94 protein-coding genes (2 of these 94 only partly in view) are annotated in these 115,036 nt (G+C 69.5%); 63 read left to right on the forward strand and 31 right to left on the reverse strand.

Going from position 1 to position 115,036, the window contains the following annotated elements; genetic code table 11:
• Window positions 1-414: the 3' portion of a hypothetical protein gene (locus tag LDO27_RS07040; RefSeq protein WP_224040586.1), read on the forward strand. 48 nt of this gene lie to the left of the window's left edge; 414 of the gene's 462 nt are visible here — the last part of the coding sequence; its start codon lies beyond the left edge, outside the window; its stop codon occupies window positions 412-414.
• Window positions 415-539: 125 nt separating this feature from the next.
• On the forward strand, window positions 540-1,910 hold the full coding sequence (locus LDO27_RS07045) for a sigma-54 dependent transcriptional regulator (protein ID WP_222209065.1): 1,371 nt from the start codon (window positions 540-542) through the stop codon (window positions 1,908-1,910).
• Window positions 1,911-1,936: 26 nt separating this feature from the next.
• Here LDO27_RS07045 and LDO27_RS07050 read toward each other — a convergent pair whose 3' ends face one another.
• From LDO27_RS07050 to LDO27_RS07080, 7 genes are all read right to left on the reverse strand, one after another.
• A complete protein-coding gene (locus tag LDO27_RS07050; protein WP_224040588.1) occupies window positions 1,937-3,268 on the reverse strand; it encodes a transporter in 1,332 nt (443 codons plus the stop codon).
• 93 nt (window positions 3,269-3,361) lie between these two features.
• Entirely contained in the window at window positions 3,362-4,126 is a 765-nt protein-coding gene (locus LDO27_RS07055; protein ID WP_224040590.1) for a hypothetical protein, read from the reverse strand.
• Between the two features lies 1 nt (window position 4,127).
• Window positions 4,128-4,826: a C39 family peptidase gene (locus LDO27_RS07060; RefSeq protein ID WP_222209059.1), complete on the reverse strand. Its 699-nt coding sequence runs from the start codon at window positions 4,824-4,826 to the stop codon at window positions 4,128-4,130.
• Between the two features lie 75 nt (window positions 4,827-4,901).
• Window positions 4,902-5,693, reverse strand: coding sequence for a hypothetical protein (locus LDO27_RS07065; protein ID WP_224040592.1), 792 nt, complete (start codon window positions 5,691-5,693; stop codon window positions 4,902-4,904).
• Window positions 5,694-5,710: 17 nt separating this feature from the next.
• A complete protein-coding gene (locus tag LDO27_RS07070) occupies window positions 5,711-6,310 on the reverse strand; it encodes a hypothetical protein (protein ID WP_222209054.1) in 600 nt (199 codons plus the stop codon).
• Complete coding sequence (locus LDO27_RS07075) at window positions 6,307-6,864, reverse strand: hypothetical protein (protein WP_224040594.1); 558 nt, start codon at window positions 6,862-6,864, stop codon at window positions 6,307-6,309. The genes LDO27_RS07070 and LDO27_RS07075 overlap by 4 nt, the downstream gene beginning before the upstream one ends.
• Before the next feature lie 461 nt (window positions 6,865-7,325).
• Window positions 7,326-7,502: a hypothetical protein gene (locus tag LDO27_RS07080; RefSeq protein ID WP_222209050.1), complete on the reverse strand. Its 177-nt coding sequence runs from the start codon at window positions 7,500-7,502 to the stop codon at window positions 7,326-7,328.
• A gap of 280 nt (window positions 7,503-7,782) precedes the next feature.
• On the opposite strand from LDO27_RS07080, the gene LDO27_RS07085 reads away from it, so the two are divergent.
• The 7 genes from LDO27_RS07085 (at window position 7,783) to LDO27_RS07115 (ending at window position 18,088) form a co-directional block, all read left to right on the forward strand.
• A complete protein-coding gene (locus LDO27_RS07085) occupies window positions 7,783-8,763 on the forward strand; it encodes a YihY/virulence factor BrkB family protein (RefSeq protein WP_224040595.1) in 981 nt (326 codons plus the stop codon).
• A gap of 134 nt (window positions 8,764-8,897) precedes the next feature.
• A complete protein-coding gene (locus LDO27_RS07090) occupies window positions 8,898-10,472 on the forward strand; it encodes a peptide chain release factor 3 (protein WP_224040597.1) in 1,575 nt (524 codons plus the stop codon).
• Window positions 10,473-10,635: 163 nt separating this feature from the next.
• Window positions 10,636-11,889, forward strand: a complete 1,254-nt coding sequence (locus LDO27_RS07095; RefSeq protein WP_224040599.1) for an MFS transporter — start codon at window positions 10,636-10,638, stop codon at window positions 11,887-11,889.
• A 358-nt stretch (window positions 11,890-12,247) separates the two neighbouring features.
• Window positions 12,248-14,029 carry an N-acetylglutaminylglutamine amidotransferase gene (locus LDO27_RS07100; RefSeq protein WP_224040601.1) on the forward strand — a complete coding sequence of 594 codons (1,782 nt, stop codon included), beginning with the start codon at window positions 12,248-12,250 and terminating at the stop codon, window positions 14,027-14,029.
• 102 nt (window positions 14,030-14,131) lie between these two features.
• A complete protein-coding gene (ngg, locus tag LDO27_RS07105) occupies window positions 14,132-15,901 on the forward strand; it encodes an N-acetylglutaminylglutamine synthetase (protein WP_224040603.1) in 1,770 nt (589 codons plus the stop codon).
• A 78-nt stretch (window positions 15,902-15,979) separates the two neighbouring features.
• Window positions 15,980-17,182, forward strand: coding sequence for an osmoprotectant NAGGN system M42 family peptidase (locus tag LDO27_RS07110; protein WP_224040605.1), 1,203 nt, complete (start codon window positions 15,980-15,982; stop codon window positions 17,180-17,182).
• A 24-nt stretch (window positions 17,183-17,206) separates the two neighbouring features.
• On the forward strand, window positions 17,207-18,088 hold the full coding sequence (locus LDO27_RS07115) for a mechanosensitive ion channel family protein (RefSeq protein WP_224040607.1): 882 nt from the start codon (window positions 17,207-17,209) through the stop codon (window positions 18,086-18,088).
• A gap of 79 nt (window positions 18,089-18,167) precedes the next feature.
• Here the strand turns inward: LDO27_RS07115 and edd are convergent, their stop codons facing one another.
• Window positions 18,168-19,994, reverse strand: a complete 1,827-nt coding sequence (gene edd, locus LDO27_RS07120) for a phosphogluconate dehydratase (RefSeq protein ID WP_224040609.1) — start codon at window positions 19,992-19,994, stop codon at window positions 18,168-18,170.
• Between the two features lie 192 nt (window positions 19,995-20,186).
• Between edd and zwf the strand changes: the two genes are divergently transcribed.
• From zwf to LDO27_RS07145, 5 genes are read left to right on the forward strand one after another with little or no spacing between them, the layout of a single operon-like run.
• Window positions 20,187-21,635: a glucose-6-phosphate dehydrogenase gene (gene zwf / locus LDO27_RS07125; protein ID WP_224040612.1), complete on the forward strand. Its 1,449-nt coding sequence runs from the start codon at window positions 20,187-20,189 to the stop codon at window positions 21,633-21,635.
• Between the two features lie 38 nt (window positions 21,636-21,673).
• Complete coding sequence (pgl, locus tag LDO27_RS07130; protein ID WP_222209031.1) at window positions 21,674-22,354, forward strand: 6-phosphogluconolactonase; 681 nt, start codon at window positions 21,674-21,676, stop codon at window positions 22,352-22,354.
• A 20-nt stretch (window positions 22,355-22,374) separates the two neighbouring features.
• The gene (gene glk, locus LDO27_RS07135; RefSeq protein ID WP_224040614.1) at window positions 22,375-23,349 is read left to right on the forward strand and encodes a glucokinase; all 975 of its coding nucleotides are present in this window, start codon (window positions 22,375-22,377) and stop codon (window positions 23,347-23,349) included.
• Between the two features lie 26 nt (window positions 23,350-23,375).
• Window positions 23,376-24,074, forward strand: a complete 699-nt coding sequence (locus LDO27_RS07140) for a response regulator (protein ID WP_224040615.1) — start codon at window positions 23,376-23,378, stop codon at window positions 24,072-24,074.
• Entirely contained in the window at window positions 24,074-25,444 is a 1,371-nt protein-coding gene (locus tag LDO27_RS07145) for an ATP-binding protein (protein WP_224040848.1), read from the forward strand. The genes LDO27_RS07140 and LDO27_RS07145 overlap by 1 nt, the downstream gene beginning before the upstream one ends.
• Before the next feature lie 93 nt (window positions 25,445-25,537).
• On the opposite strand, the gene LDO27_RS07150 is transcribed toward LDO27_RS07145, so the two are convergent.
• The 3 genes from LDO27_RS07150 to LDO27_RS07160 form a co-directional block, all read right to left on the reverse strand.
• Complete coding sequence (locus LDO27_RS07150) at window positions 25,538-26,473, reverse strand: 2-hydroxyacid dehydrogenase (RefSeq protein ID WP_224040617.1); 936 nt, start codon at window positions 26,471-26,473, stop codon at window positions 25,538-25,540.
• A gap of 443 nt (window positions 26,474-26,916) precedes the next feature.
• The gene (locus tag LDO27_RS07155) at window positions 26,917-27,915 is read right to left on the reverse strand and encodes a GGDEF domain-containing protein (protein ID WP_224040620.1); all 999 of its coding nucleotides are present in this window, start codon (window positions 27,913-27,915) and stop codon (window positions 26,917-26,919) included.
• Between the two features lie 93 nt (window positions 27,916-28,008).
• Window positions 28,009-29,448 (reverse strand): class II fumarate hydratase, encoded by a 1,440-nt coding sequence (locus LDO27_RS07160; protein WP_224040622.1) that lies wholly within the window; start codon window positions 29,446-29,448, stop codon window positions 28,009-28,011.
• Window positions 29,449-29,706: 258 nt separating this feature from the next.
• On the opposite strand from LDO27_RS07160, the gene LDO27_RS07165 reads away from it, so the two are divergent.
• The gene (locus tag LDO27_RS07165; RefSeq protein WP_224040624.1) at window positions 29,707-30,060 is read left to right on the forward strand and encodes a hypothetical protein; all 354 of its coding nucleotides are present in this window, start codon (window positions 29,707-29,709) and stop codon (window positions 30,058-30,060) included.
• A 42-nt stretch (window positions 30,061-30,102) separates the two neighbouring features.
• Here LDO27_RS07165 and LDO27_RS07170 read toward each other — a convergent pair whose 3' ends face one another.
• Window positions 30,103-32,151: a diguanylate cyclase domain-containing protein gene (locus LDO27_RS07170; protein ID WP_224040626.1), complete on the reverse strand. Its 2,049-nt coding sequence runs from the start codon at window positions 32,149-32,151 to the stop codon at window positions 30,103-30,105.
• A 265-nt stretch (window positions 32,152-32,416) separates the two neighbouring features.
• Here LDO27_RS07170 and LDO27_RS07175 point away from each other — a divergent pair, with 265 nt between their 5' ends.
• Together LDO27_RS07175 and LDO27_RS07180 are read left to right on the forward strand one after the other, a co-directional pair.
• The gene (locus LDO27_RS07175; RefSeq protein ID WP_224040628.1) at window positions 32,417-35,665 is read left to right on the forward strand and encodes a bifunctional diguanylate cyclase/phosphodiesterase; all 3,249 of its coding nucleotides are present in this window, start codon (window positions 32,417-32,419) and stop codon (window positions 35,663-35,665) included.
• A gap of 382 nt (window positions 35,666-36,047) precedes the next feature.
• Complete coding sequence (locus LDO27_RS07180) at window positions 36,048-36,959, forward strand: DMT family transporter (RefSeq protein WP_222209016.1); 912 nt, start codon at window positions 36,048-36,050, stop codon at window positions 36,957-36,959.
• On the opposite strand, the gene LDO27_RS07185 is transcribed toward LDO27_RS07180, so the two are convergent.
• Both LDO27_RS07185 and LDO27_RS07190 read right to left on the reverse strand, forming a co-directional pair.
• Window positions 36,960-37,226, reverse strand: coding sequence for a hypothetical protein (locus LDO27_RS07185; protein ID WP_224040631.1), 267 nt, complete (start codon window positions 37,224-37,226; stop codon window positions 36,960-36,962).
• 570 nt (window positions 37,227-37,796) lie between these two features.
• The gene (locus LDO27_RS07190; protein ID WP_222209014.1) at window positions 37,797-38,570 is read right to left on the reverse strand and encodes an IclR family transcriptional regulator; all 774 of its coding nucleotides are present in this window, start codon (window positions 38,568-38,570) and stop codon (window positions 37,797-37,799) included.
• 90 nt (window positions 38,571-38,660) lie between these two features.
• Here LDO27_RS07190 and LDO27_RS07195 point away from each other — a divergent pair, with 90 nt between their 5' ends.
• The 5 genes from LDO27_RS07195 to LDO27_RS07215 all read left to right on the forward strand — a co-directional run bounded on the left by LDO27_RS07195 (window position 38,661) and on the right by LDO27_RS07215 (window position 43,375).
• Window positions 38,661-39,632: a Bug family tripartite tricarboxylate transporter substrate binding protein gene (locus LDO27_RS07195; RefSeq protein ID WP_377747295.1), complete on the forward strand. Its 972-nt coding sequence runs from the start codon at window positions 38,661-38,663 to the stop codon at window positions 39,630-39,632.
• A 55-nt stretch (window positions 39,633-39,687) separates the two neighbouring features.
• On the forward strand, window positions 39,688-40,371 hold the full coding sequence (locus LDO27_RS07200) for an RraA family protein (RefSeq protein WP_224040632.1): 684 nt from the start codon (window positions 39,688-39,690) through the stop codon (window positions 40,369-40,371).
• Complete coding sequence (locus LDO27_RS07205) at window positions 40,371-41,303, forward strand: hydroxyacid dehydrogenase (protein ID WP_224040634.1); 933 nt, start codon at window positions 40,371-40,373, stop codon at window positions 41,301-41,303. Before LDO27_RS07200 ends, LDO27_RS07205 begins: the two co-directional genes overlap by 1 nt.
• A 176-nt stretch (window positions 41,304-41,479) precedes the next feature.
• Window positions 41,480-42,400, forward strand: coding sequence for a Bug family tripartite tricarboxylate transporter substrate binding protein (locus tag LDO27_RS07210; RefSeq protein WP_224040852.1), 921 nt, complete (start codon window positions 41,480-41,482; stop codon window positions 42,398-42,400).
• 39 nt (window positions 42,401-42,439) lie between these two features.
• Window positions 42,440-43,375: an SMP-30/gluconolactonase/LRE family protein gene (locus tag LDO27_RS07215; protein ID WP_224040636.1), complete on the forward strand. Its 936-nt coding sequence runs from the start codon at window positions 42,440-42,442 to the stop codon at window positions 43,373-43,375.
• Window positions 43,376-43,518: 143 nt separating this feature from the next.
• Here LDO27_RS07215 and LDO27_RS07220 read toward each other — a convergent pair whose 3' ends face one another.
• Entirely contained in the window at window positions 43,519-45,072 is a 1,554-nt protein-coding gene (locus LDO27_RS07220; RefSeq protein ID WP_224040638.1) for a methyl-accepting chemotaxis protein, read from the reverse strand.
• Between the two features lie 352 nt (window positions 45,073-45,424).
• Between LDO27_RS07220 and LDO27_RS07225 the strand changes: the two genes are divergently transcribed.
• From LDO27_RS07225 to LDO27_RS07265, 9 genes are all read left to right on the forward strand, one after another.
• Window positions 45,425-46,060, forward strand: coding sequence for a PepSY-associated TM helix domain-containing protein (locus LDO27_RS07225; RefSeq protein WP_222209003.1), 636 nt, complete (start codon window positions 45,425-45,427; stop codon window positions 46,058-46,060).
• A gap of 60 nt (window positions 46,061-46,120) precedes the next feature.
• Complete coding sequence (locus LDO27_RS07230) at window positions 46,121-46,645, forward strand: DUF2271 domain-containing protein (protein WP_224040640.1); 525 nt, start codon at window positions 46,121-46,123, stop codon at window positions 46,643-46,645.
• 72 nt (window positions 46,646-46,717) lie between these two features.
• Window positions 46,718-47,542, forward strand: coding sequence for a DUF4198 domain-containing protein (locus tag LDO27_RS07235; protein WP_224040642.1), 825 nt, complete (start codon window positions 46,718-46,720; stop codon window positions 47,540-47,542).
• Window positions 47,543-47,598: 56 nt separating this feature from the next.
• On the forward strand, window positions 47,599-48,666 hold the full coding sequence (locus LDO27_RS07240; protein ID WP_377747297.1) for an FAD:protein FMN transferase: 1,068 nt from the start codon (window positions 47,599-47,601) through the stop codon (window positions 48,664-48,666).
• Window positions 48,667-48,701: 35 nt separating this feature from the next.
• A complete protein-coding gene (locus tag LDO27_RS07245; RefSeq protein ID WP_377747312.1) occupies window positions 48,702-50,285 on the forward strand; it encodes a sulfite reductase subunit alpha in 1,584 nt (527 codons plus the stop codon).
• A 117-nt stretch (window positions 50,286-50,402) separates the two neighbouring features.
• On the forward strand, window positions 50,403-51,263 hold the full coding sequence (locus tag LDO27_RS07250; RefSeq protein WP_224040645.1) for a mechanosensitive ion channel family protein: 861 nt from the start codon (window positions 50,403-50,405) through the stop codon (window positions 51,261-51,263).
• A gap of 207 nt (window positions 51,264-51,470) precedes the next feature.
• Window positions 51,471-53,234 (forward strand): MBL fold metallo-hydrolase, encoded by a 1,764-nt coding sequence (locus LDO27_RS07255; RefSeq protein ID WP_224040647.1) that lies wholly within the window; start codon window positions 51,471-51,473, stop codon window positions 53,232-53,234.
• An 87-nt stretch (window positions 53,235-53,321) separates the two neighbouring features.
• Complete coding sequence (locus LDO27_RS07260) at window positions 53,322-54,404, forward strand: Zn-dependent alcohol dehydrogenase (RefSeq protein ID WP_224040650.1); 1,083 nt, start codon at window positions 53,322-53,324, stop codon at window positions 54,402-54,404.
• 94 nt (window positions 54,405-54,498) lie between these two features.
• The gene (locus LDO27_RS07265; protein ID WP_222208995.1) at window positions 54,499-55,428 is read left to right on the forward strand and encodes a LysR family transcriptional regulator; all 930 of its coding nucleotides are present in this window, start codon (window positions 54,499-54,501) and stop codon (window positions 55,426-55,428) included.
• A 33-nt stretch (window positions 55,429-55,461) separates the two neighbouring features.
• On the opposite strand, the gene LDO27_RS07270 is transcribed toward LDO27_RS07265, so the two are convergent.
• Window positions 55,462-55,965 (reverse strand): DUF6630 family protein, encoded by a 504-nt coding sequence (locus LDO27_RS07270; RefSeq protein ID WP_222208994.1) that lies wholly within the window; start codon window positions 55,963-55,965, stop codon window positions 55,462-55,464.
• 59 nt (window positions 55,966-56,024) lie between these two features.
• On the reverse strand, window positions 56,025-56,714 hold the full coding sequence (locus tag LDO27_RS07275; protein WP_224040652.1) for an ArsR/SmtB family transcription factor: 690 nt from the start codon (window positions 56,712-56,714) through the stop codon (window positions 56,025-56,027).
• Between the two features lie 115 nt (window positions 56,715-56,829).
• Here LDO27_RS07275 and LDO27_RS07280 point away from each other — a divergent pair, with 115 nt between their 5' ends.
• From LDO27_RS07280 to LDO27_RS07295, 4 genes are all read left to right on the forward strand, one after another.
• Entirely contained in the window at window positions 56,830-57,993 is a 1,164-nt protein-coding gene (locus LDO27_RS07280) for a cytochrome P450 family protein (RefSeq protein WP_224040654.1), read from the forward strand.
• 32 nt (window positions 57,994-58,025) lie between these two features.
• The gene (locus LDO27_RS07285) at window positions 58,026-58,394 is read left to right on the forward strand and encodes an antibiotic biosynthesis monooxygenase family protein (protein ID WP_222208991.1); all 369 of its coding nucleotides are present in this window, start codon (window positions 58,026-58,028) and stop codon (window positions 58,392-58,394) included.
• A 12-nt stretch (window positions 58,395-58,406) separates the two neighbouring features.
• Window positions 58,407-59,162 (forward strand): sulfite exporter TauE/SafE family protein, encoded by a 756-nt coding sequence (locus tag LDO27_RS07290; protein WP_224040655.1) that lies wholly within the window; start codon window positions 58,407-58,409, stop codon window positions 59,160-59,162.
• Between the two features lie 220 nt (window positions 59,163-59,382).
• Window positions 59,383-60,516 carry an extracellular catalytic domain type 1 short-chain-length polyhydroxyalkanoate depolymerase gene (locus LDO27_RS07295; RefSeq protein ID WP_224040657.1) on the forward strand — a complete coding sequence of 378 codons (1,134 nt, stop codon included), beginning with the start codon at window positions 59,383-59,385 and terminating at the stop codon, window positions 60,514-60,516.
• Between the two features lie 25 nt (window positions 60,517-60,541).
• On the opposite strand, the gene LDO27_RS07300 is transcribed toward LDO27_RS07295, so the two are convergent.
• On the reverse strand, window positions 60,542-60,832 hold the full coding sequence (locus LDO27_RS07300; RefSeq protein ID WP_224040659.1) for a 2Fe-2S iron-sulfur cluster-binding protein: 291 nt from the start codon (window positions 60,830-60,832) through the stop codon (window positions 60,542-60,544).
• Between the two features lie 29 nt (window positions 60,833-60,861).
• The gene (locus LDO27_RS07305; RefSeq protein WP_224040661.1) at window positions 60,862-61,467 is read right to left on the reverse strand and encodes an IMPACT family protein; all 606 of its coding nucleotides are present in this window, start codon (window positions 61,465-61,467) and stop codon (window positions 60,862-60,864) included.
• Between the two features lie 122 nt (window positions 61,468-61,589).
• Here LDO27_RS07305 and LDO27_RS07310 point away from each other — a divergent pair, with 122 nt between their 5' ends.
• On the forward strand, window positions 61,590-62,213 hold the full coding sequence (locus tag LDO27_RS07310) for a DUF938 domain-containing protein (protein ID WP_224040663.1): 624 nt from the start codon (window positions 61,590-61,592) through the stop codon (window positions 62,211-62,213).
• 22 nt (window positions 62,214-62,235) lie between these two features.
• Here the strand turns inward: LDO27_RS07310 and LDO27_RS07315 are convergent, their stop codons facing one another.
• On the reverse strand, window positions 62,236-63,000 hold the full coding sequence (locus LDO27_RS07315) for a sulfite exporter TauE/SafE family protein (protein WP_222208983.1): 765 nt from the start codon (window positions 62,998-63,000) through the stop codon (window positions 62,236-62,238).
• Between the two features lie 309 nt (window positions 63,001-63,309).
• Between LDO27_RS07315 and LDO27_RS07320 the strand changes: the two genes are divergently transcribed.
• The 8 genes from LDO27_RS07320 to LDO27_RS07355 all read left to right on the forward strand — a co-directional run bounded on the left by LDO27_RS07320 (window position 63,310) and on the right by LDO27_RS07355 (window position 75,589).
• Complete coding sequence (locus LDO27_RS07320; RefSeq protein WP_224040665.1) at window positions 63,310-64,713, forward strand: TolC family protein; 1,404 nt, start codon at window positions 63,310-63,312, stop codon at window positions 64,711-64,713.
• On the forward strand, window positions 64,697-65,974 hold the full coding sequence (locus LDO27_RS07325; protein WP_224040667.1) for an efflux RND transporter periplasmic adaptor subunit: 1,278 nt from the start codon (window positions 64,697-64,699) through the stop codon (window positions 65,972-65,974). The genes LDO27_RS07320 and LDO27_RS07325 overlap by 17 nt, the downstream gene beginning before the upstream one ends.
• Complete coding sequence (locus LDO27_RS07330) at window positions 65,971-69,111, forward strand: efflux RND transporter permease subunit (protein ID WP_222208981.1); 3,141 nt, start codon at window positions 65,971-65,973, stop codon at window positions 69,109-69,111. The genes LDO27_RS07325 and LDO27_RS07330 overlap by 4 nt, the downstream gene beginning before the upstream one ends.
• 286 nt (window positions 69,112-69,397) lie before the next feature.
• A complete protein-coding gene (locus tag LDO27_RS07335; RefSeq protein WP_224040669.1) occupies window positions 69,398-69,763 on the forward strand; it encodes a DUF2946 family protein in 366 nt (121 codons plus the stop codon).
• 154 nt (window positions 69,764-69,917) lie between these two features.
• Window positions 69,918-72,041 (forward strand): TonB-dependent receptor, encoded by a 2,124-nt coding sequence (locus LDO27_RS07340; RefSeq protein ID WP_224040670.1) that lies wholly within the window; start codon window positions 69,918-69,920, stop codon window positions 72,039-72,041.
• Window positions 72,042-72,051: 10 nt separating this feature from the next.
• Window positions 72,052-72,777 carry an ABC transporter ATP-binding protein gene (locus LDO27_RS07345; RefSeq protein WP_224040671.1) on the forward strand — a complete coding sequence of 242 codons (726 nt, stop codon included), beginning with the start codon at window positions 72,052-72,054 and terminating at the stop codon, window positions 72,775-72,777.
• On the forward strand, window positions 72,774-74,192 hold the full coding sequence (locus LDO27_RS07350; RefSeq protein ID WP_224040673.1) for a DUF3526 domain-containing protein: 1,419 nt from the start codon (window positions 72,774-72,776) through the stop codon (window positions 74,190-74,192). The genes LDO27_RS07345 and LDO27_RS07350 overlap by 4 nt, the downstream gene beginning before the upstream one ends.
• Entirely contained in the window at window positions 74,189-75,589 is a 1,401-nt protein-coding gene (locus LDO27_RS07355) for a DUF3526 domain-containing protein (protein ID WP_224040674.1), read from the forward strand. The genes LDO27_RS07350 and LDO27_RS07355 overlap by 4 nt, the downstream gene beginning before the upstream one ends.
• 119 nt (window positions 75,590-75,708) lie before the next feature.
• Here the strand turns inward: LDO27_RS07355 and LDO27_RS07360 are convergent, their stop codons facing one another.
• Window positions 75,709-76,149 carry an HU family DNA-binding protein gene (locus LDO27_RS07360; protein ID WP_222208975.1) on the reverse strand — a complete coding sequence of 147 codons (441 nt, stop codon included), beginning with the start codon at window positions 76,147-76,149 and terminating at the stop codon, window positions 75,709-75,711.
• Window positions 76,150-76,397: 248 nt separating this feature from the next.
• The gene (locus tag LDO27_RS07365) at window positions 76,398-77,306 is read right to left on the reverse strand and encodes a DMT family transporter (protein WP_224040676.1); all 909 of its coding nucleotides are present in this window, start codon (window positions 77,304-77,306) and stop codon (window positions 76,398-76,400) included.
• 309 nt (window positions 77,307-77,615) lie between these two features.
• Between LDO27_RS07365 and LDO27_RS07370 the strand changes: the two genes are divergently transcribed.
• From LDO27_RS07370 to LDO27_RS07410, 9 genes are all read left to right on the forward strand, one after another.
• The gene (locus LDO27_RS07370) at window positions 77,616-78,392 is read left to right on the forward strand and encodes a GntR family transcriptional regulator (protein WP_224040679.1); all 777 of its coding nucleotides are present in this window, start codon (window positions 77,616-77,618) and stop codon (window positions 78,390-78,392) included.
• Between the two features lie 58 nt (window positions 78,393-78,450).
• Window positions 78,451-79,989 (forward strand): acetolactate synthase large subunit, encoded by a 1,539-nt coding sequence (locus LDO27_RS07375; protein WP_224040857.1) that lies wholly within the window; start codon window positions 78,451-78,453, stop codon window positions 79,987-79,989.
• Window positions 79,990-80,199: 210 nt separating this feature from the next.
• On the forward strand, window positions 80,200-80,595 hold the full coding sequence (locus LDO27_RS07380) for a Zn-ribbon domain-containing OB-fold protein (RefSeq protein WP_222208969.1): 396 nt from the start codon (window positions 80,200-80,202) through the stop codon (window positions 80,593-80,595).
• Window positions 80,596-80,599: 4 nt separating this feature from the next.
• Window positions 80,600-81,772 carry a thiolase gene (locus LDO27_RS07385; RefSeq protein WP_222208966.1) on the forward strand — a complete coding sequence of 391 codons (1,173 nt, stop codon included), beginning with the start codon at window positions 80,600-80,602 and terminating at the stop codon, window positions 81,770-81,772.
• Between the two features lie 311 nt (window positions 81,773-82,083).
• Window positions 82,084-83,484: a hypothetical protein gene (locus LDO27_RS07390; RefSeq protein WP_224040680.1), complete on the forward strand. Its 1,401-nt coding sequence runs from the start codon at window positions 82,084-82,086 to the stop codon at window positions 83,482-83,484.
• Window positions 83,485-83,720: 236 nt separating this feature from the next.
• On the forward strand, window positions 83,721-85,154 hold the full coding sequence (locus LDO27_RS07395; RefSeq protein ID WP_224040682.1) for a hypothetical protein: 1,434 nt from the start codon (window positions 83,721-83,723) through the stop codon (window positions 85,152-85,154).
• Window positions 85,155-85,374: 220 nt separating this feature from the next.
• Window positions 85,375-86,346, forward strand: coding sequence for a Bug family tripartite tricarboxylate transporter substrate binding protein (locus LDO27_RS07400; RefSeq protein ID WP_224040684.1), 972 nt, complete (start codon window positions 85,375-85,377; stop codon window positions 86,344-86,346).
• A 78-nt stretch (window positions 86,347-86,424) separates the two neighbouring features.
• Entirely contained in the window at window positions 86,425-87,942 is a 1,518-nt protein-coding gene (locus tag LDO27_RS07405) for a class I adenylate-forming enzyme family protein (protein ID WP_224040686.1), read from the forward strand.
• Between the two features lie 85 nt (window positions 87,943-88,027).
• Window positions 88,028-88,987: a Bug family tripartite tricarboxylate transporter substrate binding protein gene (locus LDO27_RS07410; RefSeq protein WP_222209110.1), complete on the forward strand. Its 960-nt coding sequence runs from the start codon at window positions 88,028-88,030 to the stop codon at window positions 88,985-88,987.
• Between the two features lie 140 nt (window positions 88,988-89,127).
• On the opposite strand, the gene LDO27_RS07415 is transcribed toward LDO27_RS07410, so the two are convergent.
• The 4 genes from LDO27_RS07415 to LDO27_RS07430 all read right to left on the reverse strand — a co-directional run bounded on the left by LDO27_RS07415 (window position 89,128) and on the right by LDO27_RS07430 (window position 93,875).
• Window positions 89,128-89,982 carry an FAS1-like dehydratase domain-containing protein gene (locus LDO27_RS07415; protein ID WP_224040688.1) on the reverse strand — a complete coding sequence of 285 codons (855 nt, stop codon included), beginning with the start codon at window positions 89,980-89,982 and terminating at the stop codon, window positions 89,128-89,130.
• Between the two features lie 61 nt (window positions 89,983-90,043).
• Window positions 90,044-91,426 carry an MmgE/PrpD family protein gene (locus tag LDO27_RS07420; protein WP_224040690.1) on the reverse strand — a complete coding sequence of 461 codons (1,383 nt, stop codon included), beginning with the start codon at window positions 91,424-91,426 and terminating at the stop codon, window positions 90,044-90,046.
• A gap of 208 nt (window positions 91,427-91,634) precedes the next feature.
• A complete protein-coding gene (locus LDO27_RS07425; RefSeq protein ID WP_222208953.1) occupies window positions 91,635-92,804 on the reverse strand; it encodes an acyl-CoA dehydrogenase family protein in 1,170 nt (389 codons plus the stop codon).
• A gap of 168 nt (window positions 92,805-92,972) precedes the next feature.
• Complete coding sequence (locus LDO27_RS07430; protein ID WP_222208951.1) at window positions 92,973-93,875, reverse strand: LysR family transcriptional regulator; 903 nt, start codon at window positions 93,873-93,875, stop codon at window positions 92,973-92,975.
• 173 nt (window positions 93,876-94,048) lie between these two features.
• Between LDO27_RS07430 and LDO27_RS07435 the strand changes: the two genes are divergently transcribed.
• Together LDO27_RS07435 and LDO27_RS07440 are read left to right on the forward strand one after the other, a co-directional pair.
• Window positions 94,049-94,963 (forward strand): SDR family NAD(P)-dependent oxidoreductase, encoded by a 915-nt coding sequence (locus LDO27_RS07435; RefSeq protein WP_224040692.1) that lies wholly within the window; start codon window positions 94,049-94,051, stop codon window positions 94,961-94,963.
• Window positions 94,964-95,009: 46 nt separating this feature from the next.
• The gene (locus tag LDO27_RS07440; RefSeq protein WP_224040694.1) at window positions 95,010-96,233 is read left to right on the forward strand and encodes a CaiB/BaiF CoA transferase family protein; all 1,224 of its coding nucleotides are present in this window, start codon (window positions 95,010-95,012) and stop codon (window positions 96,231-96,233) included.
• A gap of 31 nt (window positions 96,234-96,264) precedes the next feature.
• On the opposite strand, the gene LDO27_RS07445 is transcribed toward LDO27_RS07440, so the two are convergent.
• Window positions 96,265-97,515, reverse strand: coding sequence for an AraC family transcriptional regulator (locus tag LDO27_RS07445; RefSeq protein ID WP_224040696.1), 1,251 nt, complete (start codon window positions 97,513-97,515; stop codon window positions 96,265-96,267).
• 273 nt (window positions 97,516-97,788) lie between these two features.
• Between LDO27_RS07445 and LDO27_RS07450 the strand changes: the two genes are divergently transcribed.
• The 7 genes from LDO27_RS07450 (at window position 97,789) to LDO27_RS07480 (ending at window position 108,031) form a co-directional block, all read left to right on the forward strand.
• Entirely contained in the window at window positions 97,789-99,543 is a 1,755-nt protein-coding gene (locus LDO27_RS07450; RefSeq protein WP_224040698.1) for a long-chain fatty acid--CoA ligase, read from the forward strand.
• 122 nt (window positions 99,544-99,665) lie between these two features.
• Window positions 99,666-100,640 carry a tripartite tricarboxylate transporter substrate binding protein gene (locus LDO27_RS07455; protein ID WP_377747313.1) on the forward strand — a complete coding sequence of 325 codons (975 nt, stop codon included), beginning with the start codon at window positions 99,666-99,668 and terminating at the stop codon, window positions 100,638-100,640.
• A 46-nt stretch (window positions 100,641-100,686) separates the two neighbouring features.
• Complete coding sequence (locus LDO27_RS07460) at window positions 100,687-101,466, forward strand: enoyl-CoA hydratase/isomerase family protein (RefSeq protein WP_222209105.1); 780 nt, start codon at window positions 100,687-100,689, stop codon at window positions 101,464-101,466.
• Between the two features lie 72 nt (window positions 101,467-101,538).
• Entirely contained in the window at window positions 101,539-102,738 is a 1,200-nt protein-coding gene (locus LDO27_RS07465; protein WP_224040702.1) for an acyl-CoA dehydrogenase family protein, read from the forward strand.
• Window positions 102,739-103,209: 471 nt separating this feature from the next.
• Window positions 103,210-105,132, forward strand: a complete 1,923-nt coding sequence (locus LDO27_RS07470; RefSeq protein WP_222208938.1) for a PrkA family serine protein kinase — start codon at window positions 103,210-103,212, stop codon at window positions 105,130-105,132.
• 40 nt (window positions 105,133-105,172) lie between these two features.
• Window positions 105,173-106,435: a YeaH/YhbH family protein gene (locus LDO27_RS07475; protein ID WP_224040703.1), complete on the forward strand. Its 1,263-nt coding sequence runs from the start codon at window positions 105,173-105,175 to the stop codon at window positions 106,433-106,435.
• 69 nt (window positions 106,436-106,504) lie between these two features.
• Window positions 106,505-108,031, forward strand: a complete 1,527-nt coding sequence (locus tag LDO27_RS07480) for a SpoVR family protein (RefSeq protein ID WP_222208934.1) — start codon at window positions 106,505-106,507, stop codon at window positions 108,029-108,031.
• Between the two features lie 18 nt (window positions 108,032-108,049).
• Here the strand turns inward: LDO27_RS07480 and LDO27_RS07485 are convergent, their stop codons facing one another.
• Both LDO27_RS07485 and LDO27_RS07490 read right to left on the reverse strand, forming a co-directional pair.
• A complete protein-coding gene (locus LDO27_RS07485; RefSeq protein ID WP_224040705.1) occupies window positions 108,050-109,210 on the reverse strand; it encodes a helix-turn-helix transcriptional regulator in 1,161 nt (386 codons plus the stop codon).
• Between the two features lie 372 nt (window positions 109,211-109,582).
• Complete coding sequence (locus LDO27_RS07490) at window positions 109,583-111,973, reverse strand: mechanosensitive ion channel domain-containing protein (protein ID WP_224040707.1); 2,391 nt, start codon at window positions 111,971-111,973, stop codon at window positions 109,583-109,585.
• Window positions 111,974-112,149: 176 nt separating this feature from the next.
• Here LDO27_RS07490 and fusA point away from each other — a divergent pair, with 176 nt between their 5' ends.
• Window positions 112,150-114,252, forward strand: a complete 2,103-nt coding sequence (gene fusA / locus LDO27_RS07495) for an elongation factor G (protein WP_222208928.1) — start codon at window positions 112,150-112,152, stop codon at window positions 114,250-114,252.
• 63 nt (window positions 114,253-114,315) lie between these two features.
• Here the strand turns inward: fusA and LDO27_RS07500 are convergent, their stop codons facing one another.
• Both LDO27_RS07500 and LDO27_RS07505 read right to left on the reverse strand, forming a co-directional pair.
• On the reverse strand, window positions 114,316-114,987 hold the full coding sequence (locus LDO27_RS07500) for a nitroreductase (RefSeq protein WP_224040709.1): 672 nt from the start codon (window positions 114,985-114,987) through the stop codon (window positions 114,316-114,318).
• A gap of 35 nt (window positions 114,988-115,022) precedes the next feature.
• Window positions 115,023-115,036, reverse strand: the end of a protein-coding gene (locus LDO27_RS07505; protein ID WP_224040711.1) for a crotonase/enoyl-CoA hydratase family protein. The gene runs 886 nt beyond the window's last position; 14 of the gene's 900 nt are visible here — the last part of the coding sequence; its start codon lies beyond the right edge, outside the window; the stop codon is at window positions 115,023-115,025.

Genomic DNA, 115,036 nt, shown 5'->3' on the forward strand with positions numbered 1-115,036 from the left:
TCCGCCAACCTTTCCATCCATCGTGCGTGGCCGGCTCTGGGAGAAGCCGCGAGCGACACGTCCAGCCCGCAGGGCCGCAATGACACCATCGCAACCGCCGCGGCAGCCTTGCTGGAGCACGAAGCCGCCCTGCCGCCCGATGCGCACCGCGTGCTGGCGCGCCTGCTGCACAGCCACCACTGCCTGGAAGGAGAAGTGGCCAGGCTGCGCACGCTGCTGCAGGAATGGATTCTGAGTCAGCTCACGTACAAGGCGCTCTACTACCAGTACTCCGGCCAGTCCGTCGATGCACCGAGCGAGGACCGCATGCGCGAGAAGGAGCGCATGCGCCGGACCATCCGGGAGCAACTGCATTCAGGCGGCGACCGCTGCGCGGTGCTCGGTCGCCCATCGCGTTCCTCCAATCGACCGTAATGCCGGCGCCGCGCACGGGTCTTGACCCGCGGCCCGTCACGCCGCCGCGCAGTCAGCCGCCGACCCCTGGTACGGCAGCGCCTGCGCAACGGCACGTCGAGATGCCCAACGTTGGGGAGAACGTTATGGATCGCCTGTGCAAAGCGGCGCCACGAGCCGCGCAGGTCGTCGTGGTGTCGCGCCAGCCAAACTACGGCATCGATGCCGCCCGGATCGGTGGCGGATGGGATGTACGTCACGTCCAGCAGGTGCGCGAGCTCGCGCGCGTGCTGCGCAACAGCCCGCCGATGGCCGGTGTGATCGATCTGGAGTCCGACTACACGGACGCCGATCTGGCGCACCTGGAACAGAGCCTGCAATACCTGCACGTCATGTGGGTCGCCATCACGACCGCCGAGAAGCTCGAGGACGAGCGAATCCGCCGGCTGATCCGCGACTACTGCGTCGATTACGTGCGCACGCCCTACACCGACAGCGAACTGCTCTACACGCTCAAGCACGCGCATGGCATGGCAAGCCTGCATAGCGCGCGTGCCCACGAGATGGCGAACCACGGCCCCATGATCGGCGAATGCGCCGCGATGCGCGCCATGTTCCGCTCGCTGACCAAGGTGGCGCACAACGATGCGCCGGTGTTTATCTCGGGGGAATCGGGCACCGGCAAGGAGCTGGCCGCGCAGGCCATCCACGAGGCATCGAACCGGCGCAAGGGGCCGTTCGTCGCCATCAATTGCGGCGCCATTCCCTCGCACCTGGTGCAGTCCGAGCTGTTCGGCTACGAGAAGGGTGCCTTCACCGGCGCCAACCAGCGCAAGATCGGCTGGATCGAGCAGGCCCAGGGCGGCACGCTGTTCCTGGACGAGATCGGCGACCTGCCGCTCGAGAGCCAGGTGGCCCTGCTGCGTTTCCTGCAACAGGGCATGATCACGCGGCTGGGCGGCCACCAGTCGATACCGCTGGACCTGCGCATCATCTCCGCGACGCACGTCGACCTGATCGCGGCGCAGGCGGAAGGGCGCTTCCGCGCGGACCTGTTCCACCGCCTGTGCGTGCTCACGCTCACCATCCCGCCACTGCGCGAGCGTGGCGAGGACATCCTGCTGCTGGCCAATGCCGTGCTCGCCAACCACGGGCACGAGGCGCACCGGCGCATCCGTGGCTTCTCGCCCTGCGCCACGCAGGCGATGATGCAATACGGTTGGCCGGGCAACGTGCGCGAGCTGATCAACCGGGTCCGGCGCGCCATCGTGATGACCGACAACCGCAAGCTCACCGCAGAGGATCTGCAGTTGGCCGGCGGCAGCGATACCCCGCGCAAGACGCTCGACGCGATTCGCGAGGAGGCGGAGCGCGAGGCGATCCGCACGGTCATGGCCAGCCATGGCTTCCATGTCGTGCCCGCCGCGCGCGAGCTGAACGTGTCCCGCGTGACGCTCTACCGGCTGATGCACAAGCACAATATTCGCGTGGAGAGCCACTCCAGCCAGATCGAATAGGTGGGGGGGCCGGCGCGCCACGTGCGTCAGAACGTATAGGGAAAACGCAGCGCCACGGTGTAGTTCGGCGCGTCCGGGGTGAGGCCGATGCCGACCGACGTGCTGATCGACAGGCCCTTGCCCAACACGTGGTTGAAGCCGAAGGTCATGGTGGCGACATTGGTACGGCTGCCCACCACGGTCTGCGTGGCCCCGCCCGAGGTGACCTCGGTGCTGCCGGAGAACGCGGCGTTGAAAGCGAGGGACATCGAGGTGCGGTCATTCAGCGCGAGCGCCAGTCCGCCCCCTACGCCGATGGTGTCGCCCAGCTTCACGTCCGCGGGCGTGACCTGTCCCTGCACCGAGGAAATATCGTCCACCGAGCGCTTGATGTTGTAGGTGTAGCTCGCGTTGGCGAACAGCACGACCGGGTCGTAGGTCTTGAGCACCGACAGCCCCGCCGTGACGGCCCACACGCCGTTGCCGGTGGGCAACTGCTCGGCGATATTCAGGTTGTCGTTGTGCGGGTCGGCGGCGATCAGTTTGATGCCGAACGGCTTGCGTCCCGTGGGCGCGCGCACGCGCACGCTGCCAACCACGTCCGGGGTGGAAGCGGACTCGCGCACCAGCTGGTAGTAGAGCCCCATGCTGATGTCTCCCAGCGCCGTGGTGCGCAGGCTGGCGTCCGACAGCGCCGATGCGGAGCCACCCGCCCCGCCGGAGATGAAATTGGTATTGCGGTAGATGAGCGGCAGGTCCACATCCATCGAAAGCCGGTCGGTCAGACCATAGCGTCCGATCACGTCGTATGTGAGGGTGTGGGACTTGGTCTGGTCCAGATTGATGGTGCCCAGGAAGATGGCATCGAGCGCCAGAAACCCCGACAGCGACAACGCGCGCCGATCGTAGTAGCTGTAGATCAGCCCCATATCCAGCGTGAAGCGGCGCTCGAACAGCGGCGCGTGCTCGGCCTGGTACACCAGATCGGTGCTCTGCACGCGCGCCTGCCGCTGGGTATCGCGCGCGTCGGTGCCGACCGCCGGCGGCGGACGGCTCGCCGCATTGTCTCCGGTCCGGTCCTGCGGCTGGACCTGTGCCATCCGATCCGGCTGCGCTATTGCCGGCAGGCCGGCGGCGCCCTTGTCCGCGCCGCCGGCTCCGACACCGCTCCCCGTTCCCACGACGACCCCGCGACCGCGCGCGCCGAGGCTTTCCAGCTCGGTCACGCGCTTCTCGAGTGCCTTGATGGTGCGGTCCTGCCGTTCGACCAGCTCGATCAGTTGCTCGACCCTCGCGTCCTGTGGCGGTACCTGGGCGTGCGCCCCGGTCCCGGCCAGGGCGCCCGCGAGGGCACCGGCCAGCGCTAACTCGGTCTTCATCGTCCCCCCCGGGATTCGAATGGCGCGAGCGGGCACGCCGCCCTGGCGATGCGCGACGGGCGCCGCGGCGGCGCCTTTTCCTTGTCTCTCCTCTCAGCGCCGCATGCTGGCGATTGCGCTCAGGGCGTCGCGCATGCCGCCCTGACTCAGTTGCCGGATGCTCAACTGCTGAACGTGCAACGTGATACTGGTCTGGTTCAATACGTGCTGCGCATCGCCGGTGATGCGCGCGACCTGTATCAGTCCGCCGGCCTGCGCGCGCTGGATGGCCTGGCCGGCCGGCGATTCGATCGCCAGCTCGACCCCGCCGGCGGGCCCGATGCCGGCGCTGGCGGTCATGCCATTGCCTTGCGCGACCTGCGGCGCGGGACTGTGTGCAACGACGGCGGGTGGTGGCGCCGTGGTCGCCGCGATCGTGCCGGCATTGCCGGCGGTATTGCCATCGCCCGCGATCTGCGCGACCTGGCCCACGCCGTCGACACGCATCTGCGAGCTCGCAGCGCCGCCGTTGCCGGTCACCGGCGCATTTCCCAGCGCCTCCACGCGAGCGGAAAGATTCGCGGAGACCTGCGCCATCGCGCGGTCCACCGCGAGCCCCGCGGCGCTCACGCTGGCCGCCGCCGTGGCAATGGCCCTGTCGTTCTGCCAGCGCGACATCATTTCCACCATGAAGCCGCTGACGAGGCTGGCGCCGAGAAACTTCCCGCGGGCAAGCGCCAGTTCCTCGTCGGGCACCAGTTCGGCATGCACCGGGAGCACATCGTCATCGACCCGCGTGTCGGCGCGGGCCCAGCCCAACGTCCAGGCCTGGGCGATGGCAAGACAGGCCACGCATGCCATGCGGATCCGGAGGTCCATGTCAGAACAAGTCCATTCGCTGGAGGCCGAAGTCCAGCGCGGCGGGCACCATGCCGGCCGCGACCGCGGCGTTCGAGCGATCGCGCAGCGCCGGGGTGGCGATGTCGAGCAGGGGCGAGGCCGGATCGAAGGGACGCCCGACGATGGCGAATACCAGGCCGTTCCAGTTGGCCGCGAATTCCTCCTCGGGAACGATGCGGTTGCCCAGCGCCGGATCGGCGACGAATACGCGGCCGGCGATGGCCTTGCGTACCACCACGAAATGCAGATAGCCGTTGACATCGAGCAGCGCGATCACCGGGATCCGCAGTTGCCGCAGCGCGGTGTAGTCGACGCGAAAGCCCCTGCCGCGCAGGCCCAGTGTCTCGACGTAGTTGCGCATGTCGAGCATCGAGAAGCCATGGCGGGCCACGATGTCCGGGTCCGCCACGCGTAGCATGTCTTCCACGATGCGCGGTTCGCTCAGCGCGATGCCGTAGCCATAGCGCAGCAGCGTGCCGACGGCCGCGGCGCCGCAGCTGAAATCGAGTTGCTGGCGCATGACGTTCTGGTAGCGCATCTCCAGCATGCTGCGCACCGGCTTTCTGAGCATGGCCTGGCCGTCCAGGTTCAACGTCATGCCCGTCTGCGCATGGCCGGCCGTGGCGGCGCAAAGCGCGGCCGCGAGGCACGCCGCCACGGCATGCACGTTCGCGCTCATGCGGGCACCCCCGAGCGGGCCCATGCCGCGCCGCGGCGCGGGCGATGGCGCCAGCGTCCGCACTGGGCGCGGCGCTCAGCGTGCCGAGTTGGAGATGGCCAGGCCATTGCTCTGCGCATTGCCTACCCCCGCGCCGATATTGATGCCGATATTGCCGCGCGCGCCGGCCAGCGAGAAGCCGTTCATCACGGCGTTGTTGACCGGCACGCAGCCGCAATCGGGCAGGCCATTGCCCGAGGTGGACTGTTCGCTGATGGCGGCGGCCCTGGCCGCGACGCCGACCGGACCGCGGCCCGTGCCACCGGTGTTGACCGACGCCGCCAGCCCGTTGCCCTGCAGATTGCCGGCGCCGGCCGCGATATTGACGCCGACGTTGCCCGTGGCGCCCTGCAGCATCGCGTCGCCCATCGCCGCATGGTTGCCGGTGAAGATGCCGGCCAGGGTGGTGGTGTTGCCGGTGGTGTCCTGTCGCGACAGCACCTGTGCGGAGGCGAACACCGCGTGCGCGTCGATGGTGGCCAACGCAGCCTGGTTGGTCTGCCCATTGCCCGCGCCGGCCGCGAGGTTGACGCCGATATTGCCCTGCGCGCCGAACAGCGCCGCGTTGCCGCCGATCGCGCTGTTCAGGCCGGCGCCGATGGCGTTGTCCTGCGCCTGCTGGTCGCTCTCGACCGTGGCGCCTGACTGCGACTGGAACTCGATCCACCCCGCGGCAAGCCCGAAGCCCTTGACGTAGATATCGTTGCTGATCGCGCCCGGCTGCGAGATCTCGGCATCGTCCATGCGGCTGAGGTGACCGAAGCTGGTTGCCAGCGTGCCGGTGGAGAAGGTGGCGATGGCCGCCAGGGCCAGTATTTTCGCTTTCATGGAGGTCTCCTTCCTTCTCAGAACGCCGTGCCGGCGGGGGGACGCAGCACGAATACGTTGAACGACGCGTTGCCCGAGCCGGCCGCCTGATTGAGCTGGACCACGCCTGACACATCGCGATAGGCGCGCGGGTCGACCGTGGCCTCGCGCCGGCCGGGCCGCGAGGCCGGCAACTGGCTGGCGCCGCCGTGTGCCGCCGCGGTGGCCAGCAGGCCGTCGGACGCCAGTTCCACCGTGGCCACGGCCCCGGGCGCGATCGCCACCGCATTGGCTTGCAGGTTGCCGTTGCCGCTGGCGAGGTTGGCGCCCAGCAGGCCGCTGGCGCCGGTGAAGACGCCCTGGCCGATATGGCTGGCCGCGTCGTGCGCGGGCGCGACCGCACCGGCGTGCTGCGAGACCCGGGCAGCCGCCGTGCCCGATGGCGCCAGCGCGGCCTGGTTGCTCTGGGCGTTGCCGCTGCCCGCGGCCGCGTTGACGGCGGCGCGGCCGGCGACACCCTGCAGCGCGAAGTCGCCGATGCCGCTCGCCATCTCGCCGTATTGGCCGAGACATGGCGAGCACGCCATGGCCAGGCCGAGGGACAGCGCGGCGGCCGGGCCGTCGCGACGGGCGCTCACGGCGTTGCTCCCGCACCGGCCGCCAGTGGGGCCAGCGAACGCATCAGCGCACCGGTCATCGCGCCCGTCGCCTGGGTGACATGCGACGCCACGCCGGTGGTCACCGCGCCGGCACTGGCGGGGCTCGCGGGCAGTGCTTCGTGCCGCGCCGGCGCGGCCGGCGGTGCGGCGCCGGCGGTCAGGGCGGGATGCGATTGGAGTGGGGCGGGGCGCGGGCGGCTGACGGCACCGGCCAGATCGCCATCCGTCACGCTGTTCACCACCGCATCGACGTTGTGTCCGAACCGTTCGGCGGGGAACGGCTGCACGGCCACGCTTACCGGCATGTCCTCCGGCGGAACGCCACGATAGGCGACGCGCGGCTCGACGCTTCGCAGAATGACGATATCGCTGGATTGCGCGAATGCGGGAAGGGCAGCAAGGGTGGCGACAACAGCTGCGAAACCGATGGCGCCGGACCTGCCAGCCGATGCAGGCGCCGTCGTGCCGTCATTCGCGCAGGCGGACGACGCATGGCTCACCTCACTCGCGCGTTGTGCAATTCGTCGCGTCATTTTTATGGTCTCCCTGCGCCCGGTGCAGCGTAAAGCGTGCCAGTCGCCGCCAGCCCTTATCCCATGCGGCTTTCGCGAAAAGAGAGGAACTTTAGGAATGCGTCAGATACGGTTGCGCGACCATTCTGTTGCGGTGCTGAAACCTCTGTCGTGTTGTACCGGCTTCGCGTGGGGAGCGTGCCCGGACGGGCGGGCCATGCAAGCCAATAGCGGAAGGCGGGAATGGGCCGAGGGCCCGCGCCGCCCGCAACGTTGCAGGCATGTTACCGGCGCGATGCAACCGTCGCCCGGTGTCGCGCAAACGACGGTGCGTGGCGCGGCCGGACGGTACAGCAGGGTGGTAGAGCGAAGCGGCAGGGACGGAGGAGCGAAGCCGGGAGCGGTCAACGGTCGTCGAGCCGCACGCAGAATCGGGTACGCTCCGGTGCACTCTCGCTGCGCTGGACGCTGTGCCGCGCGGCCTATTTGCTCTTGTCGCCCGGGACGGTGGCCTGCGGCGCTTCCTTGCCGGTGCCGCTCATCGGCACGCTGTCGCCGGAGATGGGCTTGGGTCCGGGCTGGCTGCGCTCGCAGCCGGCGCTTGCCAGTAACAGGGCGGTGGCCAGCGCGGCCACCGGCAGGCGTCCAATCGATGTCATGGTCACGTTGCCTCCGACAGAAAACGTTGACGATCTCGCCGCGAACGCGTGGCGTGCCTCCAGGTACTGTAGCAGTTAGCCGCGCCGGGATGGACTGGCCTTCACTCGCCTTATGGGCGACCGCGCGGTATCCTGACCACGGAACCCACGCCTGCGAGGCCATATTGACTATCCACCTGCCAGCCGCCCACGGCGTGCGGATGGGCCGGCACCACAGCCGTCGCAACCGCCGCCCCCGTCTCGATTCCACGCGCGCCGCGCCACCCGCACGGAGCGTCCCATGAGGCCCGAACATTCCACCCCGGGAGACACCGGCGCCCGCAGCCGTCTCGGGCGCCTGTTCCCGGACCGCCACACCCTGAGCCGTACCGTGCGCGTGGTGGGCGCCGCCTTCAAGTCCTGGTCCGCGCATCGTGCCGCCAGCAAGGGCGCGGCCCTGTCCTTCTACATGCTGTTTTCGCTGGCGCCGATCCTGGTGCTGGTCATCTCCATCGCGGGGCTGTTCTTCGGCGCCGACGCCGCGCGAGGCGAGATCTTCTCCCAGCTCGACGGCCTGGTTGGCTCCCAAGGTGCCGCAGCCATCGAGCAGATTCTCGCGGCCACCTACCGCGCCGGCGGCAGCGGTTTCGCCGCCATCGTGGCCACCGGCATCCTGGTGGTCGGCGCCACCACCGCGTTCGCGGAACTCAAGGCGAGCCTGGACGAGATCTGGGGCATGCCGCAGGAGCAGGCCAGCGGCTGGGCCTCGCTGCTGCGCACCCGCCTGCTGTCCTTCAGCCTGGTGCTGGTGCTGGCCCTGATGCTGCTGGTGTCGCTGGTCGTCAATGCGGCGCTGGCGGTGATCACCCGCTTCTGGGGCTCGCTATGGACCTCGTACGAGTGGCTTGCCCCCGTTGCCGATGCGGTATCGAGCGCCTTTTCGCTGGCGGTGGTGACGCTGTTGTTCGCGGTGGTCTTCAAGATGCTGCCCAATGCGCGGGTGGCGTGGCGCGACGTGGCGATGGGCGCGGTCATCACCGCGGTGCTCTTTTCTGTCGGCAAGCGGCTGATCGGCATCTACCTGGGTAACAGCGCGGTGGCATCGTCCTATGGCGCCGCGGGCTCCGTGGTGGCGCTGATGCTGTGGGTGTACTACTCGGCGCAGATCTTCTTCTTCGGGGCGGAGCTGACGCACCAGTACGCCGTGCAGTTCGGCAGCCTGCGCAATCGCCAGGCGACGGTGGCGGGCGCCGCGCGCGCCGCCGATGCCGTGAACCGGTAGAATAGCCGCCCATTCCCCCGTGGCGTCCGTCCGCGAGGCGCGCCACCGTCACGGCCGCCCGCAGCCCGGCGCTGGCTCCCGCCAGCGCGTGCGCCCGGGTTCGATCCATCCGCTGTCTGCCGAATTCCACCGCCGTGAGCCCGCTCGTTTCCGAAATTGCGCGTCGTCGCACCTTTGCCATCATTTCCCACCCCGATGCGGGCAAGACGACGCTCACCGAGAAGCTGCTGTGGTTCGGCGGCGCGATCCAGGTAGCGGGCGAAGTGCGGGCACGCAAGGCCGACCGCCACGCCACCTCAGACTGGATGGAGCTGGAAAAGCAGCGCGGCATCTCGGTCACCTCGTCGGTGATGCAGTTCCCGTACCGCGAGAACATCGTGAACCTGCTCGATACGCCGGGCCACGAGGACTTCTCCGAAGACACCTACCGCACGCTGACCGCGGTCGACTCGGCCGTCATGGTGATCGACTCGGTCAACGGCGTGGAGGCGCAGACCATCAAGCTGCTGAACGTCTGCCGGCTGCGCGATACGCCCATCCTGACCTTCATCAACAAGCTGGACCGCGAAGGGCGCTCGCCGATCGAGCTGCTCGACGAAATCGAGGACGTGCTCAAGATCCAGTGCGCGCCGATGACGTGGCCCATCGGCATGGGCAAGTCGTTCCGCGGCGTGTACCACCTGATCGACGACCGGGTGCAGCTGTTCGACCCGCGCGGCGAGAAGGGCACCTCGGCGATGGTCGACGGACTGGACAACCCGGAACTGGACCGCCTGCTGGGCAGCCAGGCCGAGGAACTGCGCATCGAGATCGAACTGGTGCGCGGCGCCTCGCATGCGTTCGACAAGGAAGCGTTCCTTGCCGGCAAGCAGACGCCGGTGTATTTCGGCTCGGCCATCAACAACTTCGGCGTGCAGTCGCTGCTCGACGCGCTGTGCGACCTGTCGCCGCCGCCGCAGCCGCGCAATACCGAAAGCCGGCCGGTGCAGCCGGAGGAAGCCAAGCTGACCGGCTTCGTGTTCAAGATCCAGGCCAACATGGACCCCCGCCATCGCGACCGCATCGCCTTCGTGCGGCTGTGCTCGGGCCGCTTCGAACGGGGCATGAAGCTGCTGCACGTGTCGGCGGGAAAGACGGTGGCCATCAACAACGCCATTACCTTCATGGCGCAGGATCGCAACACCGCCGAGGAGGCTTACGCCGGGGACATCATCGGCGTGCCCAACCACGGCACCATCCGCCTGGGCGACGTCTTTACCGAGGGTGAGGCCCTCAAGTTCACCGGCATCCCGTCATTCGCGCCGGAATTCTTCCGCCGCGCGCGGCTGAACAACCCGCTGAAGGTCAAGCAATTGCAGAAGGGCCTGCAGCAACTGGCCGAAGAGGGGGCGACGCAGATGTTCCGCCCGATCGCGTCCAACGACCTCGTGCTTGGCGCGGTCGGGATCCTGCAGTTCGACGTGGTGGCGCACCGGCTGGAGCACGAGTACGGCGTCGATGCCATCTTCGAGTCGCACGAGTGCGCCACCGCCCGCTGGCTCAAGGGCGATCCTGCCGAGATCGAGAAGTTGATCGAGAAGGCCGGCCACAACGTCGCGCTCGACGGCGCGGGCGACCACGTCTATCTGGCGCCGAGCATGGTCAATCTGCGGCTTACGCAGGAGCGCTTCCCCAATCTCCAGTTCATGGAGACGCGCGAGATCGTCTGACGGGGCGGCCGCGAGGCGCCGGCAACGGCGCCCGCCGGCGCGTGCGCTAGAATCGCCACTTCCGCGCGCCGCCAGCCGGCCTTCGCCCCCGTGGCGATCCAAGAGCCGACGGCCGGGCCCGGCCCCAGCCGTCACCGCGCGGCGCACCTCCTCCCGAACGCCCATGTCCTCCCCTGCCACCGTGCCGGCGCCCGAGTCCGACGCCGTCTTCCGCGATCCCGCCTTTCGCCTGTTCTGGTGCGCCCGCCTGTGCACCACCATCGGTTACCAGATCTTCACGGTGGCGGTCGGCTGGCAGATGTATGACCTGACCCGCGACCCGCTGATGCTGGGCATGGTCGGGCTGGTGCAGTTCCTGCCGTCGGTCGCGCTGCTGCTGCTGTCGGGCCATGTGGCCGACCGCTTCGATCGCCGCCGCATCGTGCGGGTTTGCCAGATCGGCGAGGGCATCATCGCCGCCTCGATGGCGGTGGCGAGCCTCACAGGCTGGATCACGCCGGAGCACCTGTTCCTCTTCGTCGCGCTGATCGGCGCCACCCGCGCCTTCGAGACCCCGACGCTGCAGGCGCTATTGCCCAGCGTGGTGACGCCGCGCCAGCTGGCCGGGGCGGTGGCGCTGTCCAGTTCCGCGACGCAGGCGGCCATCATCATCGGCCCGGCGCTGGGCGGCTTCGCCTACGTGGCCGGCGCCGGGGTGGTCTACGCGATCAGCGCCACGCTGTTCCTGACCGCCGCCGTGCTGATCACGCTGCTCAAGCTGCGCCAGGCGCCGCAGCGGCTCACCGCGCCGGTCAGCGTCTCGACGCTGTTCGCCGGCTTCTCGTATATCCGCGGGCGGCCGGTGCTGCTGGGCGCGATCTCGCTGGACCTGTTCGCGGTCCTGCTCGGCGGCGCGACCGCGCTGCTGCCGCTGTATGCGCGCGACATCCTGCATACCGGTCCGTGGGGCCTGGGCCTGCTGCGCTCGTCGCCGGCCATCGGCGCGCTGGCCACGGCGCTGTGGATCGCGCGCCATCCGCTGCGGCAGCGGGTCGGGCGCACCATGTTCGGCGCGGTCGCGCTGTTCGGCCTGGCGACCATGGTGTTCGGCGTGTCCAGCTCGCTGCCGCTGTCGATGGCGGCCCTGGTGGTATTGGGCGCCTCGGACATGATCAGCGTGGTGGTGCGCTCGACGCTGGTCCAGCTCGATACGCCCGACGACATGCGTGGGCGCGTGGGCGCCGTCAATTCCGTCTTTATCGGCGCCTCGAACCAGCTTGGCGAATTCGAATCCGGCGTGACCGCGGCGCTGTTCGGCCCGGTCGGCGCGGTATTGCTGGGCGGCATCGGCACCCTGGTGATCGTCGGAGTGTGGATTCGTCTCTTTCCGAGCCTCTATGCGCGGGACAGGCTCCATGAGCCGCCTGTGACGGTGTAAGCGCCGGGCTGGCCGGGCGCGTCGCGCGGCCAGCGAGACCGGAGCGTACCCAATTCTGCGTGGCCCCGAGGCCCCCCGCGCCAGACCCGCCCGGGCGCGGCGGCCCCCGTTACCGGAATAAATTGCCCGCCCGCGGGCCCTTGCCCCGCAACGGCTGGCGCCGATGGCGCACGGCTGCGTGCCGTCCGGCGCGGAACCCATCCCGTTGCCCCGTGGTCCTGAAGGTATCCCCATTTCAAAGCCAATGTAGGCGTCGTCCGACAAGCCGTCGGCGCCGCGCGGGCAGACGCGCGCCGGTTGTCATGCGATAACGGAAAGCCGCCAAGCCTGCCCCTGCAGGCAAAGGAGCAACTTTTCGATGTGTGGTATCGCAGGAGAATTACGGTTTGACCGGACCATGGCCGATGTGCGGGCCGTGGCCGACATGACGCGCACGCAATCCGCGCGCGGCCCCGACGGCGAAGGCATCTTCGGCTTGGGCGCGCGCGTGTTCGGCCACCGCCGGCTGCGCATCATGGATCTGACCGACCGCGCCCACCAGCCCTTCGTCGACAATGCGCTGGGCCTGGGCATCGTCTTCAACGGCGCCATCTACAACCACCACGCGCTGCGCGAGGAACTGAGCGCGCGCGGCTACGTCTTCGCCTCCACCGGCGACACGGAAGTCATCATCAAGGCCTGGCACGCCTGGGGCCCGGCCGCGCTGGATCGGCTCACGGGCATGTTCGCGTTCGCGCTGTGGGAGCGCGACACCGGCGTAACGCACCTGGTACGCGACCGCCTCGGCATCAAGCCGCTGTACTACACCCAGGATGCGCGGCGGCTGCGCTTTGCCTCGACGCTGCCCGCCCTGCTGGCCGGCGGCGAGGTCGACACCGCGCTCGACCCGGTGGCTCTGCATCACTACATGAGCCTGCACGCGGTCGTGCCGGCCCCGCGCACGATCATCAAGGGCGTGCGCAAGCTGCCGCCCGCCACGCACATGACCGTGCACCCGGACGGCCGCACGGAGATGAACACCTGGTGGCGCCTGGACTTCACCCCCGACGCCAACGATGTGGCGCGCTCGTTCGAGGACTGGCGCGATCTGACCCTCGATACGCTGCGCGAAGCGGTGCGCCGCCGCACGGTGGCCGATGTGCCCGTGGGCGTGCTGCTTTCCGGCGGCGTGGACTCGAGCCTGATCACCGGGCTGCTCGCAGAATTGGGTACGCGCGACTTGCGCACCTACGCCATCGGCTTCGAGGCCGCGGGCGGCGAAGCCGGCGACGAATTCCACTATTCGGATCTGGTGGCGAACCATTTCGGCACGCAGCACGAGAAGATGATGATCCCGTCGGCGGACCTGCTGACGGCGCTGCCCGATGCCATCGACGCGATGAGCGAGCCGATGGTGAGCCACGACTGCGTGGCGTTCTACCTGCTGTCCGCCGCGGTGGCGCGCCATAGCCGCGTGGTGCAGAGCGGGCAGGGCGCGGACGAGGTATTCGGGGGCTATCACTGGTATCCGCCGCTGGCCGAGAACCGCGACGCGGACGGCGGCGTGCAGGCCTACCGCAAGGTCTTCTTCGACCGCACCCATGCCGAAATGGCCGAGCTGCTGTCGCCGGAATGGCTCGCGGACGATCCGACCACGCGCTTTCTGGCCGACCATTTCGCCATGCCCGGCGCGGATACCGCGATCGACCGCGCGCTGCGGCTCGATACGACCGTGATGCTGGTCGAGGACCCGGTCAAGCGCGTCGACAACATGACCATGGCCCATGCGCTGGAGGCGCGCGTGCCGTTCCTGGACCACAACCTGGTCGAGCTGGCCGCGCGCATGCCGGCGCACCACAAGATCGCCGCGGGCGGCAAGCATGTCCTGAAGGAAGCCGCGCGCAAGGTCATCCCCGCCGCCGTGATCGACCGGCCCAAGGGCTATTTTCCCGTGCCGGCCCTGAAGTATCTGCGCGGACCGTTTCTCGAGTACGTGCGCGACATCGTCGGCAGCGACGCAGCCCGCCAGCGCGGCCTGTACCGGGCCGACGTGGTGCAGCGCATGCTGGACGCGCCGGACACGCATATCACCCCGCTCAACGGTTCCAAGGTCTGGCAGATCGCGCTGCTCGAAGCGTGGCTGCAGACCCGCGGGCTGTAAGCGCGGCGTATTGAACGGGCGCATCGATCCGGACCCATCGGACCGCGCCGGCCAGGGCCAGCGCAGCCAACGCATACCAGCATCAGAACAGGAGGAATCCCGATGCCAACCAGTCAATCCGAGGCCACCGTGGTGGAGCTCTCCGGCACCGAAGCCAAGGTCGCCGAGCTGGCCGCCATGCAGGGCGGCGGCCCCGCCGGCCGCACGGCCGCGCCCGCGCCGGCGCCCGCCTCCACGCGGCCCAATGCCGTGCTCGACTGCGGCTGGGGACGGCTGATGTTCGCGCCGTCCTTTCATTCGCCGGCCGACCTCGCGGCCGAGTTGCAGCAGGAGGCCACCGGCCGGCGCGATATCGCGCTGTATGTCGAGGCGCCGCAACTGGTGCTGGCCGAGGCGCCGCAGACGCTGTTTCTCGATCCGTCGCTGCTGTTCCGGCGCCATCTGAACCCCGCCGATGCGGTGGCCGATGCCGTGCCGGGCGTGATCGTGCGCCGGCTCACCACGCGCGCGGACATCGCGGCGATCAACCGGCTCTACGCTATGCGGCACATGGTGCCACTGGACCCGGCCACCGTCTGGCAACAGCGCCACCATGACGCGGTGGTGTATCTGGTGGCCGAGGACGAGCACAGCGGCGAGATCATCGGCTCGGCCATGGGCGTGGATCACGTACTGGCCTTCGGCGACGAGCGCGGCGGCAGCAGCCTGTGGTGCCTGGTGGTGGACCCGCAGACGCACCTGGCCGGCGTCGGGCAGTCGCTGGTGCGCCAGCTGATCGCGATGTTCGCCGAGCGCGGCCGCAAGCAACTGGACCTGTCGGTGTTGCACGACAACCAGCACGCCATCGGCCTTTACCACAAGCTCGGCTTCGAGCAGGTGGACGGCTTCGTCATCAAGCACAAGAACGCCATCAACGAGCCGCTGTTCACGGGCGCCAGCGAATGCGACGGGCTCAACCCGTACGCGGCGCTGATCGTCAAGGAGGCGCGCCGGCGCGGCATCGGCGTGGAGATCGTGGACGCAGCCAGCGGCATCTTCAGCCTGCGTTATGGCGGGCGCGAGGTGCTGTGCCGCGAATCGCTGTCCGAGCTGACCGGCGCGGTGGCGATGACGTGGTGCCAGGACAAGACGCTCACGCGCATGCGGCTCGCCCAGGTGGGCCTGGCGGTGCCGGCCCAGCAGCTCGCTGCCGGCGATGCGGAGAACGCGGCCTTCCTGGAGGAGCACGGCTCGGTCGTCGTCAAGCCTGCGTGCGGCGAGCAGGGGCGCGGCATCAGCGTCGACGTACGCACCGAGGAGCATCTGAAGAGCGCGATCGCCGCGGCACACCAGGAGGGCGGCTCGGTGCTGCTCGAAGCGTTCTGCCCGGGACAGGACCTGCGCGTGGTGGTGATCGGCTACGAGGTCGTGGCCGCCGCCATCCGCAAGCCGGCCGAAGTGGTGGGCGACGGCCAGTCGGACCTGAAGACGCTGATCGAGCGCCACAGCGCGCGCCGCAGCGCCGCCACGGGGGGCGAGAGCCGGATTCCGCTCGATGCCGAGACCGAGCGGTGCCTCGCCGCGCAGGGCTTCACGCTCGAGTCGGTGCCGGAGAACGGCCAGCGCGTGCCGGTGCGCAAGACCGCCAACCTGCATACCGGCGGCACGCTGCACGACGTCACCGCACAACTGCACCCGGTGCTGCGCGAGGCCGCGATCAATGCGGCGCGCGCGCTGCGCATTCCCGTGGTGGGGCTGGACTTCCTCGTGCCGGCCGCGGACGGGCCCGAATACGTGATCATCGAGGCCAACGAGCGCCCGGGCCTGGCCAATCACGAACCGCAACCGACGGCGGAGCGCTTCGTCGACCTGCTGTTTCCCTTCACCGCATGATGCCGCCGCCGGCGGACCCGTTTCTCGCGGGTCCGCCGGCGCGTCGCGCGTCGGCACATTGACGAGAGGATATCCCGCATGCAAAAGCTGACGATCGACCCTCTCTACCTGAAGACCGTGCTGCTGGAGCTGCTGGCCATTCCCAGCCCGGCCGGCCTGACGGACGAGATCGTGCACTACACCGCCCACGTGCTCGACAGCCTGGACATTCCCTATCAACTGACCCGGCGCGGCACCATCCGCGCGACGCTGCGCGGCAACCGCGCCAACAGCGGCATGGGGCCGGACTGCGCGGTCGTGGCGCATCTGGACACGCTCGGCGCCATGGTGCGCGAGGTCAAGCCCAACGGCCGTCTGTCGCTGCAACCGATCGGCACCTGGTCCAGCCGCTGGGCCGAAGGCGGACGCGTGACAATCTTTACGGAGCAGGGGCGGCATCGCGGCTCGGTGCTGCCGCTGCTCGCCTCCGGCCACGTCTACAACGAAGCGGTGGACACCCAGCCCATCAGTTGGGACCAGCTGGAACTGCGCATCGACGAACCCCTCGCCTCGGCCGACGACGTGCGCGCGCTCGGCATCCAGGTGGGCGACTTCGTCGCGTTCGACGCCCATCCGGAAATCCTGGACAACGGCTATATCGTCTCCCGCCATCTGGACAACAAGGCCGGCGTGGCCGCGCTGCTCGCCGCGCTCAAGGCCGTGCGGGAAAGCGGCGCGACGGTGCCGATGGACTGCCACGCCGTGTTCACGCTGACCGAGGAGGTCGGCTCCGGCGCCACCGCCGTGATCGAGGACGATGTGAGCGAGGTGATCGGCATCGATATCGGTCCGGTCGCGCCGGGCCAGGGCGCGCGCGAGCAGGGCGTGACGATTCCGCTGATGGATTCGGCCGGGCCGCACGACTACCACCTGACGCGGCGGCTGCTGCGGCTGTGCGAGGAGCACGGCATTCCCAGCCACCGCGACGTGTTCCGCTACTACCATTCCGACGCGGGCGCCGCGGTCAGCGCCGGGCATGACGTGCGTACGGCGCTGCTGTGCTTTGGCGCCGACGCCTCGCATGGCTACGAGCGCACCCATTTATCGGTGCTGGTGCATCTCGCCGAGCTGCTGACCGTCTATATTCAGAGCGGCCCGACGCTGCCGGAGGACCGCCAGCGGCGCCTGGGCTCGGTCGCCGGCTTCTCGCATCAGCTCGATCCACGCCAGCTTTCGCGCAGCGAAACGCCGCTGCCCGATGCCGGCGAGCTGGTGCATCGCCGCGACGACGAGGCCCCCTGATACCCGCACCGGAGACCCCAAGACATGGACCTGACTTTCATCGACGCCGACAAGCTGGAGGCGACCTGGGCCTACCTGATGCAGGTGGCCATCCACCAGGGCATGAACCTGATCGCCGCCATTGCCATCCTGGTCGTGGGCTGGTGGCTGTCGGCGCGGGCGCGGCTCGCGGTGGTGCGCGCCTTCGACCGTCCCCGCGTCGACGCCACGCTGCGACCGATGCTGGGCAGCGTCGTGCAATGGGTCGTGCGGGTGCTGACCATCGTGCTGGTGCTGTCGCAATTCGGTGTGCAGACCGCGACGATCATCGCGATGCTCGGCGCGGCGGGCCTGGCCATCGGCCTGGCGCTGCAGGGCACGCTGCAGAATATCGCCGCCGGCATCATGCTGGTGCTGCTGCGCCCGTTCCGCGTCGGGCAATACATCGATGCGCAGGGCGTGGCCGGCACGGTGCGCGAGACGGGCCTGTTCATGACGGAGCTGACCACCTTCGACGGGGTTTGCCTGCGCGTGCCCAACGGCAAGATCTGGGGCAGCGCGATCACCAACTACAGCGAGAACCCCACGCGCCGGATGGACATCGAGGTGACCGTGCCGTTCGGCACCGACATCCAGGCGGCGCTGAACGCGCTGCGCCGCGTGCTGGCGGAGGAGCCGCGCGTGCTGCAGACCCCGGCTTCCGAAGTGATGGTGGTCAAGTACGCGGCACAGGGCGTCACGCTGAACCTGCGCTGCTGGACCAGCAACGAGGACTACTGGAGCGTGCAGTACGCCTTCTACGAACGCATCAAGACGGCACTGGAGTCGGCGGGCAGCGAGATTGCGGTGCCGGTGCAGGAGCTGCGGGTGCCCCACGATGCCGGCGCGGTTCCGGGTGTGAGGGAGTTGCAGCACAGCGGGAGCTGATCCTCTCTCTGCTCTCCCGCGAGCGGGAGAGCAGAGCCGCTTCGTCGATCGTCCGCTGGCCGGAATGGAGAGGAAAGACTCAGTCTTCCTCGACGAAAAGCGTACAAGCTCCGCTTTCCGCCGTGCTCACATGCCGGCGGAAGTTGCCGAACAGGTCGCGCCCGATGCCATGCCGGTTGCCCGACAGGTCCGGCCGCACGATCTCGCGGGCGTTCCATTCGGCTTCCGCTACCAGCACCGTCAATTCCCCGTTGGGCGCATCGACCCGCACCATGTCCCCGGTGCGCACGCGCGCGATGCCGCCGCCGTTGAGCGCTTCGGGACAGACGTGGATGGCCGCCGGCACCTTGCCCGAGGCCCCGGACATGCGGCCATCGGTCACCAGCGCGACATGAAAGCCCCGGTCCTGCAACACGGTCAGCGCGGGCGTGAGCTTGTGCAGTTCCGGCATGCCGCACGCGGCCGGTCCCTGCCAGGGCAGCACGGCGACGAAATCGCGCTCCAGCTCGCCGCGCTTGAACGCCGCGAGCAATTCCTCCTGTCGGTGGAACACGATGGCGGGCGCCTGCACCCGCTGGTGCTCGGGCTTGACCGCCGAGACCTTGAGCACCGCCCGACCGATATTGCCGTCCAGTACCCGCAAGCCCCCCTCGGGCGAGAACGGCGCGTCGGCGGTGCGCACGATGGTGTCGTCCAGCGACGCCTCGGCGCCGTCGATCCAGGTCAGCTCGCCATCGCGCAGCACGGGTTCGCGGGTGTAGTCGGCCAGGGTGTTGCCGACGACCGTGGTGACGTCCTCGTGCACGAGCCCCAGCGACAGCAGCGAGCGGATCACCAGCTGCAACCCGCCCGCCGCCTGGAACTGGTTCACGTCCGCCTTGCCGTTGGGATAGACGCGGGCGAGCAGCGGCACCACCGAGGACAACTCGTCGAAGTCGTCCCACGTCAGCACGATGCCGGCCGCGCGCGCCATCGCCACCAGGTGCAGCGTGTGGTTGGTGGAGCCGCCCGTGGCCAGCAGCCCGACGATGCCGTTGGCGAAGGCGCGCTCGTCCAGCACGTGGGCGATCGGGGTATAGCGGTCCGTCCCGTGGGCGATGCGCAGCGCCTGGCGCGCGGCCTCCCGCGTGAGCGCCTCGCGAAGCGGAGTATTGGGATTGACGAAGGCGGTACCGGGCAGATGCAGCCCCATGATCTCCATCAGCATCTGGTTGGAGTTGGCGGTGCCGTAGAAGGTGCAGGTGCCGGGTCCGTGGTACGAGCGGGTCTCCGCTTCGAGCAGCGCATCGCGCCCGACCTTGCCTTGGGCGTAGAGCTGGCGCACATGGGCCTTTTCCTCGTTGCCCATGCCGGTGGTCATCGGTCCGGCGGGAACGAACACCGCCGGCAGATGACCAAACGAGAGCGCGCCGAGCACCAGGCCCGGCACGATCTTGTCGCACACGCCCAGGTAAAGGGCGCCGTCGAACATCTGGTGGGACAGCGCCACCGCGGTGGCCAGCGCGATCACGTCGCGCGAAAAGAGGGACAGGTCCATGCCCTCCATCCCCTGCGTAACGCCGTCGCACATCGCGGGCACGCCGCCCGCGTACTGCGCGGTGCCGCCGGCTTCGAGCGCGGCCTCCTTGAGCCAGCGCGGAAACGCCTCCAGAGGCTGGTGCGCCGACAGCATGTCGTTGTAGGCCGAGACGATGGCGAGATTGGGCGCCTGCTCTGTCGTCAGGCGCACTTTGGCCAGCTGGGGCATGGCGGCCACGCCGTGCGCCAGGTTGGTACATGACAGCTGCGAGCGCTCGAGCTTGCGGCCCGCCATGGCTTCGGTGCGTTCGAGATAGGCAGAGCGGGTAGGGGCGCTACGCGCGGCGATACGGGCGCTGACCTGGGCGAGAACGGAATGTGGGGGCATGGCGGATCTCCTGCGGGTGTGCGATCAGCCTAGCGCAGATTGCCGGCCGTCGCATCCCTTGGCACCGGCGCACGGCGGTGCGACCCGCGCCGGCCGTCCTCGCCAAGCGGCGGCGACTCACGTAAACTGCCCGCATCGGTCCGGCATCCGGCCGGGACGGAACCGAACCCTAGCAAGGAGTCCAGGGTGAGCATGCCCGATTTCGATATGGTGCTGTTTGGCGGCACCGGTGACTTGGCCCGGCGCAAGCTGCTGCCGGCCCTGTTCGACGCCCACCGCGCGGGCCTGCTGCATCCGGGCGCGCGAATTCTCGCCACCGGCAGCCATGCGCTGACGACTGAGGACTACCTGGCTTCCCTGCAAGACAGCATGAGCTGGTGCATCGAGAAGGGGACGCCCGAAGCATGGTCGTCGTTCCTCGCCCGCATCCTCTACGTGCAGGCCGACGCGCGCGAGCCGGCCCACTTCGACGCCCTGGCGCAGCAGGTCCTGTCGCGTGCGCCCGAGGTGGTGGTGTGCTATCTGGCCACTGCACCGCATCTGTTCGTTCCCATCTGCGAGCAGCTCGCCCGCACCGGGTTGAACCACCCCAATGTGCGCATTGTCCTGGAAAAGCCGCTCGGGCATGACCTGGAATCGTCCGAAGCGATCAACGCGTCGGTGGCGCGCTTCTTCGCCGAGGACCAGATCTACCGGATCGACCACTACCTGGGCAAGGAGTCGGTGCAGAACCTGATGGCGATCCGTTTCGGCAACGCGCTGTTCGAGCCGCTGTGGCGCCGCGAATGGGTGCAGGACGTGCAGATCACCATCTCCGAGGAGCTCGGCGTGGAAAAGCGCGGGGACTTCTACGACCGCACCGGCGCGCTGCGCGACATGGTGCAGAACCACCTGCTGCAGCTGCTATGCATGGTCGCGATGGAGCCGCCATCCAGCCTGTCCGAGGACGCCATCCGCGACGAGAAGATCAAGATCCTGAAGGCGCTCAAGCCGATCACGCCGCAGGACGTGGCCGACAAGACGGTGCGCGGCCAGTATCGCGCTGGCGCGGTCGGCGGCAAGGCGGTGCCTGGCTACCTGGAGGAGGAAGGCATCGCGCCGGACAGCCGCACCGAGACCTTTGTCGCCATCAAGGCCGAGATCGCCAACTGGCGCTGGGCCGGCGTGCCGTTCTACCTGCGCACCGGCAAGCGCATGCAGTCGCGGGTGGCCGAGATCGTCATCCACTTCCGCGACGTGCCGCACGCCATCTTTCCGCGGCCGCTGGCGCAGTCGCCGCAGAACCGGCTGGTGATCCGGCTGCAGCCCGAGGAAAGCATCCGGCTGCATTTTCTGGTCAAACAGCCCGGCGACACGGTGGCGCTCACCACCACCTCGCTGGATCTGGACTTCGCCAACTCGTTCAAGGTGCGGCGCGCCGGCGCCTACGAGCGCCTGCTGCTCGATGTCATCCGCGGGCGCCTCGGCCTGTTCGTGCGCCGCGACGAGCAGGCGCAGGCGTGGCGATGGGTGGAGCCGATCCTCGATACCTGGGCCGAGAGCGCGGCGCCGCCCAAGGCCTACACCGCCGGCACCTGGGGCCCGGCCGCGTCTACCGCGCTGCTCTCGCGCGACGATGCGCTGTGGCACGAAGAAGTCTGATACGCCTTTCCTTTCCTCCACTCGAATACGGACAAGCCATGCGACGCTTCGAACATCCCTCCGCAATGGACCACGCCGAAGCCCTGTCCATGTCCATCGGCCATGCGCTCGAACTGGCGATCCAGGTCAACGGCTGGGCCGTGCTGGCGGTCTCCGGCGGCCGCTCGCCGGTGCAGATGTTCGAGCGGCTGCGCTATCGCCCGGTGCGCTGGGACCGCGTCACCATCACGCTGGTCGACGAGCGTGCGGTGCCGCCGGAGCACGAGGACAGCAACGGCGGGCTGGTGCGCCGCCATCTGCTGCGCGAAGCCGCGGCGGCGGCCCAGTTCGTGCCGCTGATCGCCGATGCCGGCGAAGCGGCCGATCCCCAGCGGGCGGTGGAGCGCCTGAACGCGGCCTATCGCCAGCCCGATGTGGTGGTGCTGGGCATGGGCGAGGACGGCCATACGGCGTCGCTGTTTCCCGAGGCGCCGGAGCTCGCGGCGGCGCTGTCGGCCGAGCAGCCCGCCTATCTCGTGACGCATCCTTCCAGCGCGCCGCACGCCCGCGTCACGCTGAACCTCGCGGCGCTGCTGGCGGCCGAGCGCGCCTTTCTCGCGATCGACGGGCCGAAGAAGACCGCCGTGTTCGAGCGCGCCTTGCAGGAGGCATCCCCGGCGCTGCCGGTGGGCGTCGTGACCACGCGCCACCGGCATGGCTTCGACGTCTACTCGCATTGATCCACACCGACCCGCGCGTTATGGCTTCGTATCCCCGCTTGCTCGCCGATGTCGGCGGTACCAACGTTCGCTTCGCCGTGCAGACCGGCGCCCACGACATCGGCGAGGTCACCGCGCTGAAGGTCGCGGATTTCCCGTCCCTCGAAGCCGCCACGCGGCACTACTTCACGCTCGCCCCGGGCGCGAGGCCTCGCCATGCCGCAATCGGTCTGGCAAATCCGGTCACCGGCGACTTCGTCAAGCTGACCAATCACGCGTGGGCCTTCTCCGTCGAGCAGATGCGCGGCGCGCTGGCGCTCGACACGCTGATCGCGATCAACGACTTCACCGCGCTGGCGCTCGCCCTGCCTTACCTTGACGCGGCCGGCCTGGCGCCGCTGCGGCCCGGCAAGGCGGCGGCCGGCGCGCCGCTCGCCCTGATCGGCCCCGGCACGGGGCTCGGCGTGTCGGGGCTGATTCCCGGCCGGGGCGGCTGCGGCGCGGTGGCGCTGGCCGGCGAGGGTGGCCACGTCGAGTTGATGCCGAAGACGGACGACGAGTGGATCGCCTGGCGCGCGGCGCAGCGCGACCATGGGCGCGTCTCCGCCGAGCGCCTGCTCTCGGGCAGCGGGCTGTCGCTGATCCATGCGGCGCTGCGCGCAGAAACGGGTACGGTCTCGGCCCCGCCGCTCAAGCCGCACGAGGTCACCGAAGGCGCGCTGCAACGTCACGATCCGCTGTGCATGCGCGCGTTCGAGGCCTTCTGCGGGCTGCTCGGCTCCGCGGCGGCGGACCTGGCGCTGGTGCTCGGCGCGCGCGGCGGGGTCTATATCGGGGGCGGCATCGTGCCGCGCTTCGTCGACGCGTTGGCGGCATCGTCCTTCGGCGCACGCTTTATCGACAAGGGCCGCATGGGCGCCTATCTCGCCGATATTCCGGTTCACGTCATCACGGCCCAGTATCCGGCGCTGGCCGGCCTCGCGCACGCGCTGGCCGAGGCCATCGGCGAGGACTGAGCGGCCGCGCGCCGAAGGGGTAGCGGATGCGTGTACTGCTCGTCGAGGACGATGCCATGATCGGCGAGAGCGTGCGGCTGGCCCTGCGCCAGGAAGGCCTCGCCGTGGACTGGGTGCGCGATGGCGAGGCGGGGCTTGCCGCCGCCACGGGGCAGGGGGACGCTGCCTGCTACGACCTCGTGCTGCTCGACCTGGGTTTGCCGCGCCGCTCCGGGCTGGACGTGCTGGCGGGCATGCGGGGACGAGGCGTGCGCACGCCGGTGCTGATCCTGACCGCGCGCGATGCCGTGGCGGACCGCGTAGCGGGTCTGAACGCGGGCGCCGACGACTATCTGGTCAAGCCGTTCGACCTGCAGGAACTGGTTGCCCGCATGCATGCGCTGGCGCGCCGCGCCGAAGGCCGGGCGGAGCCGATGCTGCATCATGGTCCCATTGCCCTGAACCCGACCAGCCGCGAAGTCACGCTGCACGGCCAGCCGGTGCGCCTGTCGGCCCGGGAGTTCGCCTTGCTCTCCGCGCTGATGGGCCGGCCCGGCAAGGTATGGTCGGTGCCGCAGCTGCAGGAAAAGCTCTATGGCTGGGACGACGATGTGGGCAGCAATACCGTCGAGGTCTATATCCATGCGCTGCGCAAGAAATTCGGCGCGGCGCTGATCCGCAATATCCGCGGCGTTGGCTATGTCATTCCGAAGGCGGACGGCGGCGCGCCGGAGGGAGGGGCGTGATGCGCTCGATCCAGCGGACGCTGCTGTGGTGGCTGGCGCTCGGTCTGGTGGCCGGCATCGCCATCGCCACCGCGCTGATCTACGCGCAGGCGCGCCAGGAAGCCAACGCGCTGTTCGACTACCAGATGAAGCAGGTGGCCTCCGCCTTGCCGCGGCAGTTCGCCGGGCCGGCGCTGCCGCCGTTCGAGCCGCCGATGTCGGCCCCGGGCGAGGGCCTGTTCCGGGCCGACGAGGATGTGGTCATCCACATCTGGGACGGCAACGGGCGCAGCCTGTACCTGTCGCACTCGCGGCCGGTGCTGCCGCCGCGCGCGGAACTGGGCTTTTCCAACGTGACGACGGGGCAGGGCGAGTGGCGCATCTACAGCGTGCAGCTGGGCCGCGCCGTGGTCCAGATCGCGCAGCCGATGAGCGCGCGCCGGCAGGTGGCCGCCCGCATGGCGTTGCGGACCGTGGCGCCCTTGTTGCTGCTGCTGCCGCTGATCGGCTGGGTGGTATGGATGGCGGTGGGCCGGGGCCTGCGGCCGGTGCACGAGATCGCGCGCCAGGTGCGCACGCGCGATGCGCATGCGCTGTCGCCGTTGGCGGTCACGGCGATGCCCAGCGAGATCGCGCCGTTGACCGAGGCACTCAACCAGCTGCTGGCGCGGCTCTCGCATGCCATCGACACGCAGCGGGCCTTCGTTGCCGACGCCGCGCACGCGCTGCGCACGCCGTTGGCCGCGCTGCAGCTGCAGGCCCAGCTGGTGGAACGCGCCGACAGCGCCGAGGCGCGCGGCGAGGCCATCGCGAGGCTGCGCGAGGGGCTGGAGCGGCTGACCCATCTGGTGACGCAGCTGCTGACGCTGGCCCGCCAGGAGCCCGGCGCCGTCGGTGCGCGCGAGCACGCGCCGGTCGATCTGCATGGGCTGGCCGCCGCGCTGGTGGCCGAGATGACGCAGGCCGCCCTCGATCGCGGCATCGACCTCGGGCTGGAGACCGACGGCGCGCGGGAGCAGGGGTTCACCGTCATGGGGGAAGCGGAGGCGCTGCGCATCCTGCTGACCAATCTGATCGACAACGCGCTGCGCTACGTGCCGCGCGGCGGCAAGGTGGATGTGCGGCTCGCGCGCCGGGAAGGAGGGCGCGCCGTCGAACTGGCGGTGGCCGACAACGGCCCGGGCATCGCGCTCGAGCAGCGCGAGCGCGTGTTCGACCGCTTCTATCGGGCGCCCGATGCGCCCACTGGCGGCAGCGGCCTGGGCCTTGCCATCGTGGCCGAGATCGCCGAGTCCCATCACGCGCGCGTGGCGCTGGAGGACGCGGCGCCGGGCCTGCGGGTCAGGGTCACGTTTCCCGCCGCGCCGGTCGCCGCGGACGAGACCCGCTGACGCCGGCCTCGGGTGCCGGAGATGCCGGCGGCGCGCAAAGCGTACCCAATTCTGCGTGTCGCTCGGCGTGCCCGAATTGCCTGAACCCGTGCCTCAGCCGATCGGCGTGAGCACCGCCTCGCCGGCGAAATGGCGCCGCGAATTCTCCAGGAACAGGCGCACCGTCGCCTCGATCGCTTCGGGGGACCAGCCGCCGATGTGCGGGCTCAGCACGACATTGGGGCAGTCGAGCAGCTCGGCGGGCGGCGCCGGCTCGCTCTCGTAGACATCCAGCCCCGCGCCTCCGACCTCGCCAGCGCGCAGCGCCTGCGCCAGCGCGGCGGTATCGACCACGCTGCCGCGCGCGATATTGACGACAAAGCCCTGCGGGCCCAGCGCGCGCAGCACCTCGGCATTGACCAGGTGGCGCGTGGCCGCGCCGCCTGGCGTGGCCACGATCAGGAAATCGCACCAGTCGGCCAGCGCGCCGACGCTGTCGAAATAGCGATAGGGCAGATCGGCTTTGGGACTGCGGTTGTGATAACCCACCTCCAGCTCGAAGCCCAGCGCGCGCGTGGCGATGCGCTTGCCGATGGTGCCCATGCCCAGCACGCCCAGGCGCTTGCCGGTGATGCCGGGGCGCAGCGGCAGCTCGGTGCGCCATTTGCCCTCGCGCGTGGCGCGGTCCATCTGCGGCACCGCGCGCACCGCGGCCAGCAGCAGCGCCATGGCATGGTCGGCGACGCTGCCGTCATTGGTGCCGGCGCCGTTGGCCACCACGATGCCGCGGGCGCGGGCATGGGCCACGTCGACCGTCTCGTAGCCCACGCCCAGCGTGCACAACAGTTCCAGCTTCGGCATGGCGTCGATCTCGGCCGCCGTCAGACCGATGGTGCCGATGGTCAGCACCGCGCGGATCTGCGCGCCGTGCCGCGCGATGCTGTCGGCGCGCGCCGCGGCGTCGGGTGCGTACAGCACCTCGTAGAGTTCGCCAAAACGCGCGAGGTGTTCGTCGGTATTGGGATTGAGGACTAGCAGCAGGGGCTTCATGGAGCGGCGTGGGATGACGGGCAGAAAGGACGAAGGAAAGCGAAGGCATGGCCGGGACACTGCGCGGTAAGCGCGAGGTTATGGACGGCCCCGTGGCCGCAGGCATTGTAGCGCCGCCGAGCGGCCAGCGTGGCCGCTCGCAGCCGCCCGCAGAAACGGGTACGCCCCGGCGGCCAGTCGGGAACGGGACCACGCAGAAACGGGTACGCAAGGCCCGCGGCGCCCGCTTCGGGAGCGTGCCGGCGGCAATGCCATGCACGCAGAAACAGGTACGCTTTGGCGGATATGCGCGTGCTGCGGGCACGCGCCCGCACGCTCGTGCCGCTTCCGATGGGGGTGTCCCGGTCCCGCCGCGACCATTGGATGGGCGTGCACGTCGCGCGCAGAAACGGGTACGCCCCGGGGTGGCGTGCGTGCGTTCGGGTCGCGCGCCGCGTACTGGCTCAGTCGTTCCGGGCGGGCTCGCTCGCCTGCTTGCCGGCGGACTTGTTGGCCGCCTTGTTGGCGTACATCGCCGCATCGGCCTGCGCCAGCATGGCGCCGATATCGTCGTGCACGTGCGGGTCGAACTCGATAGAACCGACGCTGTAGTCGATGGTGTAGCCACGCGGGGCCGCCGCCTGCCGCGCGGTGAGCCGCTCGCGCAGCGCGGTCATGACTTCCGGACACGCGCCGCAGTCGACGTCGCTCAACAGGGCCACGAACTCGTCGCCGCCCAGCCGGCCGATCACGGCGAAGTCGCCCAGCGACTCGCGCAGCTCGGTGGCGAAGTCGCGCAGCGCGCGGTCGCCTTCGGCATGGCCGAAGCGGTCGTTGATGGTCTTGAAGCCATCCATGTCGAAGAACAGCAGCGTCGCGGGGCGCTCCAGCCGATCGCACACCGTCAGCGCATGCTGGGCCAGCGCGACGAAGCCGCGCCGGTTCGACAGTTGGGTCAGCTCGTCCATGTTGGCCAGCTCCACCGCGGCGAGCTCCTCTTCCACCATGCGGGCCAGATCGCGCAGCAGCGACTGGTCCTCCTCGCTCATGGTGCGCGGCTTGACGTCGAACACGCACAGCGTGCCGAGCCTGGAGCCGTTGGGCACGGTCAGCGGGCAGCCCGCGTAGAAGCGGATGCCCGGCGCGCCGGTGACCAGGGGATTGTCGCGGAAGCGCTCGTCCTGCAAGGCGTCCGGGATCAGGAAGATGTCGTGGCTCAGGATGGCGTGGCCGCAGAACGACGTCTGGCGCGCCCCTTCGGTCTCGGCGAAGCCGGCCCTGGACTTGAACCACTGCCGGTTCTCGTCGACCAGGCTCACCAGCGCCACCGGCGCGTCGAACAGCCGCCGCGCCAGGCGCGTGACGCGGTCGAAGCGTTCCTCGGCAGCGGTGTCCAGAATGTTCAGGCGGCGCAGCGTGTCGAGGCGGCGTGCCTCGTCGGCGGGGAGCGGCGGTGGGAGCATGGCAGAGAAGAGGACCGGCGGCGATGCCGCATGATAGCGTGAAGCGCCAGGAGTCCCGCCCGCTGGCGGCACCCCTGGCAGGGCCCGCGCGGCCTAGATTTCGCGCGTCATGCCCTTCAGGTCGATCCACTGTCCGAACTGCTCGGGCGTGACGTGGCCCGACTCGATCGCGGCCTCGCGCAGCGACAGGTTGCGCTTGACCGCGAGCTTGGCGATCTCGGCGGCCTTGTCGTAGCCGATATGCGGATTGAGGGCCGTCACCGGCATCAGCGAGCGCTCCAGCAGCTCGCCGATGCGCTGGCGGTCGGCTTCCACGCCCTCGACCATGTGCTCGGCGAAGCTGGCCGCGGCGTCCGCCAGCAGCGTCACGGACTGCAGCAGGCTGTAGATGATCACCGGCTTGTAGGCGTTCAGCTCCAGCGTGCCGAGGCCATTGGCCAGCGTCACCGTGGTGTGGTTGCCGATCACGCGGCAACAGACCATGGCCAGCGCCTCGGCCTGCGTGGGATTGACCTTGCCGGGCATGATCGAGGAACCGGGTTCGTTCGCCGGCAGCAGCAGCTCCGCGAAGCCGGCGCGGGGACCGGAGCCAAGCAGCATGAAGTCGCGTGCGATCTTCAGGAACGACGATGCCGTGGTGTTGAGCGCGCCGGACAGGTCGGCCAGCGCATCGTGGGCGGCCTGCAGCGCGTAGCGGTTGGGCGCGGGCTCGAACGGCAGGCCCGTGTAGTCGGCCAGCGCGCGCGCGAACGCCGCGGCAAAGCCGTGCGGCGCATTCAGGCCCGTGCCGACCGCGGTGCCGCCCTGGGGCACCGGCATCGCGCGCAGCATCGCCTGCTGCAGGCGCGAGTGGGCATCGGCAACCTGCGCCTGATAGCCGGAGAACTCCTGCCCCAGCGTCAGCGGCACCGCATCCTGCAGGTGCGTGCGTCCGACCTTGACGATATCGGCGAAGGCGTCGACCTTGCGGCCCAGTGCCTGTTGCAGCGTCTCGAGCGCCGGCAGCAGCTCGCGCTGGACCGCCCGCGTGGCGGCGATATGCATCGCGGTGGGGAAGCTGTCGTTGGACGACTGGCTCGCGTTGACGTGGTCGTTGGGATGGATGGGCCGCTTGGAGCCGATCTCGCCGCCGAGCAACTGGATCGCACGGTTGGAGATCACCTCGTTCAGGTTCATGTTGGTCTGCGTGCCCGAACCCGTCTGCCAGACCGACAGCGGGAATTCGCCGGGCCAGCGGCCCTCGATCACTTCCCCGGCGGCCTGTTCGATGGCCTGGGCCAGCCCGGGCTCCAGCACGTTCAGCTCGCGATTGGCCCGGGCCGCGCACAGCTTCAGGATGGCGAAGGCCTCGATCAGCGACGGCGGCATCTTCTCGATGCCGATGCGGAAGTTCTGGCGCGAGCGCTCGGTCTGGGCGCCCCACAGGTGCTCCGCGGGCACGGCCACGTCGCCCAGGCTGTCCTTTTCTATCCGGGTGGCCGCGGCGGCGGCCGGCTGCTTGGCTTGTTGGGAGGCGGGCTGGTTCTCGGGCATCGCTCTTTCTCCTGCGCGGTTCGGGTTGGCAAGTCCCTTAGAATACGCCCGCAAGCGGTCCGCAGGCATGGTCGGCGCCGCATGTCCCTGCTCCCAGCGTGTTCATTCGGCCCGCTGCTTCGCATGTTCGGACCGGGGTTCGCGCGAAAGATGCGCCGCGGTGGGCGTATGCTAGACGCAGGCGGACATGGCATCGACTCGCCATGGAGCCGGGCGTCTCATGCCGTTCGCCGCGTCGTCATCAGGTAAGGAGGCCCCATGGGCGAAGCAAAAAGAAGGGGCACGCCGCAGCAGCGTGCCGAACAGGCGCACCAGCAGGAGCGCGAGCGCGCGGTGCAGCAGGACAGCCTGCGTCCGGGGCAACTCGTGTGCGGCTCGTGCCGGACTTCGTTCAGCGACTTCGACGAGATCGACGCGCCCGGCCTGCGCGGTATCGAGGCCGTGTTCGGCGGCCAGTGCCCCAACTGCGGCAACGATGTGCTGGTGTTCAAGGGCGAGCCGGAGGCCGTCGCGCAGGCCATGCTGGCCTGGGAAAAGATGATGGGCGCCGATACCACGCTGGGCTACCAGTCGCGCGACGGCAAGCACGTGCCGTTCGAACCGGAGCACTGAGGCAACCCGGGCGCGGCGGCCGGCGTTATGGCCGCCGCGTCTTCATCCGCGCTGGTCGGCCGCGGCATCGCCCGCGGCATCGCTCGCGGTATCGAGCAACTCCATTTCGAAGCGCCCCCGTCCGGCCGACTTGGCGCGGTACAGCAGCGCATCGGCGCGCCGCATCAGCGCATGGTCCGGAATCGGCGCGCCGCGATAGAGCGCGATGCCGATGCTGACGTCGACGTCCAGGAACACGCCATCGACGAAGAAGCGCCGGCCCACGGCATGCAGGATGGCGCCGGCCACGCGGCGCGCCACTTCCTCGCGCCCGATATCCTCCATGATCACCGCGAATTCGTCGCCGCCCAGCCGCGCCACCGTGTCGCGCTCGCGCACGCAGCGCTGCAGCCGACGCGCGAACTCCTTGAGCAGCAGGTCGCCGGTGACATGGCCGTGGAAATCGTTGACCGCCTTGAAGCGGTCCATGTCCAGATAGAGCAGCGCCATCAGCCCGCCGTCGTTGCGCGAGCGTGCCATGGCGTCCTGCAACTGCGCCTCGAAGGCATTGCGGTTGAGCAGTTGCGTCAGATGGTCGAGCCGCGAGATGCGCGACAGCCGCAGCGTCTCCAGCTTGCGCTCGGTGACATCGTGCACATGGATATGGACGCCTACCACGGTGGTGCCGTCGGCGCTCCATTCGGGCCGCAGGTTGGTCTCGACGCAGTGGTACTCGGGATCGTTGTCCTCGCTCTCGAAGGTAACCACGTCGCCCGCCAGCGCGCGACGCAGGTGGGGCTGCGCGATGGCGTAGCGGTGCTCGCCGACGACCTCGCGCACGGTCTTGCCGCGCAGCTCGGCCACGGGCACGCCGAAGGCCCGCTCGTAGGCGGCGTTGTTGAATACGTAGCGCTCCTCGGTGTCGATGAACGCCAGCAGCGCGGGCAGGGTATCGGTCACCGCCCGCAGGCGCCGCTCGCTGCGGTCCAGCAGTTCGCGCCGCTCGCCGAGGTCGCGCATCAGCTGCACGAAGGAGCGCGAGAGCTCGCCGATCTCGTCGGCGCGGCCCGTGGGCAGCTGCTCGTAGGCGTCCTCGTCCTCGGCGCTGGCGCGCACGACGTCCCGCAGCCTGGTCAACGGCGCCAGCAGGCTGCGCACGGCCAGCCAGATCAGCAGGCCGACCACGATCAGCGCGACCGCCGAGAGGGTGACGAAGCGCTGCTGCATCGCGCGCAACGGCGAGAAGGCCTCGCGGGCGGGCAGCACGGCGACCAGTTCCCAACCCGTGGTCGACATCAGGTAGCGCGAGATCACCGGGCGGCGCGGCAGCAGGAATTCGAGGGGGCCCGCGGTATCGTCCGCGCCGCAGGTATCGCCGACGGCGCGGGCCGCGCCATGCGTGCTGGCCGCATCGGCGTGCTGCACATAGACGGGGTTCCTGCCGGCCGACACCAGGCAGTAGAAGCCCGTCGTGCCCGGGCGGTTATGGACGATCTCGACCAGCACATTGGCGCGCGCCAGGTCGAGCCAGCCGCCGACCATGCCAAGCATTTGTGCCTTGTCGTCGAGGATGGGCGCGATCACGAGCACGCCGGTGGCGCCATCGGTGCGCGAGCGGAACGGCGAGGTCACCATCGGCGTGAGCGTGCGGGCAACCTCGCGGAAATAGTCGCGGTCGCCGATCGACACCATCGAGCCCTGGGTGGTGAGCATGTTGCCGCGGGCGTCGGCCAGCATGGCGGCGTCGAACATGCCAGGGATCGGGATGGCCTGCTGCACGAAGCGGATCAGCTCGGGCTTCGGCCCCTCCATGCGCGAGCGCAGCTCGGGCGCCAGATGCGCCAGCAGCGTGATGCGGTCTTCCATGGCGGTATCGAGCTGGTCGGCGGTCAGCTTGACGATGGAGTCCTGCTGGTTCTGCACCGTGGCCCGCAGATCGTCGTGCGCGTAGTACAGCGAGGCCAGCACGATGCCCGTGCCCAGCAGCCCGGCCAGCACCGTAGTGATCAGCGCGATGCGGGATTTCAGGGACAGCGAAAGCCGTGCGCCGGGGCGTCGTGGATGACGGGGGCTGCTTGTCGAGTGCGGCGTCGTGGACGAGGATCGAAGCATGCGGGGCGACGCCCGCGGATTGCGGCGCGTCGTCGGAAGCGTGGAGCCGGACCGGTGCGGCGGCTTGGGGGCCGGGGGCACCGGAGTGGACAAACCCTACCACAACGCCGTCGCCTGCGCGATACGTGGCGCAGGACGGGAACGGCCTGCCACAGGCGGCCGCGCGCCCGCCCCAAGGGCCCGACGTCACGGTATAGTGCGGCGATGCCGGCGACGCGCCAGCACCGGTGCGGTTGCGTCGGCCGGCGATTTTTTCTTCGATGACATGCGATCGCCTTCTCCGCTGGTACTGGCCCTAACGATAGCCGTCACCGGCGCCTGTGCCAACGCCGCGGCGACGCTGCAGATGGCCGCCCTGGAGCGCCGGGCCGCGCTGCGCGAGCTCGATGCCCTGGTGGTCCCGGCCGTGGTGGCGCTACGCAACCGGCTGGAGCACGGCGAAGGCCTGCTGCGCGGCGCGGCCGGCCTGATGGCGGCCAACCCCCAGACCGACCGGAGCCAGTGGGCCCACTATGTGCGCGCCGCCCAGCTGGATGACCTGCCCCGCGGCATGCACTCCATCGGCCACGCCCGCGTGGTCGCCGCGCCGGAGCTTGCGACGCTCATCGAGACGGTACGTGCCGACGGCATGCCGAACTTCGACATCTTCCCCGCCGGCGAACGCGCGCGCTACGCCCCGGTCATCTACGTGGAGCCTTTCGCCGGCCGCAACATGCGCGCGCTGGGCTTCGACGTGCTGTCCGACCCCGCGCGCCGCGCGGCCGCCGAGGCCGCCCGCGACAGCGGCATGCCGCGCCTGACCGCACGGCTGCAACTGGTGCGCGAATCCGAGGCGGAGGTGCGCCAGCACGGCGCGGTGTTGTACCTGCCGGTGTATCGCAACGGCATGCCGCTCAATACCGTGGAGGAGCGGCGCGACGCGCTGGCCGGCTACGTGTACTGCTCGTTCCGGCTTGGCGACCTGCTGGCCAGCGTCGCCGCCACGCAGGCCTCCGGCATCGCGCTGTCCCTGTACGACGGCGGCATCGACGGCGGCACGCCGATGGCCACGACGGGCGAGCCGACCGGCGGCGGGATGCGCGGTGCCCAGGCCGGATTGCTGGCCGCGCGGACGCTGGAGTTCGGCGGCCACAGCTGGACGCTGCAGGCGCAGGCCCTGCCGGCGTTCGCTGCGGCGCACCGGCCTTACCGCAGCGTGGCCGTGGCCGTCGGGGGCACGGCGCTGACGTTGCTCCTTGCCTGGCTCGCGTGGCGGCAGCGCCGTCAGCGCGACAGGTCGGCGCGCGACACCGCGGCGCGCGCGGCCGACGTAACGCTGCTGCGTGCCTGTTTCGAGCATGCCGGCGAAGGGTTTCTGGTGTCCGATGCCAACGGCCGGGTCGAGGTCGCCAACGCGGGCGCCGAGCAGCTGTTCGGCGCCGCGGCCGGGGCGTTGCACGGGCTGGAGATCGCGGCCCTGCTGCCCGCGGCGGACACGCTGGCCGCGCGCGAGCGCTCCACGCATGCCGCCTGCGAAGCGCGCCGGCCCGACGGCGGCGCGTTGCCGGTGACAGTGGGCACCGTGGCGCTACCGGCCGCCGGCGCGGGACGCGGCACGCCGCGGCGGCTATGGATCGTGGGCGAGGCAGCCCGGCTGCGCCAGGCCGAGCGCAGCGCGGCCGATATTGCCCAGCGCTATGTCACGGTGGTGGACCACGCCGCCTTCGCGGTGATCACCTTCGACCGCCACGGCATGGTCACCGGCATCAATCGCGCCGGGCAACGCATGCTGTGGTTCCAGCCCGGCGAACTGGTCGGCCGCGTGCCCTATGCGGGCCTGCACGATGCCGAGGAACTGTTCGCGCGCGCGCAGGAGCTGAGCGCCGAACTGGGCGTGCCGGTCGAGCCGGGACTGCCGGCGCTGGTGGCCAAGGCGCGCCTGGGACTGGTCGACGAACACGAATGGCACTACGTGCGCAAGGGCGGATCGCCGCTGCCGGTGCACGTCGCGCTGCTGGCCGTTCCGGCGACGTCCGCCGCGGCCCGCGCCGAGGGGAGCGGGAGCGGCGATGGTGGCGAGAACGGCCGGCATGGCGAGCACGGCGAGGATGACGATGGCGGCTATATCGCGATCGCCCACGACCTGACCGAGCGCAAGCGGGCCGACGCCTATATCCGTCACCTGGCCCACCACGACACGCTGACCGGCCTGCCCAACCGCGAGCAGCTCAACGGCCGCACGGAATCGCTGCTGCAGGCCGCGCAGGCACGCGGCGGGCGGGTGGCGCTGCTGCTGATCGACCTGGACCAGTTCAAGCACATCAACGAATCGCTGGGCCACCATGTCGGCGACGACATCTTGCGCACGATGGGCGATCGCCTGAAGGCCGCCGTGCGCCAGGGCGACCTGGTGGCGCGCATGGGTGGCGACGAATTCGCGGTCGTGCTCGACGCGGTGCGCGACGACGGCGAGGCGGAACTGCTGACCGCGCGGATCGCGGCGCGCCTGTCGGAGGATGTACGCGTGGGCGGACAGCGCATGCATGTCACGCCCTCGATCGGCATGGCGCTGTATCCCGACGATGGCCAGTCGCTGACCGATCTGCTCAAGAACGCCGATGCGGCGCTGTACGCAGCCAAGCAGGGTGGGCGGGCGCAGGTGCGGCGGTTCTTCAGCGAGATGGCCGAAGCCGCGGTGGCGCGCTTTACCATCGAGACGCTGTTGCGGCGGGCGTTGGCCAATGATGAATTCAAGCTGCGCTACCAGCCGGTGATCGACGTGGCGAGCCTGCGCATCGTCGGCGTGGAGGCGTTGATGAGCTGGGAGACGCCGGAGCGCGGGCCGATGCGGCCGGACCAGTTCATTCCCATCGCCGAGCAGTGCGGGCTGATCGGGCAACTCGGGGCGTGGGCGCTGGCGACCGCCTGCCGGGACATCCAGTCGCTGCGCGAACGGCTCGGCGTCGAACTGGAAGTGGCCGTCAACATCTCGCCGCTGCAGCTGCGCCAGCCGGATTTTCCGACGCTGGTCTCGCAGTGCCTGCGCGATTCCGGGCTGCCCGCCGGCAATCTGGCGATCGAGGTGACCGAGGGGGTGCTGATGGAAGGCACCGGCCACACCATCGAGATCTTCCAGCGCCTGCGCGGCCTGGGAGTGGCGCTGTCCATCGACGACTTCGGCACCGGCTATTCGGGGCTGAGCTACCTCACGCGATTGCCGATCGACAAGCTCAAGATCGACAAGTCGTTCGTCAACAACCTGGCCCGCCTCGAACCGGAGCACGAACACGAACGGACGGTGGCCGCGGCGATCATCGCGCTCGGTCATCAGCTCAATCTGCAGGTGGTCGCCGAGGGCGTGGAAACGGCCCCCCAATTCCACTTCCTGCGAGAGCAGGGCTGCGACGCGGTGCAGGGCTTCCTGTTCGGACGCGGCATGCCGCTGGCGGAACTGGCCGAGCGCTGCGGGACGGGCGTCTGCGTGGCGGGGCTGCTGGAGTCCGCCACCGGCGCGCCCCTGCAAGAATCGCCCTGATCACCTCGCAGAAACGGGTACGGCGGCTTGCCGATACCCGGCCATCCCCGAACGGCAAAAAAAAAGAGCCGCCACTTTCGTGGCGGCTGTCGGGAATGCGTCGGAGGGGTCAATTAACTCTGGCGCAGGACAGAGTTTAATTTAATCGAAGACGATTTGTCACCGTCCGTGGGGGTTTACCCCTCCATTGGGTGGGGTCATGCCCCGCAGGGACCGTTGGGAGCACACTACGGCCTTCGCGAGCCGGCCCCAGCGCCGGTGCCGATGTCCGAAAACGGCTTGCGCGGTGCACGTCGCGCGCGTTTAATCGCGCCACCCGGCGACCGCCGCGGCGCCGTCCGTGGCCCGCCCAATCCTACTGATCGCCACCGATCCCGCACCGATGAAACCCTCCGATCTGGTCCGCCTGCTGACTCTCGCCGCCATCTGGGGCGCCAGCTTCCTGTTTATCCGCATCGGTGCACCGGTGCTCGGGCCGCTGACCGCCGCCTTCGTGCGCGTGATCCTCGCCGCCGCAACGCTGATCGTCTGCCTGGCCGTGATGCGGGTGGGCTGGCAGATGCGCGGGAAATGGCGCGCCTTGCTGCTGCTCGGCGTGATCGCCTCGGGCATTCCCTTCGTGATGTACTCGGTTGCGGCCCTGTGGCTGCCGGCGGGCTACTCGGCCGTCTTCAACGCGATGACGCCGCTGATGGGCGTGCTGATCGGGGGACTGTTCTTCGGCGAGAAGCTGACCAAAGGCAAGGCCGCGGGCGTGGTGCTCGGGGTGGCCGGGGTGGCGGTGCTCACCCGCACGGGCCCGGTCGCCTTCTCTCCCCAGGTCCTGCTCGGCGCGCTGGCATGCCTGACCGCCACGGCCTGCTACGGCTTCGCCAGCTTCCTGACGCGGCGCTGGATCACGGAGCGGGGCGGGCTGGACAGCCGGCTGGTGGCTGCCGGCAGCATGCTGGGGGCGAGCCTGTTCCTGCTGCCGTTCTGCGTGGGCGCGCTGGTGCGCGAGAACACCCTGCCCGCGGCCGGCGTGGGCGTGTGGCTGGCGATGGTGGCGCTGGCGGTGGTCTGCACCGCGCTGGCGTACATCCTCTACTACCGGCTGATCGCCGATATCGGACCGGTGCGAACCTTGACGGTCACGTTCCTGATCCCGCCGTTCGGCATTGTCTGGGGGGCGATCTTCCTGGGCGAGCAGCTGTCGTGGGCGCACCTTGCCGGCGGCGCGCTGATCGGGGTGGCGGTGTGGCTGGTGCTGCGGCCCGCGACGGCCGCCCCGGTGGCGGCCCCGAGCCGTCCGTGATCAGGCGGCGGCCGTCCTGACGGCCGCGTCGACGTTGTAGCGGGCCCGCACCAGCGTGATCACCTGCCGCGCCTGGCGCAGATGACACGCGGCCTCGTCCTCGCTGCGGTCGGGAAAGTCCACTTCCGCGCTCCAGTTGCAGCCCGTGTGGTCGGGCCGATGGACGCACACCGTGCGCAGGTGGCAGTCCTGGCAGCCGGGCTGCTGGCGCAGCTGGTGCGCCAGGATATGTTTCAGTTCGGGTAATGGCTTGGTCGTGCGCTGCATGGCTGGCTCCATTCGGGGCGGCCGGGGCGTGCGCGTCGTGTGCGCAGCGCCCGGGCGACGCCTGCTCTGGCGCGCGTCGAGAATTGGCTCACGGTGATGCCGGCGCCGTGGCACCGGCGGGTGCCGGCGCGGCGCGGGGGATGCGTCCATGGCGGACGCTCCGGACAGGGACGGCGTGCGGTGCACGACGTCGGGAATAAAAAGGTGGCCTTGCTGGTCGCCGCAGGACGCGATCGGGAAAGCGGGGTCTGGTTGCTTTCCCGATCCTCCGGTGACTGGCTACTGCCAAACGCTCCGCGGTACGGAGCGGTCCCCACAAAAGACGGTACTGGACGTCGCCGTGGCGGCGTCGACAAAACTTGGCGGCCGGGTCGGGACCCTTGCCTCTGTGCTGTGCCGGCTCTGCTTTGCCGGGCCTTGCGACCCTTGCCTTGCGTGCCGTGCGTCAGTCAGTGATGCGATAGTAAATGCGAATCGCTCTCATTACAAGAAAAAATTCGGGCGGTTACAAAAAAGCCGCGCGCGCCGGTCCGGCGCGCGCGGCTCACGGGTTCGTGCCCCGCTTGCGCGTCACGGGTGCCAGGTCGAAGGCCTGGCCAGCCGGGCCGCGGGCCACTGGCTGCCGGCCATCGCGTAGGACAGGCGGTTCGCCGCCTCGACCACGGTCTGCGCCATCTCGAGCAGCCGCGCCTCGTCCAGGCGCGACGTCGGCCCCGATATGCACATCGAGCCGAGCAGGCGCCAGTGCAGCCCGAACACGGGCGCGGCCACGCTGGAGACTTCCGGCTCCCGCTCTCCCATGGACAGGTGAAAGCCGCGCTGGCGGATCAGCTCGTACGGTTCGCCCGAAGCACCAGAGAAGGCGAGGATGACCCGGCCCGGCGCGCCGCTGTCCAGCGGCAGCGTGGCGCCGATGCGCACATGGTGGCGGATCGCCTGCGGGCCTTCCACGCGGAGCAGGCAGGTTCGCTCGTGGCCTTCGCGGACATAGAAGGACGCGCTTTCCCCCGTCTTGATGGAGAGCTCCCGCAGCGTGGGCTCGACGATTTCCTGCACGTTGAAGGTCGCCTGGTAGCAGGCGCCCAGCCAGCCTGCCGCGCGTCCCAGGCGCCAGTTCCCATCGTCTTTCTGCACCAGATAGTTGTGTGCGGCGAGCGTCCTCGCCAGGCGCAGCACGGTCGTCTTGTGGATGCCGGTGCGCCGGCTGATATCGGCAAGCGACAGCTCGGGCGAGTCGACATCGAAGGCGCCAAGCACCTGCAACGCGCGTTTGACGGCGGTGACGCCTCCTGCACTGTCTTCGGCACCCTGCTCCGGCGAATGTAAAGGTCCCTTGGGGTTCATGGCTTGCAACGCGTTTCGTTGTATGCAACGGCATTGTATGCCGTGAAACGTTGGCCAACAATGAGTTCACAGACCAACAAGGAGACAAGCATGAACCCGCTTTGCCGCGGCCTCGTCATGGCCGCCTGTCTGACGTCCGCATCCCTGGCCAACGCCGCCTCCCCGTTTCCCGGCAAGCCGATCCGCGTGCTGGTCCCGTTCCCGGCAGGGGGTGGCACCGACATCATCGCGCGCGAGGTGACCAACCGCGTCGCCCTTTCCACGGGATGGACCTTCGTCATCGAGAACAAGCCGGGCTCGGGCGGCAACCTGGGCATCGACGCGGTCGCGAAGGCGCCCGCGGACGGCTACACGATCGGCATGGGCCAGACCAGCAACCTGGCGATCAACCCGACGCTGTACCCGCGCCTGCCCTATGACCCGCTGAAAGACCTGGTGCCCATCGGCATGGTGGCCAGCGCCCCGCTGGTACTGGCAACGTCGGTCGCATCGCCGCACAAGACGCTGGCGGACGTCATGTCGGCGAGCCGCGCCAAGCCCGGCACCATCAACTTCGCCTCGCCGGGGAACGGCACGGTGGCCCATCTTGCCGGCGAGCAGTTCCAGCGGGCCGCCGGCATCCAGCTGACCCACATTCCCTACAAGGGCGCGGCCCAGGCGGTCAACGATCTCATCGGCGGACAGGTGGATCTGTACATGGCCTCGGTGCCCAGCCTGCTCGGCCATATCCGCAACGGAAAACTGCGTCCGCTGGCCGTGACCTCCGCTGCGCGCGTGGCCGACTTGCCGCAGGTGCCGACTTTCGCGGAGTCCGGTGTCAAGGGTTTCGACGCGGCGACATGGTTCGGCTTCGTCGCACCGGCCGCCACCCCGAAAGACATCGTCGTGCGGCTCAACGCCGAGCTCAACAAGGCGCTGCAGGTGCCGGACCTCGCCAAGAAGCTCAACGACCAGGGCGCCACGGTACTGCGCGGCACGCCGGAGCAGTTCGGTGCGCTGATCAGGCAGGACATCGCGCGCTGGTCCACGGTCATCCAGGCGTCCGGCACGAAGCTGGATTAAGCCGGCCCCTCCCATTCCTTCCCCATTCCCGATTCCCGATTCCCGGAGTTGCACCATGAGCTTGCCCAACATCGTCAAATCCTTCGAGCGCGTCCCCGCCGATGTCGTCGCGCGCGCGGCGAAATTCCAACCGGCAGTGCTGGCCGACGTGGCGGGCCGCCGCGGCGCCCTGCACGGCCGCATCCGGGCCTTGCGGCCCGATATGAAACTCGCCGGTCCCGCGTTTACCGTGGAAGTCCGCCCCGGCGACAACCTGATGATCCATGCGGCATTGGCGCTGGCGCAGCCGGGCGATGTGCTGGTCATCGACGGCAAGGGCGACCAGACCTCGGCGCTGATGGGCGCGATCATGATGAACGCGGCGCGCCAGCGCGGGCTGGCCGGCGTGGTCATGGACGGCGCGGTGCGCGACAGCCTGGAGCTGGAGGCCCTCGGATTTCCGGTGTTCTCGGTCGGCACCAATCCGAACGGTCCCACCAAGGAGGTGGGCGGCCGGCTGGGCCATCCCGTCTCGGTGGGCGGCGTGACGATCCGGGCCGGCGACTATATCTGCGGCGATGCGGACGGGCTGGTTGCCGTGGAGCGCGAGAAGATCGAGTCGCTGCTGGCGCTGGCCGCACACAAGGCAGAGGCCGAAGCGCGCCGCATCGCCCAGATCCGCGAGGGCAACACCAATGCGCCGTGGCTGCTCGCGTCGCTCGTCACTGCCGGCGTGCTCAAAGACGGCGAGGTGCTGTGATGGCGCGCCAGAGCATACTCGTGACGGGCGCCGACCTTGCGCCCCAGGCGCTGGCCCTGTTGCACGACTACGACGTGGTCTTCGCGGGCAAGGCGCCGCAGCCGGAGGATCTGGTGGCGGTGGCCCAGCAGCACAACCCCGTTGGCATCATCGTCCGCTACGGCAAGATCGGTGCGCCGGTCATGGACGCCGCGCCGGCGCTGAAGGTCATCTCCAAGCACGGCAGCGGCATCGACGTGATCGACCAGAAGGCGGCGGCCGCGCGAGGGATCGCGGTCAAGGCCGCGGTCGGCGCCAATGCGGCCGCCGTGGCCGAGCACGCCTGGGCCCTGATCCTTGCCTGTGCGAAGTCGGTTCCGCAGCTGGATGGCCGCATGCGCGCCGGCCACTGGGACAAGCCCACGCACAAATCGATCGAGCTGTCCGGCCGCACGCTCGGTGTCGTCGGCCTTGGGGAAATCGGCCGCCGCGTGGCCGCCATCGGCCGCGCGATGGGAATGCGCGTGCTGGGATTCGACCCGTTCGTGAGCACAGCGCCGGAGGGCGTCGAACTCGCGCAGCTTGGCGCATTGTTCCGCGACGCCGATGTGGTGTCCCTGCATTGTCCACTGACGGAAGAGAACCGGCGCCTGCTCGATCGCGAGACGCTCGCGACGTTCAAGGACGGCGCGATCCTCGTCAACACCGCGCGCGGCGGCCTGATCGACGAGAGCGCGCTGGTCGAGTCGCTGCGCGCGGGCAAGCTGCATGCGGCGGGGCTGGACAGCTTCGAGTCCGAGCCGCTGCCCTCGCCGCACCCGTTCCGCGACGTGCCGAACCTGATCCTGTCGCCGCATATCGGCGGCGTCAGCGATGCCGCCTACGTGAACATGGGTGTCGGTGCGGCCCGCAACGTGCTCGCGGTGCTGGAAAGCGCCGCCGTCGCGCCATAGGCCATAGCGCCCGCGTCGGCCAAGGCTTTGGTTGTCGCGCGACACCCGAACCCACCTAGACCATATCGCCCGCGGCGAGCGCCTGCCATCGGCATGACCGGGCAGTGCGCCGACCGCCGGCACAGGAGACCGCAGTGAAGACCTTCCGCATTCTGACCGCCGCTATCGCGCTGGCCATGGCCAGCAGCGCCGCTGTTGCCGCCTATCCCGACAAGCCCGTGCGCATCGTGGTGCCCAATCCGCCGGGCGGCGCGGTCGATGTCGTGACTCGCAAGCTCGCGCAGCAGCTGTCCGTCCAGCTGGGCCAGAGCTTCGTGGTGGAGAACAAGCCCGGCGCGTCCGGCACCATCGGCACGAGCGCGGTGCTCAATGCGCCGGCCGACGGCTACACTTTGCTGGCCAACGACAATTCCTACACCACACTGCCCTACGTGTTCCGGAAGTTGAACTGGGACCATGCCACGGCGCTGGTGCCGATCGCACCCTTCGCGTTCTCGCCCGTCGTGCTGGGCGTCAAGGCCGATTCCCGCTTTCAGGACCTGGCCTCGCTGGTGGCCTATGCCAAGGCCAATCCGGACAAGGTCACCTTCGGCACCGGGGGACCGGGCAGTGCGCCGCACTTTGCCGCCGAAGCCTTCCAGCAGGCGGCCGGCATCAAGCTGATGCAGGTGCCGTACAAGGGCGCGGGCGATGCCATCGTGGGTTTGCTCTCCGGCAGCGTCGATCTGCTGGTGCTGTCCACGCCCAGCGTGCTGTCCCAGGTGAAAGGCAAGCAGATGCGCCTGCTGGGCATCAGCGGCAAGGAACGCGTGTCGGTGCTGCCGGATGTTCCGACGTTCGCCGAGGCGGGCCAGCCGGCGTTCAGCCTGTTCAACTGGTCGGGCCTGGCGGCTCCGAAGGGCACGCCGCCGGAGGTCGTGCTGACATTGCAGAAGGCCGTGCACAAGGCGCTGGAAACGCCGGACATCCAGGCTTTCCTCGCCAATATGGGATCGCAGCCGGGGAAGCTGGACAGCCGGGGCTTCGCGCAGCTGATCCAGCGCGAGACGGCCCAATGGGGGCCGGTGGCGCAGAAGGCCGGCATCGAGAAGCAGTAGCCACCGCCGGACGCATCCGGCGCTCAGGGAGGCATCCTCATGTTTTTGTTGCAAGCACCCGCCGTACGGGAAGCCGAAGTCTTTACGCCGTTGCCGGATGGCCTGCGCCGCCGCGACGTGGACACCGACTGGGCGCGCGCCAACCGCGGCGGCGCGCGTCTCGACGCGGTCCTCGAAGGCCCCGTCTGGGCCGACGGCTATCTGTGGGTCACCGATATCCCGTTCGGCCGCATCTTCCGCATCTCGGCGCAAGGAGAGTGGGAGGTGGTCGCCGAGTACGACGGCGAGCCCAATGGCATGAAGCGGTTGGCAGGCGACCAATTCCTGATCGCCGACTACCGCAACGGCCTGATGCTGCTGGACGCGCGGGCCGGCACGGTGCGGCCATGGCTGGAGCGGCGAAACAGCGAGCGCTTCCGGGGAATCAACGACCTGACGTTCGACTCCCGCGGCAATCTGTACTTCACCGATCAGGGGCAGACTGGCATGCACGATCCGACCGGCCGGGTCTACCGGCTTTCCCCGAACGGGCGGCTGGACGTGCTGATCGCCAATGCACCGAGCCCGAACGGCCTGGTGCTGTCGGTCGACGAGACGGTGCTGTACGTCGCCATGACCCGCGGCAACTGCGTCTGGCGCGTGCCGTTGCAGGACGATGGCTCGGTCACCAAGGTGAGCCAGTTCTTTACCAGCTACGGGCCGAGCGGGCCGGACGGGCTGGCGATGCGCGCGGACGGGCATCTGCTCGTGGCCAATCCGGGATTGGGCTATGTGTGGGTGCTCAACGCCCGCGGGGAACCGGTCGAGGTGATCCGCAGTCCGGCGGGCACCTCGCTGACCAACCTGTGCTTTGGCGGCCGGGACGGCAAGACACTGTTCATGACCGAGTCCACGACCAGCGCCATCCTGCGCATGGACATGCCGCAGGGAGGCGTCGCCGTGCATGGCGGCGGGGCGGGGCCTTACCGGACCTGACTCGGCGGTCCGCAGCGCGCGAGCGTTCAGTCCGGCCATTCCCGCGAAAGCGGGAACCCAGCGCCTTTCGGTGCCACCGGGTTCCCGCCTGCGCGGGACGACACAGGAGGGAGCCGCGAGAACGCGCCGCGCGGCCGTCGCCGTCAGCCGGCCAGCCTGAACTGCCCCACCGTGCGATGCAGCGCCTCGGCCTGGTCTTCGAGCGAGGCGGCCGCGGCGGCGGCCTGCTCCACCAGCGCGGCGTTCTGCTGCGCCATCTGGTCCATCTGCGTCACGGCCTGGTTGACCTGCTCGATGCCGCCCGTCTGCTCCTCGGTGGCCGCCCGCATCTCGCCCATCAGGTCGGTGACGCGCTTGACCGCTTCCACGATCTCGCCCATCGCGCGCCCGGCATTCTCGACCAGCGCGGCGCCGTCCTCCACACGCTGCGCCGAATTGCCGATCAGGGCCTTGATTTCCTTGGCCGCGGTGGCGCTGCGCTGCGCGAGGCTGCGTACCTCGCCGGCCACCACGGCGAAGCCGCGGCCCTGGTCTCCCGCCCGGGCGGCTTCCACCGCCGCGTTCAGCGCGAGGATGTTGGTCTGGAAGGCGATGCCTTCGATCACGCCGATGATGTCGACCACCTTGCCCGATGCGTCCTTGATATCGCCCATGGTGCCGACCACCTGGCTGACGATCTCGCCGCCGCGCACCGCGATCTCCGAAGCGCCCTCGGCCAGCCGGCTGGCCTGGCGGGCGTTGTCCGCGGTCTGGCGCACGGTGCTGGTCAGCTGCTCCATGCTGGCGGCGGTCTGCTCCAGGGAAGCCGCCTGTTCCTCGCTGCGGCGCGAGAGGTCGGCGTTGCCGGCGGCGATTTCCTTGGCGGCGCCGGAGATCGAATCGGCCGAACCGCGGATGGTGCCGATGGCGCCGGTCAGCCGGGCCTGCATCTGTTGCATGGCGAACAGCACGCTGTCGCGGTCGTCGGGCGCGACTTCGACATAGCTGGCGAGATCGCCCTGGGCGATGCGCGACGCGATCTGCGATGTAAGCGCCGGCTCACCGCCGAGCTGTTTGTGCAGGCCGGACGCGATGCGCACCACTACCACGCTCATCAGCGAGCCGATAACGAGCAGCAGCGCCAGCGACTGCATCAGGGCCTTGCGGAACGCCGCCTCGATATCGTCCAGGTACACCCCGGCGATGAAGTTCCAGTCCCACGGCTTGAAGTTGGCCACATAGCTGAGCTTGGGCTGCGGCGCCTCGTGGCCCGGCTTGGCCCACAGGTAATGGACGAAGCCGGTGCCCGGGCCCTTGCCGATGGCGGCGATGTCGCGGAACAGGTAGGTGCCGTTGGGATCCTTCATGTCGGCCATGGCCTTGCCGTTCATTTCCGGCTTGTACGGATGCATCAGCACCACGGTGTCCGAACGCATCAGCGTGAAGTAGCCGTCGGTGCCGAAGCGCATCGCGCGCACGCGCTCCAATGCCTGCTGCTTCGCTTCCTCCATCGGCAGCTTGCCGGCGCGGGCCAGCGCCTCGTAGTCCTTGACCACCGACAGCGCGGTGTCGGTGACGTGGACGAGGTCGGTGCGGCGCTCGTCCAGCCGCAGCGTGCGCATCTGCCAGGCGTCCCACAGCGTGATCGCGAGCAGGCAAATCCAGCTCAGTGCCAGCGGCACCAGCAATTTCTGTTTCAGGCTAAGGCGTTGCAGCATGGTCGTCCCCGTTATCCCCATTCATGGTGTCTGTCTGGCCCGATAACGACGCCGCAATGCGTTTACTTGATGACACGGCGGCTAGGATTTTCCTGGGGTGCCGCGGCTGGCACAAACGTGCTATTCGGAGGGGATTTCGCTGCACTTCGCAGGTACTTGCAAGACGTTAGGGTCAACCCGCGCCCGGGCAAACCCCAATGCCGGAGAGGGTCGTCATTGCGGTTTCAAATGCGAACGATTACTCTTTCGGGCTATTTCACGAATCGATCCTCCGGCGCACCGCGACGGCCTGGCCGCGGCATGTTGCGCGCGGCCCGCCTGGCTCGCCGCGACCGCGTGCCGGATCACAGCAATGACGGAAACACGGTTGGGCGCCGGCCAGCAGCGCCGCGCCTTCTGGCTCAAGCATCTTCACCAGTGGCACTGGATCAGTTCGGCGCTCTGCCTGATCGGCATGCTGCTGTTCGCGGTCACCGGCATCACGCTGAACCACGCCGCCCAGATCGAGGCAAAGCCCACCGTGGTCACCCGCACGGCAACCGCGCCCGCCGAGGTCCTGGCCGCGCTCGCGGGGGCCAGGCACGACGACAAGGGGCCCGTTCCACCCGCGCTCGCCGACTGGCTGGCGCGCGAATTCGCCATCGACGCGGCCGGACGCGAGGCCGAGTGGCAGCCGGACGAGATCTACGTCGCGCTGCCGCGCCCCGGCGGGGACGCCTGGGTCAGCGTGGCGCTGGACGACGGCGAGGCGCAGTACGAGCGCACCACGCGCGGCTGGGTGTCCTATCTGAACGACCTGCACAAGGGCCGCAATACGGGCGCCGCCTGGAGCCTGTTCCTGGACGCGTTTGCCGTCGCGTGCCTGGTGTTCTGCGTGACCGGACTGTTCCTGCTCAAGCTGCACGCCGGCGGGCGCGCCGCCACCTGGCCGCTGGTCGGCCTTGGCCTGGTGCTGCCGCTGGTGCTGGCCGTGCTGTTCATCCATTGATTCCGCACGGACCACTGGCCGTAGCGAACCCATTTCACTTTGTCTGACGAGGTCTATTTCATGCGCCGTATGCTCACCGTCACCCTCAGCGGCATGGCCGCGTTTCCGCTGGCCGGCGCCGCGGTCGCGGCGGAAATGAACGTGAAGGTCGAGATTCCGCGACTGAACGTGGCCGAATATCACAAGCCCTATGTGGCCATGTGGATCGAGCGTGCCGACCAGTCGGCCGTATCCACGCTGGCGGTCTGGTACGACGTCAAGCTCAAGGACGCCGAAGGCACCAAGTGGCTCAAGGACATGCGCCAGTGGTGGCGCAAGGCCGGCCGCGACATGCAGATGCCGGCCGACGGCATTTCGGGCGCGACGCGCGCGCCGGGCCAGCACGCCGTGACGTTCACGGACGGCAAGGCGCCGCTGGGCAAGCTGCCCGCCGGCGACTACCAGCTCGTCGTCGAGGCCGCCCGCGAAGTCGGTGGCCGCGAACTGCTGCGCGTGCCGTTCTCCTGGCCGCCGGCCTCCGCGCAGACCGCGCAGGCCAAGGGCGAGCACGAGCTCGGTGCCGTCTCGGTCAGCGTCAAGCCCTGAGCGCGTGCGCGCTGCCATTTCGCATTCCCAACCGCATTGCCTTTCCCGCATTCCACGATTCCGGAGCCGTCGATGAAGCCGTCCGCCAAGACCCTGTCCGCCAAACTCACCGTGCTCGCCATGGCCGCGCTGATGCCGCTGGCCGCGCACGCCCACCGCCAGTGGCTGCTGCCCTCGGCCACCATCGTCTCGGGCAACGACGCGTGGGTGACCGTGGATGCCGCGGTCTCCAACGACCTGTTCTTCTTCGAGCATGTGCCGCTGCGCCTGGACAACCTTGCCGTGACGGCGCCGGACGGCAGCATGGCCAAGGGCGAGAACCAGAGCATGGGCCGCTACCGCAGCACCTTCGACGTGCATCTGACCCAGCCCGGCACGTATCGCCTGGCGGTGGTCAACCAGGGCGTGTTCGCCAGCTACAAGGAAAACGGCCAGACCAAGCGCTGGCGCGGCTCGGCGCAGGCCTTCGCCAGGGAGGTGCCGGCCAACGCGCAGGACCTGCAGGTAACGCAGACGGCGAGCCGCGTCGAAGCGTTCGTGACCGCCGGCAAGCCGACCGACAAGGTGCTGCAGACGACCGGCCGCGGCCTGGAGCTGGCGCCCGTGACGCATCCGAACGATCTGTTCGCCGGCGAGACCGCCACCTTCCGCCTGCTGCTCGATGGCAAGCCGGCCGCCAACGTGGACGTGTCCGTCGTGCCCGGCGGCATCCGCTATCGCGACAAGCTGGGCGACGTGACGGTCAAGACCGACGGCGAGGGCAAGTTCGCCGTCAAGTGGCCGACGCCGGGCATGTACTGGATGGAGGCCGAGGTGCGCGACGACAAGACCGACATCAAGCAGGCCAAGGCGCGCCGCGCCGTCTACGCCGCCACGGTCGAGGTGCTGCCGCAGTAAAGGCCGCATCCCACCGCCCATTCCCACCCTTTCCGACGAACCAGCGGCCTTCTCCGATGCGGCGCGTGCTCGTACCCCTTACCCCGCAGGCCGGCCGGCCCGGCGTCCCGCCCACGCCGGCCGCCGCGATGGCCGGCGCCGGCCTGTTGCCCGACCCGGCGGCGCGGCTGCTGCGCCTGGGCGGCGAGACCATGGGCACCACCTGGTCGGTGATCTGCGCCGTGCCGACCACCATCGACGTGCGCGGCGTGAATCACGGCATCCGCGCGGCGCTGGACGACATCGTCGCGCAGATGAGCAACTGGATCGCCGATTCGGACATCAGCCGCTACAACGCCGCGCCCGCTGGCAGCTGGCACGTCTTGCCGGAGGCCTGCTTCACGGTGTTGCACGAGGCGCTGGACGTCGCGCGCGACAGCGGCGGCGCCTACGATCCGAGCGCCGGTCCGCTGGTGGACCTGTGGGGCTTCGGCCCGCGCGGCCGCCCCGCCGAGCTGCCGGAGACGCGCGATGTCGAGTGGGCGCGCGGGCTTTGCGGCTGGGCCCGGATCGAACTCGATGTGGCGCGCCGGCGCGTGCTGCAGCCGGGCGGTGTGTCGCTGGACCTGTGCGCGATCGCCAAGGGCTATGCGGTCGATGCCGTGTCGCGCTACCTGGAGGAGCAGGACATCCACCACCATCTGGTCGAGATCGGCGGCGAGCTGCGCGGCCGCGGCGTCAAGCCCGACGGCCTGCCGTGGTGGGTGGAGCTGGAAACGCCGCCGCCCGCGCCCGGCGACGGGCCCGGCGCCACGGCGATCGAGCCCATCGTGGTCGCGCTGCACGGCCTGTCGGTGGCGACGTCCGGCGACTATCGGCGCTACTTCGACGACGACGGCCGCCGCTACGCCCATACGCTGGACCCGCGCACGGGCTATCCCGCCAGCCATGCGCTGGCCTCCGTCACCGTGGTACATCCGGACTGCATGATGGCCGACGCGTTGTCCACCGCGCTGACCGTGCTGGGACCGCAGGCGGGCATGCACTACGCCGGCCAGCGCCAGATCGCCGCGCGCTTCCTGGTGCGCACGCCCGAGGGCTTCGAGGAAACGCTGACGCCGGCCTTCGCCGCGATGCTTGCATGAGCGAACGCGGATCGGCCTCCATGTCGACGGGCTTCATGGCCGGCATGGCCGGCGCCGGCGCGCTCGGCATCGCGGGCGCGGCGATCGCGCTCTCCAGTGCCGACCGGCTGGCGGTCGCCGGCGGCGTGCTGCTCGCCTACGCCGGCTTCTGCGCGGCCACGCTGCTGCCGCACTGGCGCCGCCGCGCGCGTGCCGCGGCGCTGGCGCGCCACCAGGCCGGCGCGACGCTCGTCGCCTATGCCAGCCAGAGCGGGTTTGGCGAGCAGCTGGCCATGCAGACCGCGCAGGCACTCCAGGGCGCCGGCGTGCCGGTGCAGGTGCTGTCCTTCGCCGAACTCGACGGCGCCCGTCTGGCCGCGTGCCGCCAGGCGCTGTTCGTGGTCAGCACCACGGGCGAGGGCGATGCGCCCGACGCGGCGGCCGGTTTCACCCGCAAGCTGATGCGCGGCGCCGGCGGCGATGGCCTTGCCGACCTGCGCTACGGCATCCTGGCGCTGGGCGACAGCAGCTACGCGCACTTCTGCGCCTTCGGTCGCGCGCTGGCCGCCTGGCTTGCGCGCCAGCAGGCGAGCGCGCTGTTCGACATGGTGGAAGTCGACAACGGCGACACCGGGGCGCTGCGCCACTGGCAGAACCACCTGTCCACGCTGGCGGGGGGCGCGCAGATCGCCGACTGGGAAGCCCCGCGCTATGCGCGCTGGCGGCTGCGGCAGCGGCGCCTGCTCAATCCCGGCAGCGCGGGGGCCCCTGCCTTTCATCTGTCGCTGGAGCCGGAGGACGGCGCCATGCCCGCGTGGCAGGCCGGCGATATCGCGGAGATCGGCCCGCGCCATGCCCCCGCGCAGGTGCGCCAATGGCTGGACCGGCTCGGCCTGGACGGCACGGTGGCGGTCCGCTGCGATGGCGAGCCCATGGCGCTCGCCGCCGCGCTGGCCACGCGCATGCCGTTGCCGGAGCCGCATGCCGAGGCCATGCGCGGTGTCGCGCCGCAGGCGCTGATCGACGCGCTGCCCGCCCTGCCGCACCGCGAATATTCCATCGCGTCTCTGCCCGCCGACGGGACACTGGACCTGCTGGTGCGACAGGCGCGCCACGAAGACGGGCGCCTGGGGCTGGCCTCGGGCTGGCTGACCGAACACGCGCCGCTGGACGGCGCCATCGCGCTGCGCGTGCGCAGCAATCGCGCGTTCCACCCGCCCGCGGATGACCGTCCGCTGATCCTGATCGGCAACGGCACCGGCATGGCCGGCCTGCGCGCGCATCTGAAGGCCCGTGCGGCAGCCGGGCGCGGACGCGGCTGGCTGCTGTTCGGCGAACGCAGCGCGGCGCACGACGCCTTCCATCGCGACGAGCTGCAGGCGTGGCTCGCGCAAGGCGTGCTGGAACGCGTGGACCACGCCTGGTCGCGCGATCCGGGCGCGCACCGCTATGTGCAGGACGCGGTGCGTGCCGCAGCGACGCGGTTGCGCGAGTGGGTCGACGCGGGCGCGGCGATCTACGTGTGTGGGAGCCTGGCGGGCATGGCGGGCGGCGTGGACGCGGCGCTTGCCGACATCCTCGGCCGCGAGCGCCTCGCCGAACTGGTCGAGGACGGCCGCTATCGCCGCGACGTGTACTGACGCGCGATCCCCCGCCGTGCGGCGGCCACTGTCGTTAGAATCTCCCTTTCCTGATTGCCAGGGCACAGGCCCCGCCGCCGCGCCCCGGCCAGGCCCTGCCGCAACGCCGCGCGCCCCATGAAACTGAATTTCAATCTCAACGACAGTATTTTTCTGCACATCGCGCTGAGCGTGGCCATCGTCATGCTGGGCGCGCTGGCGGTAAAGCTCTCCAACCGCTTCTTCGTGAAGCGGCAGCTCGCCGACAAGGACAACCGCAACAGCTATCGCGCATGGACGGTCGCCTCGCGCAATCTGATCGGTGCGGTGGTGTTCATGCTGCTGCTGGGCATGTGGGTGTCCGAACTCAAGAGCGTGGCCATCTCGCTGGCGGCCTTCGCCGCGGCGCTGATGATCTCGGGCAAGGAACTGGTGATGTGTTTCCTCGGGGCCTTCATGCGCATGCTGGCGCGGCCCTTCCAGCTCGGCGACCTGGTCGAGATCGGGCCGTACGCGGGCGAGGTCATCGACATGGACGTGCTGACCACCACGCTGGTGGAGGTCGCGCCCACCCGCCAGTTCACCGGCTTCACGGTGCAGGTGCCCAACAGCCTGCTGCTGACCGTGGCCGTGCGCAACCACTCGCAGTCGGGCAAATACACGCTGGACTCCGTGCGCATTCCGCTGCCGGAGAAGGCCGATCCCGACGAGGTCGAGGCCAGGCTGCTCGCCATCGCGCAGCATGCGTGCGCGCCGTTTCTGGAGGCCGCCGGCAAGAGCCTGCGCCGCTATGGCGACACGCGCTTCCTGGACCTGTCGCAGTTCGAGCCGCGCGTGATGTTCGAGCCCGCGGAGGCGAACCGGCTCGACGTGATCGTGCGCTACCCCGCGCCGGTCGGCGCGCGGCTGCCGGTGGCGCAGCAGATCATTCGCCGCTTCCATGCGGCGCAAGCCCCGGCGGACCGTACGCCGGATGCCGGCAAGGACCGCCCCGCCTGAACCTGGGCCGGCGCACCGCACCATGTGGCGGTTCCGGGTCCGCGCCTGTCTTCCGGCCCGGCGGTGTAGGCCCGCATGCCGCGCCGCCGCATGCCCGCGTGGCGGGCGGCCCCGATCCGAACGCCGGGTTGCCCTTACACTAGCGGCGTCCAGCGGGGCCGGCCGCGCTCCGCCACGCCCGCCGCGCAGCAATCCATTCCCGTTGCCATGACCGAACCGCATTCCGGCGCCCTCAGTGGCGCCCCCACCGGCGCCACCTCCGGCGCAGACACCGCGCCCACCTCCGCATTCCGCACGGACGCCGCCGCCGCGCCCGTGCGCCGGCCCCTGCTGCGCTTCGCCGCCAGCGTGCTGGTCGTGCGCGACGGCGCCGAGGGGATGGAGGTGCTGCTGATGCGCCGGCCCGAACGCGCCGACGATCGCAGCAGCGGCGCCTACGTGTTTCCCGGCGGCACGCTGGATGCGCAGGACGCCGCGCTGCATGGGTTGTGCGCGGGACTGGACGACCGGGCGGCCAGCGAGCGGCTGCGGGTGCCGCAAGGCGGGCTGGACTTCTATCTGTGCGCGGTGCGCGAGTGCTGCGAGGAGGCGGGACTGCTGTTCGCCTACGAAAGCGATGGCTCGCCCGTCGCGCTCGATGCCTACGACGCCGGGCGCCGCGCGTGGCTGCGCGAGGCGGTGCGCTATGGCGGGCCGGGCCTCGCACAGGTCTGCGAGCAGTGGGGGGTGCGGCTCGCCGTGGACCGGCTGGCCTATTGCAGCCACTGGCTGACCCCGCCGGGGCTGCCCAAGCGGTTCGACACGCGCTTCTTCGTCGCGGTGCTGCCCCCGGGGCAGACCGCGATGCACGACGGCACCGAGGCCGTCGATCACCGCTGGCTGCGCCCGGCCGACGCGCTGCATCCCGAGCGCGGCGTCAAGCTCGTGCCCGTGACGCGCCGCATGCTGGCCTCGGTCGCGCATTTCCCGAACGCGCAGGCGTGCTTTGACCATGCGATGCGCCTGCGCGATATCGCGCAGATCATGCCGCGCGTGGCGCGCGGCCCGCGCGGCCAGCAGTCGATCATGCCGGACGACCCGCCGTACGCCGAGATCGCGCGCATCGACCCGGACGGCAAGGGGCATGCGAGCTATACGCTGGAGCCCGGCGCGGCGGTTCGACTTTCCGAGCGGATCTGGCGCGTCACCGCCGACAACGGCAACGTGATGACGGGGCCGGGCACCAACACCTATCTGGTCGGCGGCGGCGAGCGCAACGAATGGGCGGTGATCGACCCCGGTCCCGACGACGAGGCCCACATCCAGGCCGTGCTCGCCGCCGCGCCCGGACCCATCCGCTGGATCCTGGCCACCCATACGCACATGGACCATTCGCCGGGCGCGATCCGGCTGCGCGCGGCCACGGGCGCGCCGGTCTTCGGACGCGTCGCCAGCGAGCCCTACCGGCAGGACGCGACCTTCGCGCCCGACCGCATCCTCGAACACGGCGAGCGGCTGACGCTCACCGCCGACGCCACGCTGCGCGTGCTGCATACCCCGGGGCATGCGTCCAACCACCTGTGCTTCCTGCTCGAGCAGGAGAAGCTGCTGTTTACCGGCGACCACGTCATGCAGGGATCGTCCGTGGTCATCAATCCGCCCGACGGCGACATGCGCGCCTATCTCGCGTCGCTGTCCGCGCTGCTGGACGAGGACCTCGAATGGCTGGCGCCCGGCCACGGTTTCCTGATGCCGCGTCCGCGCGACGCCATTCGGTTGCTGGTGCGGCATCGCCAGCACCGCGAGGCCAAGGTCCTCAATGCGCTGCGCGAACTGGGGCCGGTGCAGATCGAGGCGATGCTGCCGCGCGTCTACGACGACGTGCAGCCGCGCATGCATCCGGTGGCGCAGCGCTCGCTGCTGGCGCATCTGCTCAAGCTGCAGGCGGACGGCGTGGCGCAGGAGGCCGAGGGCGTCTGGCGCACCGTGTAGCGCGGGCGCGGCGCCAGGATTGCAGTGAGCAGCGGCCCGACCCGCCGATACGGTCGGGCCCGTCGACAACCGAGACCGAGGAGCCAGATGAAAGCCGCCGTCCTGCATCAGCCCAAGACCCCGCTCGTGATCGAAGACGTTGCCATCGACAAGCCAGGCCCGCGCGAAGTGCTGGTGCGCACGGCCGCGGTGGGGGTGTGTCATTCCGATCTGCATTTCGTCGACGGCGCCTATCCCTATCCGATGCCCGCCGTGCTCGGCCACGAGGCGGCCGGCGTGGTGGAGCAGGTCGGCGCCGAGGTGCGCACCGTCAAGCCTGGCGACCACGTCATCACGTGCCTGTCCGCGTACTGCGGCCATTGCGAGCACTGCCTCACCGGCCATCTGTCGCTGTGCATCACCCCCGATACGCGGCGCCGCGAGGACGATCCCCCGCGGCTGGGCGCGCGCGGCGCGCCGATGAACCAGTTCCTGAACCTGTCGGCCTTCGCCGAGCAGATGCTGATCCACGAGCACGCGCTGGTGGCGATCCGGCCCGACATGCCGCTGGACCGCGCCGCGCTGATCGGCTGCGCGGTCACCACGGGCGTGGGCGCCGTGATCCATACCGCCAACGTGCGCCCGGGCGAGACCGTGGCGGTGATCGGCTGCGGCGGCATCGGCCTCGCGGCGATCAATGGCGCGGCGATCGCGGGCGCGGGCCGCATCATCGCCATCGACCGCGTGCCGGGGAAACTCGAACTGGCGCGCCGCTTCGGCGCCACCGACGTGATCGACGCGAGCGGTACCGATGTGGTGGACGCGGTGCGCACGCTCACGCGCGGCGGCGTGCACCATGCGTTCGAGGCCATCGGCCTGAAGCAGACCGCGGAGCAGGCGTTCGCCATGCTGGGCCGCGGCGGCACCGCCACCGTCATCGGCATGATTCCGCCAGGGGTGAAGATCGAACTGAAGGGCACCGATTTCCTGGCCGAGAAGCGCATCCAGGGCTCGATGATGGGCTCGAACCGCTTCCCGGTGGACATGCCACGCTTCGTCGATTTCTACCTTGCCGGCAAGCTGGATCTCGACGCGCTGATCTCGCGCCGCATGCCGCTGGAGAACATCAACGAGGCCTTCGACGAATTGCGGCGCGGCGAGCTGGCGCGCTCGGTCATTCTGTTCGACTGAACGTTCCCGTCGTCCTTGCCGCGCGCGCGGCGCCGGTGGCGGCACCGTGGGACAATCGCGTCTTTCGTGGCGGCGCGCCGCAAGACGGACAAGCATGAAGACGATGGAATGGAAGGACTGGGAGATCTTCTGCCGGGTGGCCGAGGCCGGTAGTTTCACCCGGGGCGCGGAACTGGCCGAAGTGCCCAAGTCCTCCGCCAGCGCCGCGGTGTCGCGGCTGGAAACCCAGCTCGGCATGCGGCTGTTCGAGCGGACCACGCGCCGCGTGCGCGTGACGCAGCAGGGCCAGCGCCTCTACGACAGCGTCGCGCCGCATTTCGCCGCCCTGCGCGAGATCGGCGCGGAGGCCGCCTCGGCCAGCGCGCAGGTCAGCGGCACGCTGCGCATCGCCACGCCCTACGAGGTCGGCTCGCAGCACCTGTCGCCCAGCCTGTCGCGGCTGCTGCGCCTGCATCCCGACCTGCGCGTGGAAATCGATGTCACCTGGGATCAGCCCGATCTGCTGGCGCACGGCTATGACCTCGCCTTCGTGATGACCAACACCACGCTGCACGACAGCTCGTTCGCCAGCAAGCGCGTGGTGCTCGTCGAGCGCGCGTTCTATGCCGCGCCGGCGCTGATCGCCGCGCGCGGCCTGCCGCGCAACCCGCAGGACCTGGCCGGCTGGCCAACGCTGGGCAACGTCGGCGATCGCCACTGGGAATTCCTGCGCGCCAACGCCGAGATCGCGCGCCTGCCGGTCGCGCCGCGCGTGCGCACCCACAATGCGGAGATCCGCCTCAAGGCGGCCATCGACGGCCTGGGCGTGGCGCGGCTCTCGCCGCTGTTCGTCGAGGAGCATGTCGCGCAGGGCCGGCTGGTGCGCGTGCTGCCCGCGCTGGTGTCCTCGCCGCTGAAGGTCTACGTGCTGATGCCCGCGCGCAAGCTGATGCCGGCCAGCGTGCGCGCGCTGCTCGACGTCATGGAGGAAACGCTGGGGCCGCCCGAGGCCCGGCGGCCGGCGCGGCGCACCGCCCGCGCGTGAGCCGGCGGCGACCGCTGCCCTCGTCCGCGGCGCTCAGTAGGGCTGGTCGCCGGGGCGGATATCCACGCCGAGCGTTTCCGCGATCGCCATGACTTCCTCGTCGTCCTCCGCGCGCGCCAGCCAGCCGGCATAGGCATCGGCCTCGGTATTCCAGTTCCACAGCGTGATGCCCGCCGCGCGCAGTTGCTCGTGCGCATGTTCCATCAGCTCCGGCACGCTGGTGCTGTCCAGGAAATCGTCGTCGTCGGGGTCTTCCACGCCCCAGTCGAGTTCGATATCGAGGCGCTGGCACAACTGGTCCAGGCAGTCGATGAACGCGCGGGTGTCCTTCCAGTCGACATGGAAACCCGCTTCCCAGTCGATGACTTCCTGCAGCAGGCCCAGCACCGCCTGGCCCTGGAAGTCGTCGTCGGCCTCGTCCAGCGCCTCGTCGAACAGCGCGAGATGCTTTTCCACGGCCAGCGGGTCGTCGAAGTCGATCAGGCCGATCAGCCGCTCGACCGCCTGCCGGGTATCGTCGCTCAGGGGAGTGCTCATGCGGGTTCCTCCAATGCCATGGGTGGGATGGCGCCCGGGGGCGATGTGCGGATGGCCGCCTAGGCCGCGACCTGGGCCAGTTCGCGCAGCCCGCGCGGCGTCACGCGCAGCGCGCGGGAAGTCGATGTGGGTTCGACCCAGCGCCGCGCCAGCAGGTTCTCGAGCAGCGCCGCGCCGAGCGCGCCGCCCAGATGGGGCTTGCGCTCGCTCCAGTCGGGGCAGGTGCAGGCGAACTGCCTGCGCTTGCGCCGTGCCGATTCGAGATCCAGGCCCAACGCGCCGAGCTGCGTGGCGCCACGCTCGGTCAACTCGACCTCGTTGCCGCGCACGCGCAGCCAGCCCGAGCCGGACATGCGCGCGAACAGCTCGACCGCGAGTTCGCCGGCCAGATGGTCATAGCAGGTGCGGGCCTGGCGCAGCGCGGAGGGTGCCGTGCGCGAGGCGGGCACGCTGCGCAGGCGCGGCGGCTGGCTGGCGAGCGACGCCGCGGCCAGCGCCTCGATGGCCACGCCGATCTCGGGCGCCGCGAGGCGGTAGTAGCGGTTGCGGCCGCGCGTCTCGACCGCGAGCAGGCCGCCGTCGGCAAGCCGCGCCAGATGGCCGCTGGTGGACGAGGCGGACAGCCCGGCAATCAGGCCCAATTCCCCCGCGGGGCGGGCGCTGCCGTCCATCAGCGCCCATATCATCGCCGCCCGGCCGGGATCGGCCAGCAGGCCGGCGAGCTGGCTGATGCTCGGTGCGTATTCCATAGTTCATCCCGCCGTGAAACAACGAACGCAGTATAGCCACATACTCGCGGATATCAATGTCGCCACCGGCGCCGCGCCTCCCGGCGCGGCGCAACCGGACTTATCCGCCATCGCCATGACAACCGACGCATCGATCGCGCCCCGCGCATGCACCGCCCAGCCGTCGCGGCTTCCTCCGGCGGACCCCATCGCCGCCGTGGTCCACGCCGATCCCTATCCGTACTACCGCGAACTCGCCGCGCGCCGGCCTTTCCATCGCGACGACGCGCTCGGCGTGTGGGTGGCGGCGGGCGCGGCCGAGGTCGCGGCAGTGCTCGCCCATCCCGACTGCGCGGTGCGGCCCGCGTCGCAGCCCGTGCCTGCGGCGCTGGATGGCAGCGCGGCGGGCGACCTGTTCGCGCGCCTCATCCGCATGAACGACGGCGCGCGCCATGCGCCGATGAAAGCCGTGGTGCGCGGCCAGATGGCGCGCATCGACCTGGCGGTGGCGCGTCGCCGTGCGCAGGATATCGCCGCGACGCTGGTTTTTGACGCGTCCGACGTGCCCGGCACGGTCAATCGCTGGATGTTCGCGCTGCCGGTGCTGACCGTCGCGGAATTGACGGGTTTGCCGCTGGCCGGGCACGCCGAGCTCGCGCCGCGCGTGGCGGCGTTCGCGGCGGCCATGTCGCCGCTTGCCACGCCGGCGGACATCGGGGCCGGGATCGCCGCCGCCCGCTGGCTGATGCAATGGACCCCCGTGCCGGCCGCCGGCGCGGGGCGTACGGCCGGCATGCTGTCGGCACTGGCGGCCGCGGCGCGGGAGGTGGGGGTCGATACGCAGACCATCGCCGCCAATGCGATCGGGCTGCTGGTGCAGGCGTGCGAGGCGACGGCCGGACTGGTGGGCAATACCCTGCTGCGGCTGGCACGCGAGCCGGGCGCGGGAGCCGGCGAAACCGGGCTGGCGGCGCTGGTCGGCCGCGTGCTGCGCGACGACCCTCCGATCCAGAACACGCGCCGCTTCGTCGCCGCCGATGCGGTAGTCTGCGGCGTGCCGCTCGCGCGCGGCGATACGGTGCTGGTGCTGCTGGCCGCGGCGTCGCATGACGACGCGCGGCGCGAGCGCGCATGGACCTTCGGCGATGGCGGGCATGCCTGTCCCGGCGATGCGCTCGCCGCGGTCCTGGCCGAGGCGACGGTCGCGGCGCTGCTTGCCCGCGGCGTCGCGGCCGGCACGCTGGCGCGCGGATTCCGCTATCGGCCATCGGTCAACGCGCGCATTCCGCATTTCCTTTGACGCAAGGCAGTCTTCCACGAAAGGGGTCGTTCATGATCGCCGTCATCTTCGAAGTCGAACCGGCGCCGGGCCGGCAGGACGCGTACCTGGATATCGCCGCCCAGTTGCGGCCGACGCTGGAGGCCATCGATGGCTTTATCTCGGTCGAGCGCTTCCAGAGCCTGACGACGCCGGGCAAGCTGCTGTCGCTGTCCTTCTTCCGCGACGAGGCCGCGGTGCTGGCGTGGCGCAACACGCTCGATCATCGGCGTGCGCAGGCGGCCGGCCGCGGCGGCGTGTTCGCGGGCTACCGGCTGCGCGTCGCCCAGGTGCTGCGCGACTACGGCATGCACGAACGCGACGAGGCGCCGGCCGACAGCCGCGCCGTGCACGACGCGGGCGCGGCCCCGCGCGCCGGCTGAAGGAGCTGTGGCATGGATGCATCCGCGCTGCTGACGCACGCCGTCTTTATCGGCCTGACCTTCGTATTGGCCGGCTTCGTCAAGGGTGTGGTGGGCCTGGGCCTGCCCACGGTGGCCGTGGGTCTGCTCGGCCTGGTGATGCCGCCCGTGCAGGCGGCGGCCCTGCTGGTCGCGCCCTCGATGGTGACCAACGTCGTGCAACTGATGTCCGGCCCGCGCTTCGGCGCGCTGGTGCGGCGCCTGTGGCCGATGCTGGCCGGCATCGTCGTGGGCACGCTTGCCGTGGCCGCGATCGTCCCGGCCGGCGCTGTGGTGCACGCCACCACGGCGCTGGGCGTGGCGCTGATCCTGTATGCGCTGGTTGGCCTGTTCTCCGTGAAGCTGGAGGTGGCGCGAGGCACGGAGCGCTGGCTGTCGCCATGGGTCGGGCTGGTGACCGGCGGTATCACGGCCGTGACCGGCGTGTTCGTGATTCCGGCGGTGCCGTTCCTGCAAGGCATCGGCCTGGAAAAGGAAGAACTGGTGCAGGCGCTCGGCCTGTCCTTCACCATCTCCACCGTCGCGCTGGCGATCAGCCTCGCCTTCGGCGGCGCGCTGCTGCACGGTCCCGTGGTCAGCGCGTCCCTGCTCGCGCTGCCGCCGGCGCTGGCCGGCATGTGGCTGGGCCAGAAGCTGCGCCACCGGATCGCGGCGCAGACGTTCCGGCGCTGCTTCTTCGTGGGGCTGCTCGTGCTGGGTGGGGAGCTGGCGTTGCGGGGCTTGCGGTAAGCATGGCGCCAGCAAGTCATACGAATTACATCGGGCGCCAAGGAACGCGATAGACGGACCGTCTTCGCCGGTCGCGCCCATTGCAACATTGGTGCGCGGCGCGGGATGCACGTCAGTCCGAAGGGATTGCGCGGTCAGGCACGCATCGTGCCTCCGGAGAGGGCGAGCGGAGCGATCGCAACAGCGGTGCGCTTCATCGTCCTCATATACCGGGAGCATCATGGCAAGACGATCACGCCGCACGAAGAATCCCTGGGCCGCACTGGGTAAAAGCGCGGCACGCAGCGCCGGGCGCGTGCAACGCGCGGTGGTGAGGGCCGTCACCAAGTCCGTGGTAGGTACCGCGGCGGGCCAGACCGCTGCCGTCCGTCGCGCCACCAAGCGGGCGCTGTCCGGCATCGCGTCGCCGGCGCCGGTGCCGGTCAGCCGGGGCACCGGCCGCTGGGAAGAGGGCGTGTCCGGGCTTGGCGTGCTGGCGCAGCGCCGCTACCGTCTATTCATGCCGGCCGGCGTGTCGGCCGCGCGGCCGGCGCCCCTGCTCGTGCTGCTGCATGGCTGCGGACAGGATGCGGCCAGCTTTGCCGCCTGCACGCGCGTGGCCGCCGTGGCGCGCGCGCAGCGCTGCGTGGTGCTGATGCCCGAGCAGTCGCAGCGGGCCAATGCCCATCGCTGCTGGAACTGGTTCCACAGCGCGCCGCAGGTGGCGGCCGAGGCCGGCACGCTGATGGCAATCGTCGATCATGTCTGCCGCAGCGGAGCCATCCGCATGGACCAGATCTACGTGTTCGGCCTGTCCGCCGGCGGCGCCATGGCACAGACGCTGGCCCTGCAGTATCCCGACCGCTTCGCCGCCGCCGGCTCGCATTCGGGCGCCGCACCTCACCTGGCGCGCAATGCCTCGCAGGCGGCGCGGGTGATGCGCGGCCATGGCGGCGCGCATTCCGCCGCCGAGATCCAGGCGCTCAGCCTTTACCTTGCCGGCCGGCGGCCGCCGCCGCTGTTGCTGCTGCACGGCGATGCCGACCGCGTCGTCGCATTCGACAATGCCATCGCGTCGGCGTCGTTGTGGCAGGCGCTGGCGGCGCCGGATGCGCCGTCGGCGGCCGCGCCGCGCGGCATCCAGCGCGGCGCGCGGCGTGCTTGTACGGTGCTCGACTGGTGCCTGGACGGCAAGCCTTACGTGCGGCTCGTGCGCGTGCAGGGGCTCTCGCATGCGTGGAGCGGCGGCGCGAGCGGCCAGGCCTATGCGGACGCGGTAGGGCCGGATGCGCTGCGGATCGCCTTCGCGTTCTTTGCGCAGGCCACGGGCATCTCGGGCGCGGCGGCGCCGGTGCGGCGCCTGCGCGCGGCCTGACGCTGCCCGTAAGGCCGGCGCCGGCTCAGATCGCCGGCATGTCGACCACGAGGTCGGAGTCTGGATACGCCACGCACGGCAGGATATAGCCGTCTTCCTTTTCGTCGATGCTCAGGCCCGGCCAGGCAATGCGGTAGTGCACGTGGCCGGAGGCGAGCCGGCACATGCAGGTGCGGCACGTGCCGTTGCGGCACGAGCTGTCCATCGGCACGCCGGCGCGCAACGCGGCCTGCAGGATGGTGGTGTCCGCCGCTGCGGCGAACTCGCGGCCGTCCGGCTCCAGCCGCACCCGATAGCCGGACTTGTCACCGTCCACGGGCGTTGCTTCGGACTCGCCGTCCGGCCTCACGCCGCATCCTCCTCGTCCAGCGGGAAACGTGCGCGGCCGTGGGTGGCGTCGCGCAAGGCGATGCGGGCCTGCTCCGCGCCCGCTGCCGGCAGCCGGATCACCATGCGCACCGTGCCGCCATGCGCGCAGTCGGCCAGCGCATGGCCGGCGCTTTCGATCCAGCGCCGCACGCGCGCCTCGTCGGCGTAGTCGGCCTCGACCACCACGTTGGCATAGGCGATGCGCTCGATGCGCCGGGCGTCCTTCAACGCGGCGGCGATGGCATCGGTGTAGGCCCGTACCAGCCCGCCCGCGCCCAGCTTCACGCCGCCGTAGTAACGCACCACGGCGGCCAGCACACCGTCGAGCTCATGGTGGCGCAGCACTTCGAGAATCGGGCGGCCGGCGGTGCCCGAGGGTTCGCCGTCGTCGGACATGCCGGACTGGCCGCCGGCCAGCAGCGCCCAGCAGACATGGGTGGCGGTGGGATGTTCGGCGCGCAGGCGCTGCAGTTCGGCCATGGCGGCGTCCCGGTCGGGCACGGGAATGGCCAGGGCGATGAAGCGGCTCTTGCGGATGTCGATATCCGCCTGGACCACGGAAGCTAGCGTATAGGTGGGCACGGCAAGGGGGGGATAATGCGCCGGCGCTGAGGCACGGCGCGACGGGGCGAGTGTAGCGCAGCCCCGCCCGCTGCCGGCTCGGCCAGCAATCCCGACCAATGCCGATCGGCAAGGAGACCACCATGAGCGATGCCACCCCACCGGTAGCGCGACCCGCGCGCCGCCAGGCGCCGGCGACCGAGCGCAACCGCGATGCCATTCTCGACGTGCTGCGGCGCGTGCTCCCGCCCACCGGACTGGTGCTCGAGATCGCCAGCGGCACCGGCCAGCACGCGGTGCATTTCGCCGCCGCGCTGCCAGGGCTCACGTGGCAGCCTAGCGACCCGGACGCGGACTCGCGCGATTCCATCGCGGCATGGACCGCGCACGCGGGACTGGGCAATGTGAAGGCGCCGCTGGCGCTCGACGTCACGCAGACGCCATGGCCGGTGCAGCAGGCCGACGCCGTGGTCTGCATCAACATGATCCATATCGCGCCGTGGGCCGCTGCGCAGGCGCTGATCGCTGGCGCCGGCCGCGTGCTGGGCGATGGCGGCGTCCTCTATCTCTACGGGCCGTACCGGCGCCACGGCGCGCACACCGCGCCGAGCAACGCGGCCTTCGACGCGCAGCTGCGCGCGAGCAATGCGGATTGGGGTGTGCGCGACATGGAGGCGGTGATCGCGCTGGGTGAGGCGGCAGGCTTTCGTTGCGACGAGCCGGTGCCGATGCCGGCCAACAACTTCAGCCTGATCCTGCGCAAATAGCCGGGCGGCCGCGGCCGGCGGTTCAGCCGCGCACCAGCATGATCGCCGCCGTGGCGATCAGGCACAGCGAGAACGCGGCGCGCAGGCGCCGCTCGGGCATGCGGTGCGCGAGCGCCACGCCCCACGAGATCGTCAGCATGCCGCCGATCGACAGCGGGATGCCGGCCACCCAGTCGACATGGCCGGCGTGCGCATAGGTGGCCAGCGCCACCACCGCGCCCGGGGTCACCAGCGCCAGCGCGAGCCCCTGTGCCGCTGCCTGCCGGAAGCCGAACAGCCCCACCAGCGCCGGCGCGGCGATCACGCCGCCGCCCACGCTGAAGAAGCCCGAGAACGCGCCGCCGATCACGCCTACCGCCGGAATCCAGCGCGGCGACAAGCGGGCCTGCTGCGCCGTGCTTTCGCGGCCTGGCAAGAGGCGCCACAGGAAGTACAGCGCCAGCCCGATCATGAAGCAGGCGAAGACCCTGCGCAGCACCACCGGATCCATCGCCGTGGCCAAGCGCGCGCTCGCATAGGTGGCCACGACCGCCGACAAGCCCAGTACTACCGCAGTGCGCAGCGCGATATCGGCGCGGCGCCGGTATTGCCAGAAGCCGATCAGGACATTGGGCGCGATCATCACCAGCGCGGTGCCCTGCGCGAGCTGCTGGTCCATGCCGTACAGCAGGCCCAGCGCCGGAATGGCGATCAGGCCGCCGCCGATGCCGAAGAGTCCGCCTACCCCGCCCAGTACACCGCCGAGCACGAAGATCATCAGGGCGGACAGCAATTCTTGATAGGGCATCGGTAGTCGTCGGCTGAGCGGGGCACCGGGAACGGGCCGCCGGAAAAAGTCTGAATCATAAGACATGGATCGCCAACCCAGCCAAGCGCGTGCGGCAAGACGCGTTTACCCGGGGCTCGGCCCGTCGTTGTTTTTGCGCGCTGCAAGCCTTCTGTTAACTCCCTGAAAGCCGTTTGAAAATCCGCTCCGCTGGAATGCACCGGCGCTTCGCATGGCGATGGCGCGACCAGCCGCGTGCGCGCGAACCGACCGACGTTCCCGAGAAAGCTTCGAGACACCACTGTGCCTGTCCCCGTCCAACGCATTGCCATGGCGTGTGCGTCCGCCATGGTGCTCGCGCTGCTGGCCTGTCCGCCAGCCAGCGGCGCGCCCGGTGTCCCCGACACCCAACGCGCCGGGGCCGCCGGCTCTGGCGCGTCGTGCGCGGCGCCACCGCCCGGCGCCGCGCTGACCCTGGCCTGGGCCCGCGATCTCGCGCTCGCCTGCAATGCCGCGATCCAGGCCGCCCGCCGCGGCGGCGAGGCCGGTGCCGCCGATATCGAGGTGGCGGCACAGCGGCCCAATCCCGTACTCAGCCTGGGCGTGCAGAACATCAATCCGCAGGCGGGCGTGGGCTCGGGCAGCCTGCGCAACAAGACCGTGGACTCCATCGTGCGCGTCGATCAGTTGATCGAGACGGCCAACAAGGGCGGCCTGCGCGTCGATGCGGCGCGGGCCAACGCGGCGGCCGCCGACGAGCAGATCGAAGCGGTGGCCGCCGTCCAGACGGCGGCGCTGGAGCAGGCGTTCCACGATGCGGCGGTCGCCCAGGAACGCGTCTCGGTGCTGACCGAAGTGGTCGACCTGTTCCAGCGCACCGCACAGGCAAACCAGGCGCGGCTCAAGGCCGGCGACATGGCGCGCGCCGACGTGACGCGCCTCGACCTCGAGGGCCTGCGCGCGCAGGCCGACCTGCGCGAGGCCCGGGCCGCCAGCGTGCGGGGCCGGGCCGAACTGGCCGAGGCCATGGGCATCGCCGGCACGCTCGCGGACAACCCGCTGGTGCCGGCCTGGCCCGCGCTGGATGCCGGCCTGCCTTCCTTCGATGCCGCGCGGTTGCAGCGGCGCCCCGATATCGCCGCCGCCGAGGCACGCCTTAGGGCCGCGACGTTTGCGCGCGAACTGGCGCGCGCCGGCCGCGTGCCCGATGTCACGGTGGGCGCGCAGGCGGAGCACTACCCGGTGTCGGCCACGAACCAGCAGGGCAGCGGCAACAGCTTCGGCGTGTTCGTCACCATTCCGCTGTTCGTGCGCCATAGCAATGGCGGCGAGGCCCGCCGCGCCGAGGTCGACTACTACGCGGCGCTGGACGAGCGCAACCGCGTGCTGCTGGCCGCCCGCAACGAGCTGGCGCGCACGGACAGCCGGCTCGCCGCCGCGCGCGACGCGCTGCGGCAGATGCGCGAGTCGGTATTGCCGGGCGCCGAGCGCGTGGCGGCCGATGCCGAGTTCGCCTATGGCAAGGGCGCCACCGGTGTGCTCGAACTGCTGGACGCGCGTCGCGCGCTGCGCCAGACGCGCCTCGACGCCGCGGCGGCGCAGGGCGAATACGCCAACGCCATGTCTGCCTGGCTGGCCGCGCGCCGGCTTTCGACCCTTGCTCCGGCCACCGCCACGCCGGTGCAGCTCAACGACAACCCCGAAGAGAGTCCCGCAGATGCTCCGCGCCGCTGATATCCCGTTGACCGCCGCTGCTTCGCTGCCCGTCACGCCGGGCCGGCCCCCGTCCCTGCGGCTGATGGCCGTGGCCGTCATCACGCTGGCGCTCGCCGCCTGCGGACCGAAGGAGGCGCCGCCCCGCGCCGACGAGCCCGTGGTCAACGGGCAGACCATCGCCTTTCCCGCCAGCATGCGCGCCGCCAGCGGTATCGCGAGCGAGCGTGTCGCCAGTGGCGGCGAACGCGTGCTGACCCTGCCCGGACGCCTGGCCTGGAACGAGGACCGCACCGTGCGGGTCGCCAGCCCCTTCGCCGGCCGCGTCACCGCGATGCTGGTGGAGCCCGGGGCCACGGTCAGGGCGGGCCAGCCGCTGGCGACGCTCGCCTCGGCCGACTTCGGCGCGGCACAGGCGGACGTGCGCAAGGCCGCCGCGGAAGCGGCCGTCGCGTCCAAGGCCCTGGCGCGCCAGCGCGAGCTCTATGACGCTGGCATCGTCGCGCAGAAGGAACTGGAACAGGTGCAGGCCGAGGCGGCCCGCGCGAGCGCCGAACTGCAGCGCAGCCAGGGCGCGCTGCGCCAGTACGACGCTGGCGCAGCGGCGCCCGGGGACCGCGCGGGCACCGGCTTCGCGTTGCGCTCGCCGATCGCCGGCGTGGTGGTGGAGCGCAATCTCAATCCGGGCATGGAGGTGCGGCCCGACCAGCAGGGCGCACCGCTCTTCCTGGTCACCGATCCCACTACCCTGTGGGCGCAGCTCGATGCCGCCGAATCGGACCTCAAGCTGTTCCGCCCTGGCGTGACGGTGTCGCTGACCACCGCCGCGTACCCCGACGAGCGCTTTCCCGCCACGGTGGTAAAGGTGGCCGACTATGTCGATCCGGCCGCGCGCAGCATCAAGGTGCGCCTGTCGGTGCCCAACGCGGACCGCCGCCTGAAGGCCGAGATGTTCGTCACGGCGAAGCTCCAGGCCGCCGCCTTCGCCGGCATCGCGGTGCCCGAGAAAGCCGTGTTCCTGGCCGACAACCGCAACTATGTCTTCGTGCGCACCGCCGCCGCCACGTTCGAGCGGCGGCAAGTGAAGCTCGGCGCCAGTCTGCCCGGCACCACCGAGGTCACCGACGGCCTGCACGACGGCGACGCGGTGGTGACCGACGGCAACCTGTACCTGCAGGACATCCTGCGCGATGCGACCGCGGTCGCCGATGCCCGCGCCGCGCAGGCGGGACTGGCCGCGCGCGGCGGCAACGACGGCGGCAAAGAGGGCGGCGCGCGATGATCTCCCGTATCGTCTATTTCGCCCTGCACCAGAAGCTGTTCGTCTGGCTGGGCCTGGGCATTTTCGTCGCGGCAGGGCTGGCTGCGTTCAAGAACCTGCCGATCGAGGCCTTCCCCGATGTCTCGGACATCCAGGTCAACGTCATCACGCTCTATCCCGGCCGCGCCGCCGAGGAGGTGGAGCGGCAGGTCACCATTCCCATCGAGACCGCGCTGGCCGGCACGCCCAACTCGGTGCGGGTGTTCTCGCATACGCAGTTCGGCCTGTCGTTCATGATGGTGACCTTCAACGACAAGGCGACCGATGTCACCGCGCGCCAGCAGGTGATCGAGCGGCTGCGCGCGGTGGACCTGCCGGCGGGCGTGCAGCCTGATCTCGCACCGCTGTCGACGGCCATCGGCGAGATCTATCGCTTCCGTCTGGCCGGCAAGGGCTACACACCGCAGGAGCTGCGCACGCTGCAGGACTGGGTGGTGGAGAAAAACCTGCGCCAGGTGCCGGGCGTGGCCGACCTGGTGACCATCGGCGGCAGCATCAAGCAGTACGAGGTCAATCCCAACCTGGCCCGCATGCGAGACGCCGGCGTCTCGCTGTCGCAGCTGTTCACCGCGCTGGAGCGGGGCAACGCCAATGCGGGCGGGGGCGCCGTCGCGCATGGCCGCCAGCAGTATCTGCTGCGCTCGCTGGGCAGCTTCCGCAGTTCGTCCGATATCGCGAACGTGGTGGTGGCCGAGGTCCACGGCACGCCGATCCTCGTCAAGGACGTGGCCGATGTGCGCGTCGGCGCCGCGCCCCGCCAGGGCCTGATGGCGCAGGACGACGAGGAAGACATCATCTCGGGCATCGTGGTGATGCGCAAGGGCGAGAATCCGTCCCAGGTGCTGGAGGCGCTGAAGGAAAAGATCGCGCTGCTGAACGCCCAGGTGCTGCCGCGCGGCGTGCAGATCGTGCCGTACTACGACCGGTCCACGCTGATCGACAAGACGCTGCGCACGGTGTTCGGCAATCTGGTGGAAGGCGCGCTGCTCGTGATGGCCGTGCTGTACCTGTTCCTGGCCAACGTGCGCGCGGCGGCCATCGTGGCCCTGATCATTCCGCTGGCGCTGTTGTCCACGTTCCTCGGCCTGACCTTCGTCGGCATTCCCGCCAACCTGCTGTCGCTCGGGGCCATGGACTTCGGCATCATCGTGGACGGCGCCGTCATCGTGGTGGAGAACATCTTCCGCCGGCTGGGCGAACTGAAGGAGCAGCAGATCCGCGACACCCGTGCCCGGGCGCACGCGATCTGGCGCGCCACCACCGAAGTGGGCCGGCCCACGGTCTTCTCGATGGTGATCATCATCGCCGCCCACGTACCGATCTTCACGTTGCAGCGCCATGAGGGGCGCATCTTCGCGCCGATGGCGTTTACCGTGACGGGCGCGCTGATCGGCTCGCTGATCCTGTCGCTGACGCTGGTGCCGCTGCTGTGCCACCTGCTGCTCAAGAAGAACATCGCGCACCACGACAACGCCGTGGTGCGCTGGTGCAAGCGGCTCTATGCGCCGATGCTGGCGTGGGCGCTGGACCACAAGCGCGCCGTGGTGGCCGGCGCGCTGGCGCTGCTGGTGGCGACCGCGGGCGTGGGCAAGCTGCTCGGCAGCGAGTTCCTGCCCGAGCTGGACGAGGGCGCGATGTGGGTCAGCTTCGACCTGCCGGCGTCCGTCTCGATCGACGAGGCGCGTGCGCAGGCCGCGCGCCTGCGCACGGTGATCCGCCAGACGCCCGAGGTGCGCTCGACCATCTCCAAGGTCGGCCGCCCGGACGACGGCACCGATCCGAAGCTGATCAACACGGTGGAAATCCTGGTGGACCTCAAGCCAGAGGCGCAATGGCGCGCCGGGTTCGACAAGCGCCGCATCATCGGCGAGATCAACGCCAACTTGCGCAAGCTGCCCGGCATCGAGCCCAATTTCTCGCAGCCGGTGCGCGACAACATCCTGGAGAGCATCTCGCAGATCAAGGGCCAGATCGTCATCAAGGTGCAGGGCGACAGCCTGGAGCAGAACAAGCGCGTGGCCGACCGCATCCTGGCCAACGTGCAGTCGGTGCCCGGCGTGATGCGCGCCTTTATCGACCGCGACGGCGAGCTGCCGCAGTACGTGCTCGACTTCGACCGTGCCCAGGCCGCGCGCTACGGCATCAACGTGGCCGATGTGCAGGACCTGATGGAAACGGCGCTGGCCGGCAAGGCGGCAACCGAGTTGTGGGAGGGCGAGAAGCACTTCAGCGTGGTGGTGCGGCTGCGGCCCGGCGAGCGCCAGCTGCCCAACCTGCCCAATATCCTGATGCAAACCGTCGATGGCGCGCAGGTGCCGCTGTCGCAGCTGGTGCAGTTCCACGCGGCCACGGGCGCGATGAACATCAGCCGCGAGAACGGGCAGCGCACCACCTCCATCGGCATCTTCATCCACGACCGCGACATGGGCAGCGTGGTCAAGGACATGCAGGCCGTGGTGGCCAAGCATGTCGATACCGAGGACGTGAAGGTGGGCTGGTCGGGCGAATTCGAGAACCAGGAGCGCGCCATGGCGCGGCTGGCGATCGTGGTACCGCTGTCGGTGCTGGTGATCTTCCTGCTGCTGTTCAATGCCTTCCAGTCGTTCCGCAGCGCGGCGCTGATCCTGTCGAACATTCCGTTTGCGCTGATCGGCGGCGTGTTCGCACTGTTCGTGACGGGCATTCCGCTGTCGGTGTCGGCGGCGATCGGCTTTATCGCGCTGTTCGGCCAGGCGGTGCTCAACGGCGTGGTGATGGTGACGTACTTCAACCAGCTGCGCGAGCAGGGCATGTCGGTGCGGGATGCCGTGCTCAACGGCTCGATGGACCGGCTGCGCACCGTGCTGATGACGGCCCTGCTGGCGATGCTGGGCCTGTTCCCGATGGCCGTCTCGCGCGCCATCGGCGCGGAGACGCAGCGGCCGCTGGCCATCGTCATCATCGGCGGGCTGATCACCGCCACGCTGCTGACGCTGATCGTGCTGCCCACGCTGTACGAGTGGGTGGCGGGGCGGGAGGGGGATGAGGCGGAGGAGGCCGGTGCCGCCGTCGCGCCGGACGGTGCCGACGGGGCAGAAGGGGTGGTGGTGCGTGGGTGAGCGTGTGGTCAGCGGAGGGCAGTCGTTTCGACGCTTGCGGTGCTGCGACCGGTCACCCTCATCCCCGCCCTTCTCCCGCTGGCGGGAGAAGGGAGAAAACCATCGGTTGGATTTTGCCCCTGTCCGGCGAGCGGGCGAGGGGCCGGGGGTGGGGTGACGGCCCGATCGGAGCGATGGGTCCTGAATGGCCCACACAATTCCCTTCCGTATTGCAATCGAGTTGCGTTAGTATTGTGCCGGACTCGGCCCATGGTGGGCCATTCCTCCGTCCCGCAAATCGCAACGCATGTCATTGGCCGCGAGCAAGGCTCGCCTCGTCTGGGTACTGCTGGTCCTCACGCTGCTGCAGGCGTGGGGATCGGTGCTGCACGTCCACGAGGGCGGCCCCGGCCCTGCGCCGCTGGCCGCGGTGGCGCAGGTGCCGGGCATCGAGGCCACCAGCGAGCCGGCGCCCGACGATCCCGGCGCCGACACCGAATGCCACTGCCTGTGGTGCGCGCCACGCCTGCATGCGCTGCTGGCCTTTGCGGTGCTGCTGGTGCTGCCGCTCGTCGCGCGCCAGTACCGCCATCCCTTCACCGAAGGCACGGGCTTTCACCCCAAGCCTCGCCCCCGCGGCGCCGTGCCGCCGCCGCGCGGCCCTCCCGCCTGATCGCGCCGTCGTGCGGCGCGCTTCGCGCCCCGCACTGCGTTCTCCCGTTCGCCGCAACACATTGACCGTCCGCGCCGCCGTCTGAGCGGTGGCGCGCGGCGCCTGCACGTTTTCGCCCGGCCGTCGCCCGACGCCGGGCCGCATCCATTCGCTTATGAAAGCCTCCCATGCCGTCGCGCGTCGCCGCACGCGCGCACTCGGTCTCGGCGCCTGCGCGCTGCTGGCCGCGCCTGTCGCCGCCCAAACCACCCCGGCCGACGCGGCTCCCACGCTGCAGGCGGTGACGGTCACCGCCGGTGCCGACCATGTCGATCTGCAAGGCCGGCGCAACGAGGTGACGGTGGACGGCACCGGCCTGCCGTCCGCGGTCACCGTCATCACGCCGCACGAACTGGGCACCCTCAATATCGGCCGGGATATCTCCAATATCTTCCGGCGCGTGCCCGGCGTCGTGGCCAACAACATCGACCAGGGCGACACCGGCAATGGTTTCCGCATGCGCGGCTTCGCCACGCAGGGCACGCACGGCGCGGACACCGCCGTCTATGTCGACGGCATGCCGCAGAACATGCCGTCCAGCCAGGCCGGCGCGGGGCACGGGCCCGCCTTCCTGGAATGGCTGACGCCTGACATGATCGGGCGCGTGGAGGTCATCAAGGGGCCCGTCTCGGCGCTGTTCGGCGACCAGAACCGCGCCGGCGCGGTGGACATCCGCACGGCCAATGGCGGGGACGTGCCGTCCAGCGTCGGCGTCGCGCTGGAGCGCTACGGCGGCAAGCGTACGTCTCTGGTGCTGTCCAACAGCTTCTCCCTGACGCCGGAGGCGCCGGCGATCCAGTCGCTGCTGATCGCCGATATCTACCGCACGCACAGCTACCGGCGCGATGGCCGCACCGACCGCGACAACGTCTTCTGGAAGCTGTCCACGCAGGTGGGCGATGGCGTCTACAGCGTGCGGGTCAATCACTACCGGTCCGACTCCGTGGCGGCGGGCTACCTGCTGCTGAGCGACCTGGAGTCCGGCAAGGTCAGCCCGCGCTCGACGCAGTATGGCCTGCCTGGCTTCGGCAGCGGCGAGCGCACCGCGCTCGTGTTTCACCGCGCGCCGGCGCAAGGCGAGGCGGGCTGGTACGCCAGCCTGTACGGCGAGACGTTCCGGCGCGAGCGCGGCATCGCCAACAGCAATGTGCAGCACACCGTGGGATCGGACGACCGCAACTACTACGGCGGCCGCTTTGCCCACAACACGGTGTTCGGCGATTCCGCCGCGCTGATGTTCGGCGCGGAAGTGCGCCGCGACCGGGGCGACGCGATGCGGCAGATCTGGCGCAACTACGTGCCCACCGGCAACTTCGTCAACAACCAGGGACTGGACCTGCTGACCTACGGCGTGTTCGCGCAGGCCCAGTACAAGCCCGTCGACAGCCTGAAGCTGCTGGGCGGCGTGCGCCGCGACTGGTTCGACTACGACATCGACAACCGCAAGCTGCCGGCGGCCAGCACCGATTACCACGCCGGGGTGACCACGCCCAAGGTGGGCGCGGTGTGGACGGTGATGCCGCGGCTGGACCTGTTCGCCAACGTGGCGCAAGGCTTCCGCTCGCCGGCGGCCGAGCAGATCAGCAGCAGCGGCGCGATCGGACCGCTGGGCGCGCCGGGCGGCATGGTCTACGGGGTGGCGCCGTCGAAGGTGAAGTCCTACGACGTGGGCTTCACCGCGACGCCGCTCGATGGCTGGTCGCTGTCGGGCGCCGCCTATCAGACCTACAACGAGGACGAGATCGTGGCGCAGCCGGACGGCTCCTTCAAGTCGGTGGGCGACACCACGCGCAAGGGCTACGAGATCGAGACGCGCTGGGATCCGGTGCGCGCGGTCTCGCTGTACGCCAGCTACGGCCGCATCATCGAGGCCCGCATCAACAACCCGCTGCCCAATACCGGCGCGCGGCTCTCGGTGCCGCGCCATCAGCTCAAGGCGGGTGTCGAATACCGGCGGCGGCTCGCGGACGCGCGGCTCACGCTGAACGCCGACGCCTACCTGACCGCCGGCAATCCGTACTACATGGGCACGCCGCAGACGCAGCTGCGCACCATGCCCACGTACACGCGCTACGACCTGAAGGCGACCATGGACTGGAAGCAGTACCAGCTGTCGCTGTTCGCGGTGTTCCAGCCGCGCGAGTTCGCCAGCGATATCGCCTACGGCTCGTCGGCGGGGCTGCTTGTTTCGCCGCAGCCGAAGATCCAGTTCGGTGTCGCCGGCCGCTACTTCTTCTGAGGCAAACACGATGGACGAGGTGCTTCGCATCGAGGCCCTGGTGGTGCTGCGCGACGGCCGCCGCACCATCGACGGCCTGAACCTGCGGGTGGGGCGCGGATGCGTCTACGCGCTGCTGGGCGGCAATGGCGCCGGCAAGACCACCACCATCGACGCGCTGCTGGGGTTTGTCCGGCCGCACGCCGGCACGGTGACGGTGGACGGCTGGGCGCCCGCGCTGCACGCGCGCGAGGCGCGACAGCGCCTGGCCTATCTGCCCGAGAACGTCGCGCTGTATCCGTACCTGAGCGGCGTGGAGAACCTGCGGTATTTCTGCGCCCTGGCCGGCATCCGGCTGGACCGGCGGCAGGCCCGCGCGCTGCTGGACGACGCCGGCCTGCAGGCCGACGCGCACGGCCGCCGCGTCCAGGCCTATTCCAAGGGCATGCGGCAGAAGGTGGGTCTCGCCATCGCGCATGCCAAGGGCGCCAGCGCGATGCTGCTGGACGAGCCCACCTCGGGGCTGGACCCGGCCGCCGCCAACGACTTCGCCCGCCGTGTGCGCGCCGCGGCCGACGGCGGCATGTCGGTGCTGATGGCGACCCACGATCTGTTCAATGCGCGGCAGGTCGCGGACCGCATCGGCATCCTGCGGCAGGGACGGCTGGTGGCCGAGTTCGATGCGCACAGCGTGGGGCACGACGAGCTGGAGCAGACCTATCTGCGCCATGCCCGCGCGGGGGAGGCGGCGCCATGATGGCCACCGTCATGCGCAACGAACTGCGCGCCATGGCAAGGGAAGGGCGCTTCGCGGTGCTGATGCTGTGCGTCGCCGCCTTGCTGGCCGCGGTGCTGGCCGCCGCGGTGCAGCGGCACGAGCAAGAGCGCCGCGAGCGCGAGGCGGTCGCCGCGGCCACGCACCAGCAGTGGGATGCCCAGGGCGACAAGCACCCGCATCGCGGCGCGCATTTCGGGCTGTACGCGTTTCGTCCGGACACCGTGCTGGCGACGCTGGAGCCGGGGCTGACGCCCTATCTGGGCCGCGCGCTATGGCTGGAGCCGCACCGGCGCAACATGGCGCGCTACCAGCCTGCGGCCGACGAACTGCCGTCGGCCCGGCTCGGCCGCTTCGACGCGTCGTTCGTGCTGACCGCGCTGCTGCCGCTGCTGATCGTCGCGTTGTGCTTCGACGGCATCAGCCGCGAGCGCGAAAGCGGCGCGCTGCGGATGTTGCATGGCATCGGCCTCGCCCCCGTGTCCTGGGCTGGCGGCAAGTTCGCCGCGCGCCTGCTCGTGTTCGGCCTGCTCGCCGCAACCCCGCTCGCCGCCGCGCTGCTCGCTCGCATCCGGGATCCGGGAGCGGATGCCGACGTGCTGTGGCGGGCCGCTCTGTCGGGCGCGGGCTACCTGGTCTACTACGCGGTCTTCGTCGCGCTGGCACTGGCCGTGTCGGCGCGCTGCCGGAGCAGCCGCGGCGCGCTGTACGTGCTGGTGGGCCTGTGGCTCGCGTTCGTGCTCGCCATGCCGCCGCTGGGGGCGGCCGTGGCGGATCGCCGCGTGCCGCTGCCCGACGCCGGCGCGTTCTGGGCCGGCATCCAGCACGACTACACCCACGGGCTGCCGGGCGACGGCAGCCTCGCCGAACGTGGCCGGCGGCTGGACGCCGAACTGCTGCGCACCCACGGCGTGGCGCGGGTGGAGGACCTGCCAGTGGGCGTGGCCGCGGTGCGGCGGCTTGCCCGCGATGCCTATGCCGACCGCGTCCACGCGCTGCATTTCGATGCCCTGTGGGAACGGTACGCGAGGCAGGAACAGATCATGCGGATGGCTTCCGCGTTGAGCCCCGCCATCGCCATGCGGGGACTGGCGATGAAGTTGGCGGGAACCGACCTGGCGCACCAGCGGCATTTCGAGGAGAGCGCCGAGCGCTACCGCCGCACGGTCAACACCGCGATCGACCAGTGGGACGCCACGCATACCAGGGGCCTGACGTCCTTCGACGACAGGTACGCCGGCGACGCGCTGTGGCGCTCCATCGCGCCGTTCTCGTATCGCGCGCCGGCGGTGGGCTTCGCGCTGCGCGCGGCCGCGCCGGAAATCGCGGTGCTGTGCGCATGGGCGGCGTTCGCCCTGTTGACGATGGCCGCGTCCGTGCGGCGCCTCGCGCCATGAGGGCGATCCTCGGCGCCGAATGGCGCAGGCTGATCGCGGAGCGCGCGAACCGCTGGGTGCTGGGGCTGCTGGCGGTGATGCTGTTCGCCAGCGCCCTGTGGTCCGGATACGAGGCGCGCGCCTGGCACCAGCGCGGCGCGCGCATGGAAGCCGCGTGGAGCGGGCGCATCGCTGCGGCGGCCGCGCGGGACATGGGGCAGCCCGGCAGCGCGCAGGCCGCCATGGCGGCGTTCCAGATTGCGCGCAACGATGCGCCGGTGGCGATGCTGGCGCCGCTCGGCGGACTGGCGCTGGGCAGCGGCGCGTTCGAGCTGCTCGCGCCCGGGGTGCGCGTCACGGTGGAGAGCCGGCACAGCGACGGACGCAAGGAGGAGCGCCTGTCCAATCCGCTGCTGCAGGGGTTTGGCGTGCCGGATTTCTCCATTACGGTGGCGCTGCTGGTGCCGCTGGCCCTCATCTGCCTGTGCGCCGGCATGATCCAGCATGGCAGGGAGCTGGGCGTATGGCGTGTGACCGTGGTCCAGTGCCCCACGCCGGGCAGGGTCTTCGCGACAGCGCTGGCGTTGCGCGCGCTGGCCGTGGCGAGCATCGCCACGCTCGCCTCCGCGCTCGCGTTCAGCCTCGATCCGGGGGCGACGGCGGTTGCGCTGGCGCTCTGGGCGCTTGGGTTGGCGGGCCTGATCGCGGCATGGACGGTGACGTGCGGGCTCGCCAGTCTGCTGCCGGTATCCTCGTCGTCGGCCGTGCTCGCCACGGTCGGGCTGTGGCTGCTGACCACCTTCGCCGCGCCGGTGGCGCTGGCATGGTGGGCCGACCGCGAGGCCCCCATGCCTTCGCGGCTGGCGGCGGTGGTGCAATTGCGCGGCGCGCAGCAGCGGGCCGAGGTGGAGATGGATCGCCTGCTCGCGCAGTGGTACGAGGCGCATCCCGCCGCGCGGCCCGCGGACCGCACCGCGCATACCTGGCCGGTGAGCTTCCTGCCGCGCTACCTTGCGCAGGAGGCGGAGGTGGGTCCGCTGATGCGCGGGTTCGATCGCACGCGCGCGCATCGCTACGCGCTGGTGGCGCCACTGGCGTGGGTCTCGCCGAGCCTGTCGATGACCATGCTGGCGGACGAACTGGCGGGCATCGACGCGCCGCGCTACGCCCGGCATATGGACGCGGTGGCCGACTACGAGGCCCAGTGGCGCGACTTCTTCCTGCCGCGCATCATGAGCTATCGCGGCCTGCGCGGCGACGAATGGCAGGGCCTGCCGCGCTTCCACGGCATGGCGGCGCCGGCGGACAACGTCCGCGAGATGAGCCGCCCATGGCGCCATGGCGCCTCGCTGCTGCTGTGGTCGGTGGCCTGCGCGGCGCTGCTGGTGGCGCTGCGCGGGCGCCTGCGCCGGGGATGACGCGGACCGCGCCGCACAGCGCAGGACTGCCCGCCAAAAGCAAAGCCCCCGCCAGAGGGCGGGGGCTTTGGATGCCGTGCGCCGGCAGGAACCGGCGCGCGGCGACGGCAACCGGCGTATTACAGCGCGGCGTCCTTCAGCTTCTTCAGCGCGCGGACCTTCACCTTGACGGAGGCCGGCTTGGCGGCGAACCACTGGTCCTGACCCGTGAACGGGTTCTTGCCAAAACGCTTCTTGGTGGCGGGCACCTGCACGGCCGTGACCTTCAGCAGGCCCGGGAACGTGAATTCGCCTGCGCCCTTCTTGTGGATCGCGCTGACGATGGTGTTTTCCAGATGGGCCAGCACGGTCTTGACCGTCTTGGCATCCAGTTCGGTCTGGGCGACCAGGTGGGCCAGCAGGCTCGACTTGTTGAACTTGTCCTTCAGCGGCTTTGCGACCGGAGCGGCCGGCGCTGCCTTCTTGGCGGCAGCCTTCACGGGCGTGGCAGCCTTCTTGGCGGGCGCCTTGGCGGCGGTCTTCGTTGCAGTCTTCGCAGTCGGTTTAGCTTTAGTGGCCATATCGGTGAGATGAGGTCAGTTCAGTATTTTGCGGATGATGCGGTTGTTGGCGCCGTGCCTTGGCGTGTAGCCCCGGCGGCGCGCGCTCAGGATAGCAAAATGCATCGCTCGCGCCTATTTTCAAGGGGTTTTTGGCCATCTTTCGCTGCCAACGACGCCAATGTGTCGCAGGAATGCAGCATTCCGGCGCGGTTCCGGCCTTGCCGGGGCCTTCGGCGCGGGCCTAGGGGCGGACTTCGGCGCGGACTTCAGCGCCGCTGCGCGATCCAGATGCCGACCAAAATCGCGGCCAGCCCGACCCCGTGATACCAGTGCGGAAGTTCGCCGAGCAGCAGCGTGGAGAGCATCGCCGCGAATGCCGGAGTGAGCGTGACGAAGAACACCGGCAGCTGCGCCCCCGCGCTCGCGATGGCGCGGTCCCAGGCGAAATACGCCAGCAGCGACGGCACCGTGGCCACATACATCAGGATGCCCAGGGTCTTCCAGCCCCAGGCGATCTGCTCGCCCGCGACGCCCAGTTCCCAGCTCACGAACGGAATGCTGACCACCACGCCGGCCACGATCTGCGCGTAGAGGAACACCGTCAGCGGCAGCGTCGGCCGGTTCTTGCGCAGCATCCACGTGTAGCCGCTCCAGGCCACCGTGGCCGCGAGCATATAGAGGTCGCCCGGCACGAAGTCCAGTTGCGCCAGCCGCGCCAGTTCGCCGCGCACCAGCACGAAAGACACCCCGACCAGGCACAGCAGCGCGCCCGCGACATGGTGGCGCCTGACCGGCTCGCGGAAGAAGGTCACGCCGACCAGCAGCAGGAACAGCGGCATGGACGCGCCGATCAGCGTGACGTTGATCGGCGTGGAGCTGGTCAGCGCCAGGTACTGGAGCGCGTTATAGCTCGCGATGGACAGCATGCCCAGCACGGTGATCAGCACGGCGTGCCGGCGCAGCGCGGCGCGATGTTCGCGCACGCCGCGCCAGGCGAACGGCGTCAGCAGCACGGCGGCGATCAACCAGCGCAGGAAGTTCAGCGTGATCGGCGGCACGGCGCCGGCGGCGATATGGCCGACGATCGCATTGCCGGCCCAGCTCAGCGGGGGGAAGGTCAGCAGCAACAGCGTCTGCCAGCCTGGCATGCGGCTGGCAACGGGAGAGGAGGGCATCAGGAGTTGGCGTTGTCGTTATGTTTGCAGGCGATTATGCAACGAAGGTCCCTTCCCGGCCGGCGCGGCCTTGCTGCGGGCGCGGGCATTGCGGGAGGGGGGCCTGCCGGCGGGTCCGACATGCAGCATGTGTTTGGCGCTGCCTTCCTGCGTCACCACATCGAACAGTGGCGACGGGCGATATGTCCCGGCCGGCTGTTTTCGCAGAAAGAGAAATCCCGTCCTTACGGAGGTTTACCCGAGTAGTCTACCCACCTATACCTTATTAAAGTGGCTCACTTCGCCGCGCCCCGCCGCGCGGGTTGCGCCATGACCGTCCACAGTCCTTCCCCCGATCTCCTCACCCGCAGCCGCGAGCCGGTGTATCTGCAGCTCGCGACCATCTTCCGCCGCCGCATCGAAAGCGGGGAATGGCGGCAGGGCGAGCGCATTCCGTCGCTGGACGCGCTGTGCCGCCGCTTCGGCGTGGCCCGCATGACGATGCACAACGCGCTGTCGGTGCTCGACGGCGAGGGCCTGGTGGAGCGCTCCCGCGGCCGCGGCACCTTCGTGAAGGCAGCCTGCCGCGCGCGGCGGCCGCTGACCCTGCCGGTGACATGGGGCCAGGCGGTGGCGGTGGGCGAGCAGCTGGGGACCGAGGCGCTGCTGGAGTCGACCGGCAGCGTGCGGCTGCCCGACGAGCTGGGCATGCCCTGCGATGCGGCCCGTGCCGATGCCTACCATTTCCTGCGGCGCCTGCACCGCGTCGAGCAACGCCCGTTTGCCATCGGCGAGGTCTATGTCGAAGCGCAGGTGTTCGCGCGCGAGCCCGAGGCCTTTCGCCACGGCGCGTCTGTGCCCGTGCTGGACCGCTTTCCGGACATGCGCGTGTCCGCGGCGCGCCAGCGCCTGTCGATCGTCGCCGCCGGCGCGGAATCGGCGGCGGCGCTTGCCCTGCCGGTGGGCGCGCCGGTGGCCGAGCTGCGCCGCTATGCCTGCGCGGACGGCGTGATCGTGTACTACGCCCGCATCGAATTTCCCACCGAATACGTCTGCCTGGATTTCGACCTGCTCGATCCGGGCGCCCAGGCCGGCCCGGCCTCCTGAATTTCACGCACCACCACACTGCCCAAGGAACCCGACGATGATGGAACCCACCGATTCGATGAATGGCGCCGAAAGCCTGGTCAAGACGCTGCTGGCTTGCGGCGTCGACACGTGCTTCGCCAATCCCGGCACCAGCGAGATGCACTTCGTGGCCGCGCTGGACCGCATCCCCGGCATGCGCTGCGTGCTGGGACTGTTCGAAGGGGTGGTGACCGGCGCGGCCGACGGCTACGCGCGCATGGCCGACAAGCCGGCGGCCACGCTGTTGCATTGCGGCCCGGGGCTGGCCAATGGCCTGGCCAACCTGCACAACGCCAAGCGCGCGCAGACGCCGGTGGTCAACATCATCGGCGATCAGGCCACCTATCACCGCCCGCTCGATGCGCCGTTGACCGCCGACACCGAAGGCTGGGCCCGTCCCGTCTCCGTGTGGACGCGTACCGCCACCAGCGCCGCCTCGGTGGGCGCCGACGCCGCGGTGGCGGTGCAGGCGTCGATGGCCGCGCCCGGCGGCGTGGCCAGCCTGATCCTGCCATCCGATGTGTGCTGGGATGCCGGCGGCCAGGTCGCCGCGCCGCTGGCGCCGCTGCCGGTGCCCAAGGTCGCGCCCGATGCGATCGCGCAGGCCGCGCGCGTGCTGCGCTCGGGCCAGCCCACGCTGATCGTGCTCGCCGGCAGCGCGCTGCGGGAAGCCGCGCTGGGCGATGCCCACCGCATCGCCGCCGCGACCGACGCGCGCCTGATCACGCCCATGTCCAATGCGCGCGTCTCGCGCGGGCGGGGGCGCTTCGCGGTGGAGCGCGTGCCGTACTCGGGCGATGCGGCGCGCGCCAAGCTGGCCGGCATCCGCAACGTGATCCTGGTCGGCGCGCCGCCCCCCGTGACGTTCTTCGCCTATCCGGGCAAGTCGGCGCGCCCCTACCCCGAGGACGCCGCCGTCCATGTACTGGCCCGCCCCGAGGAAGACCTGGGCGACGCGCTGGCCCGGCTCGCCGAGGCGCTGAACGCGCCGCGCGTGGACCTGCCCGCCTCCGCCGGCCCGGTCGAAGCCGCCAAGGGTGCGATCACCTCCGAGGCCGTGGCGCGGACGCTGTCGGCGCTGCTGCCCGAACAGGCCATCGTGGTCGAGGAAAGCGTCAGCTTCGGCCGCGCCTTCTATCCCGGCACCGTGCACGCGGCGCCGCACGACTGGCTGCAGCTGACCGGCGGCGCCATCGGCGAGGGCCTGCCGCTGGCGACCGGAGCCGCCGTGGCGTGTCCGGACCGGCGCGTGGTGGCGCTGCAGGCCGACGGCTCCGGCATGTACACGCTGCAGTCGCTGTGGACCATGGCGCGCGAACAGCTGGACGTCACCGTGGTGGTGCTGGCCAACCGCAAGTACGCCATCCTGCTGGGCGAACTGGCGGGCGTGGGCGCCAACCCCGGCAAGACGGCGCTGGACATGCTCGATATCGGCAACCCCGACCTGGACTGGGTGAAGCTGGCCAACGGCATGGGCGTCGAAGGCTCGCGCGCGCACGACATGGAAAGCTTCGCCGACCAGTTCCGCGCGGCCAACCAGCGCAAGGGTCCGTTCCTGATCGAGCTGGTGATCTGAACGCGGTTCGGCGATTCGGCGATTCGGCGCCCAGCCGGCGCCGGTTTTTCGCCCGGCGTTTTCCGCGGGCGGAATCCTGACTTCGGCAGAGCCGAATTGCTGCACCGCGCCGATTGCGGCAAGCTGATTGCCGAGCCCCACCATGACGCCGCCGCGCGCGGTGCAAGGATGCGCGGCATCCCGATACCGAAGTCCACGGAGGAGACATCCATGCCTGAACAAGACACGGCCCGCGACACGGCCGGTCCGGACAAGGTCTACGCGAGCCAGCTCGCGTCCGGCCAGTTCCGCATCCAGCATTGCGACGACTGCGGCCGCCATGTGTTCTATCCGCGCAATATCTGCCCGCACTGCGGCGGCGATGCGCTGACATGGACCGATCCGAAGGGCACCGGCACCGTCTATTCGACCAGCGTCGTGCGCCGCAAGGCGGAGGCGGGCGGCGACTACAACGTCGCGCTGATCGACCTGGACGAAGGCGTGCGCATGATGAGCCGGGTCGAGGGTCTGGCCCCCACGGCGGTGCGCATCGGCATGCGGGTCAAGGCCCGCGTGGCGCGCGATGGCGACACCGCGCTGGTCGTGTTCGACGCGGCGGAGGGCTGAAGCCATGAGCACCTCTTCCCTGCGCGGCGGCGTCGCCATCGTCGGAGTCGGCCAGGCCGGCCTTGGCGAGGCCCACGGCAAGACCGAAATGGAAATCCTCGTGGAAGCGGCCAAGGCCGCGGTGAAGGACGCCGGCATGTCGATGCGCGAGATCGACGGCATCGCCACCGCCAGCGTCGGCGCCACCATGTGGGTGATGCCGGTGGCCGAGTACCTGGGTATCCAGCCCAAGTTCGTCGACAGCACCATGATCGGCGGCTCCAGCTTCGTCGCGCACATGCTGCCCGCGATGATGGCGCTGGAGGCGGGCGTGTGCGACGCGGTGCTGGTCTGCTACGGCAGCAACCAGCGCACCTCCACCGTGGGGCGCGCCGGCATTGCCAAGGTGCGCAGCGTGCTGGACCCGCAGCCCTACGAGAATCCCTACAGCCCGCTGCAGCCCATTACCTCGTATGCGCTGGCCGCGGCGCGCCATATGCACCAGTACGGCACCACGCGCGAGCATCTGGCCGAGGTCGCCGTGGCCGCACGCAAGTGGGCGCAGTTGAATCCGGAAGCGATGATGCGCGATCCGCTCAGCATCGAGGACGTGCTGGGCGCGCGCATGGTCTCCGATCCGCTGTCGGTGCGCGACTGCTGCCTCGTGACCGACGGCGCCGGCGCCTATGTGATGGTGCGCGCGGACCGGGCCAGGACGCTGGCCAAGCCGCCGGTCTATGTGCTCGGCAACGCCACCGCGACTTGGCACCGGCAGATCTCCAGCATGCCCGACCTCACGGTCAGCGCGGCCAGGGAATCCGGCGAGCGCGCCTTCGCCATGGCCGGGGTCAAGCCAGCCGACGTCGACGTGCTGGAGCTGTACGACGCCTTCACGATCAACACGCTGCTGTTCCTCGAAGACCTGGGCTTCTGCGCCAAGGGCGAGGGCGGGCCGTTCGTCAGCGGCGGGGCGATCGCGCCCGGCGGCCGCCTGCCGGTCAACACCAACGGCGGCGGGCTGTCCTGCGTGCATCCGGGCATGTACGGCATGTTCATCACCATCGAGGCCGTGCGCCAGCTGCGCGGCGAATGCGGCGAGCGGCAGGTGAAGAACGCCGAGATCGCGCTCGTCCACGGCAATGGCGGCACGCTGTCGAGCCAGTCGACGGCGATCCTGGGCACGGCCGCCACGGTCTAGCGCCGGCGCCGCCATCGTTTTGCCCCGAGGGCGCCCGCATGCGGGCGCCCTTTCTCATATGGGCCCCCGTCCCGGGAGCGTGCGGGCGACCGGTGATGTTGCAATGCATGCACAGTCCGTCAAGCGCCTGGCCGGAATCGAAAGCCGCCGCCACCGCCTTCCCCTAGGGTTTGCATTTCCATCACAGTGCCGGCCCGAGGCCCTCCGGCCGCCGGTGGATCCCGCTTGCCGCCCGCCACTCCGTGCTCCGCGCCCCGCAAGTGCGCCCGCGGCACGCGTCCTGTCAACGACGCCAGTCCTGGATATACGCGATGCCCTTTCCCTCCTACCTGTCCCCACTCGGACCTCCGCCGATCCACGCCAATGCCTACCGGCGCGCATTGCGGGAACGGGTCGACTTCTCGCAGCGCCTGGGCGCCGACGAGATCGCCGAGCAAGCCGCGAGGATGTTCCTGCCATCCGCATGCCTCGCTCGCCGGCGGCCGTCGGGCGATGGCTGCGGCACGCAGGCGCCGCCCGGCATGGCGCCGGTCAAGCTGCAGTTCGTCACGGACAAGACGAGCGCCGAGGTATCGACGCTGGTGGCGCGCTTCGATGCCATCGCCAGCGACCAGGCGCTTGCGAGCGATGCGGCAAGGGGGCGCGCCGTGCTGCGGGCCATCGCCGAAAAGATCCGACCTGCGCTGGAAACCGGCGCCGTCGGCAGGACCCGGATGGCGCATGCCGCGGCGCTGGAGATCGCGGCGGCCATCGCCAATCCGAAAACCATGACCATCGGCTGGCGCGCGGCCGTCGACGCCGCCGATGGCCTGAATCCGATGGCCTGCAAGCTGGGCTCGCCGGCGCAATGGGGCGTGAGCATCGTGGCGCAAAAGGGGGAGGGCCGCGTCACGCTGTGCGAATCGGCGGCATGGGACCGCTACCACTGGCACGGCGAGAGTCCCGCCGACGCGAAGGCGCGCGGCGGCGACGCGGACGGCGAGGGGAACGTGCGGGCGATTTCCCCTCATAACGTGATATGCCAGGCGGGCCTCGCCCTGGTGGCCGACGTGCAGACGACCTTCGCGGTGAAGACGCAGGAATGGTGGCTGACCCGCGTGCTGCTGCGGCGCAAGGACCAGCGCGCGACGGTGGGAGCCAAGATCCGGATGGTGGCGTTCGAATCGTCGGAGGTGGCAGTGCATGAAGCCCTTGCCTACGAAGACGCGACCTGGCGCCATGCCGCATGCAACTGGCTGGCATGGCTGTGCCGGCTGCTGAGCGGCATCGGCAGCGGCCGGGTGGGCAAGCGGGAGTACGCGCACCTGAACAAGTTCCGGCCGCTGCGGGATGTATTGCCGCCACCGCCGCCGGAGGTCCAGCGGGACGAGGGCAACTGGGACGCCATGATCGCGCAGTGCGAGCGGACTCGGGCGAAGAAGGCGGAATTGCTTGGCAAGGACGCGCGCCGGGCCGCCGCGCGCACCGGCACATGGTCCGGCGACAGCGGCTACGCCGGCAAGGTCGATCTGAAACTGCGCTTCGTGAGTCCGACGGGCCGGGGAAGCCGTGTGGAAACGCTCGACTACGAGCGTGCGCAAGATGAAACGACGCGACGCCCGCTATACGAGGCCTTCCCGATGGCCGCGCTCACGGAGCGGCTTCTGGACGGCGGCGGGCAAGCGCGGGCGTCCGGCGGAGAACGGGCCGATGACGCCATCGGGCTCCGTTGAGATGCGGCATGAGCACGGTCTCGCGGCATGGCCAGCGCAGACAGACGTTAAGGAGCGCCGAGAAACTAAAGCGCGGCGTATCGCGTGTCCCTAGTCTCGGCAAACCGATCGCGACGCGGTCGGGATGCCGGACATCACCGGCCAGCTCCACGCCCGCCATCGCGCCCCGCCATCCATGGCATTGGGACATGCGCGCGGGCGGCGTGGCTCATCAACGCCTGCCCCTGGGTGACACCATGCCGTTTCCATCCTACCTCTGCAACTTTTTCACTCCCAACCACCACAATGCGTATCGGCGTGTCCTCGCCGACGAGCATGTCGATTTCCAGACGGACAAACCGGATCACCAGGTCGCCATCATCGCGGCAGACCTCTTTCTGCCGAGGCGCAACGCCTCCGGCATCCGGGCCGATGTGGACCTTGCCCCACGCGTGGTCCTGCATTTTCCGGACGACGCGGCCGCGGAGGCGAAGCTCGAATCCGCTCTATCGAGCATCGCACGGCGTTCCCCATCCAGCAGTTACGGTCTCGAGCAAGGTCGCGCGGTCATGACGGCCATCGCCGACGCCATCTTTCCGGCGCTGCGGACCGGCAATGTCGGCCGGACCCAGATGGCGCGGGCGGCGGCGATGGAGATCGCGACCGCGATCGCCAGCCCGCGCAATCTCACCATCGGCATGCGCGCCGTCTGCAAGGCGGTGAACGACGACGCCAACACAGTGGGATGCCGGCTGGGCGGGCCGTCCAGCAGGGGCATCGATATCCGCGCCGGCAAGGGCAGGGTCACCCTGTGCGAGTCCAATGACTGGAGCAAGTACCATCTGCTCGGCATCGAGGCGGACGGGAAGCAAGCGGTCAAGAAGGCCGGCAAGGCCGCTGGCAAGGATGGCGCCGACCCCGACTCACTCGATACGGCCCCGCGCAACGTGCGATGGCAGGATGGAAAAATCCTGATCGCCGACGTATGCACGACCTTTACGGTAAAGACGGGGGAATGGTGGCTGACGCGCAAGCTGCTGCCGCGCAGAACGCAGCGCGCCACCGTGGGTGCGCGGATCGAGATGCTGCACGTGCAATCGCCCGACAAGAGGCTGCACAAGGCGCTCGCGTTCGAGGACGGCAACGCCCGTCATTGGCTGGCCAACTGTCTGGCGCGCGTGTGCCGCTTCCTGCGTGGCGTCGGCATCGCCAATGCAAGCAAGGAGCAGTTCGCGGAAGACCTGTTGCGCAAGCGCGCCGGGCGCAGCCAGCCCACTCTCACGTTCGCCGATGCAGATCTGGATGAGCATGCGATGGACGTCCATGCGCGCAAGGTGCACGAATGCGATGTCACCGAATCGCTCAGACATGCCGAACTGATCGATGACGACGCCCGTCGCGTGGGACGCAGGACCGGGACATGGGGCAGTCGGGCGCGGTATCACGGCAAGGTGGATCTCGAGCTGACCTTTGCCGGGGACAAGCCGGCTGCGCCGGAATACCAGGCCGTCAGCCTGGTGCAGGAGAAGGGGAAGGAGAACGGGAAGGAGAACGGGAAGGAACAGGCGAAGCCGGCGAGAGCAGCCGCCTATGAGGCATTCGACACCAACAGGCCGCGTGCGCCGCTCGATGCGCCTAGCGGATCCAAGGGCGCGTCCCAGCCTTCGAAGGACTCGGTTCCGGCGACATGAGCGAGCGGCAGGCCCGGTATGCGCCCCGGCCGCCGGCGTGCACGTCCCGGGCCGCGGCGCGGCGGCGCCGGGCGACCGCGCCGCTCGCCGCGACCCTGGCATGTGCGCCTGGCTGAAACACGGCCTTAGCGAAATCCAAATGGTGGCACTCCTTGCCTGACGGCACACTGGCGCCGTTCCATCGCGCATTTCAAAAATACCAGGCAACCAGGAGACAGGCATGCCAGCGTGGTTCAGGAAAGCGGCGGCCGGCGCGCTGCTGTGGATGGCCGCCGCCGCCGCGCTCGGGGCTTACCCGGACAAGCCGGTGCGGCTGGTGGTGCCATTCCCGCCGGGCGGGGCCACCGATCTCCTCGCCCGGGAGATCGGCAACGCCCTGCAGGCGCGACTGCAGCAGACCGTGGTGATCGAGAACCGGCCCGGCGCCGGAGGCAATATCGCCGCCGCCGCGGTCGCGCGCGCGCCTGCCGACGGCTACACGCTGCTGTTCGGCACCTTCGGCTCGCTGGCCGTCAACAAGAGCCTCTACGACAAGCCCGGCTACGATCCGCTGAAGGATCTGGCCGCCGTCGCGTCGGTGGCCTACCTGCCCAACGTGCTGGTGGTGCATCCCGACGTGCCGGCCCGCAATGTGGCCGAACTGCTGGCGCTGGCAAAGCGGGAGCCGGGCAAGCTGACCTACGGCTCCTTCGGCGCGGGTTCCTCGTCCCATCTGGCCGGGGAACTGTTCACCCACCTGGCGGGGGTCCGGATCGAACACGTGCCGTACAAGGGCAGCGCGCCGGCAATGACAGACCTGATCGGCGGGCGCCTGACCATGATGTTCGACAGCATCTCCACCGCCTTACCGTATGTGCGCGACGGCCGCGTGCGGCCGCTTGCCGTGACCACGCAGAAGCCGGCCGAGCAGTTGCCCGGCGTGCCGACGCTGGCCGACGCCGGTGTGCCGGGCTACGAGCTGACGGCCTGGTTCGGCGTGGCCGCGCCGACGGGCACGCCGAGGCCGGTGATCGAGCGGCTGAACGCCGAGATCAACGCCTCGCTCAGACAGCCCGAGCTCGTTGGCAAGCTGGCGCGCCAGGGTACCGTGCCCTTCGTCTCGACGCCCGACCAGTTCGGCGGCTATATCCGCACGCAATACCAGAAGTGGGATGCGCTGATCAAGTCGGCCGGCATCCGGCTCGACCAGTAGCGGTCCGGGCGCCGTTCGGGGACGCCAATCCCGGAACGGCACCATTCCTGTCCTTTCCATCCCGTCCAGAAGTCCGCCATGTCCTCGTTCCGTCCGACCTTGATCCACCAGATTCCCGAGTACTGGGCCGGGCGCACGCCCGATGCGCCCTGCCTGCATGAAGACGGCGCCATCGTCAGCTATGGCGCGCTGTGGCAGCGCATCGAAGGCGCGCGCGACTGGCTGCGGGCGCAGGGCGTCGCGCACGGTGACCGCGTGATGGTGGTGGGTGAGAACTGCGCCGACATGCTGGTGACAATGTTCGCCTGCAGTACGCTGCACGCCTGGCCCATCCAGGTCAACGCGCGCCTGTCGCCGCGCGAGATCGACACCATCCGTGCGCATGCCGATCCGCTGCTGACGCTGTTCACCTGCCAGGTGTCTCCCGTTGCCGCCCAGCATGCGGCACGGCTCGGCGCGGCGCGGAACGATTGCACGGTGCTGGACGCGCGGTTCGAGGTGGTGCGCGCGGACCATCGTCCCGAGCGCGTCGAGGAGGCCCTCGCCCGCGAGGTGGCGACGCTGATCTATACCTCGGGCACCACCGGTGCGCCCAAGGGCGTGATGGTGCCGCACGCGGGCCTGACCATCTTCGCGCGCATCTCGGCGACTTCGCGGCACCTCGGGCCGGACGACATCGCCTATGGCGCGCTGCCGCTGTCGCACATCTTCGGCATCGCCACGGTCACGATGGCGACGCTGTACGCCGGGGCCAGCCTGTACCTGCGGCCGCGCTTCGACGCCAAGGAAGTCTTCGCCGCGCTTCGGGCGCCCGGCATCACGATCCTGCAGGGCGTGCCGACCATGTTCACCCGCATCATGGCGCTGGCGCGCGAGAGCGGGCGGACCGCGGACTTTCCGGCGCTGCGCTATCTCTATACCGGCGGCGCGCCGCTCGATCCCACGCTCAAGCGCGATGTCGAGGCATGGTTCGGCCTGCCGCTGCATCACGGCTACGGCATCACCGAATACGCCGGCTCGCTGTTCATCACGCGGATGGACGCGCCGCGCGCCGACTGCTCGGCCGGCTACATCGTCGAAGGCGTGGAAATCGCCATCACCGATGCCGACGGCAACGCCATGCCTCCCGGCGAGCGCGGCCAGATCCGCGTGCGCGGGCCGGGCGTCATGCGTGGCTACTACCGCAATCCGGCACAGACGGCCGAGGCTTTGCTGCCCGGCGGCTGGCTCAATACGGGCGACCTGGGCTATCTCGACGCCGACGGCGCGCTCTTTATCGTGGGCCGCTCCAAGGACCTGATCATCCGCTCCGGCTTCAACGTCTATCCGATCGAGGTCGAGTCCGTGATCAATGCCTTTCCCGGCGTGCGCCAGTCCGCGGTGGTGGGCCGCACCGTCGCCGACGGCAACGAAGAAGTGGTGGCCTTCATCGAGGTGCTGCCGGGCGACGCGCCCGACAGCGCGGCGCTGGATGCCTACCTGCGCGACAGCCTCGCGCCGTACAAGCGGCCGGCCGAGATCCGCGTGATCGACACCATTCCGACCACGGCCAGCGGCAAGCTGCTCAAGCAGCCGCTGCGGGCCATGCTGGAGTAGGCGGCGGCGCGAATGCGTCCCGGCAGCCAATAACAACAGGAGGAGACAGATGCATACCAACAGGATGACCCGCACGATGGTCCGCATGGTGGCGAGCGCGCTCGGCGCGGCCTGCATGGCGGTTGCCGCGGGCGCGGCGGCCGAGACCTATCCCGCGCGGCCGATCAAGCTGATCGTCGGCTATACGCCGGGCGGTCCGGTCGACACCGCGGCGCGCATCTATGCCGACTACCTGGGCAAGGTGCTGAAGCAGCCCGTGGTGGTGGACAACCGCGCCGGCGCGAGCGGCGCCATCGCGGCCGACCTCACGGCCAAGGCGGCGCCGGACGGCTACACGCTTTACTTCGTCGCCAGTCCCACCATGACCATGACCCCGCTGATCCAGAAGTCGGTCAACTTCAATCCGACGAAGGACTTCAGCTATGTCGGCCTGATCACGGACTACACCAACGTGCTGCTGATCAACAAGGACTTCCCGGCCAAGGACGTGGGCGAACTGGTGGAGTACGCCCGCAAGCATCCCGAGCGGGTGGCCTTCGGTTCGGCCGGGATCGGCGCGTCGAACCACCTGTCCGCCGAGCTGCTGGCGCAGATGAGCGGCGTCAAGATGCTGCACGTTCCGTACAAGGGCAATGCGCCGGCGATGGCCGACGTGATGAGCGGCAAGATCACCTTCATGTTCGATATCACCGGCACCGCCATCGGCCATATCCAGGGCGGCAAGGTGCGCGCGCTGGCGGTGACGTCGAAGGGCCGCAATGCCGCGCTGCCCGCGGTGCCGACCATGGTGGAATCCGGCCTGAAGGACTACGCGGTCACGGGCTGGTACGCGCTGGTGGGGCCGCTGAAGCTGCCGGCCGACGTCACCGACACGCTGGTCAAGGCGCAGAAGGCCGTGGGCGACGATCCGGCATTCCAGCAGCGCATGACGCAGGGTGGCTACGACCTCAATATCACTGGGCCCAAGCCACTGCAGGACCGGATCAAGCGGGAGCTGGAGCTGTGGGGCGGGGTGGTGAAGACGGCGAAGATACAGGTGGAGTGAGGGAGCGCGACGCCTTGACAGGCTGCCGAGACAAAACCGTCGGCCCCCTCAAGCGGTCTCCCTCGGCCCGGCCCTCCCCCGCCCGCGGATGGGGCCGGGGGTGAGGGCGAAGGCCCCCCAGGGCCCAGAGCGCCAACCCGCTACTCCTCCACCTCCGCCCATCCCTCCATCGCATGCCCGCCGGCATCGTCGCCGGTCCACAGGATGACGCGGCCGGGCTGCTGCGCATCGCGGGTGCCGCCCACGATCACCGCGTCGTGGTCGAACAGCGGTGCGAGGCCGCGGAAGCCGAAGCGGCGGACCTTGGCCGCGGGCAGCTCCCGTGCCAGCAGGTCCATCATCAGCACGGCCTGCAGCGGGCCGTGCACCACCAGTCCCGGATAGCCCTCGACATCGCGCACATAGTCGCGGTCGTAGTGGATGCGATGGCCGTTGAAGGTCAACGCGGAAAAACGGAACAGCATCACGGAGTCGGCATCGACCCCGCGCTGCCATTGCGGCTGGTTCGGCTGGCGCGGGCGCGGCGGCAGCGGCTGGGCGGGCTCGGGCATGGCGCGATAGACGACGTCGTGCCGCTCGCTGAGCGCGGTGCGGCCGGCCAGCGTCAGCTCGTGGCGCACCGATACGAAGTACAGCTCGCCGGTGCGGCCGGTCTTGTGCTTGACGTCCTCGATCGTCGAGGTGCGCGTGACGGTGTCGCCCACGCGCAGCGGCTCGAAGAACTGCAGTTCGCTGCCGGCCCACATGCGCCGCGGCAGCGGCACAGGCGGCATGAAGCCGCCCAGGTGCGGATGGCCATCGCGTCCGAGTTCCCGCTGCGGGGCGCGCGGCAGGAAATAGAGCCAGTGCCACAGCGGCGGCAGCGGGCCGCGCGAGAGCGCCTCGCCATCGAGGTCCAGCGTGGCCGCCAGGCCGATGACGGGTTCGGGTGCGAGGGTTTCGGTGCGGCTTTCGCTGCGGCCGATCCATTGGCGCAGGGTGTCTAGCTGGGTCATGGTCGTGTCGAAGGTGGAATCAGGAGCAGCAGGGAACCGGAGCGTTCGCGCGGGCGGTGCGTCAGCGTGCCGGGGGCAGCCAGTCCTTCACGTCTGGCGCCTGCTCCAGCGCCCACACGCGGCGGATGATCTCGCGGATTTCCGCCTCGCTGGCGCCGTGGCGGAACGCGCCGAGCTGGATGGCCTTGGCTTCGAGCTCGGGGCGCGACAGCGTGTTGTCCGGGTCGCCCTTGGGCACGTCGACACGCGCCTCCAGCGTGCGCCCATCCGTGGTGCGCACCGTGACGCGGCCGATCCACTGACGAGGGTAGGCGCGATTGATCTCGTCGTCGAGCGCCATTTCCACCTTGTCGCGGAATGCGGCCACGCGCGCATCCTGCAGCGCCTGCTCTTCGAACTCGCCCAGGCCGGCGTGGCCGTGGATGGCCACCAGGCCCAGCACGGTGCCCATGGAGAACTTGGCCTGGTGGATGGTCGCGGGATTGGTGACGGGGCCAAGCACGTCGATGGCGCCCTGGTGCACGTGGGTCGTGACGCGCTCGATCTGCGCCGCCGCGATCCCTTCGCGCTGCATCAGCGCCTTGAGCGCATCGGCGGCGGGATGGGTGTGCCGGCAGGACGCGAAGAACTTGAACGAGGTCTCGGCCGTCGCCCAGCGGGTGCCCAGACCGTCGGTCAGGCAGAAGGGATCGGCGTCGGTGGACATGCCCGCGGCCATGCCCTGCGCGCCTTCGAGGATACGTCGGGCGCCGGTAAAGCCCGCCCGCGCGATCCACGCCGACATCAACCCGTCGGCCGCCGCCTTGGCCGTGTGCAGCTGCTTGGAGTCGGCCGCATCGCGCAGGAATTCCCACAGTCCGGCGGCCTGCGTACCGGCCGAGCCCAATGCCTGGTTGATGCCCTCGGCGTCCAGGCCGTACAGCTTCGCGACCGCGGCGGCGGCGGCCAGCGTGCCCACCGTACCGGTGGTATGGAACACCGTGTAGTGGGAGCGGCCCATGAATTCACCGATGCGGATGCCCGCTTCGTAGCCGGCGATCGAGGCCAGCAGGATGTCGGCGCCGCTCTTGCCTTCGGCCTGCGCGGCGGCCAGCACCGCCGGAAAGACCACGGCGGCCGGGTGCAGCACAGAGCCGTTGTGCACGTCGTCCTGTTCCACCACATGCGAAGACGCGCCATTGATCAGCGCGGCGAAGTAGGGCGAGGTGCGGCGCCGGTCGACCAGCACCTCGGCGGGACCGTCCTGCGGACCCATGGCGGCGGCGAATTCCTGCAGGCGGCGGATGGCCGGCGCGTCCTTGCCGGCAATGGCCGAGGCGATCCAGTCCAGGTACAGGTCCTTGGCGCGCTCGATCACCGGAGCGGGAACGTCGGCCAGCGTGAAACGCGCGAGGAATTCGCAGAGCTGGCGGGTGGGGTAGGTGTGGTCGGGGGAGGAGGGCATGCTGGCGATGGTTGGGTATTCGAGAGTGGTGTGCGGGCAATGGCGGTGCTGCGGGCGGTCACCCTCACCCCCGCCCCTCTCTCGCGGGCGGCAGAGGGGTAGAACACCGTCGGTATATCAAACACTGGTGGTTTGCTCCCCTCTCCCGCGAGCGGGAGAGGGGCCGGGGGTGAGGGTGAACGCATCCCCGGAGTGCACCGGTCATTCATCAAAACGACCGCGGCAACTCCAGCACATGCTCGGCCACATAGGAAAGGATCAGATTGGTCGAGATCGGCGCCACCTGGTAGAGCCGCGTCTCGCGGAACTTGCGCTCGATGTCGTATTCCGCGGCGAAGCCGAAGCCGCCGTGGGTCTGCAGGCAGACGTTGGCCGCCTCCCACGAGGCATCGGCGGCGAGCAGCTTGGCCATGTTGGCCTCCTTGCCGCATGGCTGGCCCGCGTCGAACAGTTGCGCCGCCTTGTAGCGCATCAGGCTGGCCGCCTCCACGTTGACGTAGGAGCGCGCGATCGGAAACTGGATGCCCTGGTTCTGCCCGATGGGCCGGTCGAACACCACGCGTTCGCGTGCGTAGGCGCTGGCGCGTTCGACGAACCAGTGGCCATCGCCGATGCACTCGGCGGCGATCAGGATGCGCTCGGCGTTCAGGCCGTCCAGGATGTACTTCAGGCCCCGGCCTTCCTCGCCGATCAGGTTCTCCGCGGGAACTTCGAGATTGTCGAAGAACAGTTCATTGGTCTCGTGGTTGACCATATTGCGGATGGGCCGCACGGTCAGGCCCTTGCCGATCGCTTCGCGCAGGTCCACCACGAAGGCCGACAGGCCCTCGGACTTGCGCTTGACCTGGTCCAGCGGCGTGGTGCGCGCCAGCAGCAGCATCAGGTCCGAGTGCTGCACGCGCGAAATCCATACCTTCTGGCCGTTGACGATATAGCGGTCGCCCTGGCGAACGGCGGTGGTCTTGAGCTTGGTGGTATCGGTGCCGGTGGTGGGCTCGGTCACGGCCATCGACTGCATGCGCAGTTCGCCCGAGGCGATGCCCGGCAGCCAGCGCCGCTTCTGTTCCTCCGAGCCGTGCCGCAGCAGGCAGCCCATCACATACATCTGGCCGTGGCAGGCGCCCGAGTTGCCGCCGCTGCGGTTGATCTCCTCCATGATCACCGAGGCGGCCGTGAGCGGCAGGCCGGAGCCGCCGTAGGCCTCCGGAATCAGCGCCGACAGCCAGCCGGCCTGCGTCAGCGCCTGAACGAATTCCTCCGGGAAGGCGTTCTGCTCTTCCACGCGCTGCCAGTACGCCGAATCGTAGCTGGCGCAAAGGTCGCGCACGGCCTCGCGGATCTCGGGGTAGTGCGCGTCCTGCTGGTGTTCTGCAATCATCGGTTGGGCCCGGTAGCGTGCGGTCGCACGGATCGAGTGGATCAAGTGGACCCATTATTGCCGAGCACCCCCGGCGCCGAAATTCGGATTTGCCAAAGAGCGGCTTAGCGTCCCCGGAAGCGCTTTGTGCGTGGCGCCGGGCGCGCCTGCGTCGTGCCTCGGGCGCTGTCAGACAGGCTCGCGCGCCGCCTCGGTCAGGTACTGCACCAGCGTCTCGGCGAACTGGGGCAGCTCGCGTCCCGGCCGCCGCACCAGCCGCAGCTCCCGCTTGGCCCATTCGTCCTCGAGCTGGATAAAGCGCAGGACCTTGCGGCTGGCATAACGCCGGGCGCAGCTGTTGGGCACGATGGCGATGCCGGCGCCGGCCTCGACCATGCGGCAGACCGCATCGAAGCTGCCGACCTGGATGCGCAGGCTGATGCGCTTTCCCATGCCGCTGGCAATGCGGTCCAGAAACGACTGGATGGCGCTGAACTGGTTCAGGCCCACGAAGCGGCAGGTATCGAGCAGGTCGGCGAAATGCAGCCGCTTGAATTGCGGCAGCGGGTGGTTGACCGGCGCGATCACGATCAGCTCGTCGCTGCACAGCTGCATCACATCGAGATCCGCGGTGGCGACCTCGCCCGCCACGATGCCCAGGTCGGCGGCGCCGGCGCCGATGGCCGAGACGATCTCCTGCGACAGATGCTCCTCGAGCTCGACGTCGACATCCGGGTTCTCGGACAGGAAGCGCGACAGCGCGGTGGCGAGAAAGGAATTGGTGGCCGTGGTATTCGCCAGCAGCCGCACCCGGCCCTTGACGCCCTTGGCGTAGGGGCGCAGGTCCGAATGCATGCATTCGAGCTCGCGAAAGACCTCGCGGGCATGCCGCAGCAGCGCATCGCCCGCGGGCGTGAGCCGCACGCCCTTGACCTGGCGGATCAGCAACTGGGTCTGGAAAGCCTCCTCGAGCTGCTTGATGCGTGTGCTCGCGGCGGGCAGCGAAAGAAAGCTGCGCTCGGCGGCGCGGGTCAGGTTCTCGGTCTCGCCGACGTTGAGGAACAGCCGCAAGTCCGTCAAATCGTAATGCATGGGTTCCGTGGGGCCGAAGCCCTCTTTTGTGAATCGTGAATTCCAATGTCTCCGGCGCCAATTTATCGTATCCGGCGGTGCAATAGAACACGAAGCGTGGGCGCGGCCTCCAAACGAGGCTCCGCGCCCGGGCATGGCCGCGCACGGCGGCGGCACAGACCAGGAGCGAGACGATGAGCGGTGTGATGGCAGGCAAGGTGGCGCTGGTGACCGGCGCGGGCGGCGGAATCGGGCGCGGCGTGGCGCTCGCGCTGGCGGCGGCCGGGGCCCGGGTGGTGGTCAACGACATCGGCGTGTCCCTGACCGGCGAAGGCGGCGATGCCGGCCCGGCGCAGCGCGTGGTCGACGAGATCCGCGCGGCCGGCGGCGAGGCGGTGGCGAACACCGACAGCGTCTCCAGCTGGCAGGGCGCCAACGCCATCGTCCAGAGCGCGATCGACAACTTCGGCCGCATCGACGCGGTGGTCAACAACGCCGGCAACCTGCGCGACCGCATGTTCTTCAAGATGAACGAGGAGGAATGGCGCTCGGTGATCGACGTGCACCTGCACGGCACCTTCTTCGTCAGCCGCGCGGCCGCCAACTATTTCAAGGACCAGGAAAGCGGGGCCTATGTCCACATGACCTCGACCTCGGGACTGATCGGCAATCTGGGCCAGGCCAACTATTCCGCGGCCAAGCTCGGCATCGCGGCACTGTCCAAGTCCATCGCGCTCGATATGGCGCGCTTCAACGTGCGCTCCAACTGCATCGCGCCGTTCGCCTGGAGCCGCATGACCAGTTCGATTCCGTCCGAGACGCCGGAGGAAAAGGCGCGCGTGGCCAAGCTGCAGAAGATGGAGGCCGGCAAGGTCGCGCCGATGGCGGTATTCCTGGCGAGCGACGCCGCCAGCGAGGTCAATGCGCAGATCTTCGCCGTGCGCGCCAACGAGATCATGCTGATGAGCCAGCCGCGCCCGGTTCGCTCGGTGCACCTGAGCGAGGGATGGACGCCAGAGTCGATCGCCGAGATCGCGCTGCCCGCCATGCGCAACAGTTTCCACAAGCTCGAGCGCTCGCCCGACGTGATCAACTGGGACCCGATCTGAACATGCAAGCCAACGCCCGCCCGCAGTTCCCCACCGGACCATGCCGATGAAGTCATCCCTCGATGGCGTGCGCGTGCTGGACCTGTCGCGCATCCTGGCCGGCCCCTGGTGCGCGCAGAACCTGGCCGACCTCGGGGCCGAGGTGATCAAGGTCGAGCGCCCGGGCGTGGGCGACGATACCCGCTCGTGGGGCCCGCCCTGGCTGCCCGACGGCGAGGGCGAGCCGACGCGCGACGCGACCTATTACGCCAGCGCCAACCGCGGCAAGCGCTCGGTCACGCTGGATATCGCCAGCGAAGAGGGCCAGCGCATCGTGCGCGAGCTGGCCGCGCGCTCGCAGATCCTGATCGAGAACTACAAGGTCGGCGACCTCAAGCGCTATGGGCTGGACTACGAGAGCCTGAAGGCCCTCAATCCCGCCCTGGTCTACTGCTCGATCACCGGCTACGGCCAGGACGGACCGAGCGCGCACAAGCCCGGCTACGATTTCATCTTCCAGGGCATCGGCGGCCTGATGAGCATCACCGGCGAGCGTGACGAGATGCCCGGCGGCGGGCCGCAGAAGGTGGGCGTCGCCGTGATCGACATGCTCACCGGCATGTATGCCACCGTGGCGGTACTGGCCGCGCTGCGTCACGCCGAGCGCACCGGCGAGGGCCAGCATATCGACATGGCGCTGCTCGACGCGGTGGTGGCCATCGGCGCCACGCCCATCATCTCGCACAAGGTCACCGGCAACGTGCCGCGCCGCTTCGGCAACGCGCACGCGAACATGGTGCCCTACCACGTGTTCGCCACGGCCGATGGCCACATGATCGTCGCGGCCGGCAACGACGGGCAGTGGCAGGCGTATTGCCGTGCCATCGAACGTCCCGACCTGGCGGCCGACGAGCGTTTTGCCACCGGCACGGGGCGCATCGTGCATCGCGACGTGCTGGTGCCGCTGCTCGAAGACCATATGCGGACCCGCGAGACGGCGCATTGGGTGGGGGCGCTGGAACGCGAAGGCATTCCGTGCGGGCCCATCAACGACTACGCGCAGGTGCTGGCGGACCCGCAGGTGCGGCACCGGGGACTCCAGGTGGATCTGCGGCGCGGCGATGGCGGGGTCTGCCCCACCGTGCGCAGCCCGCTGCGCCTGTCGGCAACGCCGGTGCAATACGATGCCGCGCCGCCGCGGCTGGGCGAGCATACCGAGTCCGTACTGGCCCAGGTCCTGGGTATGTCCGCCGAGCGCATCGCGGCGCTGCGGGGGCAGGGCGTGGTGTGAGGCGGCGCGCCGCCGCGCGCCCCCGCGGCGGTCAGCCGAACCGTTCCTGCTCCGGCGCCAGCATTGGCGCCTTGCATTGCGCCTGCACCTGCATCAGTCCCTGCATCTGCCGCTGGCGGTATTCGCCCGGCGCGACCCCGGTCCACTTCTTGAACGCGCGATGGAACGTGCTGGGCTCGGAGAACCCGAGCCGCAGCGCCACCTCCTGCAGCGGCAGGCCGGAGTGTTCGAGCAGCCCGATGGCGGCGTCGCGCCGCAGGTTGTCCTTGATGCGCTGGTAGCCCCCGCCTTCCTCGCGTAGCCGGCGCCGCAGCGTCTGGGGCGTGAGCCGCAACGTCTCGGCCATCTGTTCCAGCGACGGCAGTTCGCCGTGCAGATGGCCGCGCAGATGCCGGCGGATGCGTTCGGCAAGGCAGCTGTCGTCGCGGTAGCGCACCAGCAGGTTGTGCGGCGCCTCGCGCAGGAAGCCCGCGAGGCTGCCCGCGTCCTGCGCCACCGGCAGGCGCAGCCAGGCCGCATCGAAGTGCAGCGCGGTGTGTGGCTGGCCGTAGCGGACCTCGGCGCCGAACACGCGCGCGGTGTCGGTCTGCCCCTGCGGTGGCGGCGAGGCGAGATCCACCCGTGCGAGCGGCAGGCTGCGCGCCAGCAGCCAGCTCGCGAGCCCATAGCCCTGGAAGGCGAAGCACGACTGCCCGAACAGGCGGCACGAGGTCGGTGCGGTGCGGCGCACCAGCATCAGGCTGGCCATGCCGCCGCGCACCTGCAGGCGCGGTGCGAAGTCTTCGATATGCAGTCGGTACTGGCGCAGGGCCGTGTCGATTGCCTCGTGCAGCGTGCCGCAGTGCACGATGCTTTCGCACACCTGGCGGAATACCCCGGGCAGCACTGGCCGCGACAGCAGGCCCCAGAACTCGTCGCGCAGCACCCGGCGCAGGCAGCGCATCAGCGCGGCGTACTGGCCCTGGGTCACGCGGGCCGACGGCGAATGCAGCAGCGCTTCGGAGATGCCGGCGCGCGCCAGCAGCGCCGCGATGTCGCATCCCTTGCGGCGGGCGCCGAGCAGGATATGGTGGACGTGGACCATGGCGATGGTGTGGCCCGTGCCCGGCATCGCGCAGGAGCTTAGCGCTTCGCCGGCGGCGGTGACGGGCGCTGGCGGGGCGGTGCCCACCTGGACAGCCGTGCCGCTGGCCGTGGCGAACCCCGCGCGGGCGCCGCTATCGGCGGCCGCCGGCCCGCGGGACGACATGGGCCTGCGCTGGGCATTGGCGACGATGTGCATGGGTCTCCTCGCTGTCTTGTCCGCCGGTACCGGCCCGGCCGGATGCGCTGCCGCGGGCGCGGGGGCCCGCTTTCGGGCAGTAGGCCAGAGCGGGGCGCCACGGACAATCCGGATTTGCCTAAGGCTGGCTTCGGCCTGATCGATTCGGCCAACGAAATTGGCACGAATGGTCATTGTGGACGCAGCGCAGCATCGCGCAATCTCGGTCAGCAGCAGCATCGCGTTCGCCACCGGCCGTGGCCGCCCACCGACCGACCCCATTCCGGACCTGCCATGCGCCCCGCCTCGCCGCCCTACCGCTCGCCGCACTGGCCTCCCGGCCTGCCGCCCACCCTGCACTGTCCCGCCACGAGCCTTTGCTACAACGTCGAGGTCGCCGCGCGCCGCTACCCCGGCAAGGTCGCGCTGCAGACGTTCGGCAATGCGCTGCGCTACGGCGAGCTGCACGCCGCCATCGAGACGCTGGCCGGATACCTGCAGGAGGCTTGCGGCGTGGCGCCGGGGGACCGCGTGCTGCTGTTCAGCCAGAACTGCCCGCAATTCATCGTCGCGTACTACGCCATCCTGCGCGCCGAGGCGGTGGTGGTGCCGGCCAATCCGATGTGGCTCACCGGCGAGCTGGCGCATGTCGTTGCCGACGCCGCGCCGACCGTGGCGTTCGCGGCGAGCGAACTCTACGAGCAGCTGCGGCCGCTGCATGCCGGACCGCTGCGGCACGTGATCGTCCACGACTACGCCGGCATGGTGGGCGAGTCGCGGGAGCGCGGCCCCGATGCCGCGCCGCCGGTGCCGGACTGGCTGCTGGAGCGGCGCCCGCTGCCGGCGGCCCCCGCCGGCGCCGTGCTGAGCGCCTGGGACGACGCGATGGCCGCCGGCCTGCGCCCGCGTCCGCATGAGGCCAACGCCGACACGCTTTGCATGCTGGCCTATACCTCGGGCACCACCGGCAAGCCCAAGGGCTGCATGCACACCCATGGCACGCTGATGAGCGCTGCCGTCGGCTCGCAGGTATGGCGCGGCAGCACGGCCGAAACCGTGAGTTTCTCCGTCGCACCGATGTTCCATCTGCTCGGCATGCAGAACGGCATCCACGCCCCGCTGTACCTGGGTGCCACCATCGTCCTGCTGCCGCGCTGGGATCGCGCGCTGGCAGCAGACCTGATCGAGCGCTACCGGGTCGCGAGCTGGGGCGCGGCGCCCGCCATGCTGGTGGACTTCTTCTCGCAGCCCGGCATCGAGCAGCGCGACCTCTCCAGCTTGGCGTACCTCGGCGGCGGCGGCGCGGCCATGCCGGAGGCGGTAGCCTCGATGCTGCTCGCACGCTTCGGCCTGCCCTACGTCGAGGCCTACGGCCTGACGGAAACCGCGGCCTTCCTGCTCTCCAATCCGCGCCACCGCGCCAAGCGCGAATGCCTGGGCATCGCGACCTTCGGCGTGGACGCCCGCGTCATCGACCCGCATACGCTGGAAGAACTGCCGCAGGGGGAGCTGGGAGAGATCGTCACGCACGGGGCGCAGGTCATGCTCGGCTACTGGAACGATCCGGCCGCGGATGCCGAGGCGTTCGTGACCCTGGACGGCAAGCGCTTCCTGCGCACGGGCGACCTCGGCTACATGGACGAGGAGGGCTACTTCTATATGCGGGACCGGCTCAAGCGGATGATCAACGCCTCCGGCTTCAAGGTATGGCCAGCGGAGGTGGAGAACCTGCTCTATGGGCATCCCGCCATTCACGAGGCCTGCGTCATCGCCGCGCGCGACCCGAAGCGGGGCGAGACGGTCAAGGCGGTGGTGGCGCTCAAGCCCGCCGCACGGGGTACGCCAGAGGCGGAGCCGGAACGGATCATGGCCTGGTGCCGCGAGCGCATGGCGGCCTACAAGGTGCCGCGCATCGTCACGCTGGTCGACGCGCTGCCCAAGTCGGCCACCGGCAAGATCCAGTGGCGGCTGCTGCAGGAGCGCGAAAACGAAGCCGGGCACGGCGCGCCGACCGACGGTGGGACGCAGGGCGCGCAGCGCGCGGCCTGACGGGGCGCCGGCAGCGGCCGGCATGGCATCCGACGACGGGAGAGAACATGACGACTGACAGGGAAGCGCTGGGTGACAGCGGCGGCGACACGGACGCCGGCCGCCGCACGTGGCTGTGCCGGATGGCGGTGCTGGGCGGCGGCGCGCTGGTGGGCGTGCGGCCTCCCGCCGTGCTGGCGCAGGCGAAGGCGGATGGCCGCGGCTATCCGGACCGTCCCATCCGCATGGTGGTGCCGTACCCGGCCGGCGGCGGCACCGATACGCTGGGCCGGCTGGTCGGCCAGCGCCTGTCCGAGGCGTGGGGGCAGCCCGTGGTGGTCGAGAACAAGCCCGGCGCGAGCGGGATGCTTGGCAACGACCTGGTCGCCAAGGCGCCGCCGGACGGCTACACGCTGCTGCTCGGCATCACGGCGATGATCCAGTCGCCGAGCCTGTACAAGCGGATCCCCTACGACGTTGGCCGCGACTTCGCGCCGGTCTCCATCCTGGCCAAGTCGTCGGACCTGTTCTGCGTGCCCAACCGGGTGCCGGCCGCCACGCTGGCCGAGTTCGTGGCGCTGGCCAAGGCCAGCCCCGGCAAGTTCAGCTACGGCTCGTATGGCAACGGCACGTCGTCGCACCTGCACGGCGAACTGCTCAAGATGCAGGCGGGCGTCGAAATGACCCATATCCCGTACAAGGGCGCGGCCCCGCTGGCGGCCGACCTGCTCGGCGGCCAGGTCGACTCGGCCTTTATCGACGTGACCTCCGCCAACAGCCATCTGGCCTCGGGAAAGTTCAAGGTGCTGGCCATCACCGGCAGCCAGCGCCACAAGGCGCTGCCAGAGGTGCCCACCTTCGCGCAGGCGGGCTTCACCGGCTTCGAGGCCAACGGCTGGTTCGCCTTCTTCGCGCCGGCCGGTACGCTGCCCGAGGTGGTGGCGAAGCTGGCCGGCGAAATCGGCCGCATCGTCAAGCACCCCGAGGTCAACCAGCGGCTGGCCGCGATGGGCCTGCAACCGGTGGGCTCCACGCCGGCGGAGCTGGCGGCGGTCATCGCCACCGACACACCGAGATGGGCGCGCATCGTGCGGGACGCGGGCATCAAGCTGGACTGATGCTGCCTCAGTGAACGAACGACAAGGACCACCCATGGAAAGCCCGATGGAAACGATCCGCTATGCCGTGGAAGACGGCATCGCGACCCTGACGCTGGACTATCCCCGGCGCAAGAACGCGCTGAACGCCACCATGCGCCGCGAGATCGGCGAGGTCGTGCACCGCCTGCGGCAGGACGCCTCCGTGCGGGTGCTGATCCTGACCGGCGCCGGCAACGACTTCTGCTCGGGCGGCGATATCAGTGCCATGCAGGGCGAGATCACGGCCGAGCAGGGCCGGCAGCGTCTGGCCGCTGTCCACGGCTGGCTGGAAGACCTGATCCAGCTGGACCGGCCGGTCATCGCCGCCGTGGACGGCGCCGCGTATGGCGCCGGCTTCAGCCTGGCGCTGACCGCCGACATCGTGCTGGCCACACCCCGTGCCCGCTTTGCGCTGCCGTTCCTGCGCCTGGGCCTCATCCCGGACTGCGGGGTCTTCTATACGCTGCCGCGGATGATCGGCCTGCAGCGCGCCAAGGCGCTGATGTTCTCGATGCGCGAACTCGACGCCGAGGCCGCGCGAGAGCACGGCATCGTGATGGAAATCGTTCCGCCGGACGCGCTCGCCGCGCGCGCCCGGGCACTGGCCGAGACCTTCGTGCAGGGCTCGCCGGTGGCGCTGGCGCTGACCAAGCAGGCACTGAACGCCTCGCTGAACCGCGACCTGCACGCCATGCTCGCGATGGAGGCCGACGGCCAAGGCATCGCCTTCGCGACCGAATACCGCAAGGAAGCCGCCACGCGCTTCCTGGAAAAGCAGCCGCCGCGCTACCGCTGGCCGGACTGAGCGCCGCGCGGGCGGCGCTCTCGTCATTTGTCACAGCCCCGGCGCCGCCGGGGCGTCAGGCAGGAGATCCCCATGGAAACGCCAAAGGGCGCCACGCGCCCGGATACCGCCATTGCGCCGCGCCGCACGCCGTGGATGACCGACGAGCTCGCGATGTTCCAGGACACCGTGCGCCGTTTCGTCGAGCGCGAACTGGCGCCCAACGAAGCACGCTGGGCGGACCAGGGTCATATCGACCGCGAGGTCTGGCGCCGGGCCGGCGAGGTCGGCCTGCTGTGCGCCAGCATTCCCGAAGCCTACGGCGGCGGCGGTGGAAATTTTGCGCACGAGGCCGTGATCTGCATGGAAATGTCGCGCGCCGTGGTGGCCAGTCTGGGCAACAACGTGCATAGCGGCATCGTGGCCCATTACTTGCTCAGCTACGGGACACAGGCGCAGAAGCGTGCGTGGTTGCCGCGGATGGCGAGCGGCGACATGGTAGGGGCGATCGCCATGTCGGAACCCGGCGCGGGGTCCGATCTCAAAGCGATACGCACCCGCGCGGTGCGCGAAAAGACGGCTGACGGAGACTTCTATCGCATCAACGGTGCAAAGACCTTCATCACGAACGGACACCATGCCGACCTGATCTGCGTGGTGGCGAAGACCGACCCGGAGGCAGGCACGCGCGGCGTGTCGCTGATCGTCGTCGAGACGCGCGACCTGCCCGGCTTCCGGCGCGGCCGCATCCTCGAGAAGATCGGACAGAAAAGCCTGGATACGGCGGAGTTGTTCTTCGACGACGTTCGGGTACCGGCCGCCAATCTGCTCGGCGAACGGGAAGGTCAGGGTTTCTACCAGCTGATGCAGCAGTTGCCGCAGGAGCGGATGATCATCGCGCTCGGCGCGGTGGCGACGATGCAGCGGGCCATCGAGCTGACCACCGACTATGTGTGCGAGCGCAAGGTGTTCGGACAGCCGCTGCTGGAATTGCAGAACACGCGCTTCAAGCTCGCCGAGTGCAAGACCGCGGCCACCATCGCCGCGACCTTCGTCGACGATTGCATGGTGCGCCTGCTGGCGGGCGAGCTCGACGCGGCGACCGCGGCGATGGCCAAGTGGTGGTGCTCGCAGAAGAACTGCGAGGTCATCGATGAATGCCTGCAGCTGCATGGCGGCTACGGCTACATGCTCGAATATCCGATTGCGCGCATGTATGCCAATGCGCGGGTGAGCAAGATCTATGGGGGCTCCAACGAGATCATGAAGGAGCTGGTGGCGAGGACGCTGTGAACGGCGCGGCGGATGCCCGTCGCGCGCGCTGCGCGGGGCGGTGCGTCCGCGTCCGCGAGCTGCGCGCGGCGATGCGTGGCATCGTGCGCAACGGCGATCGAAAGTGTTCCTTCCTCGTTACAAACCCTCTATGCATGGACGCGCCGAAAGGTGTAAGGTGTTTGCCAAGACATAGTCGAACAGCCCGACGCGAGCATGGTGGAGCGGGACACGACAGGGCACGAAGCGCGAGTCATCGCTGTCTTTGCGCCAGTGCAATGCGCGTCAACTGCCGCTTCCCCATCGCCGTTATTTGACTATGATGAAGTAGAGACTTCGCAACATGACAGCTTCCGTCAAGCCGGGGTGGCGGATCGCAACGTGAGGGTGGTTGCATAGTTGCCGCGTGGTCTGTGGGAGGCGAAGGAGTACGACAGCTTCGCCTCCGACGTACTACCTTCGCCTCGGACGAGACTCTGACGGGAGTGAGGTATGGACATTTTCGGCCACTACGCCACGCGCTTCGAAGCTCGCAAGGAAGAGGAATACTCCATTCAGGAGTACCTGGAGATCTGCAAGAAGGATCCCACTGCCTATGCGACCGCGGCCGAGCGCATGCTCGCCGCAATCGGGCAACCGGAACTGGTGGACACGCACCACGATCCGCGACTGTCGCGACTGTTCTTCAACAAGGTCATCCGCATCTACCCGGCCTTCCGCGAGTTCTACGGCATGGAGGACACGATCGAGCAGATCGTCTCGTTCTTCAAGCACGCCGCGCAGGGACTGGAGGAGCGCAAGCAGATCCTCTACCTGCTCGGGCCTCCCGGCGGCGGCAAGTCCTCGCTCGCGGAAAAGCTCAAGGCGCTGATGGAGGAAATCCCCATCTACGCGCTGAAGGGTTCGCCCATCCATGAATCGCCGCTCGGGCTGTTCTCGCCCGAGGAGGACGGCAAGATCCTGGAAGAGGACTACGGCATCCCCACCCGCTACCTGAACACCATCGCCTCGCCATGGGCGGTCAAGCGGCTGCACGAATTCAATGGCGACATCACGCGCTTCCGCGTGGTCAAGCTGCGCCCCTCGGTGCTGTCGCAGATCGCGATCGCCAAGACCGAGCCGGGCGACGAGAACAACCAGGATATTTCCTCGCTGGTCGGCAAGGTCGATATCCGCAAGCTCGAGGACTATCCCCAGGACGACCCGGACGCGTACTCGTATTCCGGCGGCCTGTGCCTGGCCAACCGGGGCCTGCTCGAGTTCGTCGAAATGTTCAAGGCGCCGATCAAGGTCCTGCACCCGCTGCTGACCGCGACGCAGGAAGGCAACTACAAGGGCACCGAGGGCTTTGGCGCGATCCCGTTCGACGGCGTGATCCTCGCCCACTCGAACGAGGCCGAATGGCAGTCGTTCAAGGCCGACAAGAACAACGAGGCATTCCTGGACCGGATCTACATCGTCAAGGTGCCGTACTGCCTGCGCGTGTCGGACGAGGTGAAGATCTACGACAAGCTGCTGCGCAGCAGTTCGCTGTCGGCCGCGCCGTGCGCACCGAACACGCTGAAGATGATGGCGCAGTTCGCGGTGCTCACGCGGATCAAGGAGCCGGAGAACTCGAACATCTTCTCGAAGATGCGCGTGTACGACGGCGAGAGCCTGAAGGATGTCGATCCCAAGGCCAAGTCGTACCAGGAGTACCGCGACTATGCCGGCATCGACGAAGGCATGAACGGCCTGTCGACGCGCTTCGCGTTCAAGGTGCTGTCCAAGGTCTTCAACTTCGACAATACCGAGGTCGCGGCCAATCCGGTGCATCTGCTGTACGTGCTGGAGCAGCAGATCGAGCGCGAGCAGTTTCCGCCGGAACAGGAGGCGAAGCTGCTGTCCTATATCAAGGAGTACCTGACCACGCCGTTCGTCGAGTTCATCGGCAAGGAAATCCAGACGGCTTATCTGGAGTCGTATTCCGAGTACGGGCAGAACATCTTCGACCGCTACGTGGTGTTCGCCGACCTGTGGATCCAGGACCAGGAGTACCGCGATCCCAATACCGGCGAGATCCTGGACCGCAACGCCCTGAACGACGAACTGGAGAAAGTGGAAAAGCCCGCGGGCATTTCGAATCCCAAGGACTTCCGCAACGAGATCGTCAACTTCGTGCTGCGCGCCCGGGCCAACAACGGCGGCAAGAATCCGGTCTGGACCAGCTACGAAAAGTTGCGGATGGTGATCGAGAAGCGCATGTTCTCCACGACCGAGGACCTGTTGCCGGTGATCTCGTTCAACGCCAAGTCCTCGCGCGAGGACCAGGACAAGCACGAGAACTTCGTCAACCGGATGGTCGAGAAGGGCTATACGCCAAAGCAGGTGCGTCTACTGGTGGAGTGGTATCTGCGCGTCAGAAAATCATCGTAACGGCGCCAGGACGAGGCCTCTTCCGCGAGGGCATGCATCGATGTCTACGGTCATAGATCGGCGCGAGAACGGCGGCAACAAGAGCGCCGTCAACAAGCAACGCTTCATCAAGCGCTACCGCGAGCAGATACGGCAAGCGGTAGCGAAGGCGGTGTCCGGCCGCAAGATCATGGACATCGAACAGAGCGGGCAGGTCTCGATTCCGGTCAAGGACATCTCCGAGCCGATCTTCCATCATGGACAGGGCGGCAAGCGGGAATGGATCCATCCGGGCAACAAGAAGTTCGTCAAGGGCGACAGCTTCGACCGCCAGCAGCAGGGCGGCGGGGGCACGGGCTCGAAGGCGAGCGATTCGGGCGAGGGCGAGGACGATTTCGTCTTCACCCTGTCGCGCGAGGACTTCCTCAATTTCTTTTTCGAGGACATGGCGCTGCCCGACATGGCCAAGCGCCACCTCGCGAAGATCGCCGAGGTGCGCAAGGTCCGCGCCGGCTATTCGATCGACGGCACGCCGTCGAACCTGTCGGTGCTGCGCACCATGCGCAGCTCGCTGGGCCGCCGCATCGCGCTGTCCAGTCCGTACCAGAAGCGTCTGCATGCGCTGGAGCTGGAGTACAACGAGCTGCTCGAGCGCGATGGTCCCTACGGGGCCCGCGCGCAGGAGCTGATGAAGGAGATGCGGCATCTGCGCGCCTGCATCGACCGCGTGCCCTTCATCGAGAAGCTGGACCTGCGCTACAACAACCGCATTTTGAAGAAGCGTCCCCAGGCCCAGGCCGTGATGTTCTGCCTGATGGACGTGTCGGGCTCGATGGACGAGAGCCGCAAGGACCTGGCCAAGCGTTTCTTCATGCTGCTCTACCTGTTCCTGAAGCGGAACTACGAGCGGATCGACGTCGTTTTCATCCGCCACCACACGGTTGCCAAGGAAGTCGAGGAGGAAGACTTCTTCCACTCGCGCGAGTCCGGCGGCACCGTGGTGTCCAGCGCGCTGAAGCTGATGGTCGACGTGATTCACAACCGCTACCCGGCCAGCCAGTGGAATATCTACTGCGCGCAGGCGTCGGACGGCGACAATTGGGCGGGCGACTCGGAACTGTGCGGCCGCCTGCTGCGCGAGGCCATCCTGCCGCTGGTGCAGTACTACGCCTATGTGGAAGTCGCGTCGGAGGAGCCGCAGAACCTCTGGGAGGAATATCTGACGGTGAAGAACAGCTTCGAGAATTTCGCGATGCAGCGGATCATCGGCGCGGACGAGATCTATCCGGTGCTGCACGACCTGTTCCAGAAGAAGGCCGCCTGACGCGCACACGATCCCGCATCGGTGCCGCGCAAGGGCAGCAACGCCGCAGTAAGGCTATGGGGGCTGTAAATGGCATACCTCTCCACCGGCTCGGAATGGACCTTCGAGCTGATCCAGCGATATGACCGCGAAATCGCCCGCATCGCGGCCGAATTCGGCCTGGACACGTATCCCAACCAGGTCGAGATCATCACCGCCGAGCAGATGCTCGATGCGTATGCTTCGGCGGGACTGCCGGTGGGCTACAGCCACTGGTCGTACGGCAAGCACTTCCTCGCGTCCGAGCGCAGCTATCAGCGCGGGCACATGGGGCTGGCGTACGAGATCGTGATCAACTCCAATCCGTGCATCGCGTACCTGATGGAGGAGAACACGATGCCGATGCAGGCGCTGACGATCGCGCATGCGTGCTACGGCCACAATTCCTTCTTCAAGGGCAACTACCTGTTCCGCACGTGGACCAACGCGGACGCGATCGTCGACTATTTGCTGTTCGCCAAGAACTACGTCGCCGAATGCGAGCAGCGCTACGGCGAGCAGGAGGTGGAACTGCTGCTCGACTCGTGCCATGCGCTGCAGAACTATGGCGTGGACCGCTACAAGCGTCCGAAGAAGCTGTCGATCACCGAGGAGCAGGCGCGCCAGGCCGAGCGCGAGAACTATCTGCAGATGCAGGTCAACGACCTGTGGCGCACGTTGCCCAAGCACCATGCGCACGCGCTGGTGGAAGACGAGCCGCCCGAGATGGAAACCGCATTCCCGCCCGAGCCGCAGGAGAACCTGCTGTACTTCATCGAGAAGAACGCACCGAAGCTGGCGCCTTGGCAGCGCGAGATCGTGCGCATCGTGCGCAAGGTCGCGCAGTATTTCTATCCGCAGCGGCAGACCAAGGTCATGAACGAGGGCTGGGCCACGTTCTGGCACTACACCATCCTGCACGAGCTCTACGAGCAGGGCCTGGTCAACGATGCCTTCATGATGGAACTGCTGCAGGCGCATACCAACGTCATCTACCAGCCGCCGTATCACAGCCCGTACTACAGCGGGCTGAATCCCTACACGCTGGGCTTCCTGATGTTCCGCGATATCCGCCGCATGTGCGAGAACCCGGACGAGGAAGACTACCGGTGGGCGCCGGAGATCGCCGGTAGCGACTGGCGCACCACGCTCGACTTCGCGATGCGCAATTTCAAGGACGAAAGCTTCCTGCTGCAGTTTCTGTCGCCGCGCGTGATCCGCGAGCTCAAGCTGTTCTCGGTGCTGGACGACGACCGCGAGAACAAGCTGCGCGTGACGGCGATCCACAACGACGAGGGCTATCGCCGCATCCGCCAGCTATTGGCCAGCCAGTACGACCTGTCCAATATCGAGCCGAATATCCAGATCACCAATGTCGATGTCGGTGGCGACCGCTCGCTGACGCTGCGCCATCTGCAAAGCGACCGCAGGCCGCTGTCGCAGAACTTCGACGAGGTGGTGCGGCATGTCACGCGCCTGTGGGGCTTCAACGTCCGGCTGGAGGTCGTGTACGAGGACGGCCGGCGCGAGACCAAATACGAGTGCAAGCCGGAGCGCAAGCACCGCAAGGCGGCATAGCGTTCGCCGGACGCGCGTTCAGCGGTCCCGCGCGATGCCTGCGCGGTCCAGGTCCACGCCGGGGAGCAGATGCAGCAGCCTGACCAGTTCCGCTTGCCGGTGGGTGCCGGTCTTGCGCAGGATGTCGCGCAGCTGCACGCGTACCGTATGCGGCGACAGGCATTCGCGGGCGGCAATTTCCGCCACGGTCTCTCCCGCGGCCAGCCGCGCCGCGATGATGCCTTCCTTGCGGGACAGGCCGAACAGCGTGGCGAGCACCGCGGCGTCCAGTACCGAGCGCGATGCGGAATTGCCCATCAGCAGCATCGCGTAAGGCAGCGGCCATGAGCCCTCGACGGGCTGCCGCGACGTGAGCGGCATCACGATGAGCGGCACCGCTTGCCCCCCCGAGGTGACATGCATCCAGGAGCCGGCGGCATGGCCGGACGCCTCGTGGCCCTGCGGGCGCAGCGCGCGTTCGAGCAACCGTTCCAGCGCCGCGTTCAGCGGCGCGTCCTGGGCGGTCAGCATGCCGTCGTCCATGGACAGGCGCGCATCCGATTGCAGCAGCGATTCGGCCCAACGGTTGGTATAGCGCACGCGCCTGTCAGCCTGCAGCACCATGACGCCGAAATCGAGGGCGTCCAGGCTCGCCAGCCCCAGGGAGGCGAGGCAGCTCAGCTCGAAATGGCGATGCTGCAAACGCGCGGCGCGCGCCCAGTGCGGCAGCACGCGCGAGAGCCGACCGTCGCGGCGCCGGTCCTGCAACTCGCCGCCATGGCGATGCGTCGCGCTCATCAGCACGCAGACCTCGGGCGTGTCGAGCAGCCGGATGCCGCGCTCCAGGTCCGGCCGATCCTGGCCGGTCTGGCCGGACATGCCGCCCTGGCACTGGGGCACCAGCCGGGCATCGAGCATGGCGGCCATCGCATGGGCGTCGTCGGGCACGGTGGTATCCGCCGGGCACGTCGCCGCCGGGTGAGGCAGGCGCATGCCGTCGTGGAAGCAGCCGTGCGCGGTGACGCCGAACCGGGCGTGCCCGGCGAGCTTGTCCCAGATCAGGTAGCGCGGGCTGTCGGTGAGGGTGTAGCGGGAGAACAGGTCCAGGGCGGCCGGCATGGCCGAGACGTCGAGCGCGGATTCGTAGATGGACGCGACAAGACGTTGAAAATCCTGGTCGGCTGACCGATTTTCCCGCATGGTGATTCCCCCGGTGGCGATTGCCTTGATGTGTTGGCCGGCGCGTCGAGGCGGCGGTCCTGTCCTGCTCTGGTCCTTCCCGGCTCTGGACATTCCGTCCAGCCCGCGGCCTCGCCTTCCCCGGTGGCGCGATACGCGGACGGGCCATGATGCCGAAAAACCTGCCACTTCCATATGCCGCGTTCGGGGGGAGCTGCGAACGCCCCGGCGCGCCGGCGGCCGACCGACGAGGGCCAATGCTACCGGCCGGCTACGAAAAATTCATATATTTCAGCGCTGAAATATGCCCTCTATTCGGGCGAATGGCGCCCCGGGTTGGGTACGAAAAGCGGGGTCAGCGCGCGCCCGCTCACCCGTTCACCGCGGCCGCCGTCACGCAGTCTGCGTGCCGGGCTCGGTCACGATGGTCGTACCTGCGTGCGGCTGGCCCAGCCCGGCCGCGGGCAGGTCCGCCCGCTCCATCTGCAGCTTCATCACCGGGGAGGCCATGTGCACGCCCGCGGCGTCGAACTTCTGCTTGAGCAGGGCGTTGAAGGCGCGCGCGATCTCGAACTGCGCCAGCGGACGGGTCTTGAACTGCGCCAGGATCACGGGGCCGCTCGGATCGAAGCGGTCCAGGCCCAGAATGTCCAGGCCGGTGAGCAGGTTGTGGGCATAGCGCACGTCCGCAGCGATCTCGGTGCCGGTCTCGCGGATCAGCGCCAGCGCGCGGTCCAGGTCGCTGTCGTGGCTGACATTGATGGACAGCAGCGCGACGCCGTAGCCGCGCGACAGGTTCTTGACCGCCTTGATCTGGCTGTACGGCAGGATATGCAGCGCGCCCTTGCCGTCGCGCAGCTTGACCGTGCGGATGGTCAGGCTTTCCACGGTGCCGGAGTGATCCGGCAGCTCGATCACGTCGCCGATCGCCATCGAATCCTCCACCACGATAAACAGGCCGGTGATCAGATCCTGCACCAGGGTTTGCGCGCCGAAGCCGATGGCAAGGCCGACCACGCCGGCGCCGGCCAGCAGCGGCGTCACGTTGACCCCCAGGTTCGCCAGCACCGCGATCAGCGCAATCACCAGCAGCCCGACGAACAGCGCGTTGCGCACCAGCGGCAGGATGGTCTTGGCGCGCAGGCTCGGCTGCTGCCCGCGCCCGTGGCCCGGCGAGAGGCCCTGCATGATGGCGGTGTCGGCCACCAGCCAGACCAGCCAGGTCAGCAGCACCGTGCCGATCACGCTGAAGACGGCATCGCCGATGCGCTGCCCGAGCGTGGTGGACTGCATCAGCTGCATCAGCGAGCTGTCCCAGACGCGGCTGACGAATTCGAGAAACGATACCCAGATCACGATGCGCACCAGGGCCATCGCGAACCGGCCAAAACGGGCCACGAACGCCGAGCGCTGGCGGTCGCGCAGACGGAGCGCGCGCTGGGTGCCCTTGGGCGAGCGGCCGGTCATGGCAGTCAGCGCCACCGCCGCCACGAACAGCGCCACGGAGATGATGGTCTGGCGCAGCAGGGCATCGGCCTGGCCCGCGGCGTAGACCGTACCCGCGACGGAGGCGATCACGATGGCCAGCACCGGCAGATGCCACGCCTGCCCCACGAGCCGCATCAGGTCGGTGATATTGGGATGGGCTTCGCGAAACGGGTGTGGCCGGTTGGCGATCAGGTGCCCCACCGGACGGCGGAAGCGCAGCGCGAACCATCCCATCAGCAGAGCCGCCAGGATGTTGGACGCGGTGGCCACCAGTGCGGACAGGTTGATGCCCAGCGCCGCCGCGACGCGCTGGTCGGAGGTGGCGTCCCCCAGCGCGGCGAGCGCGCCGATCAGGAACAGCAGGCCGCGCGAATGGCGATGCAGGTCCCGTACCGCGCAGCGCCGGTGGGCGCCGCTGAACAGCGCGAACAAGGTCTGGCACACCGCCGACAGCACGGCGCCGACGACGATGGCGTACACCACCACCATGCCGGCGATGCCGGCCGGCGAGTGCAGCCGGATCTCGCGGGTGATCAGGACCGCCACGCCGAAGGCGATCGCCCACGGCCCAACCTTGCGCAGCATGTAGATGCCGACATCCACCCACGACGGCACCGAGGGCAGGTGGTGGCGGTCGGGCTCGGCCGCGGGCCGCGGGTCCGCCGTGCCCTGGAGGCGCCGGGCGCGCAGCCGCAGGAAGCGGCGCACCATCTCGTGCAGCGCCAGTCCCGCCAGCGCCCACGCGCCGAAGATCATGCCGAAGTCGCTCAGCGAGGTCAGGACCGGCCGCTCGCCCTGGCGCGCGAAGGCGGCCAGCGCCTCGTCCACCGCGAAGTCGAAGCGCCAGCTCCAGTACTGCCATGGGCCGCGGTCGTCGCGCAGCTTGTCGTCTACCTGCTCGACGGCTTCCGCCAGCGCGCTGACCAGCCCGGCGTTCGCCGCCGACGCCGCGGCGGCGTCCGACGCAGCCTGCACCCCCGAGGCGGCGATGCCGCTGCGTATGGCCTCGAGCTGGGCCACCAGCGCCTTGCGCTGGTCGTCGTTCTGCAGTGTTTGGATGACTTCGTCCAGCGCCCCGGCCAACGGCGCGCTGGCCGCCGGTGCCAAGGCGGGCGCGGCCGCGGCGGGCTTGGGTGCCGGCAAACCCGGCAAGCCCAGCGGCGCCGCGCGCACGCCCCCGCCCAAGGCCAACACGCCCAGCAGAATCGAAAGCCCGAGCAGCGCGGCGGCGCGGCCCGGGCGGGGGGCGCCGGCAAGGGCAGCGGCAAAGCGGGACAGAAGCACAACCAGATTCATGTTCGCTCGCATTCTTCTTGTCTGTGGCCCGGGCGCATGGCGGCCGCCCGTCATGCCCGCCACTGTAACGCAGCGCCGCTGCGGCTCAGGCATGCACGATGGCGGTGCCAATGTCCCCTGCCACCAGAGGTCTTGCGAAAGTGCTACTCTAGCTTCCCACTTTCCAGGAGAGTGCCGTGAGCCGCAAAACCCCGATCGAGCGCTACCGAAACATCGGCATCAGCGCCCACATTGACGCAGGCAAGACCACCACCACCGAACGCATCCTGTTCTACACAGGGGTCAATCACAAGATCGGCGAAGTCCATGACGGCGCGGCGACGATGGACTGGATGGAGCAGGAGCAGGAGCGCGGCATCACCATCACGTCGGCGGCCACCACCGCCTTCTGGAAGGGCATGGCAGGCAACTATCCCGAGCATCGCATCAACATCATCGATACCCCGGGCCACGTCGATTTCACGATCGAGGTGGAGCGCTCGATGCGCGTGCTGGACGGCGCCTGCATGGTCTACGACGCGGTCGGCGGCGTGCAGCCGCAGTCGGAGACCGTCTGGCGCCAGGCCAACAAGTACAAGGTGCCGCGCATCGCCTTCGTCAACAAGATGGACCGCATCGGCGCGGACTTCTTCCGCGTGCGGGACCAGATCGCCGAGCGCCTGAAGGGCAATGCGGTGCCGATCCAGGTGCCGATCGGCGCCGAGGACCACTTCCAGGGCGTCGTGGACCTCGTCAAGATGAAGGCCATCGTCTGGGACGACGCCAGCCAGGGCGTGCGCTTCGAATACCGCGACATCCCCGGGGATTTGGTCGAGGTCGCCAACACCTGGCGCGAGCGCATGATCGAGGCCGCCGCCGAGGCGGACGAGGCGCTGCTGGACAAGTATCTGGGCGGCGAGCCCCTCACGGAGGACGAGATCAAGCAGGGCCTGCGCAAGCGCACGGTGGCCAACGAGATCGTGCCGATGCTGTGCGGCAGTGCGTTCAAGAACAAGGGCGTGCAGGCCATGCTCGACGCCGTCATCGACTACCTGCCGTCGCCGGTCGACGTGCCCGCCATCCTCGGCCACACCGAGGACGACAAGGAGGCCGAGCGCCATCCGAGCGATGACGAGCCGTTCTCCGCGCTGGCCTTCAAGATCATGACGGACCCCTTCGTCGGACAACTGATCTTCTTCCGGGTGTACTCGGGCGTGGTCAATTCCGGCGACACGGTCTACAACCCGGTCAAGGCCAAGCGCGAGCGGCTGGGGCGCATCCTGCAGATGCACGCCAATGTGCGCAACGAGATCAAGGAAGTGCGCGCCGGCGACATCGCCGCTGCGGTCGGCCTGAAGGAGGCCACTACCGGCGACACGTTGTGCGACCCCAACCACATCATCGTGCTGGAGCGCATGGTGTTCCCCGAGCCGGTGATCTCCCAGGCGGTGGAGCCCAAGACCAAGGCCGACCAGGAGAAGATGGGCATCGCCCTGAACCGGCTGGCGCAGGAAGATCCGTCGTTCCGGGTCAAGACCGACGAGGAATCGGGCCAGACGATCATCTCGGGCATGGGCGAGCTGCACCTGGAAATCCTGGTCGACCGCATGAAGCGCGAGTTCGGCGTCGAGGCGACGGTCGGCAAGCCGCAGGTCGCGTACCGGGAAACCATCCGGCAAGGTGCCAAGGACGTCGAGGGCAAGTTCGTCAAGCAGTCGGGCGGCCGCGGGCAGTACGGCCACGTGGTGATCGACATGGAACCGCAGCCCCAGGGCAAGGGCTACGAGTTCGTCGACGCCATCAAGGGCGGCGTGGTGCCGCGCGAGTACATCCCCGCGGTGGACAAGGGCATCCGCGACACGCTCAACGCGGGCGTGCTGGCGGGCTTCCCCGTGGTCGACGTCAAGGTGACGCTGGTGTTCGGCTCATACCACGACGTGGATTCGAACGAAAACGCATTCCGCATGGCCGGCTCGATGGCCTTCAAGGAAGGCATGCGCCGCGCCAAGCCGGCGCTGCTCGAGCCGATGATGGCCGTGGAGGTGGAAACGCCGGAGGACTTCACCGGCAACGTGATGGGCGACCTGTCCTCGCGGCGCGGCATCGTGCATGGGATGGAAGACATCGCCGGGGGTGGCGGCAAGCTGGTGCGCGCCGAGGTGCCGCTGGCCGAGATGTTCGGCTACTCGACCTCGCTGCGCTCGCTGACGCAGGGCCGCGCGACCTACACCATGGAGTTCAAGCACTACGCCGAGGCACCGGCGAACGTGCGCGAGGCCGTGGTCAACGCGAGGAAGTAAGGCCGCCGGGGCCGGCCGCGCCGGCCCCGGGCAACACCGCGGCCTGGCACGGCGCCGGCCGGCTCAGATGCCGATGAATTGCGCGAACTCGGACAGCGGGGCGCGCGCCGCGCGCAGCCGGTTGGCCGGCGCGGTCTCGTCCTCGTAGCCGATCGCCATGCCGGTAAACAGCATCCGCTCCTCCGGAAAGGCCAGGAAGTCGCGAATCGTCAGCGGATATTTGGCCCAGCACTCCTGCGCGCAGCTATGCACGCCGGCTTCGCGCAGCAGCAGCATCACCGTCTGCAGATACATGCCCAGGTCCGACCATTGCGGCGGACCCATGCGGCGGTCCACCGTGCAGAACAGCGCCAGCGGCGCGCCGAAGAACTGGTAGTTGCGCGCGAACTGCGCGCGGCGGCCTGCCTTGTCCTCGCGCGCGATGCCGAGGCACGCGTAGAGATCCTCGCCCACCTGGAAACGCCGTTCGCGATAGGGCGACACCAGCGCGGGCGGATATACGTTGTACTCGGCGGGCTCGCCGTCCGGGGCGTCCTCCACCCGCCGGCGCATGATCGCCTTCAGGCGCTCCATCGCCTCGCCGCCCACCACGTGGATATGCCAGGGCTGCAGATTGCCGCCGGAAGGCGCGCGCGCCGCGGTCTCGAGCACCCGCCGGATCAGTTCGGGGTCCACCGGGTCCGGGAGAAAGCCTCGCACCGACTTGCGGCTTTGCACTGCCGTGGTCACATTCACATTGGGCTCCTGATTGATTCTGTCTTGTGAGGCGCTCAGACAAAAGGCG

The organism is Cupriavidus respiraculi, assembly GCF_914271545.1.
GTDB classification, from domain to species: Bacteria; Pseudomonadota; Gammaproteobacteria; order Burkholderiales; family Burkholderiaceae; genus Cupriavidus; species Cupriavidus respiraculi.

What these genes read in the sequence shown, in the direction of transcription:
- LDO27_RS07045 (WP_222209065.1), top strand. Translation starts at nt 540, where the DNA reads ATGGATCGCCTGTGCAAAGCGGCGCCACGAGCCGCGCAGGTCGTCGTG.
- LDO27_RS07050 (WP_224040588.1), bottom strand. Translation starts at nt 3,268, where the DNA reads ATGAAGACCGAGTTAGCGCTGGCCGGTGCCCTCGCGGGCGCCCTGGCC.
- LDO27_RS07055 (WP_224040590.1), bottom strand. Translation starts at nt 4,126, where the DNA reads ATGGACCTCCGGATCCGCATGGCATGCGTGGCCTGTCTTGCCATCGCC.
- LDO27_RS07060 (WP_222209059.1), bottom strand. Translation starts at nt 4,826, where the DNA reads ATGAGCGCGAACGTGCATGCCGTGGCGGCGTGCCTCGCGGCCGCGCTT.
- LDO27_RS07065 (WP_224040592.1), bottom strand. Translation starts at nt 5,693, where the DNA reads ATGAAAGCGAAAATACTGGCCCTGGCGGCCATCGCCACCTTCTCCACC.
- LDO27_RS07075 (WP_224040594.1), bottom strand. Translation starts at nt 6,864, where the DNA reads ATGACGCGACGAATTGCACAACGCGCGAGTGAGGTGAGCCATGCGTCG.
- LDO27_RS07080 (WP_222209050.1), bottom strand. Translation starts at nt 7,502, where the DNA reads ATGACATCGATTGGACGCCTGCCGGTGGCCGCGCTGGCCACCGCCCTG.
- LDO27_RS07085 (WP_224040595.1), top strand. Translation starts at nt 7,783, where the DNA reads ATGAGGCCCGAACATTCCACCCCGGGAGACACCGGCGCCCGCAGCCGT.
- LDO27_RS07095 (WP_224040599.1), top strand. Translation starts at nt 10,636, where the DNA reads ATGTCCTCCCCTGCCACCGTGCCGGCGCCCGAGTCCGACGCCGTCTTC.
- LDO27_RS07100 (WP_224040601.1), top strand. Translation starts at nt 12,248, where the DNA reads ATGTGTGGTATCGCAGGAGAATTACGGTTTGACCGGACCATGGCCGAT.
- ngg (WP_224040603.1), top strand. Translation starts at nt 14,132, where the DNA reads ATGCCAACCAGTCAATCCGAGGCCACCGTGGTGGAGCTCTCCGGCACC.
- LDO27_RS07110 (WP_224040605.1), top strand. Translation starts at nt 15,980, where the DNA reads ATGCAAAAGCTGACGATCGACCCTCTCTACCTGAAGACCGTGCTGCTG.
- LDO27_RS07115 (WP_224040607.1), top strand. Translation starts at nt 17,207, where the DNA reads ATGGACCTGACTTTCATCGACGCCGACAAGCTGGAGGCGACCTGGGCC.
- edd (WP_224040609.1), bottom strand. Translation starts at nt 19,994, where the DNA reads ATGCCCCCACATTCCGTTCTCGCCCAGGTCAGCGCCCGTATCGCCGCG.
- zwf (WP_224040612.1), top strand. Translation starts at nt 20,187, where the DNA reads ATGCCCGATTTCGATATGGTGCTGTTTGGCGGCACCGGTGACTTGGCC.
- pgl (WP_222209031.1), top strand. Translation starts at nt 21,674, where the DNA reads ATGCGACGCTTCGAACATCCCTCCGCAATGGACCACGCCGAAGCCCTG.
- glk (WP_224040614.1), top strand. Translation starts at nt 22,375, where the DNA reads ATGGCTTCGTATCCCCGCTTGCTCGCCGATGTCGGCGGTACCAACGTT.
- LDO27_RS07140 (WP_224040615.1), top strand. Translation starts at nt 23,376, where the DNA reads ATGCGTGTACTGCTCGTCGAGGACGATGCCATGATCGGCGAGAGCGTG.
- LDO27_RS07145 (WP_224040848.1), top strand. Translation starts at nt 24,074, where the DNA reads ATGCGCTCGATCCAGCGGACGCTGCTGTGGTGGCTGGCGCTCGGTCTG.
- LDO27_RS07150 (WP_224040617.1), bottom strand. Translation starts at nt 26,473, where the DNA reads ATGAAGCCCCTGCTGCTAGTCCTCAATCCCAATACCGACGAACACCTC.
- LDO27_RS07155 (WP_224040620.1), bottom strand. Translation starts at nt 27,915, where the DNA reads ATGCTCCCACCGCCGCTCCCCGCCGACGAGGCACGCCGCCTCGACACG.
- LDO27_RS07160 (WP_224040622.1), bottom strand. Translation starts at nt 29,448, where the DNA reads ATGCCCGAGAACCAGCCCGCCTCCCAACAAGCCAAGCAGCCGGCCGCC.
- LDO27_RS07165 (WP_224040624.1), top strand. Translation starts at nt 29,707, where the DNA reads ATGGGCGAAGCAAAAAGAAGGGGCACGCCGCAGCAGCGTGCCGAACAG.
- LDO27_RS07170 (WP_224040626.1), bottom strand. Translation starts at nt 32,151, where the DNA reads ATGCTTCGATCCTCGTCCACGACGCCGCACTCGACAAGCAGCCCCCGT.
- LDO27_RS07175 (WP_224040628.1), top strand. Translation starts at nt 32,417, where the DNA reads ATGCGATCGCCTTCTCCGCTGGTACTGGCCCTAACGATAGCCGTCACC.
- LDO27_RS07180 (WP_222209016.1), top strand. Translation starts at nt 36,048, where the DNA reads ATGAAACCCTCCGATCTGGTCCGCCTGCTGACTCTCGCCGCCATCTGG.
- LDO27_RS07185 (WP_224040631.1), bottom strand. Translation starts at nt 37,226, where the DNA reads ATGCAGCGCACGACCAAGCCATTACCCGAACTGAAACATATCCTGGCG.
- LDO27_RS07190 (WP_222209014.1), bottom strand. Translation starts at nt 38,570, where the DNA reads ATGAACCCCAAGGGACCTTTACATTCGCCGGAGCAGGGTGCCGAAGAC.
- LDO27_RS07195 (WP_377747295.1), top strand. Translation starts at nt 38,661, where the DNA reads ATGAACCCGCTTTGCCGCGGCCTCGTCATGGCCGCCTGTCTGACGTCC.
- LDO27_RS07200 (WP_224040632.1), top strand. Translation starts at nt 39,688, where the DNA reads ATGAGCTTGCCCAACATCGTCAAATCCTTCGAGCGCGTCCCCGCCGAT.
- LDO27_RS07205 (WP_224040634.1), top strand. Translation starts at nt 40,371, where the DNA reads ATGGCGCGCCAGAGCATACTCGTGACGGGCGCCGACCTTGCGCCCCAG.
- LDO27_RS07210 (WP_224040852.1), top strand. Translation starts at nt 41,480, where the DNA reads ATGGCCAGCAGCGCCGCTGTTGCCGCCTATCCCGACAAGCCCGTGCGC.
- LDO27_RS07215 (WP_224040636.1), top strand. Translation starts at nt 42,440, where the DNA reads ATGTTTTTGTTGCAAGCACCCGCCGTACGGGAAGCCGAAGTCTTTACG.
- LDO27_RS07220 (WP_224040638.1), bottom strand. Translation starts at nt 45,072, where the DNA reads ATGCTGCAACGCCTTAGCCTGAAACAGAAATTGCTGGTGCCGCTGGCA.
- LDO27_RS07225 (WP_222209003.1), top strand. Translation starts at nt 45,425, where the DNA reads ATGACGGAAACACGGTTGGGCGCCGGCCAGCAGCGCCGCGCCTTCTGG.
- LDO27_RS07230 (WP_224040640.1), top strand. Translation starts at nt 46,121, where the DNA reads ATGCGCCGTATGCTCACCGTCACCCTCAGCGGCATGGCCGCGTTTCCG.
- LDO27_RS07235 (WP_224040642.1), top strand. Translation starts at nt 46,718, where the DNA reads ATGAAGCCGTCCGCCAAGACCCTGTCCGCCAAACTCACCGTGCTCGCC.
- LDO27_RS07240 (WP_377747297.1), top strand. Translation starts at nt 47,599, where the DNA reads ATGCGGCGCGTGCTCGTACCCCTTACCCCGCAGGCCGGCCGGCCCGGC.
- LDO27_RS07245 (WP_377747312.1), top strand. Translation starts at nt 48,702, where the DNA reads ATGGCCGGCATGGCCGGCGCCGGCGCGCTCGGCATCGCGGGCGCGGCG.
- LDO27_RS07250 (WP_224040645.1), top strand. Translation starts at nt 50,403, where the DNA reads ATGAAACTGAATTTCAATCTCAACGACAGTATTTTTCTGCACATCGCG.
- LDO27_RS07255 (WP_224040647.1), top strand. Translation starts at nt 51,471, where the DNA reads ATGACCGAACCGCATTCCGGCGCCCTCAGTGGCGCCCCCACCGGCGCC.
- LDO27_RS07260 (WP_224040650.1), top strand. Translation starts at nt 53,322, where the DNA reads ATGAAAGCCGCCGTCCTGCATCAGCCCAAGACCCCGCTCGTGATCGAA.
- LDO27_RS07265 (WP_222208995.1), top strand. Translation starts at nt 54,499, where the DNA reads ATGAAGACGATGGAATGGAAGGACTGGGAGATCTTCTGCCGGGTGGCC.
- LDO27_RS07270 (WP_222208994.1), bottom strand. Translation starts at nt 55,965, where the DNA reads ATGAGCACTCCCCTGAGCGACGATACCCGGCAGGCGGTCGAGCGGCTG.
- LDO27_RS07275 (WP_224040652.1), bottom strand. Translation starts at nt 56,714, where the DNA reads ATGGAATACGCACCGAGCATCAGCCAGCTCGCCGGCCTGCTGGCCGAT.
- LDO27_RS07280 (WP_224040654.1), top strand. Translation starts at nt 56,830, where the DNA reads ATGACAACCGACGCATCGATCGCGCCCCGCGCATGCACCGCCCAGCCG.
- LDO27_RS07285 (WP_222208991.1), top strand. Translation starts at nt 58,026, where the DNA reads ATGATCGCCGTCATCTTCGAAGTCGAACCGGCGCCGGGCCGGCAGGAC.
- LDO27_RS07290 (WP_224040655.1), top strand. Translation starts at nt 58,407, where the DNA reads ATGGATGCATCCGCGCTGCTGACGCACGCCGTCTTTATCGGCCTGACC.
- LDO27_RS07295 (WP_224040657.1), top strand. Translation starts at nt 59,383, where the DNA reads ATGGCAAGACGATCACGCCGCACGAAGAATCCCTGGGCCGCACTGGGT.
- LDO27_RS07310 (WP_224040663.1), top strand. Translation starts at nt 61,590, where the DNA reads ATGAGCGATGCCACCCCACCGGTAGCGCGACCCGCGCGCCGCCAGGCG.
- LDO27_RS07315 (WP_222208983.1), bottom strand. Translation starts at nt 63,000, where the DNA reads ATGCCCTATCAAGAATTGCTGTCCGCCCTGATGATCTTCGTGCTCGGC.
- LDO27_RS07320 (WP_224040665.1), top strand. Translation starts at nt 63,310, where the DNA reads ATGGCGTGTGCGTCCGCCATGGTGCTCGCGCTGCTGGCCTGTCCGCCA.
- LDO27_RS07325 (WP_224040667.1), top strand. Translation starts at nt 64,697, where the DNA reads ATGCTCCGCGCCGCTGATATCCCGTTGACCGCCGCTGCTTCGCTGCCC.
- LDO27_RS07330 (WP_222208981.1), top strand. Translation starts at nt 65,971, where the DNA reads ATGATCTCCCGTATCGTCTATTTCGCCCTGCACCAGAAGCTGTTCGTC.
- LDO27_RS07335 (WP_224040669.1), top strand. Translation starts at nt 69,398, where the DNA reads ATGTCATTGGCCGCGAGCAAGGCTCGCCTCGTCTGGGTACTGCTGGTC.
- LDO27_RS07340 (WP_224040670.1), top strand. Translation starts at nt 69,918, where the DNA reads ATGAAAGCCTCCCATGCCGTCGCGCGTCGCCGCACGCGCGCACTCGGT.
- LDO27_RS07345 (WP_224040671.1), top strand. Translation starts at nt 72,052, where the DNA reads ATGGACGAGGTGCTTCGCATCGAGGCCCTGGTGGTGCTGCGCGACGGC.
- LDO27_RS07350 (WP_224040673.1), top strand. Translation starts at nt 72,774, where the DNA reads ATGATGGCCACCGTCATGCGCAACGAACTGCGCGCCATGGCAAGGGAA.
- LDO27_RS07355 (WP_224040674.1), top strand. Translation starts at nt 74,189, where the DNA reads ATGAGGGCGATCCTCGGCGCCGAATGGCGCAGGCTGATCGCGGAGCGC.
- LDO27_RS07360 (WP_222208975.1), bottom strand. Translation starts at nt 76,149, where the DNA reads ATGGCCACTAAAGCTAAACCGACTGCGAAGACTGCAACGAAGACCGCC.
- LDO27_RS07365 (WP_224040676.1), bottom strand. Translation starts at nt 77,306, where the DNA reads ATGCCCTCCTCTCCCGTTGCCAGCCGCATGCCAGGCTGGCAGACGCTG.
- LDO27_RS07370 (WP_224040679.1), top strand. Translation starts at nt 77,616, where the DNA reads ATGACCGTCCACAGTCCTTCCCCCGATCTCCTCACCCGCAGCCGCGAG.
- LDO27_RS07375 (WP_224040857.1), top strand. Translation starts at nt 78,451, where the DNA reads ATGAATGGCGCCGAAAGCCTGGTCAAGACGCTGCTGGCTTGCGGCGTC.
- LDO27_RS07380 (WP_222208969.1), top strand. Translation starts at nt 80,200, where the DNA reads ATGCCTGAACAAGACACGGCCCGCGACACGGCCGGTCCGGACAAGGTC.
- LDO27_RS07385 (WP_222208966.1), top strand. Translation starts at nt 80,600, where the DNA reads ATGAGCACCTCTTCCCTGCGCGGCGGCGTCGCCATCGTCGGAGTCGGC.
- LDO27_RS07390 (WP_224040680.1), top strand. Translation starts at nt 82,084, where the DNA reads ATGCCCTTTCCCTCCTACCTGTCCCCACTCGGACCTCCGCCGATCCAC.
- LDO27_RS07395 (WP_224040682.1), top strand. Translation starts at nt 83,721, where the DNA reads ATGCCGTTTCCATCCTACCTCTGCAACTTTTTCACTCCCAACCACCAC.
- LDO27_RS07400 (WP_224040684.1), top strand. Translation starts at nt 85,375, where the DNA reads ATGCCAGCGTGGTTCAGGAAAGCGGCGGCCGGCGCGCTGCTGTGGATG.
- LDO27_RS07405 (WP_224040686.1), top strand. Translation starts at nt 86,425, where the DNA reads ATGTCCTCGTTCCGTCCGACCTTGATCCACCAGATTCCCGAGTACTGG.
- LDO27_RS07410 (WP_222209110.1), top strand. Translation starts at nt 88,028, where the DNA reads ATGGTGGCGAGCGCGCTCGGCGCGGCCTGCATGGCGGTTGCCGCGGGC.
- LDO27_RS07415 (WP_224040688.1), bottom strand. Translation starts at nt 89,982, where the DNA reads ATGACCCAGCTAGACACCCTGCGCCAATGGATCGGCCGCAGCGAAAGC.
- LDO27_RS07420 (WP_224040690.1), bottom strand. Translation starts at nt 91,426, where the DNA reads ATGCCCTCCTCCCCCGACCACACCTACCCCACCCGCCAGCTCTGCGAA.
- LDO27_RS07425 (WP_222208953.1), bottom strand. Translation starts at nt 92,804, where the DNA reads ATGATTGCAGAACACCAGCAGGACGCGCACTACCCCGAGATCCGCGAG.
- LDO27_RS07430 (WP_222208951.1), bottom strand. Translation starts at nt 93,875, where the DNA reads ATGCATTACGATTTGACGGACTTGCGGCTGTTCCTCAACGTCGGCGAG.
- LDO27_RS07435 (WP_224040692.1), top strand. Translation starts at nt 94,049, where the DNA reads ATGAGCGGTGTGATGGCAGGCAAGGTGGCGCTGGTGACCGGCGCGGGC.
- LDO27_RS07440 (WP_224040694.1), top strand. Translation starts at nt 95,010, where the DNA reads ATGAAGTCATCCCTCGATGGCGTGCGCGTGCTGGACCTGTCGCGCATC.
- LDO27_RS07445 (WP_224040696.1), bottom strand. Translation starts at nt 97,515, where the DNA reads ATGCACATCGTCGCCAATGCCCAGCGCAGGCCCATGTCGTCCCGCGGG.
- LDO27_RS07450 (WP_224040698.1), top strand. Translation starts at nt 97,789, where the DNA reads ATGCGCCCCGCCTCGCCGCCCTACCGCTCGCCGCACTGGCCTCCCGGC.
- LDO27_RS07455 (WP_377747313.1), top strand. Translation starts at nt 99,666, where the DNA reads ATGGCGGTGCTGGGCGGCGGCGCGCTGGTGGGCGTGCGGCCTCCCGCC.
- LDO27_RS07460 (WP_222209105.1), top strand. Translation starts at nt 100,687, where the DNA reads ATGGAAACGATCCGCTATGCCGTGGAAGACGGCATCGCGACCCTGACG.
- LDO27_RS07465 (WP_224040702.1), top strand. Translation starts at nt 101,539, where the DNA reads ATGGAAACGCCAAAGGGCGCCACGCGCCCGGATACCGCCATTGCGCCG.
- LDO27_RS07470 (WP_222208938.1), top strand. Translation starts at nt 103,210, where the DNA reads ATGGACATTTTCGGCCACTACGCCACGCGCTTCGAAGCTCGCAAGGAA.
- LDO27_RS07475 (WP_224040703.1), top strand. Translation starts at nt 105,173, where the DNA reads ATGTCTACGGTCATAGATCGGCGCGAGAACGGCGGCAACAAGAGCGCC.
- LDO27_RS07480 (WP_222208934.1), top strand. Translation starts at nt 106,505, where the DNA reads ATGGCATACCTCTCCACCGGCTCGGAATGGACCTTCGAGCTGATCCAG.
- LDO27_RS07485 (WP_224040705.1), bottom strand. Translation starts at nt 109,210, where the DNA reads ATGCGGGAAAATCGGTCAGCCGACCAGGATTTTCAACGTCTTGTCGCG.
- LDO27_RS07490 (WP_224040707.1), bottom strand. Translation starts at nt 111,973, where the DNA reads ATGAATCTGGTTGTGCTTCTGTCCCGCTTTGCCGCTGCCCTTGCCGGC.